The 115,343-nt window shown below is 66.6% G+C and carries 96 protein-coding genes, 2 tRNA genes and 1 pseudogene; 52 read left to right on the forward strand and 47 right to left on the reverse strand.

Translation table 11 applies throughout. The annotated features are described in order from the left end of the window. Window positions 1-158: 158 nt before the first annotated feature. Together ACLQ3I_RS04530 and gltB are read right to left on the reverse strand one after the other, a co-directional pair. A complete protein-coding gene (locus tag ACLQ3I_RS04530; protein WP_425800213.1) occupies window positions 159-1,613 on the reverse strand; it encodes a glutamate synthase subunit beta in 1,455 nt (484 codons plus the stop codon). Further along, window positions 1,606-6,228 (reverse strand): glutamate synthase large subunit, encoded by a 4,623-nt coding sequence (gene gltB / locus ACLQ3I_RS04535; protein WP_425800214.1) that lies wholly within the window; start codon window positions 6,226-6,228, stop codon window positions 1,606-1,608. Before gltB ends, ACLQ3I_RS04530 begins: the two co-directional genes overlap by 8 nt. 421 nt (window positions 6,229-6,649) lie before the next feature. Between gltB and ACLQ3I_RS04540 the strand changes: the two genes are divergently transcribed. After that, window positions 6,650-7,702 carry an alpha/beta hydrolase gene (locus ACLQ3I_RS04540; protein ID WP_425800215.1) on the forward strand — a complete coding sequence of 351 codons (1,053 nt, stop codon included), beginning with the start codon at window positions 6,650-6,652 and terminating at the stop codon, window positions 7,700-7,702. Between the two features lies 1 nt (window position 7,703). Here ACLQ3I_RS04540 and ACLQ3I_RS04545 read toward each other — a convergent pair whose 3' ends face one another. The 4 genes from ACLQ3I_RS04545 to ACLQ3I_RS04560 all read right to left on the reverse strand — a co-directional run bounded on the left by ACLQ3I_RS04545 (window position 7,704) and on the right by ACLQ3I_RS04560 (window position 13,141). Then, complete coding sequence (locus ACLQ3I_RS04545) at window positions 7,704-9,896, reverse strand: DUF2254 family protein (RefSeq protein WP_425800216.1); 2,193 nt, start codon at window positions 9,894-9,896, stop codon at window positions 7,704-7,706. Window positions 9,897-9,991: 95 nt separating this feature from the next. Next, complete coding sequence (locus ACLQ3I_RS04550; RefSeq protein WP_425793122.1) at window positions 9,992-11,338, reverse strand: carboxylesterase family protein; 1,347 nt, start codon at window positions 11,336-11,338, stop codon at window positions 9,992-9,994. Window positions 11,339-11,433: 95 nt separating this feature from the next. Then, window positions 11,434-12,174: a hypothetical protein gene (locus ACLQ3I_RS04555; protein WP_425800217.1), complete on the reverse strand. Its 741-nt coding sequence runs from the start codon at window positions 12,172-12,174 to the stop codon at window positions 11,434-11,436. An 88-nt stretch (window positions 12,175-12,262) separates the two neighbouring features. Further along, on the reverse strand, window positions 12,263-13,141 hold the full coding sequence (locus ACLQ3I_RS04560; protein ID WP_425800218.1) for a LysR family transcriptional regulator: 879 nt from the start codon (window positions 13,139-13,141) through the stop codon (window positions 12,263-12,265). Window positions 13,142-13,241: 100 nt separating this feature from the next. Here ACLQ3I_RS04560 and ACLQ3I_RS04565 point away from each other — a divergent pair, with 100 nt between their 5' ends. Beyond that, window positions 13,242-14,444, forward strand: a complete 1,203-nt coding sequence (locus tag ACLQ3I_RS04565) for an MFS transporter (RefSeq protein WP_425800219.1) — start codon at window positions 13,242-13,244, stop codon at window positions 14,442-14,444. Between the two features lie 13 nt (window positions 14,445-14,457). On the opposite strand, the gene ACLQ3I_RS04570 is transcribed toward ACLQ3I_RS04565, so the two are convergent. After that, complete coding sequence (locus ACLQ3I_RS04570) at window positions 14,458-15,078, reverse strand: helix-turn-helix transcriptional regulator (RefSeq protein ID WP_425793127.1); 621 nt, start codon at window positions 15,076-15,078, stop codon at window positions 14,458-14,460. A 128-nt stretch (window positions 15,079-15,206) separates the two neighbouring features. Here ACLQ3I_RS04570 and ACLQ3I_RS04575 point away from each other — a divergent pair, with 128 nt between their 5' ends. Continuing rightward, a complete protein-coding gene (locus ACLQ3I_RS04575; RefSeq protein ID WP_425793128.1) occupies window positions 15,207-16,331 on the forward strand; it encodes a Rieske 2Fe-2S domain-containing protein in 1,125 nt (374 codons plus the stop codon). Between the two features lies 1 nt (window position 16,332). After that, on the forward strand, window positions 16,333-17,301 hold the full coding sequence (locus ACLQ3I_RS04580) for a PDR/VanB family oxidoreductase (protein WP_425800220.1): 969 nt from the start codon (window positions 16,333-16,335) through the stop codon (window positions 17,299-17,301). A 17-nt stretch (window positions 17,302-17,318) separates the two neighbouring features. On the opposite strand, the gene ACLQ3I_RS04585 is transcribed toward ACLQ3I_RS04580, so the two are convergent. Further along, a complete protein-coding gene (locus tag ACLQ3I_RS04585; protein ID WP_425800221.1) occupies window positions 17,319-18,932 on the reverse strand; it encodes a DUF222 domain-containing protein in 1,614 nt (537 codons plus the stop codon). Between the two features lie 116 nt (window positions 18,933-19,048). Between ACLQ3I_RS04585 and ACLQ3I_RS04590 the strand changes: the two genes are divergently transcribed. Then, window positions 19,049-19,873: a PIG-L deacetylase family protein gene (locus tag ACLQ3I_RS04590; RefSeq protein ID WP_425800222.1), complete on the forward strand. Its 825-nt coding sequence runs from the start codon at window positions 19,049-19,051 to the stop codon at window positions 19,871-19,873. Here ACLQ3I_RS04590 and ACLQ3I_RS04595 read toward each other — a convergent pair. Together ACLQ3I_RS04595 and exaC are read right to left on the reverse strand one after the other, a co-directional pair. After that, window positions 19,860-20,282: a DUF779 domain-containing protein gene (locus ACLQ3I_RS04595; RefSeq protein ID WP_425800223.1), complete on the reverse strand. Its 423-nt coding sequence runs from the start codon at window positions 20,280-20,282 to the stop codon at window positions 19,860-19,862. The two genes, ACLQ3I_RS04590 and ACLQ3I_RS04595, sit on opposite strands and share 14 nt — an antisense overlap. A gap of 37 nt (window positions 20,283-20,319) precedes the next feature. Then, window positions 20,320-21,843: an acetaldehyde dehydrogenase ExaC gene (gene exaC / locus ACLQ3I_RS04600; RefSeq protein WP_425793133.1), complete on the reverse strand. Its 1,524-nt coding sequence runs from the start codon at window positions 21,841-21,843 to the stop codon at window positions 20,320-20,322. 551 nt (window positions 21,844-22,394) lie between these two features. Here exaC and ACLQ3I_RS04605 point away from each other — a divergent pair. The 3 genes from ACLQ3I_RS04605 to ACLQ3I_RS04615 all read left to right on the forward strand — a co-directional run bounded on the left by ACLQ3I_RS04605 (window position 22,395) and on the right by ACLQ3I_RS04615 (window position 27,549). Continuing rightward, window positions 22,395-23,201 (forward strand): LLM class F420-dependent oxidoreductase, encoded by an 807-nt coding sequence (locus tag ACLQ3I_RS04605; RefSeq protein ID WP_425800224.1) that lies wholly within the window; start codon window positions 22,395-22,397, stop codon window positions 23,199-23,201. Window positions 23,202-23,260: 59 nt separating this feature from the next. Further along, window positions 23,261-25,330, forward strand: a complete 2,070-nt coding sequence (locus ACLQ3I_RS04610) for a TPM domain-containing protein (protein WP_425793136.1) — start codon at window positions 23,261-23,263, stop codon at window positions 25,328-25,330. A gap of 128 nt (window positions 25,331-25,458) precedes the next feature. Further along, window positions 25,459-27,549, forward strand: a complete 2,091-nt coding sequence (locus tag ACLQ3I_RS04615; protein ID WP_425800225.1) for a PhoX family protein — start codon at window positions 25,459-25,461, stop codon at window positions 27,547-27,549. A 6-nt stretch (window positions 27,550-27,555) separates the two neighbouring features. Here the strand turns inward: ACLQ3I_RS04615 and ACLQ3I_RS04620 are convergent, their stop codons facing one another. Further along, window positions 27,556-27,786 carry a PLDc N-terminal domain-containing protein gene (locus ACLQ3I_RS04620; RefSeq protein ID WP_425800226.1) on the reverse strand — a complete coding sequence of 77 codons (231 nt, stop codon included), beginning with the start codon at window positions 27,784-27,786 and terminating at the stop codon, window positions 27,556-27,558. Between the two features lie 56 nt (window positions 27,787-27,842). Here ACLQ3I_RS04620 and ACLQ3I_RS04625 point away from each other — a divergent pair, with 56 nt between their 5' ends. Together ACLQ3I_RS04625 and ACLQ3I_RS04630 are read left to right on the forward strand one after the other, a co-directional pair. Beyond that, window positions 27,843-28,313: a MarR family winged helix-turn-helix transcriptional regulator gene (locus ACLQ3I_RS04625; RefSeq protein WP_425793142.1), complete on the forward strand. Its 471-nt coding sequence runs from the start codon at window positions 27,843-27,845 to the stop codon at window positions 28,311-28,313. Between the two features lie 16 nt (window positions 28,314-28,329). Next, the gene (locus ACLQ3I_RS04630; protein WP_425800227.1) at window positions 28,330-29,610 is read left to right on the forward strand and encodes an MFS transporter; all 1,281 of its coding nucleotides are present in this window, start codon (window positions 28,330-28,332) and stop codon (window positions 29,608-29,610) included. Between the two features lie 22 nt (window positions 29,611-29,632). Here the strand turns inward: ACLQ3I_RS04630 and ACLQ3I_RS04635 are convergent, their stop codons facing one another. The 7 genes from ACLQ3I_RS04635 to ACLQ3I_RS04665 form a co-directional block, all read right to left on the reverse strand. Continuing rightward, window positions 29,633-30,022 (reverse strand): carboxymuconolactone decarboxylase family protein, encoded by a 390-nt coding sequence (locus ACLQ3I_RS04635; RefSeq protein ID WP_425800228.1) that lies wholly within the window; start codon window positions 30,020-30,022, stop codon window positions 29,633-29,635. A 5-nt stretch (window positions 30,023-30,027) separates the two neighbouring features. Continuing rightward, complete coding sequence (locus ACLQ3I_RS04640; RefSeq protein ID WP_425793146.1) at window positions 30,028-30,183, reverse strand: hypothetical protein; 156 nt, start codon at window positions 30,181-30,183, stop codon at window positions 30,028-30,030. Continuing rightward, window positions 30,176-30,763 (reverse strand): RBBP9/YdeN family alpha/beta hydrolase, encoded by a 588-nt coding sequence (locus tag ACLQ3I_RS04645; RefSeq protein WP_425793147.1) that lies wholly within the window; start codon window positions 30,761-30,763, stop codon window positions 30,176-30,178. Before ACLQ3I_RS04645 ends, ACLQ3I_RS04640 begins: the two co-directional genes overlap by 8 nt. Before the next feature lie 38 nt (window positions 30,764-30,801). Continuing rightward, window positions 30,802-32,139, reverse strand: coding sequence for an MFS transporter (locus ACLQ3I_RS04650; protein WP_425800229.1), 1,338 nt, complete (start codon window positions 32,137-32,139; stop codon window positions 30,802-30,804). A 41-nt stretch (window positions 32,140-32,180) separates the two neighbouring features. After that, window positions 32,181-33,248, reverse strand: a complete 1,068-nt coding sequence (locus ACLQ3I_RS04655; protein ID WP_425800230.1) for a 3-keto-5-aminohexanoate cleavage protein — start codon at window positions 33,246-33,248, stop codon at window positions 32,181-32,183. A 62-nt stretch (window positions 33,249-33,310) separates the two neighbouring features. Next, window positions 33,311-34,195 carry a TauD/TfdA dioxygenase family protein gene (locus ACLQ3I_RS04660; RefSeq protein WP_425793151.1) on the reverse strand — a complete coding sequence of 295 codons (885 nt, stop codon included), beginning with the start codon at window positions 34,193-34,195 and terminating at the stop codon, window positions 33,311-33,313. A gap of 38 nt (window positions 34,196-34,233) precedes the next feature. Continuing rightward, window positions 34,234-35,208: a quinone oxidoreductase family protein gene (locus tag ACLQ3I_RS04665; protein WP_425800231.1), complete on the reverse strand. Its 975-nt coding sequence runs from the start codon at window positions 35,206-35,208 to the stop codon at window positions 34,234-34,236. A 180-nt stretch (window positions 35,209-35,388) separates the two neighbouring features. Here ACLQ3I_RS04665 and ACLQ3I_RS04670 point away from each other — a divergent pair, with 180 nt between their 5' ends. Beyond that, entirely contained in the window at window positions 35,389-36,399 is a 1,011-nt protein-coding gene (locus ACLQ3I_RS04670) for an AraC family transcriptional regulator (RefSeq protein ID WP_425793153.1), read from the forward strand. Between the two features lie 12 nt (window positions 36,400-36,411). Here the strand turns inward: ACLQ3I_RS04670 and ggh are convergent, their stop codons facing one another. Next, entirely contained in the window at window positions 36,412-37,752 is a 1,341-nt protein-coding gene (gene ggh / locus ACLQ3I_RS04675) for a glucosylglycerate hydrolase (protein WP_425800232.1), read from the reverse strand. Between the two features lie 85 nt (window positions 37,753-37,837). On the opposite strand from ggh, the gene ACLQ3I_RS04680 reads away from it, so the two are divergent. Further along, window positions 37,838-38,518 (forward strand): SDR family oxidoreductase, encoded by a 681-nt coding sequence (locus ACLQ3I_RS04680; RefSeq protein WP_425800233.1) that lies wholly within the window; start codon window positions 37,838-37,840, stop codon window positions 38,516-38,518. A gap of 115 nt (window positions 38,519-38,633) precedes the next feature. Here the strand turns inward: ACLQ3I_RS04680 and ACLQ3I_RS04685 are convergent, their stop codons facing one another. Next, window positions 38,634-39,023 (reverse strand): nuclear transport factor 2 family protein, encoded by a 390-nt coding sequence (locus tag ACLQ3I_RS04685; protein ID WP_164310052.1) that lies wholly within the window; start codon window positions 39,021-39,023, stop codon window positions 38,634-38,636. Window positions 39,024-39,226: 203 nt separating this feature from the next. Between ACLQ3I_RS04685 and ACLQ3I_RS04690 the strand changes: the two genes are divergently transcribed. The 6 genes and pseudogenes from ACLQ3I_RS04690 to ACLQ3I_RS04715 all read left to right on the forward strand — a co-directional run bounded on the left by ACLQ3I_RS04690 (window position 39,227) and on the right by ACLQ3I_RS04715 (window position 46,056). After that, window positions 39,227-40,141: an IclR family transcriptional regulator gene (locus ACLQ3I_RS04690; RefSeq protein WP_425800234.1), complete on the forward strand. Its 915-nt coding sequence runs from the start codon at window positions 39,227-39,229 to the stop codon at window positions 40,139-40,141. Window positions 40,142-40,344: 203 nt separating this feature from the next. Further along, window positions 40,345-41,181: a mycofactocin-coupled SDR family oxidoreductase gene (locus ACLQ3I_RS04695; protein ID WP_425800235.1), complete on the forward strand. Its 837-nt coding sequence runs from the start codon at window positions 40,345-40,347 to the stop codon at window positions 41,179-41,181. Between the two features lie 56 nt (window positions 41,182-41,237). Next, window positions 41,238-42,375: pseudogene (locus ACLQ3I_RS04700) on the forward strand (NADH:flavin oxidoreductase). A gap of 35 nt (window positions 42,376-42,410) precedes the next feature. After that, window positions 42,411-44,021, forward strand: coding sequence for a fatty-acid--CoA ligase FadD1 (fadD1, locus tag ACLQ3I_RS04705; protein WP_425793165.1), 1,611 nt, complete (start codon window positions 42,411-42,413; stop codon window positions 44,019-44,021). After that, window positions 44,018-45,217 carry an alpha/beta hydrolase family protein gene (locus ACLQ3I_RS04710; protein ID WP_425793166.1) on the forward strand — a complete coding sequence of 400 codons (1,200 nt, stop codon included), beginning with the start codon at window positions 44,018-44,020 and terminating at the stop codon, window positions 45,215-45,217. Before fadD1 ends, ACLQ3I_RS04710 begins: the two co-directional genes overlap by 4 nt. Window positions 45,218-45,267: 50 nt before the next feature. Next, window positions 45,268-46,056 (forward strand): SDR family oxidoreductase, encoded by a 789-nt coding sequence (locus ACLQ3I_RS04715; protein ID WP_425793167.1) that lies wholly within the window; start codon window positions 45,268-45,270, stop codon window positions 46,054-46,056. Window positions 46,057-46,181: 125 nt separating this feature from the next. On the opposite strand, the gene ACLQ3I_RS04720 is transcribed toward ACLQ3I_RS04715, so the two are convergent. Then, window positions 46,182-47,375 carry an acyl-CoA dehydrogenase family protein gene (locus ACLQ3I_RS04720; RefSeq protein ID WP_425793169.1) on the reverse strand — a complete coding sequence of 398 codons (1,194 nt, stop codon included), beginning with the start codon at window positions 47,373-47,375 and terminating at the stop codon, window positions 46,182-46,184. A gap of 63 nt (window positions 47,376-47,438) precedes the next feature. Between ACLQ3I_RS04720 and ACLQ3I_RS04725 the strand changes: the two genes are divergently transcribed. Continuing rightward, the gene (locus ACLQ3I_RS04725; protein WP_425793171.1) at window positions 47,439-47,771 is read left to right on the forward strand and encodes a TfoX/Sxy family protein; all 333 of its coding nucleotides are present in this window, start codon (window positions 47,439-47,441) and stop codon (window positions 47,769-47,771) included. A 176-nt stretch (window positions 47,772-47,947) separates the two neighbouring features. Next, window positions 47,948-48,874: a type IV toxin-antitoxin system AbiEi family antitoxin domain-containing protein gene (locus ACLQ3I_RS04730; protein ID WP_425800236.1), complete on the forward strand. Its 927-nt coding sequence runs from the start codon at window positions 47,948-47,950 to the stop codon at window positions 48,872-48,874. Window positions 48,875-48,979: 105 nt separating this feature from the next. On the opposite strand, the gene leuS is transcribed toward ACLQ3I_RS04730, so the two are convergent. Next, window positions 48,980-51,859, reverse strand: coding sequence for a leucine--tRNA ligase (gene leuS, locus ACLQ3I_RS04735; protein ID WP_425800237.1), 2,880 nt, complete (start codon window positions 51,857-51,859; stop codon window positions 48,980-48,982). Window positions 51,860-51,978: 119 nt separating this feature from the next. Between leuS and ACLQ3I_RS04740 the strand changes: the two genes are divergently transcribed. The 3 genes from ACLQ3I_RS04740 to ACLQ3I_RS04750 are packed head-to-tail and all read left to right on the forward strand — an operon-like array spanning window position 51,979 to window position 54,239. Next, entirely contained in the window at window positions 51,979-52,515 is a 537-nt protein-coding gene (locus ACLQ3I_RS04740) for an SdpI family protein (protein WP_425800238.1), read from the forward strand. An 18-nt stretch (window positions 52,516-52,533) separates the two neighbouring features. Then, window positions 52,534-53,529, forward strand: coding sequence for a bile acid:sodium symporter family protein (locus ACLQ3I_RS04745; RefSeq protein ID WP_425800732.1), 996 nt, complete (start codon window positions 52,534-52,536; stop codon window positions 53,527-53,529). Window positions 53,530-53,573: 44 nt separating this feature from the next. Next, window positions 53,574-54,239: a helix-turn-helix domain-containing protein gene (locus ACLQ3I_RS04750; protein ID WP_425800239.1), complete on the forward strand. Its 666-nt coding sequence runs from the start codon at window positions 53,574-53,576 to the stop codon at window positions 54,237-54,239. Between the two features lie 18 nt (window positions 54,240-54,257). Here ACLQ3I_RS04750 and ACLQ3I_RS04755 read toward each other — a convergent pair whose 3' ends face one another. Next, window positions 54,258-56,111, reverse strand: coding sequence for a CocE/NonD family hydrolase (locus tag ACLQ3I_RS04755; protein WP_425793178.1), 1,854 nt, complete (start codon window positions 56,109-56,111; stop codon window positions 54,258-54,260). 19 nt (window positions 56,112-56,130) lie between these two features. On the opposite strand from ACLQ3I_RS04755, the gene ACLQ3I_RS04760 reads away from it, so the two are divergent. Further along, complete coding sequence (locus tag ACLQ3I_RS04760) at window positions 56,131-56,313, forward strand: hypothetical protein (RefSeq protein ID WP_425793180.1); 183 nt, start codon at window positions 56,131-56,133, stop codon at window positions 56,311-56,313. A gap of 72 nt (window positions 56,314-56,385) precedes the next feature. Here the strand turns inward: ACLQ3I_RS04760 and ACLQ3I_RS04765 are convergent, their stop codons facing one another. Next, complete coding sequence (locus tag ACLQ3I_RS04765; RefSeq protein ID WP_425793182.1) at window positions 56,386-57,033, reverse strand: YqgE/AlgH family protein; 648 nt, start codon at window positions 57,031-57,033, stop codon at window positions 56,386-56,388. A gap of 51 nt (window positions 57,034-57,084) precedes the next feature. Here ACLQ3I_RS04765 and ACLQ3I_RS04770 point away from each other — a divergent pair, with 51 nt between their 5' ends. Next, entirely contained in the window at window positions 57,085-58,416 is a 1,332-nt protein-coding gene (locus tag ACLQ3I_RS04770) for an MFS transporter (RefSeq protein ID WP_425793184.1), read from the forward strand. Here ACLQ3I_RS04770 and ACLQ3I_RS04775 read toward each other — a convergent pair. The 3 genes from ACLQ3I_RS04775 to ACLQ3I_RS04785 form a co-directional block, all read right to left on the reverse strand. Then, window positions 58,376-58,981 (reverse strand): hypothetical protein, encoded by a 606-nt coding sequence (locus tag ACLQ3I_RS04775; protein ID WP_425800240.1) that lies wholly within the window; start codon window positions 58,979-58,981, stop codon window positions 58,376-58,378. The genes ACLQ3I_RS04770 and ACLQ3I_RS04775 overlap by 41 nt on opposite strands. A gap of 73 nt (window positions 58,982-59,054) precedes the next feature. Continuing rightward, window positions 59,055-59,426, reverse strand: a complete 372-nt coding sequence (locus ACLQ3I_RS04780; RefSeq protein WP_425800241.1) for a hypothetical protein — start codon at window positions 59,424-59,426, stop codon at window positions 59,055-59,057. Between the two features lie 21 nt (window positions 59,427-59,447). Continuing rightward, window positions 59,448-59,639 carry a hypothetical protein gene (locus ACLQ3I_RS04785; protein ID WP_425800242.1) on the reverse strand — a complete coding sequence of 64 codons (192 nt, stop codon included), beginning with the start codon at window positions 59,637-59,639 and terminating at the stop codon, window positions 59,448-59,450. A 133-nt stretch (window positions 59,640-59,772) separates the two neighbouring features. Between ACLQ3I_RS04785 and ACLQ3I_RS04790 the strand changes: the two genes are divergently transcribed. Further along, window positions 59,773-60,864 carry an aminotransferase class V-fold PLP-dependent enzyme gene (locus tag ACLQ3I_RS04790; RefSeq protein WP_425793191.1) on the forward strand — a complete coding sequence of 364 codons (1,092 nt, stop codon included), beginning with the start codon at window positions 59,773-59,775 and terminating at the stop codon, window positions 60,862-60,864. 49 nt (window positions 60,865-60,913) lie between these two features. Here the strand turns inward: ACLQ3I_RS04790 and ACLQ3I_RS04795 are convergent, their stop codons facing one another. After that, window positions 60,914-62,455 (reverse strand): glycerol-3-phosphate dehydrogenase/oxidase, encoded by a 1,542-nt coding sequence (locus tag ACLQ3I_RS04795; RefSeq protein ID WP_425800243.1) that lies wholly within the window; start codon window positions 62,453-62,455, stop codon window positions 60,914-60,916. Between the two features lie 13 nt (window positions 62,456-62,468). Further along, a complete protein-coding gene (locus ACLQ3I_RS04800) occupies window positions 62,469-63,071 on the reverse strand; it encodes a TetR/AcrR family transcriptional regulator (protein WP_425793193.1) in 603 nt (200 codons plus the stop codon). Window positions 63,072-63,091: 20 nt separating this feature from the next. On the opposite strand from ACLQ3I_RS04800, the gene ACLQ3I_RS04805 reads away from it, so the two are divergent. Beyond that, on the forward strand, window positions 63,092-64,027 hold the full coding sequence (locus tag ACLQ3I_RS04805) for a YegS/Rv2252/BmrU family lipid kinase (RefSeq protein WP_425793195.1): 936 nt from the start codon (window positions 63,092-63,094) through the stop codon (window positions 64,025-64,027). A 21-nt stretch (window positions 64,028-64,048) separates the two neighbouring features. Here ACLQ3I_RS04805 and ACLQ3I_RS04810 read toward each other — a convergent pair whose 3' ends face one another. Genes ACLQ3I_RS04810 through ACLQ3I_RS04820 form a run of 3 tightly spaced genes read right to left on the reverse strand, consistent with a single transcriptional unit; the run spans window position 64,049 to window position 67,716 of the window. Beyond that, complete coding sequence (locus ACLQ3I_RS04810; RefSeq protein ID WP_425800244.1) at window positions 64,049-65,692, reverse strand: chloride channel protein; 1,644 nt, start codon at window positions 65,690-65,692, stop codon at window positions 64,049-64,051. Between the two features lie 53 nt (window positions 65,693-65,745). Then, on the reverse strand, window positions 65,746-66,225 hold the full coding sequence (locus ACLQ3I_RS04815) for a MarR family winged helix-turn-helix transcriptional regulator (RefSeq protein ID WP_425793198.1): 480 nt from the start codon (window positions 66,223-66,225) through the stop codon (window positions 65,746-65,748). 54 nt (window positions 66,226-66,279) lie between these two features. Further along, window positions 66,280-67,716 (reverse strand): CCA tRNA nucleotidyltransferase, encoded by a 1,437-nt coding sequence (locus tag ACLQ3I_RS04820; protein WP_425800245.1) that lies wholly within the window; start codon window positions 67,714-67,716, stop codon window positions 66,280-66,282. A 148-nt stretch (window positions 67,717-67,864) separates the two neighbouring features. On the opposite strand from ACLQ3I_RS04820, the gene ACLQ3I_RS04825 reads away from it, so the two are divergent. Genes ACLQ3I_RS04825 through murJ form a run of 3 tightly spaced genes read left to right on the forward strand, consistent with a single transcriptional unit; the run spans window position 67,865 to window position 75,895 of the window. Continuing rightward, complete coding sequence (locus tag ACLQ3I_RS04825) at window positions 67,865-69,067, forward strand: NUDIX domain-containing protein (protein ID WP_425793202.1); 1,203 nt, start codon at window positions 67,865-67,867, stop codon at window positions 69,065-69,067. Next, on the forward strand, window positions 69,060-71,822 hold the full coding sequence (locus ACLQ3I_RS04830) for a DUF6049 family protein (protein WP_425793203.1): 2,763 nt from the start codon (window positions 69,060-69,062) through the stop codon (window positions 71,820-71,822). The genes ACLQ3I_RS04825 and ACLQ3I_RS04830 overlap by 8 nt, the downstream gene beginning before the upstream one ends. Next, the gene (gene murJ, locus ACLQ3I_RS04835; protein ID WP_425800246.1) at window positions 71,819-75,895 is read left to right on the forward strand and encodes a murein biosynthesis integral membrane protein MurJ; all 4,077 of its coding nucleotides are present in this window, start codon (window positions 71,819-71,821) and stop codon (window positions 75,893-75,895) included. Before ACLQ3I_RS04830 ends, murJ begins: the two co-directional genes overlap by 4 nt. 78 nt (window positions 75,896-75,973) lie before the next feature. Here the strand turns inward: murJ and ACLQ3I_RS04840 are convergent, their stop codons facing one another. Further along, window positions 75,974-76,930, reverse strand: a complete 957-nt coding sequence (locus ACLQ3I_RS04840) for a sterol desaturase family protein (RefSeq protein ID WP_425800247.1) — start codon at window positions 76,928-76,930, stop codon at window positions 75,974-75,976. Between the two features lie 133 nt (window positions 76,931-77,063). Here ACLQ3I_RS04840 and ACLQ3I_RS04845 point away from each other — a divergent pair, with 133 nt between their 5' ends. After that, window positions 77,064-77,759: a TetR/AcrR family transcriptional regulator gene (locus ACLQ3I_RS04845; RefSeq protein ID WP_425800248.1), complete on the forward strand. Its 696-nt coding sequence runs from the start codon at window positions 77,064-77,066 to the stop codon at window positions 77,757-77,759. Between the two features lie 236 nt (window positions 77,760-77,995). After that, the gene (gene sigM / locus ACLQ3I_RS04850; protein ID WP_425793208.1) at window positions 77,996-78,556 is read left to right on the forward strand and encodes an RNA polymerase sigma factor SigM; all 561 of its coding nucleotides are present in this window, start codon (window positions 77,996-77,998) and stop codon (window positions 78,554-78,556) included. Between the two features lie 18 nt (window positions 78,557-78,574). On the opposite strand, the gene sigM (ACLQ3I_RS04855) is transcribed toward sigM (ACLQ3I_RS04850), so the two are convergent. The 3 genes from sigM (ACLQ3I_RS04855) to ACLQ3I_RS04865 all read right to left on the reverse strand — a co-directional run bounded on the left by sigM (ACLQ3I_RS04855) (window position 78,575) and on the right by ACLQ3I_RS04865 (window position 81,769). Continuing rightward, on the reverse strand, window positions 78,575-79,162 hold the full coding sequence (sigM, locus tag ACLQ3I_RS04855; RefSeq protein WP_425800734.1) for an RNA polymerase sigma factor SigM: 588 nt from the start codon (window positions 79,160-79,162) through the stop codon (window positions 78,575-78,577). Window positions 79,163-79,360: 198 nt separating this feature from the next. After that, window positions 79,361-80,386 carry a GAF domain-containing protein gene (locus tag ACLQ3I_RS04860; RefSeq protein ID WP_425800249.1) on the reverse strand — a complete coding sequence of 342 codons (1,026 nt, stop codon included), beginning with the start codon at window positions 80,384-80,386 and terminating at the stop codon, window positions 79,361-79,363. A 3-nt stretch (window positions 80,387-80,389) separates the two neighbouring features. Then, window positions 80,390-81,769 (reverse strand): cytochrome P450, encoded by a 1,380-nt coding sequence (locus ACLQ3I_RS04865; protein WP_425800250.1) that lies wholly within the window; start codon window positions 81,767-81,769, stop codon window positions 80,390-80,392. Between the two features lie 256 nt (window positions 81,770-82,025). Here ACLQ3I_RS04865 and ACLQ3I_RS04870 point away from each other — a divergent pair, with 256 nt between their 5' ends. The 4 genes from ACLQ3I_RS04870 to ACLQ3I_RS04885 all read left to right on the forward strand — a co-directional run bounded on the left by ACLQ3I_RS04870 (window position 82,026) and on the right by ACLQ3I_RS04885 (window position 85,712). Then, window positions 82,026-82,781, forward strand: coding sequence for a hypothetical protein (locus ACLQ3I_RS04870; RefSeq protein ID WP_425800251.1), 756 nt, complete (start codon window positions 82,026-82,028; stop codon window positions 82,779-82,781). A gap of 154 nt (window positions 82,782-82,935) precedes the next feature. After that, window positions 82,936-83,940 (forward strand): thioredoxin-disulfide reductase, encoded by a 1,005-nt coding sequence (trxB, locus tag ACLQ3I_RS04875; protein WP_425800252.1) that lies wholly within the window; start codon window positions 82,936-82,938, stop codon window positions 83,938-83,940. Window positions 83,941-83,986: 46 nt separating this feature from the next. Then, the gene (trxA, locus tag ACLQ3I_RS04880; protein WP_425793214.1) at window positions 83,987-84,325 is read left to right on the forward strand and encodes a thioredoxin; all 339 of its coding nucleotides are present in this window, start codon (window positions 83,987-83,989) and stop codon (window positions 84,323-84,325) included. A 208-nt stretch (window positions 84,326-84,533) separates the two neighbouring features. Next, window positions 84,534-85,712: an N-acetylmuramoyl-L-alanine amidase gene (locus ACLQ3I_RS04885; protein ID WP_425793483.1), complete on the forward strand. Its 1,179-nt coding sequence runs from the start codon at window positions 84,534-84,536 to the stop codon at window positions 85,710-85,712. Between the two features lie 71 nt (window positions 85,713-85,783). Here ACLQ3I_RS04885 and ACLQ3I_RS04890 read toward each other — a convergent pair whose 3' ends face one another. From ACLQ3I_RS04890 to rpmH, 9 genes are all read right to left on the reverse strand, one after another. Beyond that, on the reverse strand, window positions 85,784-86,626 hold the full coding sequence (locus ACLQ3I_RS04890; RefSeq protein WP_425800253.1) for a hypothetical protein: 843 nt from the start codon (window positions 86,624-86,626) through the stop codon (window positions 85,784-85,786). Window positions 86,627-86,767: 141 nt separating this feature from the next. Next, entirely contained in the window at window positions 86,768-87,871 is a 1,104-nt protein-coding gene (locus tag ACLQ3I_RS04895; RefSeq protein ID WP_425800254.1) for a ParB/RepB/Spo0J family partition protein, read from the reverse strand. A gap of 142 nt (window positions 87,872-88,013) precedes the next feature. Then, window positions 88,014-88,997 carry a ParA family protein gene (locus ACLQ3I_RS04900; protein WP_425800255.1) on the reverse strand — a complete coding sequence of 328 codons (984 nt, stop codon included), beginning with the start codon at window positions 88,995-88,997 and terminating at the stop codon, window positions 88,014-88,016. 143 nt (window positions 88,998-89,140) lie between these two features. Then, window positions 89,141-89,851: a 16S rRNA (guanine(527)-N(7))-methyltransferase RsmG gene (gene rsmG, locus ACLQ3I_RS04905; RefSeq protein WP_425800256.1), complete on the reverse strand. Its 711-nt coding sequence runs from the start codon at window positions 89,849-89,851 to the stop codon at window positions 89,141-89,143. 189 nt (window positions 89,852-90,040) lie between these two features. Then, the gene (locus ACLQ3I_RS04910; protein WP_425800257.1) at window positions 90,041-90,775 is read right to left on the reverse strand and encodes a protein jag; all 735 of its coding nucleotides are present in this window, start codon (window positions 90,773-90,775) and stop codon (window positions 90,041-90,043) included. Window positions 90,776-90,854: 79 nt separating this feature from the next. After that, entirely contained in the window at window positions 90,855-92,180 is a 1,326-nt protein-coding gene (gene yidC / locus ACLQ3I_RS04915) for a membrane protein insertase YidC (RefSeq protein ID WP_425793221.1), read from the reverse strand. Between the two features lie 3 nt (window positions 92,181-92,183). Then, window positions 92,184-92,516 (reverse strand): membrane protein insertion efficiency factor YidD, encoded by a 333-nt coding sequence (gene yidD / locus ACLQ3I_RS04920; protein WP_425800258.1) that lies wholly within the window; start codon window positions 92,514-92,516, stop codon window positions 92,184-92,186. Continuing rightward, a complete protein-coding gene (gene rnpA, locus ACLQ3I_RS04925) occupies window positions 92,513-92,935 on the reverse strand; it encodes a ribonuclease P protein component (RefSeq protein ID WP_425793225.1) in 423 nt (140 codons plus the stop codon). The genes yidD and rnpA overlap by 4 nt, the downstream gene beginning before the upstream one ends. A gap of 53 nt (window positions 92,936-92,988) precedes the next feature. After that, window positions 92,989-93,132: a 50S ribosomal protein L34 gene (gene rpmH / locus ACLQ3I_RS04930; RefSeq protein WP_124709456.1), complete on the reverse strand. Its 144-nt coding sequence runs from the start codon at window positions 93,130-93,132 to the stop codon at window positions 92,989-92,991. 599 nt (window positions 93,133-93,731) lie between these two features. On the opposite strand from rpmH, the gene dnaA reads away from it, so the two are divergent. From dnaA to ACLQ3I_RS05005, 15 genes are all read left to right on the forward strand, one after another. Next, window positions 93,732-95,231, forward strand: a complete 1,500-nt coding sequence (gene dnaA, locus ACLQ3I_RS04935) for a chromosomal replication initiator protein DnaA (protein WP_425793227.1) — start codon at window positions 93,732-93,734, stop codon at window positions 95,229-95,231. Window positions 95,232-95,819: 588 nt separating this feature from the next. After that, entirely contained in the window at window positions 95,820-97,025 is a 1,206-nt protein-coding gene (gene dnaN / locus ACLQ3I_RS04940) for a DNA polymerase III subunit beta (RefSeq protein ID WP_425800259.1), read from the forward strand. A 48-nt stretch (window positions 97,026-97,073) separates the two neighbouring features. Next, the gene (gene gnd, locus ACLQ3I_RS04945; RefSeq protein ID WP_425800260.1) at window positions 97,074-98,000 is read left to right on the forward strand and encodes a phosphogluconate dehydrogenase (NAD(+)-dependent, decarboxylating); all 927 of its coding nucleotides are present in this window, start codon (window positions 97,074-97,076) and stop codon (window positions 97,998-98,000) included. A gap of 1 nt (window position 98,001) precedes the next feature. Further along, on the forward strand, window positions 98,002-99,195 hold the full coding sequence (recF, locus tag ACLQ3I_RS04950; RefSeq protein WP_425800261.1) for a DNA replication/repair protein RecF: 1,194 nt from the start codon (window positions 98,002-98,004) through the stop codon (window positions 99,193-99,195). Beyond that, entirely contained in the window at window positions 99,192-99,755 is a 564-nt protein-coding gene (locus ACLQ3I_RS04955; RefSeq protein WP_425793231.1) for a DUF721 family protein, read from the forward strand. Before recF ends, ACLQ3I_RS04955 begins: the two co-directional genes overlap by 4 nt. A 331-nt stretch (window positions 99,756-100,086) precedes the next feature. Further along, complete coding sequence (gene gyrB, locus ACLQ3I_RS04960) at window positions 100,087-102,162, forward strand: DNA topoisomerase (ATP-hydrolyzing) subunit B (protein WP_425793232.1); 2,076 nt, start codon at window positions 100,087-100,089, stop codon at window positions 102,160-102,162. A gap of 119 nt (window positions 102,163-102,281) precedes the next feature. Then, window positions 102,282-104,786 (forward strand): DNA gyrase subunit A, encoded by a 2,505-nt coding sequence (gene gyrA / locus ACLQ3I_RS04965; RefSeq protein WP_425800262.1) that lies wholly within the window; start codon window positions 102,282-102,284, stop codon window positions 104,784-104,786. A 66-nt stretch (window positions 104,787-104,852) separates the two neighbouring features. After that, on the forward strand, window positions 104,853-105,845 hold the full coding sequence (locus ACLQ3I_RS04970; protein ID WP_425800263.1) for a DUF3566 domain-containing protein: 993 nt from the start codon (window positions 104,853-104,855) through the stop codon (window positions 105,843-105,845). Window positions 105,846-105,910: 65 nt separating this feature from the next. Further along, window positions 105,911-105,984, forward strand: a tRNA-Ile gene (locus ACLQ3I_RS04975). A gap of 60 nt (window positions 105,985-106,044) precedes the next feature. Beyond that, window positions 106,045-106,120: transfer RNA gene (locus tag ACLQ3I_RS04980), tRNA-Ala, on the forward strand. 216 nt (window positions 106,121-106,336) lie between these two features. Further along, window positions 106,337-107,098 (forward strand): class II aldolase/adducin family protein, encoded by a 762-nt coding sequence (locus tag ACLQ3I_RS04985; protein ID WP_425800264.1) that lies wholly within the window; start codon window positions 106,337-106,339, stop codon window positions 107,096-107,098. A gap of 69 nt (window positions 107,099-107,167) precedes the next feature. Next, window positions 107,168-107,482: an arginase family protein gene (locus tag ACLQ3I_RS04990; RefSeq protein ID WP_425800736.1), complete on the forward strand. Its 315-nt coding sequence runs from the start codon at window positions 107,168-107,170 to the stop codon at window positions 107,480-107,482. A gap of 1,310 nt (window positions 107,483-108,792) precedes the next feature. Beyond that, window positions 108,793-109,377, forward strand: a complete 585-nt coding sequence (locus tag ACLQ3I_RS04995) for a hypothetical protein (protein ID WP_425800265.1) — start codon at window positions 108,793-108,795, stop codon at window positions 109,375-109,377. A 72-nt stretch (window positions 109,378-109,449) separates the two neighbouring features. Beyond that, window positions 109,450-110,715, forward strand: a complete 1,266-nt coding sequence (locus tag ACLQ3I_RS05000; protein WP_425800266.1) for a hypothetical protein — start codon at window positions 109,450-109,452, stop codon at window positions 110,713-110,715. 113 nt (window positions 110,716-110,828) lie between these two features. After that, window positions 110,829-111,542 carry a hypothetical protein gene (locus tag ACLQ3I_RS05005; RefSeq protein WP_425800738.1) on the forward strand — a complete coding sequence of 238 codons (714 nt, stop codon included), beginning with the start codon at window positions 110,829-110,831 and terminating at the stop codon, window positions 111,540-111,542. A 1,662-nt stretch (window positions 111,543-113,204) separates the two neighbouring features. Here ACLQ3I_RS05005 and ACLQ3I_RS05010 read toward each other — a convergent pair. Continuing rightward, window positions 113,205-113,567 carry a DUF4190 domain-containing protein gene (locus ACLQ3I_RS05010; RefSeq protein ID WP_425793241.1) on the reverse strand — a complete coding sequence of 121 codons (363 nt, stop codon included), beginning with the start codon at window positions 113,565-113,567 and terminating at the stop codon, window positions 113,205-113,207. Between the two features lie 101 nt (window positions 113,568-113,668). Here ACLQ3I_RS05010 and ACLQ3I_RS05015 point away from each other — a divergent pair, with 101 nt between their 5' ends. After that, complete coding sequence (locus ACLQ3I_RS05015) at window positions 113,669-114,073, forward strand: hypothetical protein (protein ID WP_425800267.1); 405 nt, start codon at window positions 113,669-113,671, stop codon at window positions 114,071-114,073. A gap of 872 nt (window positions 114,074-114,945) precedes the next feature. Here the strand turns inward: ACLQ3I_RS05015 and ACLQ3I_RS05020 are convergent. Then, on the reverse strand, window positions 114,946-115,227 hold the full coding sequence (locus ACLQ3I_RS05020) for a DUF4190 domain-containing protein (protein WP_425793244.1): 282 nt from the start codon (window positions 115,225-115,227) through the stop codon (window positions 114,946-114,948). Window positions 115,228-115,343 lie beyond the last annotated feature (116 nt).

Here is a 115,343-nt window from a genome sequence, read left to right on the forward strand (position 1 = left end):
ACCGGTACGGGAGCACCCCTCCACTCTGCTACATATCCGGCCCCGTGCACCACAAAATCATGGATGACCTGGTATTGCTTCGTACCCGAAACAAACGGATCGGTTCGGTGACCCAGTAGTCCGACGACTCGCATCGGTGACCCGGAAGTCCGGGTGACTCAGCGCTGGGCAACCTGCGTCGGGACGATCGGCGCGGGCAGATCGGTACGGCCGGCCAGGAACGCGTCGGCGGCCGCGGCGGCCGAGCGGCCCTCGGCGATCGCCCACACGATCAGCGACTGCCCACGGCCGGCGTCGCCCGCCACGAACACGCCCGGCACACCGACAGCGGCGAAGTCGTCGTCGCGCTTGATGTTGCCGCGCTGGTCGTACTCGACCCCGAGCTTGTCGAGGAAGTCCGCACGCTCGGGGCCGACGAAGCCCATGGCCAGCAGGACGAGGTCGCACTCGAGCTCGAACTCGCTGCCCTCGACCTTCTCGAACCGCCCGTCATGCATGGCGACCTCGTGCGCCTTCAGCGCGGTGACCTTGCCGTCCGCGCCGGTGAACTCCTCGGTGTTGACCGCGAAGACACGCTCGCCGCCCTCTTCATGCGCCGACGACACGCGGTACATGAGGGGGTAGGTCGGCCACGGAGTCGACTCGGCACGCTCGATCGGCGGCTTGGGCATGATCTCGAACTGGTGTACCACCTCGGCGCCCTGGCGCAACGCGGTGCCGAGGCAGTCCGCACCGGTGTCGCCGCCGCCGATGATGACGACCTTCTTGCCCTTGGCGGTGATCTGTCCTTCCACCGTGTCGCCGAGCTGGATCCGGTTGGACTGCGGCAGGAACTCCATCGCCTGGTGGACACCGTCGAGCTCACGGCCCGGGATCGGCAGGTCACGGCCGATGGTGGAACCATTCGCCAGCACCACCGCGTCGAAGTCCGCGCGCAGCTGCTCCACGGTGATGTCGACGCCGACGTTCACGCCGGTCCGGAAGACGGTTCCCTCGGCCTCCATCTGGGCCAGACGGCGGTCGATATGCCGCTTCTCCATCTTGAATTCCGGGATGCCGTAGCGCAGCAGTCCACCGATCCGGTCGGCACGCTCGAACAGCGTGACGTCGTGTCCGGCACGGGTGAGCTGCTGTGCGGCAGCGAGACCCGCGGGACCGGAACCGACCACGGCGGCCGAGCGCCCGGTCTTCTCGGTGGGCAGCACCGGAGTCACCCAGCCGCTCTCGAAGGCGTTGTCGATCAACTCGACCTCGACCTGTTTGATCGTCACGGCCGGCTGGTTGATGCCGAGCACGCACGACGCCTCACACGGTGCCGGGCACAGCCGACCGGTGAACTCCGGGAAGTTGTTGGTCGCGTGCAGCCGCTCGATACCCTCACGCCACTGGTCCTTGTAGACCAGGTCGTTCCACTCCGGGATCAGGTTGCCGAGCGGGCAACCGTTGTGGCAGAACGGGATACCACAATCCATGCAGCGACTGGCCTGAGTCTTCAACTCCGACTTGTCGAAGTCGGTGTAGACCTCTTTCCAGTCCAGCAGCCGCAGTTCGACCGGACGACGGTCGGGCAGCTCCCGTTCGGTGTGCTTGAGAAAACCCCTGGGGTCAGCCACGTGCGGCCTCCATGATCGCTTCGTTCACATCTCGTCCATCGCGCTCGGCGGCGTCGATCGCCTGCAACACGCGCTTGTAGTCGCGCGGCATCACCTTGGCGAACTTGCCTTGCGTCGTCTCCCAGTCGTCGAGGATCGCCGCGGCGACCGGGGAATCCGTCTCGGCGCGATGCTCGTCGACGAGGCCCGCCAGGAACTCGACGTCCTCGGCCTCGAGCTCCTCGATCTCGACGAGTTCGGTGTTCAGGTTGTCCCCGAGCTTGTCGAACGGGTCGTACACATAGGCGACACCGCCCGACATGCCGGCCGCGAAGTTGCGCCCGGTGTCGCCGAGCACCACCACCCGACCGCCGGTCATGTACTCGCAACCGTGGTCGCCCACGCCCTCGACGACGGCGGTCGCGCCCGAGTTGCGCACGCAGAACCGCTCGCCCACGACACCCCGGAGGAAGATCTTCCCCCTGGTGGCGCCGAACCCGATGACGTTGCCCGCGATGATGTTGTCCTCCGCGACGAATCCCTCCGGCGCGTTACGCGCCGGACGCACCACGAGGCGTCCGCCGGACAGCCCCTTGCCGACGAAGTCGTTCGCATCGCCCTCCAGCCGGAGCGTGATGCCCTTGGGCACGAACGCGCCGAAGCTGTTACCCGCCGAGCCGGTGAAGTCGATCATGATCGTGCCGTCCGGAAGCCCGTGTGCGCCATAGGCCTTGGTCACCTCGTGGCCGAGCATCGTGCCGACGGTGCGGTTGACGTTGGTGATCTTGGAGCCGAAGGAGACGCGGGTGCCGTGATCGATGGCCTCCCGGCTCTGTGCGATCAGCTGCTGGTCGAGCGCCTTCTCCAGCGAGTGGTCCTGCGTGCCGGAGCAATACAGGTCCTGGTTCATGAACGGCGACTCCGGCATGGCCAGCACCGACGACAGATCGAGCTTGCCTGCCTTCGCCGAACCCCAGTGCGCCAGCGCCTTTGCCGTGTCGAGGGTCTCGACGTGCCCGACGGCTTCCTGCAGGGTTCGGAAGCCGAGGCGGGCGAGCAACTCACGCACCTCTTCGGCGATGTACATGAAGAAGTTCTCGACGAACTCCGGCTTGCCGGTGAACCGTTCCCGCAGCAGCGGGTTCTGGGTGGCCACACCGACCGGGCAGGTGTCGAGGTGACACACGCGCATCATGATGCAGCCCGAGACCACCAGCGGGGCGGTCGCGAAGCCGAACTCCTCGGCGCCGAGCAGCGCCGCGACGACGACGTCGCGTCCGGTCTTCAGCTGCCCGTCGACCTGGACCACGATGCGGTCGCGAAGGCCGTTGAGCAGCAACGTCTGCTGGGTCTCGGCGAGACCGATCTCCCATGGTGCGCCCGCATGCTTCATCGACGTCAGCGGCGTCGCGCCGGTTCCGCCGTCGTGGCCCGAGATGAGCACCACGTCGGCGTGGGCCTTGGAGACGCCCGCGGCAACCGTGCCCACCCCGACCTCGGAGACCAGTTTCACGTGAATCCGAGCCTGCGGGTTCGCGTTCTTCAGGTCATGGATCAGCTGAGCGAGATCCTCGATCGAATAGATGTCGTGGTGCGGCGGCGGCGAGATCAGGCCGACGCCCGGCGTCGAACCGCGCACCTCGGCCACCCATGGGTAGACCTTGTGCGGCGGGAGCTGACCGCCCTCGCCGGGCTTCGCACCCTGCGCCATCTTGATCTGGATGTCGGTGCAGTTGGTCAGGTAGTGCGAGGTGACGCCGAAGCGGCCGGATGCGACCTGCTTGATCGCGCTGCGCCGCCAGTCGCCGTTCTCGTCGTGGTGGAACCGGCGGGTGTCCTCGCCGCCCTCACCCGAGTTCGACCGGCCGCCGAGCCGGTTCATCGCGATGGCAAGGGTCTCGTGGGCCTCGGCCGAGATCGAGCCGAAACTCATGGCGCCGGTGGAGAACCGCTTGACGATCTCGCTCGCCGGTTCGACCTTGTCGATCGGGATCGGGTCGCGGTCACCGAAGTTGAAGTCGAACAGGCCGCGCAGGGACGCCATCTTCGCCGATTGGTCGTCGACGAGCTTGGTGTACTCCTTGAAGACCTTGTACTGCCCGGTCCGGGTGGAGTGCTGCAGTTTGAACACCGTGTCCGGGTTGAACAGGTGGTATTCACCCTCGCGACGCCACTGGTACTCACCGCCGACCTCGAGCTCGCGATGCGCTCGCTCGGTCGGCCGTTCGGTGAACGCCACTGCATGCCGGGTGGCGACGTCGGTGGCGATCTCGTCGAGGCCGATGCCGCCGAGCTGGCTGTTGAGTCCGGTGAAGAACTCGTCGACGGTGTCCTGCGACAGACCGATGACCTGGAACAGCTGTGCACCGGTGTACGAGGCGAGGGTGGAGATACCCATCTTGCTCATCACCTTGAGCACACCCTTGCCGGCGGCCTTGATGTAGTTCTTACGCGCGGTCGGGAAGTCGATGTCGCCGAGAGCGCCACGCTCGACCATGTCCTCGATCGACTCGAAGGCCATGTACGGGTTGACCGCAGCGGCACCGAAGCCGATCAGCGCGGCCGCGTGGTGAACCTCGCGGCAGTCACCGGACTCGACGATGAGCCCGACGCGGGTGCGCTTGCGCTCACGCACCAGGTGGTGGTGCACGGCCGCGGTCAGCAGCAGCGACGGTATCGGCGCGAGTTTCTCGTCCGACTCCCGGTCGCTGAGCACGATGATCGAGACGCCGTCGGCGATGGCGGCGCTCACCTTGGTGCGCACCTCGTCGAGTGCGCGACGCAGTCCGTCGCCGCCCTCGGCCACGGGATACAGGCCGTGGATGTGAGCACTGCTGAAGTCCGGCAGATCGTCGTTGTCGTCGATGCGGACGAGCTTGGCGAGCGTGTCGTTGTCGAGCACCGGCTGCGGCAGCATGATCTGCCGGCACGACTCGGGGCCGGGATGGAGCAGGTCGGCCTCGCGACCGATGGTGCCGCCGATGCTGGTGACCACCTCTTCGCGGATCGCATCCAGCGGCGGGTTGGTCACCTGGGCGAACATCTGCTGGAAATAGTCGAACAGCATGCGGGGGCGGGCCGACAGCACCGCGATCGGGGTGTCGGTGCCCATCGAGCCGATCGCCTCGGCGCCGGTCTTGGCCATCGGCGCGACCAACAGGTTGAGCTCTTCGTTGGTGTAGCCGAACACCTGCTGGCGCAGCGCGACCCGGTCATGGGCCATGTGCACGTGCGGCAACGCGTCGACGTCGTCGATGTGGACCAGGCCCGCGTCGAGCCACTCCTGGTACGGGTGCTCGGCGGCGAGTTCGTCCTTGATCTCCTCGTCGTCGACGATGCGACCGGCGGCGGTGTCCACGAGGAACATCCGGCCCGGCTGCAGGCGCATCTTCTGCACCACGTCCGCGTGGTCGATGTCGAGCACGCCGACCTCCGAGGCCATCACCACGAGGCCGTCCTTGGTGACCCAGACGCGGCTCGGGCGCAGCCCGTTCCGGTCGAGCACGGCGCCCACGACGGTGCCGTCGGTGAAGCACACCGATGCCGGTCCGTCCCATGGCTCCATCAGTGCCGAGTGGTACTCGTAGAACGCCTTGTGCTCCGGCTTCATCGACTCGTGGCGCTCCCACGCCTCGGGGATCATCATCAGCACCGCGTGCGGCAGGCTGCGACCGCCGAGATGGAGCAGTTCGAGCACCTCGTCGAAACGTGCGGTGTCCGACGCCCCGGGCGTGCAGGTCGGGAAGATCTTGTCGGCCACCTCGCTGTCACCGAACGCACTGGCGTCGATCAGCGCCTCACGCGCCCGCATCCAGTTCTCGTTGCCGGTGACGGTGTTGATCTCGCCGTTGTGCGCGACGCGCCGGAACGGGTGGGCCAGCGGCCACGACGGGAACGTGTTGGTCGAGAAACGCGAATGCACCAGCCCGAGAGCACTCTCCATGCGGGAGTCCTGCAGATCGAGATAGAACTCACGCAGCTGCGGGGTGGTCAGCATGCCCTTGTAGACAAAGGTCTGACCGGACAGGCTCGGGAAGTACACGGTCTCGCGGCCCGGGCCGTCCGCGCCGGCACCCTTGGTGCCGAGCTCGGCCTGCACACGCTTGCGGACGACGAACGCCTTCCGCTCGAGTTCCATGGCCTCGGCACCGCTCGCCTTGCGCCCGCCCGCCTCGCTCCCGGCGAGCGCGATGAAGACCTGACGGAACGTCGGCATCGCGTCGCGTGCCAGCGCGCCGAGCGAGTTCTCGTTGGTCGGCACCTCGCGCCAGCCGAGCAGTGTCAGGCCCTCGGCCTCGATGATCTTCTCGACGCCCTCGCAGGCCACCCGCGCGTCCTCGGAGCCCTGCGGCAGGAACGCGATACCGGTGGCGTAGGACCCTTCGGCCGGCAACTCGAAGTCCACGCTCTCGCGCAGGAACCGGTCCGGCACCTGGATCATGATCCCGGCACCGTCGCCGGTGTTCGGCTCGGCGCCCGCGGCTCCGCGATGCTCCAGGTTCACGAGTGCGGTGATCGCCTTGTCGACAATGTCGCGGCTACGTCGTCCGTGCATGTCGACCACGAATGCGACACCACAGGAGTCGTGCTCGTTGGCCGGGTCATACAGCCCCACAGGGCCCGGAGCATGCTTCATAAGTTCGCCTCACTCTGTGCGCGACACTGCGCACGCAATCACCGTTATGTGTCCGTGGGACACCGTTGACGTGTCCGTGGACACCGACCACCGGCTTGTCGCGAATCCCCCCGAATCCTTGGGCTGACCTGGGAGTCTTCTCCAGCCATGTAGCGGTGTCCGTGTCAGCGTCGTTGCTGACGGCGCACCCGGGATCGAGCTGCTCTACCCGGCACCACCCTGCTCTGCGAAAGCATTGTGAGTCATTTTCTCACGCCGGGTACCTGGTATCGAAATCCGGATAGCACAACTGTGATGTTTCCGCAGCGTACCCGCCATCTGGGGCTCCTTCTGGCCCCCGTCACCCGCCCAAAATCGACCGCCCCTGCCGACTGCGCCGGATCCACTCCTGTGGCCGCGCGGATCCTCTAGCGTCGAGAGGGTGCGAACGCCCACCTCGGAGCAGCGGTGGCCGCCCTCCGGACGCGGCTCCTGGCGCTCCCGTGCGGTCAACGGATACCTCTCGCGCGTCTCCCACCCGCTGATGACGGCCGCGGGCCTCGGTGGTGCCGTCCCACCAGCTCGGCTGATCAGCGCGATGCGGCCCGGCGTGAACCGTTCACTCGTCGCCATGTCGCCTGCGCCCACCGGGACGAAGGTGGAGACCGTACGGGAGGTCTTCGACGACGGCGACGCAGCCCGTCACGGTCGGGTCCGCGGCGAATGGGTCGGTGCACATGCCGGTCCCGCCCGGCCCGCGACCGCCGACCAGACGATCATCTACTACCTCCACGGCAGCGGATACGTCGTCTGCTCCGCCCGGACACACCGGGGCCTGGTGGCCCGACTCTCCCGCCGCACCGGCTGGTCGGCTTTCAGCCTGGACTATCGTCTGGGGCCCGAGTACGTCTTCCCCGCCGCCGGCGACGATGCGATCCGCGGTTACCACTGGCTGCTGGCCGCGGGTTTCCGTGCCGACCGGATCATCGTGGCCGGCGATTCGGCCGGCGGCCACCTCGCGGCCGATCTGCTGGCGGACAACCACCACACCGGCACACCACAGCCGGCCGGGGTGGTGATGTTCTCGCCCCTGTACGACCCGACGTTCGATCTGGCGGTCGCCAGCCAGCTTCGCGGAGTACGTGATCCGATCATCGATGCCGTTGCGGCACAGCGAATCCTGCGTCTCTACACAGGCTCGGCGGGGCCGGATCACCCGAGGATGCGGATCGCACTGCACCACGGGATGGCGCTGCCGCCGACACTGATCCAGGTGGGCGCACTCGAGGTGATGGGCGACGACGCGCGGGCGATGTACCGCGAGTTCCGCGCGGCGGGTGGCGATGTCCGGCTACAGGAATGGCCCGACCAAGGCCATGTGTTCCAGATGTTCCCGCGGTTCTCCCGTGAATCGGGCCGCGCGCTGGGTCTGGCCGCCGACTTCATGACCGGACTGCCGGCACCGGGAGTGGCGCAGCCTCGGGACGCCGTGTGAGCTACGGCCCGTCCTCGCGCCGATCGTCCGGTGTCACGGGGCGCCGGGGATCCTGCGCTGGAACCCACAGGCGGCCCCACTCCGATCCGTAGCCCTGACGATCGGCCGCCGAGGCCAGATCACGGTCGAGATCGTCGACCCAGTCCCGGCGGGCCTGGGCATCGAGCATCGCCAGCCGCTCGTGGATCGAATCCTGCTGGCCGGGGGCGCACGCCGCCAGCAGAGTGGTGAACAAAGCCCGGAGGCGACGTTGCACCTGCGCCTGTCCGACGCTGTGCCTGCGGATCTCGTCGGTGCCGATCGCCAGGTAGTCCGCCCAGGTGCGCCGGACGCCGGTGACGACCGCGCCCGACTCGGCGACATCCGCGGCGCGCACCCGAGGCGCCAGCATCAGCAGGAGTTCCTCGGTGTGATCGAGCGCCTGCACGACGACGGTCGGATCATTGCCTCCCGACGACATCGCCTTGAGCGCGATGTCGGAGATCGCCTGCAGCGCAGCGGCCGGACTCACCGACGGTTGATGTGCATCGCCGAAGAGCAGACATCCGAGGACCCGCGGCGTATCCACCTTCGCAACGTCGCCTCGCACCTCGACCACCGGGACGCCCTGCGGGACATGGTCGCCCACGGCAACCAGGACCTCGATCCGTACACCCCAGTCGATCGCATAGCGATGCAGTCGTGCGACGTTGACCGCCAGCAGGATTCGGCCACGCGTCGCGATGTCCCGCATCGCGATGACCTCCACCGGGAGTTCGACCGCGTCGACAACGGGCTCCGGTGTCGCCGCACCGAGAGTCTCGGCGAACGTGTCGAGCGGGTACTGCCGGTACACCGCGGTCCGGCCGTCATGTGCGATCCACCGGAGCAGGTGCGCGGTGTTCAGGATGGCGCCGACCTTGACGACCAGAGCGATGAACAGATACGCGCTGACGGTGGTCAGCACGAATGCGATCGCCGTGGACAGCCCCGGGGTGGGCCCGTTCGGGTCGCCCACCGACAGGTCGATCGCGATGATCACGCTGTAGACAAAGGTGGCGAGGAAGAACCCGGTGGACCATCGCATGACCGGCTCCTGCTGGAGCATCGGGATCACCCGCACCGAGATCGACGAGGCACCGAACTGCATGGCCAGCGTCACCGCGGTGAACACCAGGCCGGTCAGCGTCGCCATCGACCCGGCGATCACGCTCAGCAGGGTGGCCAGGGTCCCGGCGTCCACCTGCAGCTCCAGGACCTCGTCGAGGCCGATGGTCACCCACGCGGCGATGATGGCAGAGGTCACCAGAACGACCGGCAGACGCCAGGTCGGCACGGTACGCAGCTGTCGCCGGGTACGCCGCCACCGGATCGCCGAGGCCAGCGCGCCCGGCACCCGCTCCCCGAGATCGGCGGCGACCGGTGACCGCGGTGACTGCAGCGCGGGTTTGTCGGGAACACCGAATCGGCCGGCGACCGCCTCCTGCGCGACGATCTTCCACCGCATCAACGGTTTCCGGAACCGCTCCTCACGGGAGATCGACTTCGCCAGCTTGCGGTGCCGGGTGCGGTAGCGCCAGCGCGCCCAAGGCGAGTGCGGTCGGGCGAGACGGATCGCGCCGAACCACAGCAGGAACGGAACGAACAAGCCGGCCAGCCCCGTCCACACCTTGCCCTTCAGGAGGGTGATGGTGGCCAGCGCGAGGTTCACCACCAGGACGACCAGGACCACGATGCGCGTCGTCGCGTCCTCGGCGTCGCGATACTCACCGACCACATCGGTCACCCCGAACGGTTGCAACCCCACGAGGAACAGCAGACCGACTGCGATCGCGACGAACACCGCGTCGATCGATGTTCGCCCCTCCTCGGACCAGTAGACGTCGCGCAGGTGCAGCAGAAGCGCGAATTCGTCGAGGACGAGGGCACTTCCGATACCGAAGAGGGCGGCGAGCGTGCAGTCCAGGACGGGTGTGCGGAACGGGTCGACGGCCACGAATCCGAACCCCGACAACAGCATCAGCATCATCCCGAAGAAGACGTGATGCACGTGGACCCCGCCGGGCGTCACGTTCCCGGGCCACCAGCTGACCTCGGCGCGGATCATGCGGACGCTGAGACGGATGAACAGGAAGGTCAACATGAAGGCGATGAGCAGGAAGAACAGCGGCAGTCGACCTGTGTCGACGATCGTCTGATCGAACCACCGCGCCATGATCAGACACTACTGCGCACGGCGCCGGCGACAGGCCGGACCGGTGAGGTCGGACCAGCGGACGGGATCAGCGAGGCGGGATCAGTGAGGCGGGATCAGCCTCGTGGGAACCGGATCAGTCCCGGGACGTCGGCCGGCGGCGTCCATCCCCCTCGTGCGAAATCCGCCCAGATCTGCCGGATACGACGCCCGTTGGCCTCCACCTCGGGCCACTGGTGTCCGACGAGGAGCGGCGCACCGTCCCACGTCGACCGGTCGCCGAAGAGCAGCGGGATGTCGACGGTGTGCGCGGCGCGGAGCGGGTGCCCCGGTATCCCCCACTCCAGGACGTACTGTCCGCCGAGGCCGCCCGCTCGCCGATGCCGTCGGACGAATTCCTCTGCGGCGGTGACATATACGGTCCGGGTGAGCCGCCTGATGACGAACTCGTAGAGCTTCGGGCCGACGACGGGCAGCTTCTGCAACGCGCCGAGGCCCGGGATTGCGTCGGCGAAGAACGCGACCTCACGCTCGTTCCACCCGACGAGCACCTCGACATCGGCGGCCCGCTGTTCCCACGCGACGTCCACGTCGTCCTCGGCCGGCAGCGGTGCATGGCCGTACTGCGTGCCGAACGGCATCAGCGCCCGCAGACCGTGCCGGAGCACAGCGCCGCCCGAGGCGAGAGCCTTCTGTGTCGCCAGCATCTCGTCGGCCGGCGTGATCGCATCGAGGTGGCTCGTCGCATCGGCCATCGCCGCATACATGCCGGCACGCCCGGACGCGAGTCCGAGTGGGGCACTCTGCAGGATCACCCGCCGAAACAAGCCATCGGTCCCCTCGGCGATCATCAGATGCGCCGCCGCGTCTGCACCCGCGGATTCGCCGAACAGCGTGACGGCCTCCGGATCGCCGCCGAATGCGGCCACATTCCGTTGGACCCAGCGCAACGCCGAGATCATGTCCAGCAGGCCGAGATTCGCCGGGCGGTGGACACCGTCGCCGATGAACCCGAACAGACCGAGCCGATAGGTTACCGCGACGACCACGACCCGTTGCTCGACGACGAGACTCGCCGGATCGTGACACGGCGCATCCGCCGCGCCCATGACGTATGAGCCACCGTGTATCCACACCATGACCGGCAGCGACTCGTCGGGCCTGCGGTCGGCGGGCACGGTGACCGACAGACGCTGACAGTGTTCGTCCTCGGGCAGGTTGCCGAGCGCGACCTCCCCGAACCGACTCCGGAGCAGATCCTCGGTCTCGTTCTGCGGGCAGGCCGGCGACCACGATGTGGCATCGATCGGTTCCGGCGACGACGGTTCCGGCACCGGCGCCTCGAATCGATCGGCGCGCGCGTACGGGATGCCGGTCGCCCGGATCATGTCCCCGTCCAGCCGGGCGACGACGTTCCCGGCCGGGCAGTCGACGGTGACGGTCTGGAAACCGGTGTCTGTCATGGTGCCTCCTGATCGGTGGTCAGCAGACGCCATCCGATCACAACGGGCCCGCGACCATCATTGTCGCGGGCCCGTTGTGCGGTTGTCGGGAGAGATCAGGGAATGAGCGAATCCAGCGATCCGAAGGCTCCGCTTGCGCCGGTGGCGGCGAAGTTCGTCGTGCAGCCGTTGAACGACACGTTGTCGACATTCACCTTGCCGGACTTCTCGTTCGGCTGGCTGGAGATGCCGTAATGATCGACAACGGTCTTGTGTCCGTCACTGTTGGCGGCCTCCGCGAACTGCGCGAGCGTGGCGTTCTGACCCTTCGGGATGTCACCGATCTTGCGCGTGGACCACCACTGATTCGACGAGGCGGCATTTTCCTTGCCGGCACCCGCCGGAGCAGACCAGACAAATGTCGCGAATCCGCCACTCACACCAGTGTTCGCGCCGGTCACACGTATTTGCCAATTCGCGTTGCCGGCTGTTTTCTCGAATGTCAGCGGCTTCTTCGCGACGTCGGCCAAAGGCAATTGACCTGCGCCGTGATAAGACGCCTCACGTGGCTTGTCGGCGGTGGTCATGAACTCCAGCGAACCGTCGTCGTCGACGACCTTGGTCGCCGTCACCTTCCCCGCCTGGCCCTGCTCGTCAGAGAAGGTGTTCCCCCACCCGTTTGCGCTGGTAGGGGTCGAAGTCTTGGCGCAGTTCGTATCTGAAACCGGCGCCGCCGTCGCCATTGTCGGAAATGCCAGACTTGCGGCCCCCAGGGCCGCACCCACGACAATTCCTCGGATGACATTACGTCGCATTCTGTTCATCGCCTCCAGTTCGTTTTCGGCAAATCGCCTCACCGAAACTAACAAACGAGTCCATCGATAAACACCCCCCGTCGCGATGGGAATAGAGAGCGACAATGGAAAAGCGACAATAGAAAGCCTGTTAGTCAGGTGAAATACGCCGGACGACGAAGTCGCGAAACCTCTCGGCGGCGTCGGGCAGGGGACGCGACCGCAACCAGGTCAGGCCGATCTCGCGCGATTCGCCGGTCAGCGGGATGAGGGCCACATCGGGGCTGCGATCGGCGTCGTCGACGGGCACGACCCCGATCCCGAGCCCGGCACCGACGAGACCGGTGATGGTCGCCAGCTCGGCGGAGGAGAATGCGATCGTCGGAGCGATGTCGGCCGCCGCGCACAGTTCGTCGAAGATCCGGCGCATGCCGAAACCTCGCTCCATCACGATGAACTCCTCATCGGCCGCCTCCGCGAGACCGATCGTGGTGCGATCAGCGAACCGGTGATCGGACGGCACCACCAGGGCGAGCTTCTGTTCGGCGATCGCGAACCAGGCCATGTCGGTGCGCATCGGACGCGGCGACACGATCGCGAGATCGGCGTCTGCGCCGATCACATGGTCGACGACGGTGGCAGCGGCGTCCTGGGTCAGGGTGAACCGCGCCTGCGGGTTCTCGTCACGGAACCGCCGGATCAGATCGGGTACCAGCGTGACGCCGAAGGAATGGAGGAAGGCCAGTCGCACCACCCCTCGCGCCGGCCGCCGCATCTCGTCGATCTCGCGGCGGGCGGCATCGAGCTGCACCCGCGCACGGCGCGCGCGTTCGAGGTACACCTGCCCGAACCGATTGAGCACCAGACGCCGACCATGCCGATCGAAGAGCGCGACCCCGACGTCTCGCTCCAACCGTGCGACGAAGCGGGACAGCGTCGGTTGCGAGACATGAGCCTGCTCGCCGGCGGCGGTCAGGTTCTCCGCCTCGGCGATGGCGATGAACCAATCGAGTTCGTGATGCACGTTCATCCTGACGATCCATCCTAGCTGCGGTTATTCAGAACTGAATGGGATAGGAGAGATCCATTCATTTTGAGGTCCAGACATGGCGGGGTGACGCTTGACCACGATGACCACGAGAACCGCCACCTCGGCCCCGGACACCCGGCACACGCTGGGCTCGCCGGGCTATCGACGCGCCACCACGGCACTGTTCGCCGCAGGCATGACGACGTTCATGGCCCTCTACTACGTGCAGGCCCTGCTCCCGCAGCTGTCCGACCACTTCGGTGTCTCGCCGGCCACCTCCGCGCTTGCCGTCTCACTGACGACCGGGTTCCTCGCGGTCGCGATCATCCCGGCGAGTGTGCTGTCCGAGCGGTACGGGCGAGTGCGGGTGATGGTGATCTCGGCACTCGCCGCTTCGATCATCGGCATCGTGCTTCCGTGGTCGCCCTCCATCGAGGTGCTCCTCGCCGGCCGGGCACTCCAGGGTGTGCTGTGCGCCGGCGTGCCCGCGGTGGCGATGGCCTATCTCGCCGAGGAGGTCGACGGCGCGTCACTCGGCACCGCGATGGGACGCTACGTCGCGGGAACCACGATCGGCGGACTGACCGGTCGCCTCGTCCCCGGCGTCGCCGCCGATCTGGTGTCCTGGCAGTGGGCGCTGGAGGCGGCCTGCCTCGTCTCGCTGGGCTTCGCGCTCGTGTTCTGGCGTACCGTCCCCGCCTCCCGCTTCTTCAGCCCCCAACGCGTGGCGCCACGGATCACGGCGCAGAATCTGCTCAACCACCTGCGTGACCCCGGGCTGCTCCCACTGTTCTTCCTCGCCTTCGTCCTGATGGGCGGGTTCGTGACGGTCTACAACTTCATCGGCTACCGGCTCCTCCGGCACCCCTTCGACCTGAGCGAGGCGACCGTTGCGGCGGTCTTCCTCATGTACCTCGCCGGTACGTTCTCGTCGACCTTTGCCGGCCGGTTGGCCGACCGGAGAGGTCGTCGGCGGGTGCTGATCGCCGCGGTGTCCACCATGCTCGTGGGCCTCGCATTGACCGTGCCCGACCGACTACCACTGGTGCTGATCGGCATGCTGCTCTTCACCGCCGGCTTCTTCGCGGCGCACTCGGTGGCCAGCGGATGGGTGTCCGCGCGCGCCACCGATCACCGGGCCGAGGCGTCGTCGCTCTATCTGTTCCACTACTACCTCGGTAGCTCGGTGGTGGGCGCCCTCGGCGGACTGGTGTTCTCGGCATTCGGTTGGGCGGGTGTCGCCGTCTATGTCGGGGTGCTCGTCGCGGTGGGGTTGGCACTCACGGTGCTGTCGCGGCGCTGACCCTGATGGACCGCTAGGTGGCAGCACCCTCCGGCGGGGCCGCGCCCTCCCCGTCGCGCTCGAGCCGATCGATCAGCTCGAGACCCTTGTGCGCCCAGTCGATTTCAGACTGCGCGCGACTGATCATGCCGTCGTAGGTATGTGCCTTGTAGGCGACGATTCGAGCGTGCTCGCTCGCGGGATACCGGTGAAGGCGGCGCACGATGGCGGGGTCCGTCCCGGCCGTGATCCCGTCACGCACGTCGGTGAGCAGGTCGACCTGCTCGGTGTGGTACCCGATGTGCCGCCGCAGGATCTCACGCGCGGCATCAGGATCGGCCCACTCGAAGTAGGCCGCCTGCATGTGGTGGGCATCGCGCACCGGAGCGTGCCCGAGGGGTGTGTTCATCCACGCCCGGAATGCCTCTATGCCGTCGTCAGTGACGCTGTACTGGGTCTTCGTGCTGCGCGGACCCCAGCGGACCTCCTCACCGGCGACCAGCCCGTCTCGCTGCATCCGTCTCAGCTCGGGATAGATCTGCGAGTCGGGCGCGTGCCACACGTGCCCCACCGAGCCGCCGAATTGCTTCGCGGCGTCATAGCCGGTCAGCGGCCCGGCGGTGAGCAGGGCGAGCAGGGCGTGACGAAGGCTCATGTCTCCTCGTTGGGTGGTTCGTGTTGCGGATCACTATATCCGTAGATAGAGTGTGCTCCACCTCACCGACTAACTATGGACATAGCTATTCGCTGACAGCAGCCGAACCCGACACGCAAGGACCTCTCATGACCGATCTTGGACCCGGCGGAGCGACCGCCACCAACATGGACTACCCGTTGGACGCCTGGTACGTCGCCGCGTGGGATCACGAACTCTCCGCCACCACGCCGATGGCGCGCACCGTTGCGGGCAAGCCGATGGCGCTGTACCTCACCGCCGAAGGGCGGCCGGTGGCGTTGGCCGACGCGTGTTGGCACCGGCTGGCCCCGCTGTCGATGGGCACGCGGGTCGGCTCCGACGAGGTGCAATGCCCGTATCACGGCCTCCGGTACAACTCGGCCGGGCGGTGCACCCACATGCCGGCGCAGGAGACGATCAACCCCTCCGCCATGGTGGCCTCCTATCCCGTCGAGAAGCGGTATCGGTTCTTCTGGGTCTGGCCGGGAGACCCCACGCTGGCAGACCCTGCCCTGATCCCGGACATGTTCCAGATGGATTCACCCGACTGGGCAGGCGATGGACGCACCATCGAGGTGGAGGCCAATTACCAACTGGTGCTCGACAATCTGATGGATCTGACGCACGAAGAGTTCGTCCACTCGTCCTCCATCGGCCAGGACGAACTCAGCGACTCGGGCTTCGCTGTCACCCACGATGAGCGGACCGTCACGGTGAGCCGGTGGATGCATGACATCGACGCGCCGCCGTTCTGGCTCAAGAACATGCGCGACAAGTTCCCCGGCTTCGAGGGCAAGGTCGACCGCTGGCAGATCATCGAATTCCAGGCACCCGGAACCATCCGGATCGATGTCGGTGTCGCCAAGGCCGGTACCGGCGCACCCGAGGGCGACCGCAGCCAGGGTGTCAACGGCTTCGTGATGAACACGATGACGCCGGTCGACAGGAAGACCTCGCTGTACTTCTGGGCGTTCATGCGCGACTACTGCCTCGACAGCCAACTGATCACCACTCAGCTCCGTGACGGCGTCCACCGGGTGTTCGGCGAGGACGAAGCGATGCTCACGGCGCAGCAGAAGGCGATCGAGGCACACCCCGACCACGAGTTCTACAACCTCAACATCGATGCCGGCGGGATGTGGGTGCGACGCATCATCCAGCGGATGATCGAGGCCGAGCGGTCCGACCTCGCTACCGACATCGATGCTCTCGCCACGCAGGTCGTGAACTGACATGACAGACAACAAGATCACGTGGCAGCGCGGCCGCATCACCTCCGTCGCCGCCGCTGCCGACGCGATCGCCGAGATCGTGATCGCGACCGAGCGAGCCGACCGGGTCGCCCCGGGCGCACACGTCGACGTCCGCATCGACGATGGTGACATCCGGTCGTACTCCGTCGTCTCCGCCGGAGCCGATGGCCGGAGTGTCACGCTCGGGGTGCGCCTGTCCCCGACGTCGCGCGGCGGGTCGCGCTTCATGCACTCACTGCGTCCCGGCGACGAGATCGAACTGACCGCGCCGATCCAGAACTTCCCGCTCCGGGTCGGCGCAGCACGCTACGTGTTGCTCGCCGGTGGCATCGGGATCACCGCGATGGCCGCGATGGCGGCGGTGCTCCGGCGGGTCGGCGCGGATTACCGGTTCGTCTATGTCGGACGCCGACGATCCGACATGGCCTTCCTCAGCGAACTCGTCGCCACCCACGGCGACCGTCTCGAGGTCCGTGCCGACGATGAAGGTCATGGGCTCGACGTCGCGTCTCTGGTCGGCGACGTCGACACGCACACCGAGATGTACATGTGCGGTCCGATCCGCCTGATGGATGCCGTACGCCGCGCCTGGCTCGACCGCGAATTGCCGCTGCCGAACCTCCGCTACGAGACCTTCGGCAACAGCGGCTGGTTCGAGGCCGAGGACTTCGTGGTGACCATCCCACGCCTGGATGTGACGACTTCGGTCGGCGCCGGCGACTCCCTCCTCGGCGCCCTCGAGCGGGCCGGTGTGGACATGATGTTCGATTGCCGCAAAGGGGAATGCGGCCTGTGCCAGGTCGACGTCCTCGAGACCGATGGCACCATCGACCATCGGGATGTGTTCTTCAGTGAGACGCAGAAAGCACAATCAGAGAAGCTGTGTAGTTGCGTTTCTCGGGTGGTACATCCTCGCGGCGGCGGCAGACTCGTCCTGGACGTGCCCTGAAGTTGCAGCGCCCGGATTCAGAAGGGCGGCGGATTCTCCGCGTTCCAACGATCCATCGCCCGCTTGTCGGCACGTTTGACCGCCGTCGCACGACGGGCGCGGAGGGTGTCGATGCGTTGTCGTGCGGCATCGTCCGGCGGTCGGCCGGTGCGGGTGAGGGATCCGAACAGATCGCGTCCGGTGAATGCGTTACCCAGGTAGGTGTGGCCGGCGGGTGACTGGAAGAACACCTCGCCGAGGGGATCGTGGTAATCGCGCCAGCCGACCGCGAAGGTCTTGATGCGGTGGTGAAAACGGCACAGCGGCTTGAGGTTTCGTGGGTCGGTTGGCCCGCCCTGGGCGAACGGGATGTCGTGGTCGACGTCGGCGTGGAAGGCGCGGTTGTTGCAACCGGGGAAGCTGCAGCACAACTCACCCGAACGGACCCGGTCGGCGAGCTTCTTGCTCGGCGCGTAGCGGTCGATGTGCCGCGGCTCGGCCAGGACATCCGGCCGGATGTACGTGCGCCGCGCCTCGGCAACGAGTCGGCGTGCGGTGTCGGCGTCGAGAACGCCGTGGCCGTCCAGGAAGGCCGGATCGTCGTCGAGACCGAGGAGGCTACTCAGGTTGACGACGATGTGGAAGGTCGGGCGCAGCACACAGGGTGACGCGGTTGCATCGGGCGCGCCATCTGACGGGGCGGTGTCTGACGAGCCGGCGTCGGATGGGTCGGCGTCGCAGGGGTCGGTGTCGCAGGGGTCGGCATCGGATGCGGAGTCGGCGTCGATGTCAGCGGCGTCAGGGTCGGGGGTGCAGGTTTCGCACCGGCAGTCGAGAGTGGTCGCCCCGTGGACCAGCGCGACCAGCGCATCAGCGCGCCGTTGGGCAGCGGTACGGGGATCGCCGGCGTGCACGGCGGCGGCCATCGCGGTCAGGCGGGCGTCGACGGCGGCAGCGTGCTCGGCCGGCAGCGACCCGCCGATGCGCGACTGGCCCGGGGTGTCGCGGTCGGGGCGCACGCTGATGTTGCGGTCGGAATCGACGAGTTCGCGGCGTCGGCGAGTGGCCGCGGGATCGTGAGTGGCGACGTGTTTGTCGATCATGGCCAGGAAGCGGGTCATCGACATCGGCTCGCGGGTCTCGATGTCGGCGGCGATGATCTTGTCGAGCAGGTCGAGTTTCTCGGGGGTGCACAGGGCGGTGCGCCGCACCACTGCGAGAAAGCGGGGCAGGTCGATGCGTCCGGCGCCCAGGGTGGCACCGATGAACGGCAACTGGTGGCGCAGCACGCTGCCGGCTTCGATGAACTCCCGCGCGCGGGCCGGGGGCACGGTCAGCGCAGCACCGACTTCCGCGATGGCGGCTTCGAGTCCGTTGGGGCCGAACCGGGCGCGCGGGTCTTGCCCGCTGGCGGCACGCGCGGCCAGGCGCTCGAGGTTGGCCAGCGACGTCGATTGCTCGCCGAGTTCTGCGGCCAGGCGTACGAGGTGGTCTTGTTCGCGTTCGTCGTGGATGAGACTGGCGGCCTGCAACATCCGATAGTCGGCGGCCGCGCGCACCGCGGTGGTGTGATGGAGCACCTCGACCAACTCGGTGGCCGAGTGCTGCTCATCGTCGGCCATCTGGGCCAACGCAGGTGCGCTCGATTGCATGACACCAAATCTATCGGTGGCCACCGACAAGTTTGTCGCCGCAGGTCAGACCGTTCCGAACGGTGGATGGCAACGGTCACCGAGAGCGTCGAGACCGCACCGAGCATGATCTACCCATGAGCACAATCGTCTTCGTTCATGCCCACCCCGACGACGAGGGCACGGCCACCGCGGGAACCATGATCCGAGCCGCGCGCGAGGGTCATCGGGTGGTGGTCGTCTACTGCACCGACGGGGACCCGGGTGACGTACCCGACGACCTGGCGCCGGGTGAGACCGTGGTGAGTCGTCGACGTGGTGAGGCAGAGGCATCCGCGGCCATCACCGGCACCGCACGAGTGGCGTGGCTCGGCTACGGAGACTCGGGGATGACCGGCTGGGCACAGAACCACACCGACGGCGTCTTCTCGCGTGCTGATGTCAACGACGCCGGACGGCGTCTCGCGGACCTCCTCGACGAAGAGAACGCGGACACGGTCGTCGGCTATGACTGGCACGGTGGCTACGGCCATCCCGATCACGTCATGCTGCACAAGACGACACTCGCCGCAGTGGAACTCGCGGCACGGCGGCCCCGCTACCTCGAGGTCACGATGAACCGGGACCTCATGCGGCAGATGTTCACGCTCGCTGCCGAGATGGGGATGGAGGGTTTCGACCCGGACACCCGCGGCGACGACGGGAACCCGATCGGCACGGCCGAGGCCGAGCTGCACTGGGCGGTCGACCTCGGCGACGACGTGATGACCAAACGCGAGGCGCTCGCGTGCCATGCCAGTCAGACCGACGTCAAGCAGCTCCTCGAGCTACCGGTCGAGATGTTCCCGTTCGCCTTCGGTACCGAGCACTACATCGAACCCGGGAGGCCACCGGGCATGGTCCGGGGCTGGTGGGTCGATGACCCATCGGTCGGCCGGCCCACCTCCGTCACACCCCGATAGCAGCACCCGTCAGCGGCGGATTCGCGGCGAGGACCTCGTTCTCGTCCGCACTGAAAGCCCTTGAGCGGGAGAGGAATCGGACGCCTTCGGGAGCCTCCAGACTGAAACCCGCGCCGCGCCCCTTGACGACGTCGAGGATGAGCTGGGTGTGTTTCCACAACTCGAACTGGTCGCCGTTGATCCACACCCGGACATCGGGAATCGGTTCCGGCAGAACGATTTCGCCGACGAGGACGTCGCGCTGTCCGACGCGGTACTCGCCGACCGGGTAACACATGGGGGCCGAGCCGTCACAGCATCCACCCGACTGGTGGATCATGAGGCCGCCGTGCAGCTCCGACAGTTTCGTCAAGAGCTGCACGGCGGCGTCCGTGGCGACCACCCGATCAGGAACCTGTTGGTCTGACACGGGTTTCACCTCTGCTTTCTGGTTGCGCCCACTCAAATCAGAAGAAACCCTTGGCGTTCTGAGCGTAACCAACCAGGAGGTTCTTCGTCTGCTGGTAGTGCTCGAGCATCATCAGGTGGTTCTCACGTCCGATGCCCGACTGCTTGTAACCACCGAAGGCCGCGTGTGCCGGGTAGTCGTGATAGGTGTTGGTCCACACCCGGCCTGCCTGGATCTCGCGACCCGCGCGGTAGGCGGTCGCGCCGTCGCGGCTCCACACACCGGCACCGAGGCCGTACAGGGTGTCGTTGGCGATGTGGATGGCGTCCGCGTAATCCTTGAACGTCGCCACGGCGAGCACCGGCCCGAAGATCTCCTCCTGGAAGATCCGCATCTTGTTCTGTCCCGCGAACACCGTCGGCTTGATGTAGAAGCCGCCGGACAGGTCGCCACCGAGGTCGGCCGGCTCACCGCCGATCAGCACCTTGGCGCCCTCCTCCTTGCCGATGGCGAGGTAAGAGCTGATCTTCTCGAACTGGTCGTTGGACGCCTGGGCACCCATCATCGTCTCGGTGTCGAGCGGGTTGCCCTGCTTGATCTGCTTGACCCGGTCGATCGCCTTGCCCATGAAGTCGTCGTAGATGCTCTCCTGGATGAGCGCGCGGCTCGGGCAGGTGCAGACCTCGCCCTGGTTGAGGGCGAACATGGTGAAGCCCTCCAATGCGCGGTCGAGGAAGCCGTCGTCGGAGCTCATCACGTCACCGAAGAAGATGTTCGGGCTCTTGCCACCGAGTTCCAGGCTGACCGGGATCAGGTTCTCCGAGGCGTACTGCATGATCAGGCGGCCGGTGGTGGTCTCCCCGGTGAACGCGATCTTGCGAATCCGGTTGCTCGAGGCGAGCGGCTTGCCCGCCTCGACGCCGAACCCGTTGACGATGTTGACCACGCCGGCCGGCAGCAGGTCTGCGATCAGGCCCATCACGTAGAGGATCGACGCAGGCGTCTGCTCGGCCGGCTTCAGCACGACGGCGTTGCCTGCGGCGAGGGCGGGGGCGAGCTTCCACACAGCCATGAGGATCGGGAAGTTCCACGGGATGATCTGGCCGACGACGCCGAGCGGCTCGTGGAAGTGATAGGCGACGGTGTCCTCGTCGACCTCCGAGATCGAGCCCTCCTGGGCCCGCAGCGCGCCGGCGAAGTAGCGGAAGTGGTCGACCGCGAGCGGGATGTCGGCGGCGAGACACTCACGGACGGCCTTGCCGTTGTCCCACGATTCCGCGATGGCGATCTTCTCGAGGTTCTCCTCGATGCGGTCGGCGATACGCAGCAGGACCAGCGATCGCTCGGCCACCGACGCCTTGCCCCACTGCGGTGCGGCCTTGTGGGCGGCGTCCAGCGCGAGGTCGATGTCCTCGGCGGTCGACCGGGCGACCTCACAGAACGTCTTGCCGTCCACCGGCGAGGGATTCTCGAAGTACTGTCCCTTCACCGGCGGGGTCCACTGACCGCCGATCCAGTTGTCGTAGCGGGACTCAAAGCTCATCACCGATCCATCGGTGCCCGGTTTCGCGTAGACGGTCATCTGGTGCTCCTCAGCGTTGTTCCGATTGAGGTGTCTGGTTTGTCACGTACGCCACGTGCTGCCGCGTATGTGATCTGTTACACAGAGTAGGAGCAGGTCAGTTGCACCTACGTTGCAGCCGGGTACACAACGTTGCAACGATCCGTTTGCGCTGTTCGGAGGCGCATTCTGGACCTGAACGCGGATCAACCCGGCTCACGCGGGTCGGCCGGTGGAACGCGGGTCGTCGACGACCCGCGGATGCCGACCTGACGCGCGGGAGCCGACTTCACCCGCGGGAGCTGATCTGGGAGAGCCCTGAGATTCGTGCCGAACCGTCGACGGCGAAGTCACGGCGGGCCTGGATCGGCCTCGAGGAGCATGGCCGTGTGCAAACGCACGACCTGTTCCCCCGCATCCTCTTTCACCACCACCCCGGACGCCGTATGCGGACCCACCGAGCGGGTGGCTGCCAAACACGCCCGCAGCCAGCAAGATCGCGAACACAACCGCAGACGTCGACCGGAATTCGGACAATGACTTACGCCGCGACCTTCGGCAGACTGGGGCACATGACCTTCACCGCACGCGATTTCCCTGTCCGTATCGGCGTCCAGCTCCAGCCGCAGCATGCTCCGCAGTACTCGATGATCCGCGACGCCGTCCGCCGCGCCGAGGACATGGGTGTCGACATCGCCTTCAATTGGGACCACTTCTACCCGCTGTACGGCGATCCGGATGGCGAGCACTTCGAATGCTGGACGATGCTGGGCGCCTGGGCCGAGCAGACGAGCCGCGTGGACATCGGCGCACTCGTCACCTGCAATTCGTATCGGAATCCGGAACTGCTCGCCGATATGGCGCGCACCGTCGACCACATGTCCGACGGCCGGCTCATCCTCGGCATCGGGTCGGGCTGGTTCGAGAAGGACTACGACGAATACGGCTATGACTTCGGCACGGCCGGCAGCCGCCTCGACGACCTCGGCGCGTCGCTGCCCCGCATCAAGGAGCGGTTCGGCAAACTCAACCCGGCGCCCACCCGCGACATCCCGGTGCTGATCGGTGGCGGCGGCGAGAAGAAGACGTTGCGCCACGTCGCCGAGTACGCGAACATCTGGCACTACTTCGTCGACGTGCCGACCTATGAGCGCAAGTCGGGGATCCTCGCCGACCACTGTTCGACGGTCGGTCGCGATCCGAACGCCATCGAGCACTCTGCCGGCGTGCAGTCGAAGGCGCCCGACGAGGCCATCCAAGAGGCCGAGCAGCTCGTCGCGGCCGGGATCTCGCTGATCACGGTCGGGTCGTCAGGCCCCGATTATGATCTCAGCGTGCTCGAGGCCGTGTGCAAGTGGCGGGATTCGCAGAACAACTGACCGACACCGGGTGACCGGGCAGCGCCGGTGCGTCGAGGCGGCCGGATAGATTGGAGCCCATGCTTTCCACCGCACGGTTGATCTCGTCGCCCCGATGGAAGTCTCGACTCACCGGCTCCCGCGCTGCCACGGCCATCATTCGGCTGGGCCTTGTCGTCCTCGTCGGCGTGGCCGCGCTGGTCCTCGGTGCCGGCGTGGGTGGATCGGCGCAGGCCGAACCACCGTCCCGCCTGCCGACCCAGGTTGTCGATTCGGCCAACGTGCTGACCACCACGCAACGCGATCGCCTGCAGAACTCGATCGATCAGCTCTACAACGACCACGAGGTACAGCTCTGGGTGGTGTACGTGCGGGACTTCGGCGGGCTCACCGCCCAGCAGTGGGCCCAGCAAACCGTGGCCGAGAGCGACCTCGGTGATCGGGACGTGCTCCTCGCGGTGGCCGCCGACGACCGCGCGTACTACTTCGACTCACCCGAGTCGATCGACGGCCTCGATCAGGACGCCCTCGACGACATCGCGCGCGGCGACATCGTGCCGGCACTGAAGAACAACGACTGGGCGGGAGCCGGTCAGGCCGCCGTCACCGGGATCTCCGATGCCATGACGCCGTCGCACACGGGCGCGATCACCGCGGCGGCCGTCGCCGGCGTCGTGGTGGTCGGCGGTGCCGGCGCACTGTTCTACACCCGACGTCGCAAGCGCAAGCAGATCGACGCCGGCCTCGAGGCCATGCGAGAGCAGGAGCTCACCGGGGACCAGCTCGTCGCCCAGCCGCTCGAAGTGCTCGATCCGTGGTCCCGTGAGGTCCTCACCGACACCGACAACGCCATCCGCACCAGTGAAGAGGAATTGCAGCTCGCCGTCGGAGAGTTCGGCGAGAGCGAGACCTCACCCTTCTCCGACGCACTGGCAGCCGCCAAGAAGGGGCTTGCCGAATCCTTCGTGCTGCGACAGCGGCTCGACGATTCGATTCCCGAGACACCCGACGAGCAGCGGTCCATGCTCGTCCAGATCATCACCACGTGCACCGGCGTCGACGCCGCACTCGACGCCCAGGTGGAGAGCTTCGACGCGATGCGCAACCTGCTGATCAATGCCGACACGAGGCTGGCCGAGCTGACCCAGAAGCTCGTCGCGGTGCGCGCACGGATCGAACAATCACAGGATCAGCTCGACACCTTGATCGCCCAACACGGCGAGACGGTACTGGCCTCGATCACCAACAACATCACCCTCGCCCACGAGGAACTGGACTTCGCCGAACACAGCTCGGATCAGGGCCGAGAGGCCGCCGATGCGCCTGCCGGAGAGCAGGGCCCGGCGGTCGCCGCCATCCGATCCGCGGAAGGGGCGCTCGAACAGGCGAACCGACTGCTCGACGCCATCGACAACGCCGACCGCAACATCGCGGCCGCTCATTCCCGGATGCCCGCACTGATCGACGAGGTCGAGGGCGAGTTGACCGAGGCCGAAGCACTCACCGCCGACGGCGGCCCCGCCCTGGCGACCGCGGCGTCGGCGGCGACCGAGGCGGTGACCGCGGCCCGCTCCGGCTTCTCCGACGACCCCCTGGGGACGTTCACCGCACTCATCGACGCGGATGCCGAGCTCGACCGGGCCCTCGACGCCGCCCGGTCCGCGTCGGCCGAACGACAGCGCCGCTCCGAACTGCTCACCGGCGCGATCACCTCGGCCCAGGCGAAGGTCTCCGCTGCGAGCGACTTCATCTCGACCCGCCGCGGCGCGATCCAGTCGATCGCCCGCACCCGACTGTCCGAGGCGCAGCGCCTCCTGCAGGAGGCGGAGGAGGCCTCGGCCACGGATCCGGTGGCCGCGTCCGACTCCGCACGACGGGCCGGCTCACTCGCCGACCAGGCACTGATGGCCGCGCAGGGCGACGTCGCACAGTGGCACCAGAACCAGCAGCCGCATCCGTCCGGCGGGTCGGTGACCGGAGCGGTTCTCGGCGGCATCCTCGTCGACAGCTTCCTGCGCGGTGGGATGGGTGGCGGCCGCGGCTGGGGCGGGGGATTCGGTGGCGGCGGCTACGGCAGCGGCGGACGCAGCCCCGGCTCGTTCGGCGGCTCGGGTACCTCCGGGCGGATCGGTGTGGGCGGCCGCTTCTGACACTCGCTGGTCGTCCCGCGTTCACGCTCTGATCCACGTCGGTTTCCTTTCCCTCCCTAACGTTCGGGCAGTTCTCGTTTCAGCCCACAGCTCTGTTCAGCCCACAGAGCGTCCCGGGGAGGGGCCACGTGCGTATTCCGTTGCAGCTGTTCACGCCGTCCGGAGAGGATGTCGGCCGGTCCGCCCGTGCACACGTGACCTGCCGATACAAATGCGGAGAGGCCTGCTGGCACCAACCCGGGAACACCAGTGACAACGCGTACTTCCGGGATGTGCTGCGCACCAGCGCGTCCCGTCGTGCCGTTCTCCGCTCGTCGGCCGGCGCCGCAGTGGCGCTCGGGGCGACCTCGCTGCTCGCCGCCTGCGGTTCGCAGGACGCCACCGACACGACCGGTTCGTCGGCCGTGGCCGACGGCACGCCTCCGCCCGGGATGAACTTCGACCCGGTCTCCCCCAATACCGAAGATGCCCTGGTGATTCCGGACGGCTACCGCCAGCAGACGGTGATCCGGTGGGGCGATCCGGTGATCCCCGGTGCGCCCGAGTTCGACTTCGCGAATCAGACTCCGGAGGCACAGGCGAAACAGTTCGGCTACAACAACGACTTCGCCGGACTCATCCCTGTCGACGGTGTACCCAACCACCACTACCTGGTGTGCAATCAGGAGTACACGACCGAAGAGTTCATGTTCACCGGATACCGGCCGAAGGGGCCGACCGAGCAACAGGCGCTGATCTCGATGGCCGCGCATGGAATCACCGTCGTCGAGGTCTCCGCAACCCCTGGCAGCGGGTCACTGACACCGGTTGTCGGACAACGAAACCGTCGCATCACCGCGACGACCCCGATTCGCCTGACGGGACCGGCGGCCGGCAGCGAGTTCGTCAAGACCTCGGCGGATCCCGCCGGCACCACCGTGTTGGGCACAATCGCCAACTGCTCCGGCGGTCTCACGCCGTGGGGCACCATGCTCTCCGGCGAGGAGAACCACAACAACTATTTCGCCAACGCGAGCGCAGTCACCGACACGGCCACCAAGGACCGGCTGGATCGGTACAGCTTCGAAGACGACGCCGATTACCACCAGTGGGGGAGGTTCGACGAACGGTTCGACCTGGCCCGGGAACCCAACGAGGCCAACCGGTTCGGATACGTCGTCGAGGTCGATCCGCACGACCCGTCGTCCACCCCGGTCAAGCACAGCGCACTCGGGCGACTCAAGCACGAGTCGGCGACCATCCACGTCGTGTCGTCGGGTCCCGACACAGGGACCGTGGTGGCCTACAGCGGCGACGACGAACGCTTCGAGTACATCTACAAGTTCGTGTCGAGCCGTCGGATGAAGACCGGCCTGTCGTCGACGGCGCGCACCCATAACCTCGGCATCCTCGACGAGGGCACGTTGTACGTGGCGTCCTTCACCGGCGACCAGCCGGACGCGATCGACGGCAGCGGAAAGCTACCGCCCAGTGGATCATTCGCGGGCCGCGGCGCATGGCACCCGCTCCTGACCGCCGACGCCGGCGGAACCGCCCGCTCCCACGTCGACGGCATGAACCCCGCCGAGGTTGCCGTGTTCACCCGGGTCGCCGCCGACAAGGCAGGCGCCACCAAGATGGATCGGCCCGAGGACATCGAACCTCATCCGCGCACCGGCAAGGTCTACTGCGCGCTGACCAACAACGACAAGCGCGGTACCGACGGCGAGGCCGGCGCCGACAGTGCCAATCCGCGCAACGAGAACAAGAACGGTCAGATCATCGAGATCACCGACAACCACACCGGAACCGACTTCACCTGGGACCTGCTGCTGGTCTGCGGCGATCCCGCGGAGGCCGACACCTACTTCGGCGGGTTCGACAAGGCAAAGGTCAGCCCCATCTCCTGCCCCGACAACGTCGCCTTCGATCCGCACGGCAACCTGTGGATCTCCACCGACGGCAACGCGCTCGACAGCAACGACGGCCTCTTCGCCGTCGCGCTGGACGGCGAGCACCGGGGTGAGACGAAGCAGTTCCTGACAGTGCCGATGGGCGCCGAGACGTGCGGTCCGATCATCGACCGCGACCGCGTGATGGTGTGTGTGCAGCACCCGGGCGAGATCGATGACCATTCCGCCGACAACCCGGCGTCGCACTGGCCGGACGGCGGCACGAGCCGGCCGCGTCCGGCAGTGGTCGCCGTCTGGCGCGACGGCGGTTCGCCGATCGGGGTCTGAGAGCCGCTACTTTTCGGTACCCTTCCGTCCGACCGCGAAGTAGGCGATCGGACCGAGGTAGTTGACGAAACTCAGGCCGACCCACAGCGGCTTGGGTCCCTTGACCTGCGCCGACGGACGACGCTTGAGATCGCGTAGAGCGGCACCCTGCAGTACGAACTGCGCCACCGCGCCGACGATGATCATGGCGCGTGATCGGGGTGGGAGATCCGAGAACTTCTTCGACGGGCCTGTCATGAAGTTCACACTAGTCATCCTTTTATTTCGTAACCCTAAGTATTAGGCTTGCGAATGTGTCTGATTTCGAGGTCTCCGACCTGGCCGTCGCCCTGCGCCCTATCCTGACCAGGCTCTACCTGGCGCTACGCAGGCGGACGCCGATCGCCGAATACTCCGCCGCCCAGGCGTCGGCCCTGGCGGTCCTCCTCGACAACGGCCCGATGCGGATGGGCGAGCTCGCCGAACGCGAGTCCATCCGCATGCCGACGGCGACCGCACTGATCGACGGACTCACCAAGAACGGACTCGCCGAACGCCGCCCCGATCCGGACGATCGCCGAGCGGTCCTCGTCGGACTCACCGACCACGGCCGGTCCGTGCTCGAAGGGGTCCGGGGCCGACGGGACAGCATCCTGACCGCGGCGCTCTCCGAGCTCAGCGCTGCCGACCGCGCGGCCCTCGCCGCTGCGGCCCCCGCGCTGCAGGCACTACGCGAGCAACTCGATGCCGTCCCCGCGCACAGCGAGACCGCATCGAACGAATGAAGAATCCGAGGTAACCATGACAGTCATCGACGACAGGTCTGCGCCGACACCGCAGGCCCACGAACACCACAAACCATCCTTGCTGGACACCTTCCGGCAGCAACCGCGCGCGGTCTGGGTGACCGCCTTCGCCGCCGTCATCGCCTTCATGGGCATCGGCCTGGTGGATCCGATCCTCAACACGATCCGCGAGGAGCTGAATGCCCCGCCGTCGAAGCTGACCCTGCTGTTCGCCGTCTACCTCGGCGTGCAGGTGGTGGCGATGCTGATCACCGGTTGGGCGGCGTATCGGTTCGGACCCAAGCGCACGCTGACCGTCGGTCTGACCCTGATCGTGGTCGCCGCGGGTGTCTCGACCTTCGCGGGCAACATCGACCAGCTCATCGCCCTGCGCGTGTTGTGGGGGCTGGGCAACGCACTGTTCATGGCGACCGCCCTCGCCTTCATCGTCGGCGCAGCGCGCGGCGGCCAGCATGGTGCGATCCTGCTGTACGAGGCCGCGCTGGGCGTCGGCCTGGCCGTCGGACCGCTCGTCGGCGCGCTGCTGGGTGCGTGGACGTGGCGCGGACCGTTCGGTGGCACCGCCCTGCTGATGCTCATCGGTGCGGTGCTCTGTGCACTCATGCTGCCCAAGGACGGATCTCGCGGCGATCGCGCCGCAGTCAGCATCGCCGACCCGATCAAGGCCCTGCGGAACCGCACCCTGTTGCTCACGTCGATCGGCTCGGCCTTCTACACCGGCGCCTTGTTCACCGTCATCGCCTACGCACCGCTGGCGATGGGACTCTCCCCGATCCCGGCCGGCATGATCTTCTTCGGCTGGGGCCTGCTGACCGCGGTCTCGGGTGTCTTCGTGGCGCCACGGATCGCGGATGCTCTGGGGCAGAAGGGCGGCGTGATCGTCGCGATCGGCGGCTACGGGATCACCATGGCCCTCGCCGCTCTGGGGGTCGTCACCGGTCAGGTGTGGCTCACCGGGTTCGCGATCGTGTTGTCGGGGCTGCCGTCGGGCATTCTCAACACCCTGTTCACCGGTGTCGCGATGTCGGCGGCCGATCCGGACAAGCCGCGGTCGGTCGCGAGTGCCGGCTACAGCTTCCTGCGCTGGATGGGTGGAGCCGCGTCGGCGGTGATGGTCGCCTACCTCGCCGAGTGGTTCGCGCCGTCGGCCCCGTTCTGGTTCGCCGTCGGCTACTGCGCCATCGCGGTGTGCGCGGTCTCCCTCGTCCGCTCGGCCAGGGCCGAGTCGCATGACGTCGCCGAGGACGCCGCACTGGTGGGAGCCGAAGAGTACTGAGACGCTTCGGTTCTCGTTCTCGTCAGCCGGCCGACGTCGACTGTGCGGGCGACTTCGCACTCTCGTCCAACAGGATCGGCAGGCCGAGGTTGATCGAATGAATCCCCACGGTCGTGGAGAGTTTCAGCACCTCGAGGATCTCCGACCTCGTCACGCCGAGGTCGAGCGCGGCTCGGATGTGCCGCCGGAGCCCCGGTGCGTACAGGTGGGTGCACGACGCGTCGACGGCAATGCAGAGCAGTTGGACGACCTCGGGTGACAGCACACCACTCTCGTAAGGCGCCATGACCGAGGACAGATACTCCTCGGTCCACGCCGGGTCGAGGTCGTCCAACCCGTTCCACAGCTCGTTCCATGTGCCATCGGCCTTCATTCGCTCTGCGATTCCCGCCCGGTCGTCGTCACGGGCCATGGCGGTCACCTTCCCGTCGCATCGTCGAGGGGAGCATCTGTCGCAGCGTCCCCCACGGCCAGCGATGCGCCCGCGGTGATGTCGGCGACCGCCTCGGCTGCCGCTGCGCAGATCTCGGTCATCCCTGGGCCGCCCGCCGACGGCTTCCGCGTGTCAGACATGGGCGTCGGCGACGCTGTGCGCGATCAACTCGTCCAGCAGTTCGGCCGCCCGCAGCCACCGACCATGACCGGAGGCCGGGTTGGCGTGACCCACGTCGCCGAGGTCGACCAGTCGGCTGCCCCATGATTCGGCCATGCCGCTGACACGGCGGTAACCGCCGAGTGCGTCGTTGCGGCTCGCCGCGAGGATGCTCGGGAAGGGCAGCCGCCGGCGCGGAACCGGGAGCCAGCCACCCTTCTCGATATCGGCTGCCTTCGGATAGCCATCCGGCAGTGGGAGTTCCAGATCGGCCGGAGTGACGAGCAATGCACCCTGGACGGGGCGCGTGGTGTGTTGTGCCCAGTGCACAGTGGTCATCACGCCGGCACTGTGCGCCACCAGCACGATCGGTCCGTCGATCTGCCGGATGACGTCGTCGAGGGCGGCGACACGATCTCGGCGACTGAGCTTGTTGCGTTCGAGCGCGGCCACGGTCCGCGCATCGCCGAGGCCGGCGGCGAGATGTGTCTGCCAATGGTCGGCCACGAAGTCTCGCAGGCCGGGGACGATGACCACGGTGGGTGAGGTCTCGCAGTCCATGAATTGCTCCTGGCGGGTGGGGTTTTCACGGTGGGACATCATGCGGCCTGGGGCGATGAGGTGGTGCCGAGGGCCGCGAGCTTGCGCAGGCCCAGCGGATGCAGCCGCCGTCCGACGACCAGCGCGACGATCGCGAGGATGTACACGAAGGGTGCGAGCTGCAGCGCCTCGCGCAAACCCAGGTGATCGGCGAGAATGCCGATCACGAACGGTCCCAGTGCCAGGCCGAGCAGATTGTTGGCGACGGTCAGTGTGCCCATTGCCGAGGCCCGCACCGATGAGTGCGTCAGGTTCGCGACCATGGCGGCCGTGGGTCCGGACGAGCCGGCCGAGAAGAATGCACCGATGCCGAGGAACACCAGCTGCGCGGTGCCGTTCCCCATGCTGAATCCGATCGTCAGGCAGACCAGCGAGATGCCGCAGAAGCCGATGGCGGCCTGCCATTTGCGGGTGATGTCGTTGCGGCCGAGCCGATCGGTGACGATCCCGCAGACCACCATGCCGCTGCCGACGAGGACGATGATGACGGCGGCCGCGACGCCTGCCTTGTCCGGGGCGAGTTCGTAGTAGCGGTTGAAGAAGCTGGGCATCCAGGCCAGCAGGATGGCAGCGGTGAACATCTGCAGTCCCCCACCGATGTAGGCGCACAGCACTGCGGGGTTGGTGAACAGGCTCGACACCGGGGCACGGAATCGGCGGGACGGTGGCGTGGTCGTCGTTGCTGGTTCGTCGACCGCATGCTGCGCCAGTTTGTTCTCGGTGACCAGTGCACGGAACAGCGCCACCAGAAGCAAACCGAGGACCGCCATCGCCGCGAATGACCAGCGCCAGCCCAGGTGAACGGCGATCGCACCCCCCAGGGCGACGCCGAGCACCGAGCCGAAGGACCCGCCTGCCATGAACGAACCGCTCAGGGTGGCATGCAGACGCGGTGCGAACACGCTGAGCACCAAGGCGATACCGACGCTCCCGTACGCGGCTTCACCGACGCCGACGAGGAATCGGGCACCGAGCATCTGCTCGTAGTTCGTCGCGACCGCACAGAGCAGGGTGGCCACCGACCACAGCACCGCCATCACGATGAGGCTCCGCACCCGCCCCCACCGATCGGCCAGCAGCGACAGCGGGAGGGTCAGCAGACCGACCATCAGCGCCACGATGCTGGTCAGCGAGGCGAGTTGCGAATCCGCCAGTGACCATTCCGCTTTGAGGAGGGGGAAGATCGCGCTGAGTACCTGCCGGGACATGTAGTCCGCGAGGAGCAGACCGAACGCGAGCGCGAAGACGATCCACGGGTACTTCCGTGATCGGTTGGATGGGCGGGCGGGGCTGTCGTCGTCGCTGACGCGTTCCGCGACGGAGGTCGATGTCACCATGGGGGGGTACTCCTGGGGGACTGGTTGTCTGAGACGGCTGATCAGCCGTGTTGGGGGAATCCGTGATGGGTGAAGCCGACCTGTCCGGGACGGCGATTGGGGGCGTAGCCGAGCCGGGCGAGGGTTTCATCGGCATCCCGGTAGGTGTCGCCGATCCGATAGATCTCTCGGGCTTCCTTGCCGGTGGCCACTTCCCGGCCCAGCTCGCCTGCGATGCGGACCAGCTGCTGGATCTGTTCCACCGACGTGTACTTCTCGCCGATGCCGCCCCAGATGGTGTCCTCGTTGCCGCAGCGGCTGTGCAGGCCCATCGCGATCGCCATCGCGTTGACCGGAAGTACCGACCGCATCAGGGTTTCCAGCGTCAAGCACGCTCCGTCGGGGACCCGCTGGATGAAGTTCATGATGTTGTACGGATTGGGCCCGTCGAAGCCGCCACCGATGCCGACCCAGGTGAGGTTCAGTGGACCCGTGTACACGCCGCGACGGATGAGGCGCTCGACGGTCTCCAGCTGGGGGATGCTCGAGAGCTGGAAGTGCGGCTGGATGCCGGCGGCCTGCAGGCGACGGAGGTGCTCTTCGACCCATTCCGGTCCGGCGGGCACTGTCATCTCCCGGTAGGTCGCGGAGAGTTCCGGGCGTTCCAGTGATGTACCGGCGATGTCATCGGCGGTCATCAGCTCCATGATGTTCATCTGACTGGTGTTGATGGCAATGGTCACCTGGTCGGGGGCCGGGTCGAGCTCGGCGAGCATGTGGCGGGTGTCGTCGGAGAGCCATTTGGCATCGGCGCCGTCGCCTTCCGGTGCGAACGAGATCGATCCGCCGACCTGCAAGATCATGTCCGGCACCGCTTCCCGTAGGCCGGCGAGCAGTTCGTTGAACTTCGACATCCGCTTGCTGCCCTTGCCGTCGAGCTCACGCACATGGATGTGCAGTACGGTGGCGCCGGCCTCGTAGCAGTCCACACCCTTCTGAATGTGCTCCTCCATCGTCAGCGGGAGGTCTTCGCGGAAGTCGTCGAGCTCCCATTCGGGGCCATAGGGGGCGGCGGTGATGACCAGCTTCTCCTGGGTCTCGGGGAAGAGGGCGTCGTCGTGGAAATGCATGGTGGTCTCCTGGTTGATTCGTCGTGGTTCAGGGATTTTGGGTGATGCTGGGTGTCGGTGGATCAGAAGGGGCGGTCGCCGATGATCCCGGCGCGTTCCATCTTCCGAACGCCAGGCCAGTAGTCCTGGACCGCGTAGTGCTGGGTGCACCGGTTGTCCCAGATGGCGATGCTGTTCTCGGTCCAGCGCCAGCGGACCTGGTACTCCGGTATCGCTGCCTGGCTCGTCAGGTACTGCAGGAGATTTCCTGCGCCAGGGGCATAGTCGCTACCGAAGCGGACGTTGTCGGCCGTGTGGTAATTGACCAGGTGCGTCGTGAACGAGTTGACGAACAGGATCTTCTCGCCGGTCTCCGGATGAGTGCGTACAACAGGGTGTTCGGCGTCCGGGAACCGGGAGTGCAGCGCGTGCCGCTGCTCCATCGGCATCCGGGCGCCGAAGGACGCCTCGATGCTGTGCCGGGCACGAAGCCCGGCGACCTGGACCTTCACGGTCTCCGGCAGGCGCCGGTACGCCTCGGCCATGTTGACCCAGATCGTGTCGCCGCCGACCGCGGGTCCCTCGACACAGCGCAGGACCGAGCCGAACGGCGGGTCGTCGCGCCAGGTGGCGTCACAGTGGAAGGCATTCTCGAAATGCTCTGGCGGACTGTCGATGTCCTTGTAGATCTGGACCAGTCCGGGATGGTCGGGGTCACTGCCGACGACGGGATGGTCCTCGAGGGGACCGAACCTCTCGGCGAGTGCGACGTGCTCGGCGCGGGTGATGTCCTGATCGCGGAAGAAGAGCACCTTGTGGTCGATCAGCAGCGACCGAAGGCGATCGAACTGCGCGTCGTCGCGGGTGACCTCGCCGAGGTCGATGTCGGACACCTCTGCTCCGATGGAGCAGGTGAGCGGTTCGACCCGAAATGCCGTCGCGCTCGACGGTCGGGTGGCGGTGGTCATGATTCGTCCTTTCTGACAGGCGAAGTGGTTCGGGTGGTTCAGAGGGAGAAGACCGAGGACCCGACACTGCGGCCGGACTCGAGGTCCCGGTGCGCAGCCGCTGCGTCGGCGAGCTCGTAGCGCTGGTTGATGTCGATCGTGATGTGGCCGGCAGCGACCATCGAGAACAGCTCGGAGGCGAGATCGGCGCGCTCTGCGGGATCGGCGATGTAGTCCGCGAGTGCGGGCCGGGTGACGAACACCGAACCGTTGACGGCCAGTTGCATCGCATCGATCGGCGGGATCGGTCCCGACGCGGTGCCGAAGCAGACGAGCAGTCCGCGGCGGGCAACCGACTTGAGTGAGGACTCGAACGTGGTGGCACCGATACTGTCGAAAACGACGGGAACGCCTGCGCCATCGGTCAGCTCACGGACGCGGGTTGCGATGTCTTCTCGCTTGTAGACGATGACCTCATCGCATCCGTGGTTACGCGCCACCTGAGCCTTCTCGTCGGTCGATACGCTGCCGATCACCCTCAGGCCCAACAGCTTTGCCCACTGACTGAAGATGAGACCGACCCCGCCGGCGGCCGCGTGCAACAACACGGTGTCGCCGGAGGCCAGCGGCCAGATCCGGCGCAGCAGGTACGCCGTGGTGAGTCCGCGCATGGTCATGGCGGCGGCGGTGTCGAATCCCACTTCGTCGGGCAACGGGATCAGGTGCTCGACGGGCATCACGCGCTCGGTGCTGTAGGCGCCGAGCGGGCTGCCGGTGTAGGTCACCCGATCGCCTTCGGAAACCGACGTGACGCCCGGCCCCACCTCCTGCACGATGCCGGCGGCCTCAACGCCCATCCCGGCCGGGAGCCGCGCCGGGTACAGCCCGGTACGGAAGTAGGTGTCGGCGAAGTTCAGGCCCACGGCCTCGTGATTGATCCGGACCTCACCCGGACCCGGTGCCCCGACCTCGACGGTCTCCCAGCGCAGAACCTCCGGGCCGCCGATCTCGTCGAATCGCACAGCTTGCGCCATGTTGTCCTCCTTTTTTCGGCCCGGGATCGCTCATGAGAGTCACCACGGCAGGCCTGTGAGTGTGATCGCCGTTTCCGTCGACCATCCGATGTGATGGAAACAACATTACGAGGATCACGACCCTGAATCTTTTCCCTACGGGACGTGTGATTGTGCAATCGGGGACATAGTCTGGACGTTGTGAAGCCGCTCGCCCGCTACGCCGCACTCAACAACTTCGTCGAGCTCGGCCACTCCCTGCGGCTCGATCCCGCCCAACTCGTCCGTGACGTCGGGCTCGACCCCGCGAGCCTCAGCCTCCAAGACCGCTGGGTACCCGCCGAGGCGATCGCCGACCTACTCGAGCGATCCGCTACCGCGTCGGGTCGGGAGGATTTCGGGCTCGCCCTTGCGCGCTATCGCCGCCTGGCCAACCTCGGTCCACTGAGCCTCGTCATCCGCGAAGAGCCCGACGTGCGGAGCGCTCTCGGGGTGTTGATCCGTCATCAACACATGTACAACGAAGCCCTGCGCACGCGATTGTCCGAGGTCGGCGGTATCGCGACGCTCCGCATCACCCTCGACGTCGGTGTATCCGGGGAGTTCCGGCAATCCACCGAGCTCGCCGTCGCGGTTCTGCACCAACTTCTTCAGGGATTCATCTCGCCGGACTGGCACCCGGTCGGGGTGACGTTCACCCATCCACCTCCGGACGATGCCCGGACACACAACCAGTTCTTCGGAACCGTCGTCCGGTTCGGGCAGGACTCGAACGGGATCTCGCTGTACACCAAGGATCTCGACACCCCCAACGTCATGTCGGATCCAGAGCTCCGCCGCTACACCCAGGATTTTCTCGACGACACCGGCGGCTCGGCCGATCCGCGAACCGAGTACCGGGTCCGCGAGCTGATCGAGCTCCTCCTACCGACCGGTCGCTGTTCGGTCGACCAGGTCGCGCGCAGCCTCGGGGTCGACCGCCGGACCGTCCACCGACGACTCGCCGCCGAGGGAGAGACGTTTTCCTCTGTCCTCGATTCCATCCGAGTCGAGCTCGCGAAGCACATGGTCGGCAATCGGCGCCACGCGCTGATCGAGATCGCCGAACTGCTCGGGTTCTCGTCCCCCGGCAACTTCTCGCGCTGGTTTCGTCAGCGGTTCGGCCGGACGCCGACCCAATGGCGGCGGCAGTACGAGGTCGATCAGGCCTGATCGAGTGCGGCCTCAGTCCAGCCAGTCCAACACCGACGCCGCCGTCCAGCTCTGCTGCATGCTGCCCAGCGGTTCACCGGTGAACGGTTCGTAGTACTCCGCGAAAGCGCCATCGGTGGCCTGCCGGAGACCTTCCTCCCGCAGGCGCGCCGACCGCTCGGTCCACCCCCGACGCGCGAACGCCCAGCTGAACAGCCAGGTCATCACCGGCCACACCGGGCCGCGCCAGTACTCGCGCGGTTTGAAATCCATCGAGATCGGCGACGTCGACGGCGGCACCGCGTAGCGCAGATCCGGATGTCCGCAGAACCGCGGACCGTCGAACAGTCGCAGCAGCGCCCGCTCCCGCTCCCGCGACAACCCCCCGCAGAGGAGCGGCGCGAACACCGCGATCGTCTCGGTATTGATCCAGGCGTCGGCGCGCAGGTCGAAATCCCTTGCTGCACCGTTTCGTTCGTTGGCGGCCGCCACCACGCCGGCGCGGAACCGATCGGCCCAGGCACGCAGATCACGGACGTCGGCACGCGGTTTGGAATAGTCCTCTCCGATGGTCGCGAGCACATCGCAGGCCACTGAGAAGATCGCGCTGACAAAGACGTCCTCGACGGCGAAGCTCATCACCTTGGGCAACAGGTCGTCGTCGTAGTTGGCCCGCTTCATCTGCTCGACCAGCCAGATGTAGCGGTCGTACTCGACGTCACTGGGCCGCATCGACAGATCCGTCACGTGATCCAGATCGGCCCGGGCATATGGCGGGAGATCCTCACCGGGAACCACATTCGCATAGGGACGGTCCCAGCGTGGCGAGTTGTCCATCCCCGACTCCCAGCCGTGGAACAGTGCGATCCGGCCGCGGCCGTTGGGATCACGAGCGTGGGCGAGCCACCGGTGCCAGCGGACCAGTGAGCTCCACCGGCGGTCGATGAACTCGTTGGCGACCGACCGGGTGGTGCGGCCGTGTCGACGCGAGTGGTCGAGGATGCGTTGCACGGCAATCGCATGCACCGGTGGCTGGGTGATTCCGGAGGTGTCCGGATAGTCCGGAGCGCACGCGGCGAGCCGTGCGCACTCCCAGCGCGCGGGCCCGGGGAAATAGCCGTCGCGGCCGTTGGCGAACACGATGTGCGGGATCATCCCGTTCTCCCACTGCGCCGACAGCAGGGTGTCCATCTCGATCACGGCACGCTCGACCGACAGCGGTGCCAGACCGACCGTCACGAATGCGGCATCCCAGCTCCACATGTGCGGGTACAGCTTGGGGGCGGCGCTCGTCATGGTGCCCAGGTCGTTGCCGCGGAGCAGGTAGGCGGCACGCGCAGACAACTGAGTCGGGGTGAATCCATACCGGGCCACCTGTCGATTCTGCACTGCGCGCCGCGTCGCCGCGCATCGAGGGGAAGCGCCGTCGCCGCCCGACGGACCCCGTAACCTCGAACCCGTGCCCACCGCTCTGATCACCGGGGCGAGCCGCGGCCTCGGTGCCGAGATCGCCCGCCGGCTCTCCCCCACCCATGACCTCCTGCTCGGGGGACGCCCCTCGGCCGAACTCGACACGCTCGCGACCGAGTTGGAGGGCGCGAGCACGTTTCCTGTTGAGCTCACCGACTACGACGAGGTCGAGGCGGCCACCGAGGCGATCAGCGCCCTCGATGTCCTGGTCCACAACGCAGGCGTCGGCAGTTCCCTGGAAGCCGTCGCCGGCACGCCGGTCGAGGAGTGGCAGCACGTTCTGGAGGTGAACCTGGTGGCCGCCGCCGAGCTGACGCGCCTGCTCCTGCCCGCCCTGCGGGAGGCGAGGGGCCACGTGGTGTTCATCAACTCCGGTGCCGGTCGTCGCGCCAATCCGGGGTGGGCGCCGTACGCGGCCAGCAAATTCGGATTACGGGCACTCGCCGACTCGCTCCGCGCCGAAGAGCCCACGCTGCGGGTGACCTCGGTCTTCCCCGGGCGGATCGACACCGACATGCAGCGGGACCTCACCGCCATCGAGGGCAATGAGTACGACCCGTCGAAGTTCCTGAAGACCTCGACGGTGGCGAGTGCCGTCGTCCACGCGATCGCCACGCCGGCCGACGCACATCCCGAGGAGATCGTGCTCCGGCCGACGGGTCGCGGCTGAGTTCCCCCGAACCCTGAGGAGCCCGCGAGGAACGAGCGCGCGTCACGAAGGGTCGCTCACCTGGCCGTTCGTGACGGCCCCCGCAAGCTCCGGCCTCCTCAGGGATCGAGAGACTCTAGAGCTGCTTGAGGTCCGACTGCTCCCAGACCGCGCGCATCGACGACACCTTGCCCTGCGCGTCGAACACCATGATGTCGATCGGGGTGATCTCGAACTTCATCCCCGACGTACCGGTGACCAGAGTGAACTCGAAGACCGCGGTGTCGCCGGCGATCTTCTTCCACTTCAGCGTCGCCGTCCGCTCATCCATACCGGTGATCACCGAGTAGAACTCGACGAGCTGATCGCGAGTCGTGCGCAGGTCGGCGCCGATCGGGTCCTCGACCGACGCGTCAGCCGCATAGAGATCGGCGATCTGCTCGGCCGTTCCCGAGTTGAGCAGCTCGACGTAGGCGTCCACCGCCGCGTTGATCTTCTCGCTCAGTGTGCCCTGGTCAACCGTCATCACAAGCCTTCCTCGAAGTAGAACGTGTTCTACTTCGAGACGGTAGCACTGTCCGACGTCGAGGCGCTCGTAGATCGTGGCGTCCGCGCGATCGGGCGAAGAGTTGGATGCCGACCACATCGACGTCGGCCTCGTCCGGCGGTCAAGTTCTCGACCGCGTCGGTAAGGTGGTGGCGTCCGCGCGGCGCTATGGAGAGGTTTCGGTGGCAGAGCACAGCAGAAGTGCCTCACCACCGACGGCCCGCGTCCTCGACATCCTGGACTTCCTGGTGGAGCACCAGGGTCATCGGTGGGGCCTGTCCGAACTGGCACGCAGCTGCGACATCAGCAAGCCGACGTGTCTGGCGATCCTGACCGAACTCACCGCCCGCGGGTACCTGCGCAGCGATCCGGTGACCAAGACCTACGGCCTGGGCCCTGCTCTGGTCACGGCAGGCCGGGCGGCCCAACGGGACTTCGCGCTCGACCCGGTGGTCCGCGACGAACTCGAGTCGCTCACCCGACAACTCGGCGCCATGTGTGTCGCGTCGGGCCGCGTCGGCGACCAGTTCATGGTGCTGGAGGTGGTCACCCCGGCCGGCGTCCGACCGCCGGTCAGCGTCGGACAGACCTTTCCCTTCGCCCTGCCGACCGCACTGATGTACATCCTCTGGCAATCCGATGAGGTTCTCGAGCAATGGGTGCGCGGTGAGCACACGTGGTCGGCAGGTCTCGATCTGGACGAGTTGCGCCGCATGGCCGCCGAGTGCCGCAGCACCGGGTACCTGGTCGAGAAGCTCTCGCCGACGCTCGAACGCGTGTATCGGATCCTGGGCAGTGCTGCCGCGCATGATCTTCCACCCGAGTTGCGCTCACTGATCACCGATCTGTTGGCCGGGATGGGTGGCCAACGCGTACTGACGCGCGACGACCTGCTGCGTGCCGATCCCGACATGTCTCACCGCGTCGGCGTCATCGCGGCACCGACCTTCGACGCCGACGGCGACCAGTCGCTTCTCCTGACCGTCAACGTCCAGGGCTCACTCACCGCAGCCGAGATCGCCCACCACGGAACGGTTCTCAAGGGGTCCGCCGATACGCTCACCGACGTGCTCGGTGGGCGGAACACGCAGGCGTAGACCGCCTCTCCATCACTCGGAGTTCCGGCGCGGTTTCCTCGCCGCCCCTAAGCCGGCTTTCAGTCCTCGCACCAGGGGTTGACCCTTTCGGTTGCCGCTTGTAGCGTGACGTTCATCATATTCGACCGGACTGGTCGAGTATTCGACCAATCGACCGACAGTGCTCGGATCTGCCGGTGCCCTCCAAGAGAAGTGGTGTCACGTTGGACGCTTTCGCAGGACGAATCGCATTGATCACCGGCGGCGCACGGGGACAGGGACGTGCTCATGCCCTGGCTCTCGCGGAGCAGGGCGCCGACATCGTCGTGGTCGATCGATGCGCCGACAGCGAGTCGGTGCCTTACCCACTCGCCACGAAGGCCGGTCTCGAGGAGACGGTCCACCTGGTCGAGCAACGCGGTCGCCGGTGTATCGCCGTCGAGGCGGACGCGGCCGACCGCCGCGCAATGGACGGGGTGGTCGCGACCACGGTCGCCGAGCTGGGCCGGATCGACATCGCGATCGCGAATGCCGGTGTGTCCGTGGCGTCCCCGGTTCAGGAGATGACCGATGAGGTGTGGCACGAGGTGCTGTCGAGCAACCTGACCGGGGTGTTCACCACCATCGCCGCGGTCGCGCCCGAGATGGTGTCCCGGGGCTTCGGACGGATCGTCACGATCAGTTCGATGATGGGCCGATCCGCGGCCCCCGGGCTGGCCGCGTACAGCGCGTCCAAATGGGGTGTCATCGGACTGACCAAGAGTGCGGCACTCGATCTCGCACCCCATGGCATCACGGTCAACGCCGTGGCACCCGGCAATGTGTCGACGCCGATGGTGCACAACGAATCGCTCTACGCCCGGATGCGCCCGGATCTCGAACATCCGGAGCGCGACGACGTCGAGCCGATCTTCCGGACTCTCCATGGCCAACCGGTCGCGTTCCTCGAACCCGAAGAGGTCACCCGGGCGGTGCTGTTCTTCGCCGCCGAGCAGAACGCCCACATCACCGGCACGGTCCTCGCGGTCGATGCCGGAGCGGCGGCGCGGGTCACCGCCTGAGCGCGGCCCGAATCACCGCCCACCCCTGACGCCGTCTCGCCCCCGAGGAGTCCCCCGTGCCCACCAGCCCACCCGATGTGTTCGAGCCCGCCCGACTCGGTCCGATCACCCTGCGCAACAGGATCATCCGGTCCGCCACCTTCGAGGGGCGAACCCCTCGCGCACTGGTCACCGACGAGTTGATCGAATTCCACCGCCGTCCGGCGGCCGGTGGTGTCGGCATGACCACCGTCGCCTACTGTGCCGTCGCACCCGAAGGGCGCACCCAGCGCGGCCAGATCTGGATGCGCCCCGAAGCCGTTCCCGGATTGCGCTCGCTCACCGACACGATCCACGCCGAGGGTGCTGCGGCGTCGGCGCAGCTCGGACACGCAGGTCCCGTCGCGAATCCCCGCTCCACGCGGCTCCCCGCCCTCGCACCATCGGCGATGCTCAGCCCGATGAGCATGCGCCGCATCCACGGTGCCACCGAAGGCGACATCACGCGAGAGCGGATTCGACGCCGTCGAACTCCATTTCGGCCACAACTACCTCGCCAGTTCGTTCTTGAGCCCGCGGCTCAACAAGCGCACGGATTCCTATGGCGGGAGCCTCGTGAACCGGGCCAGGCTGGCGCGCGAGGCAGCGCGCGCGGTGCGTGACGCCGTCGGCGACCGCATCGCCATCACCGCGAAGCTGAACATGGACGACGGTGTCGCAGGCGGCTTCTGGGTCGACGAGGCGATCCAGGTCGCCCGCTGGCTGGAGTCCGACGGAAGTCTCGATGCACTGACCCTGACCATGGGCAGTTCCCTGCTCAACCCCATGTACCTCTTCAAGGGCGACGCCCCCATCCGCGACTTCGCGGCCGCGATGCCCCAACCCATCAGGGCCGGAGTTCGAACGGTGGGAAAGGTGTTCATCAAGGAGTACCCGTACCACCCGCTGTTCATGCTCGAACAGGCCAGGCAGATCCGGGCCGCCGTCGACATGCCGTTGGTGCTCCTCGGCGGAGTCACCGACAGATCCGGGATGGACCGGGCGCTGGACGAGGGATTCGAATTCGTCGCCATGGCCCGGGCTTTGCTGCGCGAACCCGATCTGGTCAATCGGATTCGGGCGGAATCCGGAGCACAGTCGCTGTGCATCCACTGCAACAAGTGCATGCCGACCATCTTCACCGGCGCACGGTGCGTCCTCGCCGACCCTGTCTGAGACCAGTCACCCGCCCACCAGCACCCGGAGACCCCATGGCCGAGACCATGCAAGAACTCATCACCCGACGCGCGGACCAGCAGACGCCGGCGATCATCCATGCCACCGATGACGGGCGGATCGTGTCCGTGACATGGGCCGAATATGTCAGTCGCGCAGAGCAACACGCAGCCGTCGTTCTCGAGCGTGTCGACATCGCCAAGCCCGTGCACGTCGGCGCCCTGCTCGGCAACTCCCCGGAGATGCTCGTCGCCCTCGCCGCCGCCGCACTCGGCGGCTACGTCCTGTGCGGCATCAACAACACTCGCCGCGGCGCCGGCCTGATCACCGACCTCCGGACCGCGGACGTGCAGATCCTGCTCGTGGACGACGCCCACGAGCAACTCCTCGACAACCTCGATCTGGGCGACGTCGAAGTGATCAACGTCGACGATCCGCAATGGCAGGAAGAATGCGCGGCGGCGCCGGCATCGACGCTGCACCGGCGGGTCGAGGGTGGTGATCCGTTCATGATCATCTTCACCTCGGGCACGAGCGGCGACCCCAAGGCGGTTCTCCTCACCCATCACATGGCGGTGTTCGCCGGCGACAATCTCGTCGGCAGGTTCTCGCTCGGCGAATCCGACGTGTTGTACCTCGCGATGCCGCTGTTCCATTCCAACGGGATCATGGCGGGCTTCGCACCCGCCGTCGCGGCCGGCGGCACCATGGCGCCGGCCCGGTTCTCGGCATCCCGTTTCCTCGACGACATCCGGTCGTACCGCGCGACGTACCTGAACTACGTGGGAAAGCCCCTCGCCTACGTGCTGGCCACCCCGACTCGACCCGACGACGCCGACAACCCATTACGCGTGGCCTTCGGCAACGAGGCGTCGGATCGCGACATCGCCGAGTTCTCACAGCGTTTCGACGTTCAGGTGGTCGACGGTTTCGGCAGCACCGAGAACGCCGTCATCATCACCAGGGAAGACGGCACCCCGCCCGGATCGATCGGCCGCGGACTACCGGGCGTCGCGATCTACCGGGGTGACCCGGTCACCGAGTGCGCCCCGGCGATGTTCGACGCCGCCGGCCGGCTCACCAACCCGGACGATGCCATCGGCGAACTTGTGAACACGGCTGGTGCAGGCTTCTTCTCGGGCTACTACAACAACGAGAAGGCGAACGCGGAGCGCATGCGCGGCGGCATCTACTGGTCCGGCGATCTGGCCTACCGCGACGTCGACGGATGGATCTATCTCGCCGGCCGTACCGCGGACTGGATGCGGGTGGACGGTGAGAACCTCACCACCGCACCGATCGAACGGATCCTCTCGCGTTGCCCGCAGGTCAATCGGGTCGCGGTGTACGCCGTCGCCGACCCGGCCGTCGGCGATCAGATCATGGCGGCGGTGGTGCTGCAGGACGGGAGCGACCTGACACCCGACGAGTTCACCCGGTTCCTGTCCGAACAAGACGACCTCTCGCCGAAAGCGTGGCCCCGGTACGTGCGCGTCGGAGCCGAACTCCCCACGACCGCGACGAACAAGATCCTCAAACGAGCGCTGATCGCCGACGGGACCACCGTCGGGTCCGATGTGCTGTGGACGCGGGAGAGCCGCGGCCGTTCCTACCGAGCCGCCATCTCGTCTGTGAGGACCTCATGACCACTCGCGCTTCAGTTCGTTCTCGACGTACCTTCGCCGCGCTGGTCGCCGTCGTTGCCTCGGTGGCCACGTGCGCGGCGGTCGGCGGCGCCGCGGCTCGGCCGCCGGCCGGCTCCCCGGGTGCCGGCACTCTGCTAGATGCGCAGCCGTTGACCTCCGCCGCCGCTCTCCCCGGCGCGGCACGCACCTCCCGCATCGCGTACACCTCCGACGACGCACACGGCAAGCCGATCGTGGTGTCCGGCACCGTCGCGGTCCCCCGAGCCGCTCCCCCACGCGGCGGATGGCCGGTGATCAGCTGGGCACACGGGACGACCGGTTACGCCGACCCATGCGCGCCGTCGAGAGACACGAACACCGGACCCGAGCACGATTACCTCGGTCCGATCACCGACGTCCTCGACACCTGGGTCCGACGCGGATACGCCGTCGTGCAAACCGATTACGAGGGTCTCGGGACTCCCGGCGGGCACCCGTACATCAACGGGACGAGCGAGGCGAACGCCGTGACCGACATCGTGCGTGCCGCACGCGCGCTCAACCCGCGCATCGGCCGGAACTGGATCGCAGCCGGCCACAGCCAAGGAGGCCAGGCCGCCTTGTTCGCCGCACAGATGTCGGGAGCGCGAGCACCACAACTCTCCTTGAAGGGGGTTGTCGCCATCGCACCCGGCGGCGTCGGACTGAGTAAAACGGTCGACTTCGTCAGGAGCGGCATGCCCGGAGCCGAGGCCGCCGAATCGTTCCTGCCGCTCATCGTGCTGGGCGCCAACGCCGCCGAGCCGTCGATCAGGCCGGACGCCATCTTCACCGCGCAGACCGAACCGCTCGTGCAGGCGGCGCGGACCGGCTGCCTGGACCAGATCCGCGCCGTTACGCCGATCCCGCCCGCACAGGTTCTTCGGGCCGACGCCGACACCACGCCGCTGACCCGATATCTCGACAGTCAGGATCCCTCGCGCGCCATCCCGCGGGTGCCGGTCATGATCGCCCAGGGGACGGCCGACACCTTGGTTGCCAAGACCGGAACCGATCAGCTCGTCACCACGCTGTGCGGCAGCGGAAAGCCGATCGACTACCGCATCTACTCCGGCCGCGATCACCGCGCGACAGTTCCCGCATCACTCTCTGACGCCCAGGAATTCGTGAGCTCCGTGCTGGCGGGCAGGCAGCCGGCGAACACCTGCGGGACCTGATCTCCGACGCCCCGCCGTCACCCACTCATCCCCGCCAGTAAGGAGTTCTCGTGATCCTGGATCGATTCCGCCTCGACGGAAAGGTCGCCGTCGTCACCGGCGCCGGCCGCGGTCTCGGCGCCGCCACCGCGGTCGGATTCGCGGAAGCCGGTGCCGACGTGGTGATCTCCGCTCGCACGGAAGCCGACCTGGCCGACGTCGCCGATGCCGTCGCGGCGGCCGGTCGGCGCGCCCTGGTGGTGCCCGCCGATCTGTCGACCACCGATCCCGGCGTCCTCGCCTCCGCGGCCGTCGACGAGTTCGGCCGCCTCGACATCGTCGTGAACAACGTCGGCGGCAGCTACCCGAAGCCCCTGATCGACACCAGCGTCGACGATCTCGCTCGCGCCTTCGATTTCAACGTCGCCACCGCTCACTCGCTGGTGCTGGCGGCGGTGCCGCACCTACGCCGCAGCCCCGGCGGGGGGTCGATCATCAACATCGCCTCGGCCGTCGGCCGGCTACCGGGACGCGCGTTCGTCGCGTACGGCACCGTGAAGGCCGCGCTGATCCACTACACCAAGCTGACCGCGCTCGATCTCAACCCACACATCCGGGTGAACGCGATCGCGCCGGGCTCCATCCTGACGTCGTCGCTGGAGACGGTTGCCGCCGATGACGCCCTGCGAGCCGAGATCGAGAGCCGCACGCCGCTGCGGCGATTGGGGGAACCGGCCGATATCGCCGCTGCCGCAGTCTTTCTGGCATCCGAGGCCGGAAGCTTCTTGACGGGTAAGGTGATCGAGTCGGACGGCGGCCTCATCGCGCCCAATTTCGAACTCGCCGTCGCCGACGTCTGAGGAGCCGGAACCGATGGCACACCCCCACGCCGACGACCGCGCCGCGATCGAGCAGGTCGAGTTCGCGGTGTGAGCGGTTCGATGGCTGGTTCGATGGCTGGTTCGATGGTTGAGGCGCCGAAGCGTCACTTGAGGTCGGCGCTCGACTTCCCGAGTACACGGCGCGCGATGATCAGCTGCTGAATCTGCTGGGTGCCCTCGAAGATGTCCAGGATCTTCGCGTCGCGGGCCCACTTCTCCAGCAGCATCGTCTCCGAGAAGCCCGCCGTCGCCCCGACCTCGACGGCCTTGTTGGTGATGTCGGTGACCGTGCGGCCGGCCTTGGCCTTCGACATCGACGCCTCGCTGGAGTTCGGCTCCTTGTTGTCGGCCATCCAGGCGGCACGCACCGTGTGCAACCACGATGCCTCCCAGTCGGATTCGAGGCGGATGAACTCGCACACGGAGGCATGCTGGGCGGCAGCAGGCTTGTCGTAGTCGACCGTGTGTCCGGCCTCTTCGAGCATGCGCCGCAGTTCTTCGAGCGCGGCCCGGCCGAGCCCGATGGCCATCGCGGCCACCACGGGACGCGTGTTGTCGAAGGTCTGCATGACACCGGCGAACGCCTTCCTGGTGTCCACTTCGGGTGAGCCGAGCAGGTTGCCGGCGGGGACACGGGCGTTCTCGAAGCGCAGCACCGCGGTGTCCGAAGACCGGATGCCGAGCTTGTGCTCGAGGCGGGCCACGGTGACACCCTCGGTGGTCATCGGCACGACGAAGCTCTTGATCGCGGCCCGGCCGGCGTTGCGGTCGACGGTCGCCCAGACCACGACGTGATCGGCACGAGAGCCCGCGGTGACGAAGATCTTCTCGCCGTTGATGACGTACTCGTCGCCGTCGCGGGTCGCCGTCGTCGACACGGCTGCCGAGTCGGAGCCGAAGCTCGGCTCGGTGATGGCCATTGCCGCCCACACCCCGGAGAACTTCTCGAGTTGCTCCTCGGTGGCCACGGCGGCGATTGCCGCATTGCCCAGCCCCTGGCCGGGGATCGAGAGCAGCAACCCGACATCTCCCCAGCTCATCTCTCGAGCCGAGATGAGGGCACGCATGTTCGGGCCGTTGTGAGACGGCGCGTCGGCGTCGGCGGTGTCACCGTCGGACTCCTTCTCCTTCGACCGCGCCTGCTTGGCGAGTTTGCCCAGCTCATCGAGCTCGGTGGGGTACTCGTGCTCACCCTTGTCGTACTTGCGCGAGATGGGCCGGAAAATGTGCTCCGCCGCGAGGTGGGTGCGCTCGACCGTCGGGTCAAATGTCGACGGGAGCTCCAGGTTGATCGCCATGCCGACATCTTACTCATCGGTAAGTTCTTTTCCAACCCTCCCGACGGGCTTACTCTCGACTCTGTGGCCTACGACGACGACCTCGCCTACCGGATTCGCGGGATGCTGGCCGCAGAATGCGGACTGGACGAGAAGTCGATGTTCGGCGGCCTCGCATTCCTCATCAACGGCAACATGGCCATCGCCGCGAGCGGCCAGGGCGGGCTGATGGTGCGGGTTCCACCCGAGGAGACCGAGGTGCTGCTGGAGTTCGATCACACCGCGCCCATGGTCATGTCCGGTCGCGAGACCCGCGGCTGGCTGCGCATCTCCGGCGACGGCATCCGCACCCAACGCCAACTGCAGCGCTGGGTGGCCATCGGCGCCGATTACGCCCGCAAACTCCCGCCCAAATAACCGCCCCGCCGCTCCATCCCCGCCGGTCCCGTCCGTCCGGTCCCGCCCGTCCGGTCCCGCGCTCGCAAACGCGCAGTTCGTGCGTCCCCGCGCACGTCGCGACGTGCGCGACATCTCAGCGGGTGCGCGGATGCTTCGGGGTGAAACCTGCCGAGGCCAGCGTGCGTCCTATCCCCGTGACCGTATTTCCGACCGACCGCCACGGACTCGTCCATCGCCTTACCGCGCTTGCCTCCGGGTTCACCGACACCGACCTCGTCCGGGCACAACGCTGCGGAGAACTGATCCGGGTGATCTCGGGTGTCTATGCCGTCGCCGCCGAACGCACCCCGGAACAGCTCCATCGTCTACGGGCGATCGCCGTGCTCGCCTCGACCGAACCGGACCACACACTGAGCCATCAATCAGCAGCGACGCTGCACGACCTCCCGATGCTCACACCGAATCTGCGTCGGGTCCACGTGACCACGGGCTCCCGGTCGGGCGGTCATCGCAGTACGGCGCGGCACGCCCATGTCGGCACGCTCACGCCTGCGGAGGTGGAGACCGTCGACGGAGTGCGCGTGACCTCCGTGGAGCGAACTGCCGTCGACATCGCATGCACCAGCACGATGGGTTTCGCAGGTGCGCTCGCCGTGTTCGATGCCGCGCTCCGTCGCGGGGCGGACCGGGAACTGATGTCGACCATGCTCGGCAGGCGACGACGCGGGATCACGCAAGCACGCCGAGCTCTGCTGCACGCCGACCCCGGCGCCGAGAATCCCGGCGAATCGTGGGGCCGAGCCCAGATGATCGAGGCCGGGCTGCCGGTGCCACGTCTGCAGCACGAGTTTCACGATGCAGACGGAAACCTCGTCGCCCGAACGGATTACGACTGGTCGGCACTCCTGGTCGGCGAGTTCGACGGCGACGTCAAGTATCGCAAGCACCTACGGCCCGACGAGACTCCGTTCGACGCGATGAAACGGGAGAAGGAACGCGAAGATGCGTTGCGCCGACTGGGGATCATGGTTGTCCGCTGGACCTGGAAGGATCTCGAGAAGGGGCGCGTCGTCGGCCTCATCCGCGAGTGGCTGGCCCGGTTGCAGTTGATCGCGGCCTGAGCCCCCAGAGCCAACCGCGCACCGCGCAGGTCCCCGCGCACGTCGCGACGTGCGCGGATGCGCAGCAAGTGCGCATTCACGGCCAGTGCGGTGAGATGCGGCGGCCTAGGGGACGACGTTGACCATGCGGCCGGGCACGACGATGACCTTGCGGGGCTCGCCGTCGAGCAGCGGCGCGATCTTCTCGTCGGCCAGCGCGGCGGCTCGCACGGTCGCCTCGTCGGCGTCCGCGGCAACGGTGATCCGGCTGCGCACCTTGCCCTTGACCTGGATGGGGATCTCGATCGTGTCCTCGACCAGCCACTTCTCCTCGGCCTCGGGGAACGGGCCCCGCGCCAGCAACGTCTGATGCCCGAGCCGATGCCAGAGCTCCTCGGCGACGTGCGGGGCCAGCGGAGCCAGCATGACGACCAACGGCTCCACGGCCGCGCGTGGAGCACCCGACTTCTCGAAGTTCTTGGTCAGGTGATTGGTCAGCACGGTCAGTTTCGCGACCGCGGTGTTGTTGCGCAGCTCGGCGTAGTCCTCGCGCACACCGGCGATCGTCTTGTGCAGCAGTCGCTTGGTGTCGTCGTCGAGTTCCTCGTCGGTGTAACGCACCGAGCCCGATTCCTCGTCCACCACCAGCCGCCAGATCCGCTGCAGGAACCGCTGCGACCCGACCACATCCTTGGTGGCCCACGGCCGGGACTGGTCCAGCGGCCCCATGAACATCTCGTAGACCCGCAGCGTGTCCGCGCCGTAGTCACGGCAGATGTCATCGGGCGCAACGGAGTTCTTGAGGGACTTGCCCATCTTGCCGTATTCCTGGGTGACCGGCTCGCCGTTGTAGAAGTACCCACCGTCGCGTTCGGTGACCTCGTCGGCAGGCACGTAGATGCCCCGCGCGTCGGTGTACGCATACGCCTGGATCATGCCCTGGTTGAACAGCTTTCGATACGGCTCGCGGCTCGTCACGTAGCCGAGATCGAAGAGCACCTTGTGCCAGAACCGCGAATACAGCAGATGCAGCACCGCATGCTCCACACCGCCGATGTACAGGTCGAGCCCGCCCGGATCGTCGGAGCCGTGCTCAGCCGGCCGCGGCCCCATCCAATAGGCCTCGTTCTCCTTGGCGCAGAACGTGTCCTCGTTGGTGGGGTCGATGTAGCGCAACTGATACCAGGAACTGCCCGCCCACTGCGGCATCACGTTCGCGTCGCGGGTGTAGGTCTTGACACCGTCACCCAGATCGAGGTCGACGGTCATCCAGTCGGTGGCCTTGGCCAGCGGCGGCGACGGCTCACTGTGCTCGTCGTCGGGGTCGAACGACACCGGCGCGTAATCGTCGACCTCCGGGAGCTCCACGGGCAGCATCGATTCGGGCAGTGCATGCGCGTTGCCGTCCTCGTCGTAGACGATCGGGAAGGGCTCGCCCCAGTAGCGCTGTCGGGCGAACAGCCAGTCGCGGAGCTTGTACTGGATGGTGCCCCGGCCGGTCCCCTGCTCCTCCAACCATTCGACGATCCTGGCCTTCGCTTCGTCGATCTGCAGGCCGTCGAGGAAGCCGGAGTTCACCGCGGGACCGTCCCCGGTGAAGGCGTCGGTCCCGATACCCTGGTCGGAGCCGATGACCTCACTGATCGGCAGGCCGAACACCGTCGCGAACTCGTAGTCGCGGGTGTCGTGCGCGGGCACCGCCATGATGGCTCCGGTGCCGTAGCCCATCAGCACATAGTCGGCGATGAACACCGGGATCTGTTCGCCGTTCACCGGATTCGTCGCGAAGGCGCCGGTGAACACACCGGTCTTCTCCTTGTTCTCCTGGCGCTCGAGATCCGACTTGGCCCCGATCGCCGTCCGGTAGGCCTTGATCGCCTCCGTCGGATCGACCGCGCCACCGGTCCAGCGCTCGTCGGTGCCGGTCGGCCAGGCTTCGGCGGTCAGCGTGTCGACCAGGTCGTGCTCGGGTGCGAGCACCATATAGGTGGCGCCGAACAGCGTGTCGGGCCGGGTGGTGAAGACCTCGACGGCGTGGTCGCCGGCCGCAAACGTCACCTGCGCGCCCCGGGACCGGCCGATCCAGTTGCGCTGCATGGTCTTGACCTTGTCCGGCCAGTCGAGCAGGTCCAGGTCGTCGAGCAGACGATCCGAGTACGCGGTGATGCGCATCATCCACTGCCGCAGGTGCTTGCGGAACACCGGGAAGTTGCCGCGATCGCTGCGGCCGTCGGCGGTGACCTCTTCGTTGGCGAGCACCGTACCCAGTCCGGGGCACCAGTTGACCAGCGAATCACTCTCGTAGACAAGGCGGTACGAGTCGATCAGGGTGTTTCGCTCCGTCGGGGTCAGCGCCGACCACTGCCGGCCGCCCCCGACTTCGCGCATGCCCGAATCGAATTCGTCGACCAGCTCGGCGATTCGACGCGCCCTGCGCTGGTCGGTGTCGTACCAGGCGTTGTAGATCTGGAGGAAGATCCACTGCGTCCAGCGATAGAACTCGACGTCGGTCGTGGCGACGCGGCGGCGCTCGTCATGTCCCAGACCCAACCGGCGGATCTGGCCCAGATAGCGCTCGATGTTGGCTTCGGTGGTGGTCCGCGGGTGCGTGCCGGTCTGGACCGCGTACTGCTCGGCCGGCAGCCCAAAGGCGTCGAAGCCCATCGTGTGCAGCACGTTCTTGCCGGTCATCCGCTGGTACCGCGCGAACACGTCGCTGGCGATGAAGCCCAAGGGGTGGCCGACGTGCAGCCCCGAACCTGATGGGTACGGGAACATGTCCTGGATGAAGACCTTCGCCTCGGCGTCCGCTCCGGTTCCGCCGAACGCCGCCAGATCCCCGGCGAGCGGTCCCACCGGATTGGGGGCCTCGTACGCGTGCTGGTCCGCCCAGTTTCGCTGCCACCGCGCCTCGATCTCTCCGGCGAGCTCCGCCGTGTACCGATGGCCGGGCAGGCCGGCGTCCGGGGCGGTCGACGCGGTGCGGGCAGAATCAGCTGAAGTCACCCGACCAGCGTAAATCCTCGGTTCGGCGATGTTGTCGACGGGGAGTGGTCTCGACTGTCGCCGACACGACGCCCGGTGCGTGACAACGGTCGATTCGGTCTGCTACGACGGTCGGTCGTATGGTGGTCGATGTGATCGTCCTGTCTGTCGTCGCTGCTGTGGTCGTCTTCGCGCTGGCCGCGATGTGGCTCGTGGTCGGCGGGCTGGGTATCGCCGGTCGTCTCCCCCGCAATCGCTGGCTGGGTGTCCGTAGCGACGAGTCCATGCGGTCCGACGAGGCATTTCAGGTGGCCAACCGAGTGGCCGCGCCCGGTTTGTTCGCCGCCACCGGCATCCTCGTGCTGAGCGGGATCGTCACTCTCGGCATCGGCGGGTACTGGTCGCTCGCCTTCGCGGTCGTCGGAGTGGTCGCCGCGCTGTTCGTGGTCGGCCTGGTCAGTGCCTACGGGGTCCGCGCCGCTGCCGCGGTACCTGCCGACGACGACGGTTGCTCGTGCTGTTCCGGACACGATCATGACGGTCCGGCTGCCGATATTGTTCACACCTCAGCCGACAGCACTGCCGACGAGACTGCTGCCGCAGCCGCTTGCGGTACCTCGAGCTGCGGGGCGTGCAGCCTCCGCGCCGTCTGCTCCAACGAGTCCGCCCAGGCCTGAGAGCCGGTGTCGTCTCCCCTGGCGGTCGTCCGTGGGCTGCTGAACCGCTCCCCGGTCGACGGCTTCGTCCTGGCCATCCTCGGCACGGTGCTGCTGGCGGCGTTCCTACCCGCGCGAGGCGCCGCCGCCGACGTCCTCGACTGGGTCGTCGTCGCTGCGATCGCACTGCTGTTCTTCCTCTACGGCACACGTCTGCATCCGCGCGAAGCCATCGAGGGCCTCAAACACTGGCGGCTGCACCTGACCATCCTGGCGTTCACCTTTGTGGTGTTCCCGCTCGTGGGCCTGGTCCTCCGCCCGCTGGTCGAGCCGATCGTCGGTGCGGATCTCGCCACCGGCCTGCTGTTCCTGTGTCTCGTGCCCTCCACCGTGCAGTCGTCGATAGCGTTCACGTCGATCGCCCGCGGGAACGTACCTGGCGCGATCGTGAGCGCGTCGGCGTCCAACATTCTCGGTGTCGCGTTGACGCCGCTGCTGGTCGTCGCGCTGATGACCACCCAGAACGGCGTACAGATCGACGCGACGTCGGTGTTCAAGATCCTCGGCCAGATCCTTGTCCCGTTCATCCTCGGGCAGCTCGCCCGCCCGTGGGTCGGCGCCTTCTTCTCCCGGCACGCTCGGGCCACCAAGCTCGTCGACCGAGGTTCGATCGTGCTGGTCGTCTACTCCGCATTCAGCGAGGGCGTCCGCGAGGGCATCTGGTCGATGGTCGACGCGGCGCAGGTGGTCGCGGTGGCCGCGATCGCGGTGGTGCTGGTCACGGTGATGCTGGTGGTGACCCGATGGGTTCCGCGGCGCCTCGGATTCGACCGGGCCGACGTCATCGCCATCCAGTTCTGCGGTACCAAGAAGAGTCTCGCCACCGGACTTCCGATGGCGACGGTGCTGTTCGCCGGCCCGACCGTCGGCCTGATAGTGCTTCCGTTGATGATCTTCCATCAGATCCAGCTCATCCTGTGTTCCTGGCTGGCGACGCGGTACAGCCGAGAGTCAAAAGCGGTCGCCGCGCCCTGAGCGCTTGTCCACTGTCAGGAAACAATGTTCGCTAGACTGCCGACATGACAGCCGACGTTTCGAAGACCGTCCGCGACACCGACGATCCCGCGCCCGTCCAGCGTGAGGTCGTCGGGGACCCGCCCACCGGCGGCGACCTCGAAGCGGCTATCGCCCACCAGGTCCGTCTCCTCCGGCGCAACGCAGGCATGTCGGTGGCCGACATGGCAGCCAAGGTCGGCATCTCCAAAGCGATGCTCTCGAAGATCGAGAACGCCCAGACCTCGTGCAGCCTGACCACTCTCGCGCGCCTCGCCGCAGGCCTCGACGTCCCGGTCACCTCGCTGTTCCGCGGCGCCGACGTGGAGCGGGAGGCCGTCTACACCGAGTCGGGAAAGGGCGCGGTGATCGTCGGTCGGGGTACCCGCGTCGGCCACCACTACGCGCTCCTCGGCGCGCTGCGCGGTCAGCACAAGCGCCTCGAGCCCGTCCTGGTCACGCTTGCCGACGACAGCGAGGTGTTTCCCCCCTTTCAACACCCGGGCACCGAACTCCTCTACATGCTCGAGGGAGTGATGGTCTACGGGCACGGAAACGCCGAGTACACCCTGCGACCGGGCGACTGTCTGTTGCTCGACGGCGAGGGCATCCACGGCCCGCACGATCTGGTGCGACTGCCCATCCGGTTCCTCGCGGTGACCGCATATCCGGACAACCACGAGGCGGAGTGACCAGGCGCGGCGGCCGCGCTACGAGATCGGCGTCGACAGCGGGAGGTTCACGAAGCTCGGCCGCTGCGGGTCGAGTTGGATGTGCTGCGGCTTCAGTTGTGACTCGTTCAGCAAGGGGCGCAAGGGAAGTCCGCGCGGCACGTTCATTGCGAATACGTCGACGCGCAAGCGATGGCCCGGCTTGATCAGCGCCTCGGTCGGCAGCAGCCCGATGTCGACGCCCACCGGCGTTCCCGGGGTCACCCGCTGCCGCGAGGCCAGGGTCAGATTGTAGAACGGATCGATCACGTCGCCATTCGGCGCGAACTGCGACCGTGACCGATCGTAACCTCGCAACGACGCCATCACCTGCCCGGAACTGATCACCTTTGACGTCCCGTCCGGCGCAACATCGTTGAGCGTCGCCGTCCAGTAACCGTCGGTCGCATCCATGACCGTGTTGAGGTGCAGGTTGGTGTAGCCGGACACGCTGCGTGTGGTCCGCATCGGCGAGGTGGTGAAGGTGAGCGCGTTGCGTTCCGGGATCCGGGCATCCTTGGCGCAGAACGGGAACAGGGCGAGCGCACCGGCCGTCTGCTGTGCGGAGTCCCGCGAGCAGAGTGTGAGGAGTCCGGGTGAGACGGTCATCCGGCCACGCGTCGCCGGGGTGGCGGTGGTGAGGCTCCCGTCCCGCACCGCGTAGGGCGCGGTTCCGCTGCGCCGGTCACCGAGGTAGAGGCGTTGTCGCGACATCCCGGCCCGCGGGAACTGCTGGGCCGAGATCCACGGATCCCCGACCTGCTTGAGGTTCACCGGCCCATAGGAGTCGACCTTGTTGTCGATTCCCTTGAGCCACTTGTCGAACCACGCCTTCTGCAGCACGTCCAGGCGCGGGGGCGTCCCGCCACGGCCCTGCTGTCCACCGCCGATCGTCAGGTGATAACCGTCGCCCATTATGAGCTGCTTCTGCCCGGGCGGCAACGGGATCTTGTTGTACATCCGCACTTCACTGTTGGTGAAGAGGTCGAACCAGCCACCGTAGATGAGGGTGGGGGTGGTGATCCGTTCGGCGTTGTCCTGCCACGTCTTTCGGGGTTCGGAATTGTCGGTGAGCAGCTCGTCGAGCTCCGGCGGGACCGACTTGACGTCGGGGGTCACCAGCGCCGCCAACAGCTGCGGATAGAACGTGAGCGGGTCGGCGATCCGGTCGGCCAACCATTTCCAGTCGAAGGTGCCATTGAGCATCGACGCCACGTTCGGCACGAGCTTGGTGGTGTTGACCAGCGTGAGCCACATCGGCAGAAAACCGACCCCGAGCGCCCCGCCGGGCGCGACGATGTCGCGGATCAGGTCACCGCCCGGCTCCACCGGGAAGATCGCCTTGAGCGCCTCCGGGTTCTTGTTGGCGGCCTGGATCTGGTTGATCGCCGAATACGAGACCCCGGACATGCCGACCCTGCCGTTCGACCAGCGTTGCCGGGCCGCCCAGTCGATCACCTCCGTCGTGTCGGCCTGTTCCCGGCCCTGGAAGACATCCCACTTCCCCTGCGAGAAGCCGGTGCCGCGGACGTCCACGACCACCTGGGTGTACCCACTGCGCACCAGGTCGAGGTCGACCATGAAGGTCTTCGCGCCGCCGTCTCGGAGGGTGTTGGTGAGCTGCGAGATGTCGGCGATGTCGCGGATCGGCGTGGCCACCTGGTTGACGGCCGTCACGAGCTGCCTCAGGAGCGGTTCGAGAACCGGATGCTGGGTCACCGCGGCGCCCACCGCGGTGATCAGCTTGGTGTACGGCGTCATGTTGACGATCACCGGATTGCGTTTCGTGGTCGCGCGGCCGGCGCCGTTGGCGGGTCGATAGACGTTGGCGCGCAGTATGGTTCCGTCGCTCATCCGAATCGGGACGTCCCAGGTGACCGCGACCCCCGCATACGGCTGCCTGCCGTCGTGGGACGCGGCCCAACCGGCCGCCGCCGCGCCACCGGTCGGCGTCGACGGCGCCGCGCCCGCCGTCGCCGGAACCGCCAACATCGCCACGAGGATCCCGAAGATCCCGCTGATCATCCCCACCCGCACGCCATCGACCCCCGTCTGACTGGACCAAGCGTCCAAAACCTAGCAGAGACGGTGTGCCACGTCACCCACTATCGCGGATGTGCGGATCGACTCAGTTACGTGTCACGTCGATCGGATGCGAGGCGAGCAGCGGCATCGGCCACGGTTGCCGGCGGAGAACGTCGGCCCACAGATCAGCGGTCGGCGGCACGAGCAGATCCGTGGCCAGCGCCGACGCCAGCATCCAACTGTTCTGTTCGAGCTCGCCGTCGAGCTGGCCGATGCCCCAGCCCGAGTAGCCCGCGAACACCCGGACACCGACGAGGACCTCGGACAACACCTCCGGGTCACCGTCGAGATCGACGAGGGCGACCCGACCGTTCAATGGCCGGATGGCCTCGTACCCGCTGATGTCCGCGCCGAGTTTCACCACCCCGAGGCACAGGGCTGCGTCCTGCTTGACGGGGCCGCCGATGAACAACGCCCGGGGCGACGCCGAGAGATCCGACCACTGCGGCAGCAAGTTGTGCACGGCGGTCTGGCTCGTCCGGTTCAGGACCACACCGAGACTGCCGGCGTCGTTGTGCTCCATGACGTAGATGACCGTTCGGGCGAACGTCGGTTCCAGGAGATCCGTCGATGCGAGGAGCAGGGTCCCTGGCCGGACCCGTCCGGCCGACGATATGTCGCGCGCGGCGTCCGGTGCGCCCTCCGAGTAGAACTCGGGGGTCGGTTCCTCTGAATCGTCGCCGCCGGCCACCCACACATCATCGCATGGCAGCGCCGTTCAGGTCGGTAGTCTGGATCAGTGATGTCAGGCTTGCAGCATGCCACCCCCGGTGTACGAGGGTTCGTTCGCTCGCTCGCGCATTCACCCGGACTCGGGCGCCTCCTCGCGGTCCGCCTGACCAGCCAGATCACCGACGGCGTCTTCCAGGCCGCGCTCTTCGGTGCCATCCTGTTCAACCCCGAGCGGCACGCCGATCCCCTCGCCATCGCAGGCGGCCTGGCCGTGTTGCTGCTCCCGTACTCCGTGATCGGTCCGTTTGCCGGGGCCCTCCTCGACCATTGGGACCGACGCCACGTCCTGATGTATGCCAACGTGATTCGGGCCGCCATGATCGGGCTCGTCGCAGTTGCGATCGCCGTCGGCGCGACAGACACCGTCGTGCTGATCGGCGCCCTGGCGGTGACCGGGGCGAGCAGGTTCGTGGCCTCCGGTCTGTCCGCCGGGCTGCCGCACGTGGCACACCGCGACGTCATCGTCGCGACCAATGCTCTGTTCACGACCCTGGGAGCAGGCATGCTCGCCGTCGGTGCGGGCATCGCCGCGGTGTTGCGTGCATTGTTCGGCCCGGACAATTCCGGCAGCGCCCTGACCACCCTCGGCGGTGTGGTGATCGCCCTGATCGCCGGGGCACTGGCCCACGGCTTCACGCGACTCCAACTGGGTCCCGACGAACCCGACGATCCGGGGCGGTCGGCACTGCACGCGGTGACCGTCGGGTTGCTGCACGGCGCCCGGGCGGTCGCCGGGTCACGCACGGTGTCGGCCGCGCTGTCTGCGATAGGCGCCCATCGCCTCGTCTTCGGCATGAACACCCTGATGCTTCTGGTGATCAGCAAGCACGCCGGTGCCGGCGACGGGCTCGCCGGCGTGAGCCTGGTCGCCGGGTTCACCGCGGGCGGCGCCCTGCTCGCCGCCTTGGTCACGCCTTACTCGGTGGACCGGATCGGCCGGAAGACGACGTTGATCGTCGCGTTGCTCGTCGGTGCCGCGGCCGAGGCCTCCCTGGTGACCTTCAACCCCGTGGTCCTCTGTATCTCCGCGTTCGTGCTGGGCCTGATCGGACAGGTCGCCAAACTCTGCGGTGACGTCGCCATGCAGGTGGACATCGGCGACGCGGTGCGCGGACAGGTGTTCTCCGTTCAGGACGCCGTCTTCAACATCGCCTACGTCGGTGCGGTCACCCTGGCGGCCGTCGCGATCCCCGACGACGGCAAGTCGGTGGCACTCGTGGTCTTCGGAACCGTGCTCTACGTGATCGGCTCGCTCGTGGTCCGCGTCGTCCACACCCCGTACCACCCACGCCACGAGGCGCTCAGCGGCGGTCGAATCGAGGCGAACGGGAGTCACAACTGACGTCGGCCACGCCGTCACCGTCGTCGTCGATCAGCACGTGATCGAATCGCCCATCGGCGTCGTCGTCGACATAGAGCCGATGCGCCACCGGTATCCCGGCCCGGCGATCGCCGGTCATCTCGATGTCGGCGGTGCCGTCGCCGTCGAGATCCTCTGACCGCACCACCACGGCACCGGAATCCGTGCCGGCGGGAGCGGGACGCGGCACCGGGGCATCGACCCGGCCCGGGGCCGGTGGCAGCTGCGGCAGATCGGATCCGTCCGCCGGTTCACCGACCGACGGATCCGGGGTTCGCTCAGCCCACCGTTCAGCCCACACCCCGGCACCGTTGTCCCGGTAGTGCTCGTCGGGGCGACCGTCGTCGTCGGCGTCGATCGCGGCGACATCGGCGGTACCGTCCCCGTCGATGTCCCACATCGCATCGTCACGGCGACCGTCGCCGTCGAAATCCAGGCGGACCGCATCGGGGGTGCCGTCGCCGTCGAGGTCGACGTCGGCGACCGACACCCACGACGTGGTGTGACCGTCGCCGGTTCCGAAGAGGTAGTCGATGACGGGGTCCATATCGTTTGGACGCAGTGCGGACCGGTCGGGTTCCGGACGAGGGGCCGTCCGCAGCGACCACGGTCTGCTCGGGTCAGGAAACGTCGAGAGCGGCGGCCAGCTCCGAACGCACCTGGGCGACCTTGTTGACGACGAACAGCGCACAGCCGGTATCCGTGTCGACGCGGAGGCGGTCGCGCAGGCCGCCACCGAAGGTGTCTCCACCCTTCGGTTCGACGGAGACACGCACCACCTGCTCCACCATCGCGGCCCATTGTCGTCCACCGGTGAGGGCATCAAGGCGGTGCGGCAGGAACACAATACGGTCCGAGGTCACGAACAATCGACCGCCGACGGCCCGTCGCCGACTCTGTGTGTGGTTGCTCGCGTATTTCAGCAGGATTCGTTCGTCCGGGAGGGCCTCGACGGACGCCAGCCATCCGCCCCCGATCTTTGCATTCACCACCGCGCCATCGTGCTCAATCGATCAGGCGTTGTCCACCGATCGCGGAACCGGATCCACGGTTCTCCTCGGTCCGATGATCACCCCGATGAGGGCCACCCGTCCCTGCTCTATGGCCGGCGGGTTTGCGGTCGGGCATTGATTCTCCTTGCGCGCCTTGATGAGCCCCGGCAGGATCCGGTGCCCGCAGGCACCCCCATGGCCAAGTGAGGTCACGCCGTGCCACCTGCCGAATCGCGGATGTGCGCCCGGCTGACGTGCACCGCGTCCGATCGCACGATCAGCCCGTTTCCGGACTCATCCGACCCGACCATCGTTTCGTCGGCGCAAACCGGTAGGTTCAGGGTCTATGTACGTGAGCGAACTGGGTGAACAATGGCGGCGTGCTCGCCTCCGCCCGGAGATCGTCCACCTCGACTCGGCGGCCGCCGGTCGGTCGTCGAACGCGGTGATCGGCGCCATCTCCGCCCATCTCTGGCGTGAGACCGAACGCGGCTCCTACATCGCCGCCGCCGATCGTGACGACGAGATCACCCGTGACAAGCGCGATCTCGCATCCCTGATCGGGCACACCGCCGACGAACTGGCCTTTCGCGAGAGCGCACGGGCAGCCCTGCGCGCGCTGCTGACCTATTGGAACCTGCCGATCTCCACCACCGTGTGGGTGGCGAAGAACGAGTTCGGTCCCAACCTCGTCGAGTTCGAACGCCGCGGCTACGCGGTGCGACCGCTGCCGGACGCCGATGTCGCGGGGCACGTCGACACCGATGCGCTGGAGAACATGCTGCAGTTCGAGCAGCCCGACTTCATCCACATCTGTCAGATCGGCTCGGCGTCGGGTGTCGTACAGCCGGTCACCCGTATCGTCGAGATCGCCCACGCGGCCGGCGTACCGGTGGTGGTGGACATGGCCCAGTCGGCCGGACACGTTCCGACCGTGACCGGGGCCGATGTGGTGTACGGGACGAGCCGCAAGTGGCTGACCGGACCACGCGGCGTGGGTTTCGTCGCGGTCCGGAAGGACTCCCTGCGGTCCGTCGAGGTGGAGAGTTCGGAAGCGTTCGTCGCCGGCCGCCTCGGCCTCGGCGTCGCGGTGTCGGAGATGCTGACCATCGGGCAGCAGCGCGTGTTCCGGGAACTGGCGGCGATCGGTCGCACCACCCGCGAGCGCCTCGACGGCATCGCCAGCTGGGAGGTCCTCGAACCGATCGACGAACCCTCCGCCATCACCACCCTCGCACCGCCCCCCGGCTGGGGACCGTCCGACGTCGCGGCCGCGCGCGACAAACTGCTCGGGCTGGGCATCCTGGTCACCTGCGCGGACTCGTGGCGCGCGCCACTGGCGACCGAGCAATCTGTGCTGCGGGTGAGCCCGCACCTCGACGTCGAGCGGGAGGATCTCGATCGCCTCGCCGACGCGTTGCGGACGATGGGTTACTGACCGCGCTCGCCGCGGCGCACCCCGGTTGACGAGATCAGGACGGTGCTCCTCAGCAGGGTGAACTCAGCGCGGCATCGACGATCTCGGTGACCGCACCCCGGGCCAGCTCGGCATCGGCCGCGACCAGGCCGATCCGGGTGCGCCGATCCAGGACGTCGTCGACCGTGATCGCACCTTCGTGGGTGACCGCGAACTCCACCTCTGCCCGGGTCACGTCGAGCTCGCCGGCAATCGGGTCGAGGGGGCGGGCCAGTCGCGCCGCAGACACCACCTTCGTTGCCTCCGAACCGAATCGGCGGATCATCGATGGCGGCAGATCGCTGTGATCGGGAACCCCGGCCGCACCGACCAACGGGGTGGTCGCCGTCACGCAGGCGCCCGCGGTGAGCCCCCCGGCATCGATCGCCGCGTCGACGGCGTCCTGTGCCATCCGGCGGTACGTGGTCAGCTTTCCGCCGATCACACCGACCAGGGTGCCGTCGGTCACCTGGACCCGGTGGCGGCGCGAGACATCGGCGAGATCGGCTGTGCTGCGGCCGGTTCCGTGTCCGGTGTCGATGAGCGGACGCAGTCCGGCGAAGGTACCGAGGACATCGGAGCGGGAGACCGGTTGCTCCAGAGCGACATTCACGGAGTCGATCAAGAAGTCGATCTCGTCGTCGGACGGCTCGGGGACGTCGGGGATCGGACCGGGCGCATCGACGTCGGTGAGCCCCACGTAGACGCGACCGAGCTGCTCCGGCAGGGCGAACACGAACCGCGAGACCGACCCCGCGACGGGGACCGTCAGCGCGCCGGTCGGGTGTCCGAACGTCGCCGCATCGAAGACCAGGTGGGTGCCCCGGCTCGGCCGCACCCGGACCGACGGATCCACCGTCCCCGCCCAGACGCCGGTGGCGTTGACCACCGTGCGCGCGGCCACGTCGAAGCTCTCGCCGGTGCGGGTATCCGTCAGTCGCGCACCGGTTCCGGTGACATCGTCCGCCCGGGTGTAGGTGCACACGGTGACGCCGAAGGTGGCCGCGGTCCGTGCGATCGCGATCACCAGTCGCGCGTCGTCGACGAGCTGCCCGTCGGCGCTGGAGGCGGCGCCGCGCAGATTCTGCCTCGTGACCGCCGGGCACAGCGCGATGGTCTCCGCGGCGGTCAGTCTGGCGGGGGCCGGCAGGATGTCGGTCGGTGTACCGGCAACCCTCCGCAGCAGATCGCCTGCGCGGAACCCGGACCGGATCAGGGCGGCCGAGCCCTTTGACCCGATGTCCGGAACCACCTGTCGTAGTGGGCGGATCAGGTGCGGGGCGATCGCGGTCATGAGGTGGTGGCGCTCGACCGCGGACTCCCGCGCGATCGGGAGGTGGCCACCGGCCAGGTAGCGCAGGCCACCGTGCACGAGTTTGCTGCTCCACCGCGACGTACCGAAGGCCAGGTCGTTGGCCTCCACCAGCGCCACCCGCAGGCCACGGGTGGCGGCGTCGAGGGCCACCCCGACGCCGGTGATCCCGCCCCCGATCACGAGCAGATCGAGCGGCTCGGTCGACTCGGCAAGCGCCGTCAGCCCGTCGCGGCGACGATCGGCGTTCAGCACGGCCATCAGATCGTCCGCATCAGGTTGCCGCCGGCAGGTCGTCGGGCGGGCGGAGGTACGACGAGAGCGCGTGGTGGAGTTCACGGCTCCACTCGTCGCCGAGGATTGATTCGACCAGGGCCCTCGACTGGATGGACGACTGGGTGATCAGCAGGACCATCGCCGCCATCTTGTCGGGGTCGCCGTCGCGGACCTGCCCGTGCGACTGCCCGTTGGCGATCGCATCGGACAGGATCGCGAGCACGCCCTGCTGACTCGTCCCGAGCCGGTCGAAGACATAGGGCATCATGAACTCGCGTTGTTCGCGCCACAGCGCCGCGACCAGTTCGTCGTCGCGGAGCGCCGCGACCACCCGTACGACCACGTCGACCGTGGCGTCGAAGTCGGCCGTGCGCAGCGGCGTGACGTCGTTGACGGCGGCGACGACTCCGAGCACCTCACGGGTCAGCAGGGAACGGATGATCTCGGACATGTCGGGCCAGCGCCGGTAGACCGTGGGCCTGCTGACCCCGGCCTCGCGCGCGACCTCGGCAACGGTCACCTTGCGGCCGTTGTTGCGCACCAGGCATCGGCGGGCGGCGTCGAGGACCTGGTCCCCGATGTCCTCTTTACAGATTGACATGATATGTAACACTGTAACCCATGGGTTCCACATCCCACGGCCGTCGGGTTCGTCACACGACGGTCCTGGCCAATCCGCACTCGCGACACGGCGCAGGCCGTGCGATAGCCGACCGTGCGGTCCGCGAGTTCGAGGCCCGGGGAATCGACGTGGAACTGATCATCGGGCGCGACGCGCAGGACGCCGTCGAGCGGGCGGCCAAGGCCGCCCGCGGCGACACCGACGCGATCGCCGTGGTGGGCGGTGACGGCAGCGTCCGGCTCGCGCTCGAGGCCACCGTCGACACCGGCACGCCGGTCGGCGTGATCCCCGCCGGCACCGGCAACGACGTGGCTCGCAACCTCGACGTCCCGCTCGACGACGTCGCCGCCGCGGTCGAGGTGATCGCGCTCGGACACACCCGCACGGTGGATCTCGGGCGGGTGACCTTTCCCGACGGTCGGTCGTCACTGTTCGCCACCGTCGCCGCGACGGGGTTCGACGCGTCGGTGACCGCGCGCGCCATCGGGATGACCTGGCCGAGGGGCCAGGCCCGCTACACCATCGCCGCGTTGCTCGAACTCATCGGTCTGCGCTCACGGCACTATCACGTCCGCGTCGACGAGACGGAGCTCGACGACGACATGGTCTTCGCGTCCGTCGGCAACACCACCTCGTACGGCGGGGGAATGCAGATCACGCCCGCTGCGTCGATGGTCGACGGATCCCTCGACGTCACGCTGGCCGTCCGTCCCTCGCGGTTTGCACGACTGACGGTCGCCAAGGTCTTCCCCACGGTCTTCTCCGGGCAGCACGTGAATCACCAGATGGTCCGCACCCTCCGTGGCCGCGAGATCGAATTCTATTGCGACCCACCGGCTCTGGTGTCGATCGATGGTGACCTCGTCGGCGAGTTGCCGGCGACGTTCGAGGTGGTCCCGAACGCCGCGGTCATCTTCGCGCCGCCGCCACGATGAGCTGATCCCGCTCAGGGTGCATCACCCTTCGACCGTCGAAAGCTCCTTGTCCCCCGGCCTCTCCGCCCGACGACGCGACACCGTCAGATGCCGCTCGCGATGTCGCGACTCGGTCAGGTCGTGCAGCCGCGCGGTGAGGAGGTCGGCAGTGGTGAGCAGGCCAGTCGGCCGATTCGTGTCATCGAGGACCACGGCGTTGGTTGCACCCGCATCTGCCAGCTCGTATGCCACCTCCCGCAGGGTCTGCCGCAGATACACATGCGGCAGGTCATCGACGTGCTCGGCGAGTTGGGCAAGCGCATCGGTATCGGCCTGCACCACATCCGCGACGGTGAACGACTCGAGCGGGTCGGTGGAGTATTCGCGGGTCAGGTGCTGCCCTCTGCGGGCCAGTTTCTCGGTCAGCACAGAGCGTTTGAGCACGAGAACCGACAATGCGTAGGCGGCCGTCGCGGATACCAGGAGGGGCAGCATCGCCGACCAGGCGTGGGTCAGTTCGACGGTGAAGATGACGCCGGTCAGTGGTGAGCGCATGACACCGCCGAGCACGGCTGCCAGCCCCAGCATCGCCCACAGCCCCGGTGTGGTGTGGGGCAGGATGTTCCCCTCCAACGCGCCGAGCGCCGCACCGATCATGAAGATCGGCGCAAGCACTCCGCCCGATGTACCCGAGCCCAACGAGACGGCCCAGATGACGGTCTTCACGGTCAGGATCCCGACGATCAGGCTGATCGTCGCGTGGCCGGTGAGGAGATCGTCGATCACGTCGTAACCGACGCCGAGTGCACGGGGCTCGATCAGCCCACCGATGCCGATGACCAGACCGCCCACGGCCGGCCACCACATCCAGTGGATGGGCAGACGCGCGAAGGCGTCCTCGGACCTGTACACCAGCCACGTCGCGGCAACGGCCAGCAGCCCACCGCTGAGGCCGATGAACACGGCACCGAGGTCGACCGTCCACGGGAACACGCTCTGCGATGTCGGGACGGCGAAGACAGCACCCGAGCCGAGGATGAACCCCCGCACCACGGTTGCGGTGGCGACCGCGGCGACGACCGGGATGAAACTTCGTGGGCGCCACTCGAACAGGAGCAGTTCGACCGCCAGCAGCACTGCGGCGACCGGCGAGTTGAACGTGGCGGCCATACCCGCTGCTGCTCCCGACACCAGCAGCGTCTTGCGCTCGTCGGCCGTGATGTGCAGATGCTGCGCCAGGATGGAACCGATCGCGCCACCGGTCATGATGATCGGGCCTTCCGCCCCGAACGGCCCGCCGCTGCCGATGCTCACCGCGGCGGACACCGGTTTGAGCGCGGCCACTCGCGGGGCGATGGTGCTCCCGCGCGTCAGGATCGCCTCGATCGCCTCGGGCATACCATGACCGCGGATCTGGGCGGAGCCGAAGCGCGCCATCAACCCCACCACCAGGCCGCCCAGGATCGGGGCCGCGACGATCAGCCACCACGGGTGTCCCTGCGCACCGGGCGCGATCTGGTCGAATCGGATCCTTTGGTAGAAAACGAGATTGGTGACCAGTCCGATCAGATGCAGAAGCACCCACGCCGCTCCGGCGCCGAGCGCACCGACCGGGACCGCCCATGCGGTGATCAGGAGCATCCGCCGGTCGACCGCGAAGTCGCCGGGGGACGACGGGCTGGACACACCGGCGGTATCACCAAAGAGGCTGCGGCCCAACGGCCGTCGAAACAGTGACCTCACAGCGGCAACGGCCCGGATTCGGATGCGTACTCCTCGCCGACGACCCGGTGCATGGCACGTAGGCCCTCGACCATGCCGGCTCGCACGTCGGGTTCGAGCTGGGACAGCACCCTCGTCAATTCGTCCTCGCGCCACTGCAAGACGCGTGTGACGAGCTCGTGGCCTGCCTCGGTCAGATCCAGTGTCACCACACGTCGATTGGTCGGTTCCGAGCCGCGCGCAAGGTATCCGGAGCTCTGCAGGCGATCGGCCAGCCGCGTCACCGACGACGCTCCGACACCGAGTGCGGTTGCCACGTCGGCAGATGAACTCTGGCCGATCGCAGCGATGGTCCACAGCATCCGGAACTGGACGAGTGACACGTCGCCGGTGGCCGCTGCGACGCTGTGCAACGCGATGCCGACGAGGTCACGGGTCGCCAATTGCAACGTGGCGACGTCGGGCGCTGTCGCGCCGGGACTCTCGCTCGATTGCATTCCGGAAGTATTGCACAATGCAATTATTGCCTTGTGCAAGGGCCTGGCGTCCGGCTAACCCTGCTCGCTCCACCACTCCCGCAGTGCCTCCACGGCCTCGTTATACGAGAGGGGTCCGCGGTCGAGCCGCAGCTCCTTCAGGTATCGCCATGCCTCTCCTACCTTCGGGCCCGGAGGCAGGCCGAGGAGTTCCATGATGGCGTTGCCGTCGAGGTCCGGTCGTACCCGGTCGAGATCCTCGGCGGCCTTGAGATCGGCGATCCGCCGTTCCAGATGGTCGTAGTTCTCCTGCAGCCGTCGCGCGCGGCGCTTGTTCCGAGTGGTGCAGTCGGCCCGGACGAGTTTGTGCAGACGATCCAGGAGCGGCCCGGCATCGCTGACATAGCGACGGACCGCCGAGTCCGTCCAGCTGCCGTCGCCGTAGCCGTGGAACCGCAGGTGCAGGAACACCAGGTTCGACACGTCCTCGACGACCGCCTTGGGATACTTCAGCGCCCGCATCCGCCGACGGACGAGTTTGGCGCCGACCACCTCGTGGTGATGGAAACTCACCCCGCCGCCGGGCTCATGGCGCCGGGTGGCCGGCTTCCCGATGTCGTGGAGCAGGGCTGCCCAACGCAGCACCAGATCGGGATCGCCCTCCTCGAGGTCGATCGCCTGCCGCAGCACGGTCAACGAGTGCTGGTAGACGTCCTTGTGCTGGTGGTGTTCGTCGATGGTGAGCTTCATCCCCGGCACCTCCGGGAGCACGCGCTCGCCCAGGCCGGTGTCCACCATCAGGTCGATGGCCTCCAGCGGATGTGCACCGAGAATCATCTTGTCCAATTCGGTACGGACACGTTCCGCGGTGATCCGGTTGATCTGCGCCGACATCTCGGTGATCGCTTCGGACACCCGGGGCGCAACCCGGAAACCGAGCTGCGAGACGAATCGGATCGCCCGCAGCATTCGCAGCGGGTCGTCGTCGAAGGACTCCTGCGGGGTCGCCGGGGTGTCGATGATCCCGGCGAGCAGAGCGGTCATCCCGTCGAGAGGGTCGCAGAACTCGGCCGGACCGTCCGCCCCGACCCGGACCGCCATCGCGTTGATGGTGAAGTCACGGCGCACCAGGTCGTCGGCGAGCGATTTCCCGAAGACCACCTCGGGTTTTCGCCCGACCCGGTCATACGCATCGGACCGGAATGTCGTGATCTCGACCATGTGGGCGCCCTTGCGCGCACTGATCGTGCCGAACTCGATACCGGTGTCCCACTGGGCGTCGGCCCAATCGGCCATCAACGCCGAGACCTGCTCGGGCCTCGCATCGGTGGTGAAGTCGAGGTCACCCGAGAGCCTGCCGAGCACCGCATCCCGGACGGACCCGCCGACCAGGTACAACTCGTGGCCCGCCGCTGCGAACGCCGCGCCGAGCGGCACCAGGACGTCGGAGAGGCTCTGCAACGTGACGGCCGCTGATGCCAGCAGACGGGTACGGCGTTCGGGCTCTGTCACGGCATGCCAGCCTACCGCTGCGACGTCGGGCGGCCACAAACCCGTCGGCGGGCCTCCCGGTCATGACCGGTCGCCACGCCGCCGCCCACACACCGCCCACGGGGCCATCCGGGCAAACAGCAGGTGACCAACGGCTAGCATCGAGAGCGTGTCCGCCGATCCGTCCACCGACCCCTCTGACGTCTCCTCCGACGTCACCGCGGGTGGTCACGGTCCCGGCGATGTGACGCACAACACCACGTCGGGCCGGCCGGACACCGGTTCCGCCCGGCGTGTGACCCCCGCAGATCTGGCCCGCGCCTCGCACGGCAACGCATCGAGCCCGGCCGCCGCGGCCACGCCGGAGGAGACGAGCCCCGGACAGGCGCGTCGGGGGCGGCGCGGACGCCGACGACGCGGACGCCGACCATCGGTGACACCGTCGGGCACCGCCACGCCACACTGCGCCCCCGACGACCCGCCGCCGCGTCCCGTCGAGCGCCGTGACGCGCCCAAGCCCGGCCCGATGCCGAAGCGTCCGACCGATCCCGAGCGGCTCGTCGGCGACGACGACGAGCTGCACCCGACCCACACCAGGGTCTCCCCACCGAAACCATCGGATCTGGTCGCGGTCACCGCCAAGATCACCAAGACCGGCCTCACGCATGCGGTCGCCTCCGACGGCACCACGACCGCCGGCAAGACCAAGAACCGCCGGCGGACCGGTACCCGCCCCGAACGCGGACAGGGACAGGAGCGCCTGCGCACCGTTCGCGAGACGTCGGCCGGCGGGCTGGTCATCTCCGACCTCGATCTCCCGGTCGACGAGCTCTGCGCGGCACTCATCGGCCGGATGGACCGGCGCGGCCGAATGATGTGGTCGTTGCCGAAGGGCCACATCGAGACCGGGGAGACCGCCGAGCAGACCGCGATCCGCGAGGTCGCGGAGGAAACGGGCATCAACGGCACCGTCGTCGCGCCGCTCGGCAAGATCGACTACTGGTTCGTCAGCGAGGGCAGGCGCATCCACAAGACCGTTCACCACTATCTTCTCCGCAGCATCGGCGGTGAGCTGTCGGACGCCGATTACGAGGTGAGTGAGGTGGCATGGGTGCCGCTCGCCGAACTACCCCGGAAGCTGACGTACTCTGACGAGCGGCGACTGGCCCGGATGGCCCGAGGCGTCATCGCCGATCTCGCTGCCGACCCGAACCGGTTGGCCCAGTCCGAGGCCGAGAGCATTCGCACCGAACCCAACGCCTATGAGAGAGCCGCAGCCGCACGCAACCAGCGCCGTAACGAACCGCCACCCCCGTCGCGGTCCCGTCGGCGCCGGCGGCGTCCACGGCGCCCACCGGCCGGCGATGCCTGACCGCCGGGTGATCAGGTTCCTCGCGCCTCTCCGTCGATTCGCCCGGATCTCCGCCGCGATCTTCGCGGTCCTGACGATCGCGCTCCTGTCCGCGACTCCGGCAGCCGCCGCACCGGATGCCTCGGCCACCTCGAACGGCGAGATCCCGGACGACTTCCTGCGGCTGTCGATCGACACCATCACGCCGTCGCTCGTCACCAGCAGTGGCGGTTCGGTGGTGACCGTGTCGGGGCACCTCCAGAACATCGGTGACCGTCAGCTGCACAACCTGTCGGTGCGACTCGAACGCGGCGATCCCGTCGCGGACGCTGCGGGACTCCGCAGCAGCCTTGCCGTCACCCCGGTCCCGGTGAGCGCCGCGACCCCGTTCCGGTCCATCTCCCATGACGACCTCTCGCCGGGTCGGTCGATCCCGTTCACCATCACGGCCCCGCTGTCGGGCAACGGCGGCCTCGACATCGGCCGCACCGGGGTGTTCCCGCTGCAGGTGAACGTGAACGGGCTCCCCGACTACGGGAATCCGGCCAAGCTCGCGCAGTCGCGCACCCTCCTGCCCGTGCTGTCCCTGCCACCCGATCGGGGTCGGGCGGCCGGGTACGTCGATTCGACTTCCGCCGCGGAGCAGCCCGAACCGCGTGACACCGACCTCGGCGCGGACGGATCGATCTCGGCCAACCTGTCGAGCCCGGCGCGGTTCACGATGCTCTGGCCGCTGGCGGCGCCGCCTCAGCTCACCCCGGGCGTGCTCGGCGGACAGACCGAGCAGGTCCGTCTGGTGGGCGACGACCTGGCCCGATCCCTCGAGCCCGGCGGCCGGCTCAACGTGCTCCTCGCCGCGGCCCGGTCGGTGGCTGGCGAGACCGAGTCCGCCGAGAACGATTCGGCCGCCTCCGGATCCGAGGCCGTCACGAGCGGAAACGGGGCGTCGAAATCCGCCGCGTCGGCCGCGCCGCCGTCCGGCGACGACAATTCCTCTGATACCAACTCCGGCGACACCGGCGACTCGGCAGATCGGAAACCGTCCAAACTCGAACAGAGCATGTGCCTGGCCGTCGATCCGGACCTCCTGGTGACGGTCCGGTCGATGTCGCTCGGATACGAGGTGTCGAGCGATCCGATGGACCCGACATCGTCGACCACCACGGGCTCCGGGCAGGCGGCCGCCGTGCAGTGGCTGACCGAGCTGCGTCAGCTCGCGGGGCAGATGTGTGTGGTGGCGTTGCCGTTCGCGCAGTCCGATCTGACGTCCCTGGCTCGCATCGGCAACACCGGGCTCACCACGGACGCCCTCTCGACGCCACCCGACGTCGTCGATGCCATCCTCGGTGTGCGCAGCGTGCGGGGCATCACCATTCCGGCGCTCGGGGCGCTCGACTCGACCGGCGCACGCGTGTTGAAGTCGGCATCCGTGGGCAAGGCCGTCACGTCGACGAGCAGCGTGGCGACCGCCCGCCCCGGTGCCACCGGCCAGTATCGGGTCGGCGACCTGCGGGTCCAGTCCACCGATGCGCCGATCTCGGCATCCCTGGCCGGCCTCGGCTCCGCCCCGTCGACGACCCCGCTGACACCGCCCGACCAAGAAGTGTCGTTTACCGGGGAGTCGGCCGCGGGCAGGCGACAGGCCGCGGTCGCAGCGCTGGCGTATCAGTCGATCGCCGCGCCCGAACCCGCCGCGCGCGGGCGGGCGCAGCCCCGACTACCCGCCGCCGGGCGCAGCGCCTTCGTGATGCCGCCCACCTACTGGGCGCCGTCCACCGACGACACCAACGCGTTGTTCACCACCGCGACCCTCCTGCTGGAATCCGGCGCGGCCTCACCCACCTCGCTCAGCGACGTCGTCGGCGGACTCGACCGTGCCGAATCGACCGCGCGGCTCGTCAGACCACCCGGCGTCGCGTCGCTCGCATCACTGGGTGTGGCGGTGTCCGACCAGACCGCGACGACGATGCGCGACAACGCCGAGTTGTCGTACCAGTTGCAGGCCTCCCTGATGCAGTCCGCCGACGTCGCCGCCACACCCGAGCGATACATGGCGCCGCTCCGGGAAGACCTGTTGCGCGCCATCCGGACCCCCGACCGGGCCGCCGCCGCCGAGCGGGCCGACATCCGTGCCCAGCGTGCGGCCCGCGTCACCGCATCCGGCGGCACCCTGCAGCGGATGCGCAACGCCGTGACCATCCTCGACCCCGGTGGGAGGTACACGCTCGCGTCCGAACGCAGTCCCCTGCTGCTGGTGGTCCGCAACGAGCTGTCGTTGCCGATCCGGGTGCGCATGAACGTCACGGCGCCGAAGGAACTCGACGTCGGCGACATCGGCGTCATCGAGATCCCCGCCCGCGGCACCCGCCAGATCCAGCTGCCCACCCGCGCGGAGAGCTCCGAGGCCATCACCGTCACCATCGGCATGTCCACCTCGAGCGGTGTCTCCCTCGGCTCGCCCATCCGGCTGTCGGTGCACGCCAACGCCTATGGAAAGCCACTGTTCTGGATCACCATCGCGGCCGGTGCCGCGCTCGTGCTGCTGACCGCGCGCCGTCTCTGGCACCGATTCCGCGGCGAACCCGACCCTGCCGACGATGACCGTCCGGACCCCGATGAGCACGAACGATTGCTTGCCGGCACCACCTATCAGGAGCGTCGCCGTACCCTGCATCAAGAGATGCTGCACTCAGAGACAGACCCGGAGACCGACCCCGAGACAGAGGATGAGGCACCGCCCGCGACGACGGGCATGACCGACCGAGACACACCATGACCGACCAAGGACCACGCGAACCGCGCCGCGCGTCGCCCCGCCGGATACCTCCCCGTGGGGCCGCGCAGCGACCTCCCGCCGCGGGCCCGCCGCCGATGACGGGCCCGGTGGCCGATCAGCCACCCATCGCGGGCCGGCCCCCTGCCTCGCCCCCGTCGGGTCCGCCCCCGTCGGGTCCGCCCCCGTCCGGTCCACCGGCATCCGGTCCGCCCCCATCCGGTCCCCGCCCGCCGGCACCGCGGACCGCCCCGGCCCGGCCGGCGCCGGCCGGGCAGTCGGCGCCGCCGCCGCCGCGGTTCATCCCGTCTCGGCCCCCGGCCGACACGCTCACCGACACCGGCGAGCGTCCCGCACGTGACACCGGCCCCGGCACGGCCGCCACCACCGGGCTCTCACGCGATTCCGACTCGAGCATCCTCAAGACCAGCGGATCCATCGCTCTGGCCACCCTCACCAGTCGCATCACCGGCTTCATCCGTACGGTCCTCGTGCTGGCGATGCTCGGACCGGCCATCGCGTCGGCATTCCAGGCCGCCTATGTGCTGCCGAACATGATCGCCGAAGTCGTCCTCGGTGCCGTGCTCACCGCGATCGTGATCCCGGTGCTGGTCCGTGCCGAGGCCGAGGATGCCGACGGCGGCCGCGGGTTCATCAACCGCATCTTCACCCTGACGCTGGTCACCCTCGGGACGGCCACGGTCATCGCCCTGATCGCCGCACCACTCCTGACCTTCCTCAACGTCGGCGACGGTGACGTCAACCGGCCGCTGACCACCGCCCTGGCCTACCTGCTCCTTCCGGAGATCCTGTTCTACGGCCTGTCCGCGCTGTTCATCGCGATCCTGAACATGAAGGGGTTCTTCAAACCCGGTGCCTGGGCCCCGGTGATGAACAACGTCGTCCAGATCGCCACGCTGGTGCTGTACGCCCTGATGCCCGGCGAGATCACGCTCAACCCCGTCCGGATGTCGGATCCGCAGCTCCTGGTGCTCGGCATCGGCACCACGCTCGGTGTGGTGGTCCAGGCGTCGGTCCTGGTGCCGTGGCTCAAGCGGGCAGGGGTGCGTCTACAGCTCCAGTGGGGACTCGACGCGCGCCTGCGCACCTTCGGCACCATGGCCCTGGCGATCGTGCTCTACGTGGCGATCCTGCAGGTCGGGCTGGTCATCACCTACCGCATCGCCGCACACGCCGACGCATCGGGTATCAGCGTCTACGCTACCCACTGGCAGCTGCTGCAACTCCCCTACGGCGTGCTGGGCGTGACGATCCTGACCGCGATCATGCCCAGGTTGTCGCGCAACGCCGCCGCCGACGACGATCGTGCCGTCGTGGACGACCTGTCCCTGGCCACCCGGCTGACCATGGTCGCACTGGTGCCCGTGGTCGCCTACATGACCTTCTTCGGCCCGGCCATCGGCATCGCCGTGTTCAACTTCGGCAAGTTCGACGCCGACACCGCCTCCCAGCTCGGCTCGGTTCTGGCGTGGGGCGCTTTCACCCTGATCCCCTACTCGATGACGCTGGTCCAGCTGCGCGTGTTCTATGCGCGCCAGGATGCCTGGACGCCGACCGTGATGGTGCTCGGCATCACGGTCGTCAAGGTGGCCGCCTCCTATCTCGGGCCGGTGCTGTTCTCCGATCCCGAGTTGGTGGTGCGCTGGCTCGCACTCTCGAACGGACTGGGATACCTGGTCGGTGCCATCGTCGGTCACTATCTGCTGCGCAACCGCCTCAACAACGCCCGGCTGACCGACGTGTACCGCACGACGGTCATCACACTCGGTGTCTCGATCGGCATCGCGGCCGTCGTCTGGGTGATCGCCAACCTGTCGGGGCTGCACCATCTCGCCGCCGAGGTCGGCAAGTTCGGTTCGCTCGTCTACCTGCTCGTGACCGCGGTCGTTGTCCTCGGCGTGACCTACGCCGGACTTGCCGCGGCCAAGGTTCCCGACGTCGTTTCGATCGGAATGTCGGTGCGGCGCATGCTGGGTCGTTTCATTCCGGCCCTGGCACCACCGCCGAGTTCGGTAACAGAATCGGCACCGACGATCACGGTTCAGTTTCCGCGGATCACTCCGGACGAGTCGCTCCCGTACTCTGGTCAAGTACAGGTGCTCCGACGATTCGACCGGGGCACCGCCACCTGGCAGTCGTACTCGGTTCACAGCGGTGGAGCCGCACGCCTTCGTGATGGCGGCGAGATGCGGGTCCATTCGCCCCGCGATATGCGCTACCGCAGGAGAGGAGCTCGGCGCTTGAGTGACAACGAGATCGGTACCACACAGGACACCGAGATCATCCCCGACGCCCCCGCCTCCGACGGCAGCTCGGTGACCGTCGACGAGAAGCCGGAGCGACCACGCGAGGTCGAGAAGTCGGCTGAATCGGACCGGCCGGGCCCGGATTCCCCGGACTCCGGTGACGCAGCGCCGGCAGGGTCCACGCCGAAGGACGAGAAGTCCTCCGACACAGACAAATCCGACAATGCCACGGTTCCCGTCAAACGGCCCAGACCGCGCGGCCCCCGCTTGGTGCCCGGTGCCGCCGTCGCCGGCGGCCGCTATCGTCTCCTCGATCACCACGGCGGTTCCCGTGGTCTGCAGTTCTGGCGGGCGCTCGACATCAACCTCGACCGAGAGGTCGCGCTGACCTTCGTCGACGCCGAGCAACTCACACCTCCGCCGGAGCGCGGTGAGTCGGCCAAGGTGACCGACGAGGGTCCGCAGGCCGTGTTGTCGCGGACATTGCGGCTCGGGCAGATCTCGTCGTCCGGTGTCGCACGGGTGCTCGACGTGGTGCGTGGCTCGTCCGGCGGCATCGTCGTCAGCGAATGGGTTCCGGGGTCGTCGCTGACCGAGGTCGCACAGTCCGGCCCGTCCCCGATCGGCGCTGCGCGCGCCGTCCGGGCGCTCGCCGCCGCCGCGGAGGCCACCCACCGATCCGGCGGAACGCTGTCCATCGATCATCCGGACCGCATCCGCATCAGCACCGACGGAAATGCGGTGCTGGCGTTCCCGGGCACACTCACGCCGGACGACAAGTCCTCCGACGTGCGCGGATTGGGCGCGGTGCTCTACGCACTGCTCCTCGCCCGGTGGCCGCTCGACAGTGAGACCGGGTCGACCCTGGTGACCACCGACGACACCACCGAACCGGTCGGCGGGCTGCCGATCGCCGCGCCCGGCAAGGACGGATCGCCGATCGAACCGCGCGAGGCGCGGCCGGAGACCCCGTTCGAGATCTCCGCCGTCGCGGCCCGTGCCCTCGACGGCAGTCGCGGCATCCGGACTGCGGGCACCGTCCAGCACGTCCTCGACCAGGCCACCGTTCTCGACCTCAACACCGACATGCTGCCGGCCATCGACGTCGACGCGGCGCCGGTCGCGATGGGATCGAAGTCTGATCGCACCTCCGGCGCCGGCGAGGGCGAGAAACCCGGCCGCCGTAACGTCGCACTGCTCGTGGGCGCCGGATTGCTGACCCTGTTCATCGTGCTCGCGCTGGTGGTGTGGGCGACCAATCTCTTCGGATCCGACGACGGATCGACCGACATCGACTCGATCCTGACCACCACGTCGGCGCCACCCTCGCCGAGTGCTGCCGCTCCCGCTGCGCCCGCCCCGGCCGCGGCGGGGCCCATCGCACTCCGGAATGTGTCGTTGGTGGACTTCTCGGGTCAGCCGCCGGACAACGCATCGAACCTACCGAACGTGATCAGCGGTGCTGCCCCGCCGTGGCAGACCGACAGTTACCGCGGGTCTGCCGACTTCGGCGGACTCAAGCAGGGGCTGGGGTTGATGTTCGATCTCGGCGGCCCCCACGCGGTGAAGTCGGTGACGATCACGACTCCGACGCCGGGGTTCAACGTCTCGATGCGTACCTCCCCCACTGCCCAGCCGACCCTCGCACAGACCACCGAGGTGGCGACCGGGCCGGTCTCCCAACCGACCACCACCATCACGATCCCCAACCCGCAACAGAGCCCGTACCTGATGGTGTGGCTCACCTCGTTGCCTCCGGGGGCCGGCGGCTTCCAGGCCAAGATCGGCAAGGTCGAGATGGCCGGCTGACGGAGTCGTCACCTACCTCGGCTCCGACGGCTTCGCAGCGCCGACCACACGGTCACCACGCTCCGCGCCTGACATTGCTCACCGAACTGCTTGCCCGGCTGAACGAGCGGCGCCCTCTCGACGATCGATGATCTCCGGCTGCCGATCCGGCCGCCAGCCGGGCGGACCGAAGACGTAGGCCAGTCGCGCACGCAGGCCGGTGGCCCCACGCACGTCCCGCGCGATCGCGCCGTATTCGTGGGTCTGCAACCGCCAGATGTTGTAGGTGTCAATCGGTTTGGTCAATCCATAGGTGGGTCGGTAGGTCTCGGGCCGGAAGGTTCGGAACATCCGGTCCCAGATGATGAAGGTCCCGCCGTAGTTGCGGTCCAGGTAGTCGGCGTTGCTGCCGTGGTGTACCCGATGGTGGGACGGCGTGTTGAACACGAACTCCGCAGGCGCCCAAAGCCTTCCGATGTGTTCGGTGTGAATCCAGAACTGGTAGACCAGATTCAGTGAGTAGACCGCGAACACCAGGGCGGGTGGCACGCCCAGGAAGGGGAGCGGCAGCCACATGATGATGCCTGCACTGTTGTTCCATTTCTGGCGCAGCGCGGTGGTGAAATTGAAGTACTCGCTGGAGTGATGGGCCTGATGGGTGGCCCAGACCAGTCGGACGCGATGGGCGATCCGGTGCTCCCAGTAGAAGAGGAAGTCCAACCCGACGAAGGCGATCAGCCAGGTGTACCAGGCGGTCGCCGGGAGCCGCCACGGTGCGAGGTAGGCGAAGACCGCCGAATACGCGAGCAGCGCCAGTACCTTCCATCCCGCACTTGTGGCGATCGAGACGAGACCCATCAGGAGGCTGGCCCGCGAATCCCGCGCGTTGTACGAACCGCGCGGCGCCGCAACGCCCGTGCCGTGTTGAGACGGACGGTCGGTCTCGGTGTGCTCGAGCTTCCAGGCCGCCACCCATTCGAGGACCACCATGAGGACGAAGAACGGGATCGCGAGCACGGTCGGCTCGCGCATCGCCTCCGGTAGGAAGTCGAACATCGATTCTCCTGCTGGTCCGTCAGGTGATCTGACACGTCAACATGTCAGATAGTAGTTCTGACACGATAGCGTGTCAGATAGAGTCGTGTAAAGAGATTCGCAGCTGTGACCACCGACGATGACGAGGAGTCCGATGAGCGCCCCCGAGGGACGTCGCTACGGCGGTGCCGACGCCGACGAACGGCGCGCCCGGCGACGGGTCGAGCTGATCGCCGCCGGATTGGATCTGTTCGGCTCCGACGGTTATGCGAACACCTCGGTGAAGCGGGTGTGTGAACACGCCGGTCTCACGCAGCGCTACTTCTACGAGTCGTTCAGCGACCGGCCCGCACTGCTGGCCGCGGTCTACGGAGATTGTGTGGAGTTCGCCCGGGCCGCGACCGTCGCCGCCGCAGCCGGTTTCGTCGCCGATGGTGGGGGAGTGGGCGCGGTCGGTGTCGCAGCTCCCGACGCACCCGACGTCGCACGGGCGGCGTTGACCGCATTCGTCCGGTGCCTGGCCGACGACGCCCGTCGGGCGCGGGTGATGCTCGTCGAGGTCGTCGGGGTCAATCCCGATCTGGAACGCTTGCGGCTCAACGCGATCCACGGGTGGGCCGATCTGATCCTGACGTTGGCGCTGGGGGAGCAGACGGCCGATCGCACGCAGCGCCTGGCCGCCATCGGACTGGTCGGCGCGGTCACGCAGCTCCTGGTCGATTGGTACACCAGTGCCAACGGGGAGTTCGCCGCGCCGGCCGACGCCGGTCCGGACCTGTTCGACCTCGACGCGATCCTCGATGTGAGCGTAGAACTGTTCGTCGCCGCGTACGAGAGCCTGCTGGGCTGACCGCCTGCCCCGCCGACGGCAACCAGTTTTCCACCGACGGCAACCAGCTCTTCGTCGACAGCAACCGGTTTTCCGCCGACGGCAACCGGCATTCCACCGAGAGCAACCAGCTATTCGCTGACTGTGCACCACCGCGAATCATCCACTCGTCCACAACCTCTCCGGTGTCCCCAGAACTGTGGACAACGTGCAGGTCAGTGCGCCGACGACGGTTGGTGTCCACTAACCTTCTCGGCATGACTCGGGGGAGCGTCGACGCGCGCAGCGACGAAACTCTGCTCCGCGCCCATGTCGCCGGTGAGCCCGACGCCTTCGCGACTCTGATCGAACGGCACCACACGTATCTGTGGTCGCTGGCCTGCCGCACGAGCAACAACCCCGAGGATGCTGCCGACGCCTTACAGGACGCCCTGCTCAACGCGCACCGGATGGCATCGCGATTCCGTTCCGACGCCAAGGTGACGAGCTGGCTGCATCGGATCGTGGTGAACGCCTGCCTCGACCGCATCCGCCGTAATCGTGTGCGCCGGACGGTACCGATCCCGGAGTACGACCTCCTGCTCCTCGCCGACGACCACGACCAGATGGCTGCTGTCGACCTCTCGATCTCCATCGGCAGGGCTCTCGACACCCTGCCGCCGGACCAGCGTGCGGCGGTCATCGCGGTGGACGTGGAGGGCTACTCGGTCAGTGAGGCCGCCGAGCGGCTCGGTGTGCCGGTCGGAACCATCAAGAGCCGTTGCTCACGCGGCCGGCTCCGACTCGCACAGGCTCTCGGTCATCTCCGAGAGTGCTGACGACGTCGGATCGGCTCGTCACCGTGTTCGGAGATGACCGAGCATGATCGCGAGTTCGGCGCGCCCACGTGCACACCGGCTCTTCACCGTGCCGGGCGCGACCCCGAGATGGTCGGCGGTGTCGGCGACGCTGTAGCCCTCCACGTCCACGGCGATGATCGCGACCCGTTGATGCGCCGGCAGGGCGGCCAGAGCGTCCGCGACATCGAGCCGGAAGGCGAGCCGGTCGGCCGGATCGGTGCCATCGGAGAGGTCTCGGGCGTCGTCTTCCGGAAGTTCGACGGCCAGGCGGATCTGGTTCCGCCGCAACCTGTCGAAACACGCATTGACGACGACGCGGTGGAGCCACGACCGGACCTGGGCATCACCCCGGAAGCGGCAGGCGTGACGGTGAGCGTTGAAGAGGGCGTCCTGCAGGGCGTCGGCGGCGTCGTCGGGATCGCGCGCCGTGCGCATCGCGACCGCCCACAGGTAGCTTTCGTGGCGGCGGACCAGCGCAGGGAAGGCCGAGGGATCGCCTGCGGTGTGTGCGGCGAGCAGTTCGACGTCCGAACGGTCGTCCGGAGCCGGGGATCGATGGAACCCACCGGACTCACCACCGCCGATCGCGCCTCCCGCCACGGCGCATGTCAACACGCTCTTACCCCTCGCATACCGCTGAAGGGGCCGACCCGGGTTGGGTGGTCCGCTTCAGGCTTTGTGTGCGACCGGGCTCGGACATCCAGAGCTCCGGGAACTTCCACCTCGAGAGGCGCGCGTTTGTGTCGCTGATGCTAGCAGTCGAGGAGGTACCGATCCCACCGCTCAGTCGGTGGTGGCCGGTGCGAAACGACCGACGAGCAACTGATTGCCCACCGCGCCCGGGTAACGCCTGAGCCGGAACCGCACCTGCGCCCACGCGCCGCCCGGCGCGAGCAATCGCACCGGCGTGGGTACCTCGTAGTCGTCGAGTTCGTTCTGCAAGGCCTCCCGAGCGCGCAGGAATTCCGCGCAGTCGTCGGGATGGATGAGATTGCCGGGCAGATCCGGATGGTGGTCCACCGCGGATTCCGCGACATAACTCGGCCGGGCCGAGAGCCAGTAGATGAGGAATGGCACCACATCCTCGGGATCTGCCGGATTGGTCCGGAATGCGACCAGGACCGCCGGCCGTACATCACCATCCCGGTCGAGATCGACGAGACGGAGGGCGGTGAGCGGATCGACGCGGATCGGTTCGGTGTCGGTGACGTCGTGGAACAGTCCCCGCACCTCGTCCGCGTCGGGACCGACACCGCTGCGCGCGAGACCACGCCAGGTCATCAGGTGACTGTCGTCGTGCAATACGGTGAGCGGGCCCTGGAACGTGGTGCGCGTGCCGTTGTTCGTGCACAGTTCGGCCAGTTCGTTCAGTGCGTCGAACTGCACCACCTTGCGCAGGAACTGGCCCGGGTCGCGAGTATCACCGAACCCGTCCGGACTCTGCGACGACATCATGTACGACTCCAACGTGTGTCGTGCGATCAGCGTCTGGGGATCCCAGTTGACCGATGCGATCGCGCGCTCTGGCGACACCGGCTCGCTCGGGGTGTCCACCCAGGTCTTGACGCCATACACCTCACCCTCGTATCCGAGGACCGGCCGCAGGACCACCCGACGGTCACCCAGTCGCCCCCCGATCACCCGATCGAGCGACCGCCGGGACCTGATGACCTCCGAGATCGGCGCGGCAATGTCGATGCCGTCCGATCTGGTCAACGCACGGACCGACCCCCAATCGCGAAACTCGCCCTCGCGAAAGACAATCGACCTCGTCTCGACGTCGAGGCACTCGATCAGGTACCAGGTCATCGCTCAGATCTTTCGCGGGGTTGCAACGACCGTGAAGGGTTCGGGCCTCAGCGTGGCCCGCTCCCGCATGACGAGTTCGTCGGAATTCTCCAGCCGGAACCGGAATCTCGACAGAAGCGATGCCAGCAACAGAGTCGCCTCGTGCATCGCGAACTGGCGTCCGATACACGATCGAGGGCCGGTACCCCAGGGGGAGAAGAACTTTCGTGAACTGGCGGTGATCCGTTCCTCAACAAACCGATCCGCGCGGAACTGGTGGGCGTCCGGGCCCCACACCCCGGTGTCGCGCTGCGCGGCCAGCGCGAGCACGAACACCCCTCGCCCGGACGGCACACGGTAGCCACCCAACTCCTGGTCGGTGCGCGCGACCCGGAAGAAGCCCGGGGCCGGCGGCCACAGTCGCAGACATTCGTTGAGGTAGGCGCGGATCTGTCGGGACTTGACGACCCCCTCGTAGGTCAGCGGGGCCGGGTCGAGCTCCGTCGAGGCGATCCGGTCGCCCGAAACCGGTTCGGCCGCCAGGTGATACAGCGCCACTTCCATCAGCGCAGCGGTCGTCTCGTGCCCTGCGGCCAGGAATGTCAGCACCTGGTCGGTGACGTTCTGTAGTGGCAGTCGATCACCCGTATCGGGATCCTCGGCCTCGAGCATGAGGCCCAAGAGGTCGGCATGTCCGTAATCACCCGACTGCAAACGGGTTTCGATGATCCCTTCGACGAAAGTCCGACAGACCGCGATGTCTGCATTACGGCCCCGCGCACCGAGCAACTCACGAACCGTTCCCACCAGCGGCACGTCGTTGGTCGATTCACTGGCCCAGACCAGCACGCGCCCAAGGGAAGCCAAGAACTGCTCGGTTCCCTCCGCGGCACCGTCACGATGGCCGAGCAGGCCCATGCGGCACGAGAACCCCGCCCGCCCGATGACTTCCAGGGTCGCCGAGGTCATGTCCTGGTGCACATCGACCACCGGCGACATCGCCCATTTCGCGGCCAGGTCGTCGGCGACGCTCGCCATCGCGTCGTGATAGATCCGCATCGCCGACTGCGAGAACCCCGGAGTGAGGATTCGACGCGCCTGCCCCCACAGCGGGTCCTTCGACCGCGCCGTGAACAGGCCCGCTCCGGCGAGTTCGCGCAACTGAGCGAGCGGTCCGACGAGTGCGCGACCCCAGGAACGCTCGTCCAGTGTCTGATTCGCCAGATCTGCTCCACCCACCACCACCAGACGGTTCCCGAGCAACTCACGCTGGAACACGGGGCCGAGCCGGAGGGCCAACTCCGCCTCGTGCTGGGTGGGCCGGCGCCGATCTGCTGATCGGACGTCTCCGAGGATGGGGATGCGACCCGGCGGATGTGGCAAAGCACTCAGTGGCTTGCTCACGATGTACTGCCTCTCGACGATCGGATGGTTGGCCAACGAGCGCGGGGACCGCGCTGTCACAGCATGTTGCCAGTACCGAGGTGGCGACCCCGCGCCGCTGCCACCTGCTTCCGGATCCGATGGAACCGGACCGCGGACCGGTGCGTCTTAAACCTGACGATCACGATCACAGGCACGACCAGATACCAGTCGGACGCCGCGCTCGGTCCACCCACGGTGGATCAGGTCCGGGGGAGAGAAGTGGGAGAGTGGAGCGATGATCCCGCCGGGAGCAGCAGACGACTCTGACAGCACGGCGTCGCGCTACCCGCAACCGCCTTACTCGACCGATCTCCTCGCAGACCTACACGCCGATGTCCTCCCGCCTGACGTCGCCGAGTACATGAGATCGCGCATCACTGACGACCCTGATGCCCGAGCGGTTCTCGACGCCCTCGACCGCACGACCGCGCAACTACGCGGCGCGGCCGTGCCATCGGTTCCCGTGCCTGCCGAGGTGGCGTCCAGGACGCGACAGACACTCGACGAGATAGGCGCGGAGGCCTCCGCCACCGGCGGCACCGTCGTCGGTATCGCGGAACGCCGGCGGCGAAAGGTGCCCGCCCGTTGGTTGGCGGCCGGTGGGGTCGCCGCCGCGATCGTCGCGGTCCTTGCAATCACCGTCGGAGTGCTGCGGTCACCGGCATCCGACCCACCGATGCAGGCAGAGCCGTCCGGGCACACGACCACCGACCTCCAACCCGGTGATCATGCCGCGCTGCTGTCCGTATTGGGGAAGAAGGACTTCGCGCCGTTCGGATCGCAGGAGGCGCTGCGCCGCTGTACCGGCGCCAACGGGGTCGCGGCCGATACCGTGGTCCTCGGAACCGGAGCGGTCACCGTACGCGGACACCAGAGTGTGGTGATCCTGCTGTCCACCGGCACCGCCGGCCGCTTCGACGCCCTGGTCGTGGCACCCTACTGCACCACCGGGAATCCCGCTCGCATCAGCCGGACCGTGATCGGCGGCTGACGCCGCGCCGGACAGTCACGCCGGCCCGACCTCATGTGATCGACCACGCATGCCTCCCGCCGCCGGGAACATCTGCCCTTACCCTGATGTTGAGACAGCCGAGACAACAGGTGCGGCTTCGAAACGCAACGCGCCAGTCGAGCACGGAGGACGGATGACCCAGCCAGACAGCCAGCAGATCCACGACCTGATCATCATCGGATCAGGCCCCGCCGGCTACACCGCCGCGATCTACGCGGCTCGCGCCGAGCTCGCGCCGATCGTTTTCGAGGGCACGCAGTTCGGTGGCGCCCTGATGACCACCACCGAGGTGGAGAACTTCCCCGGTTTCCAGGGCGGCATCCAGGGCCCGCAGCTCATGGACGAGATGCGGGAACAGGCGATCCGTTTCGGCGCCGACCTGCGCATGGAAGATGTGGACACCGTGCGCCTCCAGGGACTGGTCAAGGAGGTCGAGGTCGGGGGCGAGGTGTTCCGCGCTCGTGCGGTCATCCTGGCCATGGGTGCCGCGGCGCGCTACCTCGGGGTCGAGAACGAGCAGACCCTGCTGGGACGCGGTGTATCCGCATGTGCGACCTGCGACGGTTTCTTCTTCAAGGATCAGGACATCGCCGTGATCGGCGGCGGTGACTCCGCGATGGAAGAGGCGACGTTCCTGACCAAGTTCGCGCGCAGCGTCACCCTCGTTCATCGACGTGACGAGTTCCGTGCGTCCAAGATCATGCTCGAACGCGCCCGGGCCAACGAGAAGATCCGGTTCGTCACCAACTCGGCCGTGACCTCCGTCCTCGGCGACAACTCCGTCACCGGGCTCGGGCTCACCGACACCACGAGCGGCGAGACCAGCACAGTTGACGTCACCGGCATGTTCGTCGCGATCGGGCACGATCCGCGCAGTGAACTGGTCCGCGGCCAGATCGACCTGGACCCGGAAGGGTACGTGCAGGTCGCCGGCCGGACCACCTACACATCGCTACCGGGCGTGTTCGCCTGCGGCGACCTCGTCGACCACACCTATCGCCAGGCCGTCACGGCGGCCGGCAGCGGCTGTTCGGCGGCGATCGACGCGGAGCGCTGGCTCGCCGAACAGGGCGACGTCGACATCGACGCCGGACTCGAGGGCGAGTTCGTGGTCGTCGACGCGCCCGCGACCGCCTGACACACCACCCGTCACACCTACTTCTGACGTCCATAAGGAGGACACCATGGGAGCAAACACCGTCGCCGTCACCGACGCGACCTTCAAGGACGAGGTACTCGGCGCCGACAAGCCGGTACTCGTCGACTTCTGGGCGACCTGGTGCGGCCCGTGCAAGATGGTGGCACCCGTACTCGAGGAGATCGCCCGCGACCACGGCGACAAGCTGACCGTCGCGAAGCTCGACGTCGACGCCAACCCTGGGGTCGCCCGCGATTTCCAGATCATGTCGATTCCGACCATGATCCTGTTCGAAGATGGCAAGGCCACCAAGACGATCGTCGGCGCCAAGGGCAAGGCTGCCCTCCTGCGTGAGCTCGACGGAGTCGTCGGCTCGCCTGCATGATCAACTGACCTGCGGTTACCCCGGCACCGGACGAAGGTGCGGGGCCGCAGGAGCCCGATGATGGCGCCCCTGGTGGCGCCATCATTTGGTCGTGCCGTCGCGACCTGAAAGAATGCTCGGTGTTTGGCGGCGGTGTGCGGTGAGCACCGATCTGGGGGACGCTGACACCCATACCCATCCACCGCGCTGCCTGGACGAGGAGTTGCTGATGCCGTTGTTCCGACTCGGGGATCATGGCTCGGCTGTCGCCGAGATCCGGAATATCCTCGTCGGACTCAGACTGCTGACGTCGAGTCCCGCGCCTGAGAGCATGTCCGGCACAATCAGTGGCTGGACACCTCCAGAGGCGATCTTCGACGACGCGTGTGATCGTGCCGTCCGTGCGTTCCAACAGGAGCGCGGACTGATCGTCGACGGCATCGTCGGACCGGCCACCTACCGCGCACTGCGCGAGGCCTCGTATCAGCTCGGTACCCGCGTACTGCTCTACCGTCTGTCCGCACCGATGGTCGGCGACGACGTCGCGACTCTGCAGGGGCGCCTCCAGAATCTCGGCTATTACACCGGCCTGGTGGATGGCACCTTCGGTGAGACCACCCACAACTCGGTGTGCCTGTATCAAAGCGAGTACGGCCTCTCGTCCGACGGAATCTGCGGGCCGGCGACGCTACGTTCGCTCGAGCGGCTCGGCACCCGCGTGACCGGCGGGTCGCCGCACGCCATTCGCGAGGAGGAGCAGGTCCGCCGATCCGGCCCGCAACTCTCCGGCAAGCGAATCCTCATCGACCCGGGTTCCGGTGGGCTGCATGATCTCTCGTCCGGCGTCACCGCCGAACTCGAGTCTGCGGTGCTGTGGGATCTCGGTTCCCGGCTGGAGGGGCGCATGGCCGCGGCCGGAATGGAGACCTTCCTCTCCCACGACGGGCGAGGCCGTCCCGGCGACGATGAGCGCGCCCGGGTCGCCAACCTCGTCGACGCCGATCTGATGATCTCGCTGCGCTGCGGTCATTACCCCAACGACCGCGCACATGGTGTGGCGTCGTTCCACTTCGGCAACTCACACGGGTCGTTCTCGACCATCGGCCGCAACCTCGCGGGCTTCATCCAGCGCGAAATCGCCGCGCGCACCAGCCTCACCGACTGCCGGACGCACGAGCGGACCTGGGATGTGCTGCGGCTCACCAGGATGCCGGTGGCGCTGATCGACATCGGCTACATCACGAACCAGAACGACGCGGAGCTCCTCAACGACCCCAAGGCCCGCGACGTCATTGCCGAAGCCATCCTCGTGGCCGTGAAGCGGCTGTATCTCCTCGGCGAGAACGATCGCCCGACAGGTACCTACACTTTCGCGGAACTTCTTGCGGCGGAGCGCCTTTCCAGCTGACCCTCGCCAGCTGGCCCTCACCACCTGTCGACGTCCGGCTGACCCCGACGGCCGCGTCAGCGCTGTCGACGTCAGCGCTGTCGATGGCCGACCGGCACCGATGCCGGCCGCTCCTCGCGCCCGGCAAGATCCATCGCGGCCATCACCACCAGCTTCTCGAGGGCGTGCTCCACCTCGTGTTTCCAGCCCAACCCTTCGTCGAGTTCGAGGCGGAAGCGCGGAAACCGCGGATGCGATGCCACCAGATCGAATCCGGAGTCCTTCAGGAAGTCCGCATCGATGATGCATTCCGTGCAGAGGTTCGCCTGCGGACTGTCGTGCATCGCGCGGGTGATCTCCACGATCGTCTCATCCGCCCAGACCTGCATCTCACTCGATATGGATTCCAGAGCACCGAGCTCCGCCACCTCGTCGTGTTCGGATGGAGGCTGGCTCAGCCCGGACGGGTCAGCGGATTCCGCCGGCGTGCGAACGATGCCGAATGCCTCCACAGCCCGCACACCACGACGGACCAGATTGGTCACGACGCTGTCGAGAAGGATGGGAGCCGCTTCTTCGAATCCGGGTTCGGTACGAATGGAAGTCAGGAGCACCGCGTCGGCGCTCACCGGAGAAGTGGGGAAGTGGCCCGACCGCGGGACACGTCCGGGTGGCGCGTAGAACGCGGTGCCCACGTAATGACCCGTCTGTCCGTCAATCGCCACCTGACCGCAGGTGCCCCACTCCAGGAGCACGCCGGAGATCCACGCTTCCTTGTCGAACTCACTCTCGAATGATGTCCCGAACTTGCCGAAGATCTCGTTCTCGGTGGCCCGCGACGACGATGGATTCACCTCCCAGAACACGCAGCGGCGGGTGTGCATCGGCAACGACTCAAAAGATTCGAGATCGAGACGGGTGACCGCGAGATTCATTCCGACATCTCCGCCTCGCCCACGTGTGAAAGTTCGAAAGTGTAGTGCGGCAAGAGATTTCGTACTTTCACCGTCGTCCTCGCTGATCAATTGTCACTGTGACGTATCACCCGGGTACCCGCGTAAGGCATTTTCACACGGTCACGAGACCCCACGAGGGTCGACGACTCCGACGATGCGTTCGAGGTCTTCGACCGAGCCGAACTCCACCACGATTTTGCCTTTTCGCTTCCCGAGACTGACTGTAACCCTCGTGTCCAGTCGGTCCGACAGTCGCTCGGCCACGTCCTGCAGACCCGGCATCTGCATCGGTTTGCGCTTGGCAGGGGAGGACGGCGCCGACGGATCCCCGTCGCCACGATTCGAGAGGGTCACCGCCTCCTCGGTGGCGCGGACCGACATGCCCTCTGCGACGATCCGGGCAGCCAGCGCCTCCTGGGCGTCGCTCCCGGTCTCGAGGGACAGCAGCGCCCGCGCGTGACCGGCGGACAGCACCCCCGCCGCAACCCGTCGTTGGACCGGTACGGGCAGCTTGAGCAAGCGGATCATGTTCGTGATCAACGGTCGCGATCGTCCGAGGCGATTCGCCAGTTCCTCGTGGGTGACGCCGAACTCGTCGAGCAACTGCTGGTAGGCGGCAGCCTCTTCCAGGGGATTCAGCTGGGCGCGGTGGATGTTCTCCAGCAGCGCATCGCGCAACATATCCGCATCAGCGGTCTCACGCACGATCGCCGGCAACGCTTCGAGACCGGCTTCTTGACCGGCACGCCAGCGACGCTCACCCATCACCAGCTGGTAGAGAACCCCATCGTCGGTTGGCGCCGACAGGCGCCGCACCACGATGGGCTGCATCAGCCCGAACTCCTTGATGGAGTGCACGAGCTCCGCCAGCGCTTCCTCGTCGAACACCGTGCGTGGCTGCTGCGGGTTCGGCTGGATCTGCGCCGGCGGAATCTCACGGTAGACCGCGCCCATGTCGTTGGTCTCCGATGCGGCGCCATCTGAGGTCTCGCCATCCGGTGCATCGCTCGTCGACGCGACGCTCTTCGACACGACGCCGGGGGATTCCTGGCCCGGCCGATCAGATCCAACGCCTGGAGTGGTCCTTCCGATCACCACATCCGCCGCGGCCGAACCGAGGCGAGGCCCGCTCGGCTCATCGCCGTCGGGCGGGCCAGTGGGGATCAGCGCGGCCAGACCACGCCCGAGTCCGCCTCGACGCTGTGCAGTATCTCGCTGACTCACTGCTGTCCTCTCGCTGGGTGAACCGGGAGCATCGGCGAATGCCGTCGCACTACGCCTTCGAATCCTATCCGTACCGACCGACTGTGATCCGAATGCCGGGAACTGGCCAAACAGAGTGCGTTCACCGAGGTGACAGCGCTCATCATTGCGCTGCACCCCGCAGCGCCAGCTCTCTGCACGCGTCGAGATAACTCATCGATCCACGTGAACCCGGGTCATATTCGATGATGGTCATGCCGAAGCCCGGGGCCTCAGAGACCTTCACGCTCCGCGGGATGATCGCCTTCAGCACCTTGTCACCGAAGTGATTGCGCACCTCGTCCGCGACCTGATCGGCGAGCTTGGTCCTGCCGTCGTACATGGTGAGCACCACGGTCGAGACATGCAGCGCCGGATTGAGATGTGCCTGGACCAACTCGATGTTGCGGAGCAGCTGGCCGACCCCCTCAAGCGCGTAGTACTCACACTGGATCGGGATCAGAACCTCTTTGGCCGCCACCATCGCATTGACCGTCAGCAGGCCGAGGGACGGCGGGCAGTCGATGAGCACATAGTCGACGTCGAGGTCTCGTAGCGTGTCCTCGTTCAATGCGTTGCGAAGTCGGTTCTCCCGAGCGACCAACGAGACCAGTTCGATCTCGGCGCCGGCCAAGTCGAGCGTGGCAGGCACGCACAGGAGCCGATCGTTGTTGGGGCTCTTCTGCGTCGCTTCGGCGAGCGTGACCTCACCCAGCAACAGTTCGTAGACCGATGCGATGTCCGGAGCGCGATGATCGATGCCGAGTGCCGTACTCGCGTTGCCCTGGGGATCGAGATCGACGACGAGAACACCGAGTCCATGCAGGGCCAGGCCCGCAGCCAGATTCACCGCGGTGGTGGTCTTGCCGACGCCACCCTTCTGGTTGGCGATCGTGAGGATCCGAGTCTTCGGCGGGCGGGGGAGTTGGCCGGAACCACCGGGCGTGAGGACCTGACTCGCGCGCGCGGCCGCAGCGGCTATCGGGGTGTCGTGGAACTCGGGTCGTGATGTCGGGGGGGCTGGGGTTGGGGGAGCTGGGGTCGGGGGGGTAGGGGAGCCGCCACCGATAGTGGTTTCACGTGAAACACTCGGGTCCTGATCGACCACGCTTGGACTCCTTCGCCCGACTTCGTAACCTTCGGCAACCTGCCCCGCGTGGGCATCTCGATGATCAGCGGCTTCCGATGCCGCCGACCGATCACCGGTCTGCCGTCTATTCTGCGCCCTCCGTGGACTCCACACCAATCCGGTCACCTCTTCTTGTTGCGTGTTCGCGAACGCTTGCCAGAACCCCCGCCGATACGCCGTTTCGTCCCGATCACCACGGTGGTCGGGACGTCCAGGACGCCCTTTCCGCACTCGTCCACCCGGAGGTTGGTGATCCCGGACCGACCGACAAGATCGCGGTCGCGGTCGATCTCCTCGCGGGCAGACGCACCCTTGATGGCCACCATTCTGCCGTCCTCCCGAACCAGAGGACCGGACCACTTCGCCAAGCGCTCGAGTGGCGCCACCGCACGCGAGGTGACCACATCAGCGTCACCCACCTCCACACGGATCGCCTTCTCCTCGGCACGCCCGCGAACCACCCTCACGTCGAGCTCCAACTCCGCAACGATGCGGCGCAGGAAGTCGCTTCGTCGCAGGAGAGGCTCCACGAGCGTCACAGACAGATCCGGGCGCGCGATGGCCAGGGGGATTCCCGGTAGCCCTGCGCCGCTCCCGATGTCGACGATCGACTCGCCGTCGTCGATCACGTCGCCGATGACTGCACAGTTGAGGATGTGCCGATCCCAGAGGCGCGGCACCTCCCGCGGTCCGATAAGCCCGAGAACCACACCATCACCCGCAAGTGCTTCGTGGTACCGCTCGGCGATCTCCAGACGGTCACCGAACACGGTGACGGCCTCTGGGGGAGCGGGCCGCCTATCGTCCGTCTCGGTTGGTTCCACGTGAAACATCCTTTCATCGGCAATGCATGGGCCCGCTCTGTTTCACGTGAAACCAACGACGATGCTTTGCTTACTCCACGCGTTTCACGTGAAACAGCAGAGTGGCTGCCACCCGTGAACTACATCAGTGTGATTACTGATCCCGGATACAACAAAGTCCCGGCCGTAACCGGGACTTCGTCGCGTGCGTTCACAACACTAGCTGGATCGCAGTACCACCACACGGCGCCTGGGTTCGGCGCCCTCGCTCTCGCTCATCACGCCGTCGACAGCCGCCACAGCATCGTGCACGATCTTGCGCTCGAACGGCGTCATCGGGTCCAACTCCTCGCGGACACCCGACTCGCGAACACGTTCCGCCACCTCGCTACCGATGCGGGCCAGCCGGTCGCGACGATCCGCACGCCACCGCGCGATGTCGAGCATCAGCCGACTCCGATCGCCTGTCGCCTGCTGCACAGCCAGACGCGTCAGCTCCTGAAGCGCGTCGAGCACCTCACCCTTACGGCCCACGAGCTTCGTCAGATCATCGCCACCGTCGATGCTCACGATCGCGCGGTCACCGTCGACGTCGAGATCGATATCTCCGTCGAAGTCGAGGACGTCGAGGAGTTGCTCGAGGTAATCGCCGGCGATCTCGCCCTCTTCGACGAGACGCTCTTCATCGTCACGCTCATCATCATCCGAGTCGTCATCATCAGACTCGACATCATCAGACTCGACATCATCAGACTCGTCATCCGAGTCGTCCACATCATCGGACGCGGCCTTCTCGGCGTCGGTGGCCGGAGCTTCTCCCGCAGCAGCGGTCTCGGCCCCAGCGGACTCGGCATCTGATGTCTCGACCACAGCGCTGTCGGTGACCTCACCAGCCGACTGCGCGGCGTCGTCGCGGGTCTCCTGCTCGTCCTGTGCAGCGGTCTCTGCTGTCATCTCAATTCCACCTAACTCTGCTTCTGATCAACGTCTCTGGTGCCACCCACGAAGGGGGGAGGGGAGTGGCCGCCCTCGATCAGCGGCGTCCGCCCGGACGGCCGCCCTTCTTACGTTTCGCATTGCCCTTACGGTTCTTGCCCGCGACGTGAGCGGTACCCGACTTCTGACCGGCCGGGGCCTTCTGTCCACCGGCCTCGCCACTCGGGCCCGTCTTCGCGTTCTTCGTCGTCGCGCCGCTACCGTTGCCACTCGATGCCGATTCATCTGACGGCGCGCTCGCGTCCGGGTCGGACGTCTCGGCATCGTCGGCCTCGACCGCATCAACGGTCGTCGACGACGCCGGAGCAGCCTTCGCACGGCGATCCGGACGGAGCCACCGCTGCAGACCGCTCAGCGGTCCGGCCGATGTCGCAACCGCAGCAGCAGCCGATTCCGGCTCGTCGCCGTCTCCGTCCGCCTCACCCTTGGTGAGTTTTCGACCGGGATCGGGGCGCGCACCCGGCTTGGGCGCGTTCGCTTTCTGCTTCTCCTGCTTCTCGAGTTTCGCGGCCTCTTCTTCCTTCGCGATGCGACCGAAGACGATGTGCTGCTGGCCGTAGGTCCAGATGTTGTTACTCATCCAGTACAGGAGGATGGCCACCGGGAAGAACGGACCGGTCACGAGGATGCCCAGCGGGAAGACGTACAGCGCGAGCATGTTCATCATGCGGGTCTGCGGATTCTCGAGCGCAGCCTCGGGCTGACGAGCCACCGAGGCTCGTGAGTTCATGTGCGTCGCAATCGAGGCGACGATCATCATCGGGATCACCACGACCACGATCTGTCCGCGGGTGAAGTCGATGGGGGCACCGGGCTGAACGAATGCCTGGAACTGCTCGACCGGTTCGGTGATGAATGCCGACAACGGGACACCGAACAGCCGGGCGTCCAGGAAGTTCTGGACCAGTTCCGGGCTGAAGGCGTAGTTACCCACCAGACGGGTCTGCTCCGGCGACATGCCGAGCTGGCCCATCCCGGTTGCCGTGCGGTTGAACGAACGCAGCACGTGGAACAGGCCGATGAACACCGGGACCTGCAGCAGCATCGGGAGGCAGCCGAGCAGGGGATTGAACCCGTGCTCCTTCTGCAGCTTCTGCATCTCCTCGGTCATCTTCACGCGATCCTTGGCGTACTTCTTGCGGATCGCCTGGAGCTGAGGATTGATCTCCTGCATCTTCTTCGTGGTGCGGATCTGCTTCACGAAGGGCTTGTACAGAATGGCGCGCAGGGTGAACACGAGGAACACCACCGACAGCGCCCAGGCCACACCGTTGCCTCCCGGCGTATCCGGCGTGATCTCGGCGAACAGCCAATGCCAGACCCACATGATCCAGGAGACCGGATAGTAGATGAAGTTGAGCACGGGTCAGTTACCCCTAACCTCTGACGGTGTGTTTTCGGTGGCTCTGAACAGTTCCCGGAACCCACGTTCGGGTACCGGGTCGTAGCCGGGTTTGTGCCACGGGCCGCACTTGAGCAGCCGCACGATCGACAACCACCCGCCATAGACGAATCCATGGCGGGTGAGGGCCTCGACGGCATAGGCCGAGCACGTCGGCTCGAAGCGGCACGTGGGAAGCCGCAGTGGGGAGACCCAGGTGCGGTACAGCTCGATCAGGAAGACGATGATCCGCCGCGGCAGAAGGTAGAACCACCGCGTGGGTGTTCTCCGTTCGGCCCCGTTCTCGGAATCGGTCATCGCAATGCCTGACGGTCGGAAGGGTCGAAGGTTTCCCGGACTCGACGTCGCGACAGCGCGTCGCCGATTTGTTCCGAGAGTTCGATGCTGCTGAGTTCCGCGGTCGACCTGCGGGCCCGGATGACCATCATGGTCTCGGGAATCCGGAAATCAGCACGGCACAGATGAAAGGCTGCACGGAGCCGTCGTGCCACGCGATGCCGGATGACCGCATTGCCGACGGTCTTGCTCACGATCAGCCCCAGCCACGGTCCACCGACCGTGGCGATATCGGGACCGCGCGGACCGTCGGGGCCGGTTGCCGACCCCGTAAGCGGAAGAACATGGATGACGAGGTCACGCGTAGTCACCCGCACACCGGTCTTCAGCGTGCGATCGAAGTCGGATCCCCGAGAGATCCGATGCGCAGCAGCCACCATCGATACCAGCGACCGGCGATGTCGAGGACACCGCCGGTGTTGTCGCTGTCGAATCAGGCGGTGAGCTTTGCGCGGCCCTTGCTGCGGCGACCGTTGACGATGGCGCGGCCGGCGCGGGTGCGCATCCGCAACCGGAAACCGTGCACGCGCGAGCGACGACGATTGTTGGGCTGGAAAGTCCGCTTTCCCTTGGCCATGGGTGACTCCTTGTGCTCCTGCGTGGCGCCGCGCCGACTGCACGCGCGAACCACATCCTTCTTGGTGGTCTTCTGATCCCGGTGCGGTGCCGAACTGTTGTCGGTTGGGCGTCCGTGGCTGCGCCGACCGCACCCGAACTCTCTCGGGAACGATCACCACATGACCACAGGCCACCGCGCAAATACGCAACCTGGATGACCAGTCGAGACTACTGAGTACGACCGAGCAAATCAAACGAGCACAAGGCAAACACCGCCCCACGTGACGTCGCACACAGGTCACCCCGGGTGGACCACCATCCGGATGCACAATCGCGGTGACCTAATCCACCGATTCACTTTGTCGGCGGGACTGCACTCTGTTAACTTCGGGCGCAGAGTCAACGAAGAGAACGATTCAGTGGACCCTTCCGGCCGCCAGAGCGCTCAACGTACCCCCAGATCTGTACACAGCTGTGGACAACCATGTGGACAACTCGTGGCAGGGTGCGGCATGGTGACATCCTCATGACCGACGCTGGTCGTTGTTCCGGCAGGAGGGCCTGGCTACTTATGAGTGATGCACCGTTGATTGACGCCCCGTTGAGTGATGCACCGTGATGAGTGATCGCGATACGTTCGGCGAGGTCTGGCAGAGCGTGGTGGCCGAGCTCAACAACGATGCCGCCGCCCACGACCACGAACCGTTGACCCGCCAGCAGAAGGCCTGGCTCTCGCTCGTCCAGCCGCTCACCCTCGCCGAGGGGTTCGCACTGCTCACCGTGCCGACCCCGTTGGTCCAGGAACAGATCGAGCGCAACCTCCGCGACACCATCCGATCGGCGCTGAGCCGGCACCTCGGCCAGCCGGTCGATCTCGGCGTCCGCATATCCACTCCGGTCGTCGAGGAGCCGCTCCCCGAACCCGTGGCACCGATGACCGAGCGATCCGATCCCGCGGTCGCCACCGTCGCACCGCCCGCGCCCGCCCAGAGCGGCTTCGACGGACGACCCGAACGTGCTTCCACCTCGGAGCCCGCCGACTGGTCGACCTACTTCGCCGAGCGGCCGACTGCCGGGCAGTCGCCGTCGAGTGCCAACCTCAGTCCGAAGTACACCTTCGACACCTTCGTCATCGGAGCATCGAACCGATTCGCCCACGCGTCAGCCGTCGCCGTCGCCGAGGCACCCGCCCGCGCCTACAACCCCCTCTTCATCTGGGGCGAGTCCGGCCTCGGCAAGACCCACCTCCTGCACGCGGCCGGCCACTACGCGCAACGGCTGTTTCCCGGGATGCGGGTGAAGTACGTCTCCACCGAGGAGTTCACCAACGACTTCATCAACTCCCTGCGTGACGACCGGCGGGTCGCGTTCAAACGCCGGTACCGCGACGTCGACGTCCTGCTCGTCGACGACATCCAGTTCCTGATCGGCAAAGAAGGTATCCAGGAAGAGTTCTTCCACACCTTCAACACGCTGCACAACGCCAGCAAGCAGATCGTCGTCTCGTCCGATCGTCCACCGAAACAGCTTGCGACACTGGAGGACCGACTCCGAACTCGTTTCGAGTGGGGTCTGATCACCGATGTTCAGCCGCCCGACCTGGAGACGCGGATCGCGATCCTGCGCAAGAAGGCGCAGATGGACAACATCGCCGTGCCCGACGACGTGCTCGAACTCATCGCGTCGAAGATCGAACGCAACATCCGCGAGCTCGAGGGCGCCCTCATCCGGGTCACCGCCTTCGCCTCCCTCAACAACGCCGACCTCGACAAGTCGCTCGCCGAGGTGGTCCTGCAGGCGCTGCTGCCCAACTCCGGGACCCTCGAGGTCAGTGCAGCCAGCATTCTGGCGATCACCGCCGAGTACTTCGACATCTCCGTCGAGGAGCTCCGCGGACCCGGCAAGACCAGATCGATCGCACAGGCGCGGCAGATCTCCATGTACCTCTGCCGCGAACTGACCGACCTCTCACTCCCGAAGATCGGCGAGACGTTCGATCGCGACCACACCACGGTCATGTACGCCGAGCGCAAGATCCGCAAGGAGATGGCCGAACGACGCAAGGTCTACGACCACGTCCAGGAGCTCACCGCGCGCATCAAGCAACGCGCCGTCTGAGCCACTCCGCCGACAACTCTCGACTCGAACCACAGGGTTTGTCATGCCCGGATCCCTTAGATCCGAGCGGATCCAGTGACCGATTCTTGTCATCAGCCGTTGTGGACAACCCTCGGGATAACCGGCGCCCACTTGTGCACCGAGCGTGGAGAGAGGTTGAACAATCGTGGGATTCCACATGACCGAGCGATCGGCTCGACAGATATCCACCGCACGTCCACAACCACCCGTCCGCGCTGACCAGCCACAACCAGCGTCCGTACACAGATCCACAGGCCCTATTACTGTCATGGATCCTTCTCTAGAGAATCTCTTATAAAAGAAGGGACTGTGCACAGTGAGCGTCGGAACACGATCACCGCCACGACATCAACGCGTTCAGTTCCCCCCAACACCCCCCCGTCTGGCACCCTCGTTCTACAGTGGAATCCCAACCCGGAATCCCATTCGCATGAGCGAGCGGTACTCCGGCGGGAATCCCCATGCGAACCGCTCAAAGCACTCGCCCCGGGTCGATCCGGATCGGTGCTCGGCGGATTCGGGTGGACGTGACGAGAGTCAGCAGACGAAGAAGGGCAACCACCCAGCATGAAGTTCCGTGTCGCGCGTGACGAGTTCGCAGATTCCGTTGCCTGGGTGGCCCGCAGCCTGCCGGCGCGTCCACCGGTTCCGGTGCTCGGATGCGTCGTCCTGACCGTCGGGGACCCGGGCGCCGAGAACGCAGCGAGCGGGCCCCATGGCGACGGCTTGGAAGTCTCGGGCTTCGACTACGAGGTGTCCGCCCAGGAGACCGTCGCGGCCGAGGTCGCCGAGCCCGGCAAGGTTCTCGTCTCCGGGCGGTTGCTCGCCGACATCACCAAGGCGCTGCCCAACAAGCCCGTCGACGTGAGCCTCGACGGCACGCGCGTCGCCATCGCCTGCGGCAGCGCCAAGTTCTCCCTGCCGACGATGCCCGTGGAGGATTACCCGGAGCTGCCGACCCCGCCGTCGGTCACCGGGACCATCCCCGCGCAGATCTTCGCCGAGGCGATCGGCCAGGTCGCCGTCGCCGCCGGCCGCGACGACACGCTGCCGATGCTGACCGGTGTCCGCGTCGAGATCGAGGGCAACCGCGTCGTCCTCGCCGCCACCGACCGGTTCCGCCTCGCGGTCCGCGAATTGGAGTGGGATCCGACTGCTCCGGACACCTCCGGCGCCGTGCTGGTACCGGCCAAGACACTTTCCGAGAGCGCCCGTACCGCGGGATCCGAGTCCACGGGACAGATCTCGTTGGCATTCGGCACCGGATCCGGCATCGGCGGTGAGGGGATCCTCGGCATCCTGGGTGAGACCAAGCGCACCACCACCCGCTTGCTCGACGCCGAGTTCCCGAAGTTCCGTCAGTTGCTCCCGGCCAGCCACACCGCCATCGCGACCATCGAGAGCGCCCCCCTGATCGAGGCGATCAAGCGTGTCGCGCTCGTTGCCGAGCGCGGGGCACAGGTGCGGATGGAGTTCAGTGAGGGCACCTTGCTGCTCACCGCAGGTGGCGACGAGGCTGGCAAGGCGGAGGAGGAACTCGCCGTGCAGTTCCACGGCGAGCCCCTCACGATCGCCTTCAACCCCGGGTACCTGCAGGACGGGCTGTCCGCCATCGGCGTCGCGTCGGTGGATTTCGGATTCACCACGCCGAGCCGACCCGCGGTGCTGCGTCCGTCGACCGGCGAGGAGCCGGTGGCCGACGAGTCGGGCGCGTACGTCGCGCCGGACAGCGTCTTCACCTACCTGCTGATGCCGGTCCGTCTCCCCGGCTGACCCGCGGATCCGTCCATTTTCCAAGCGTCACCGAGCGGAGGGTCGTCGATGCAACTCGGACTGGTCGGTCTCGGGAAGATGGGTGCCAACATGCGCACCCGGATCCAGGAGGCGGGACATCACGTCGTGGGGTACGACCCACGACCGGAGGTCTCCGACGTCGCCTCCCTCGCCGACATGGTCGGTGCTCTGGAGGCGCCGCGGGTGATCTGGGTGATGGTGCCGTCCGGAGATCCGACGCGGACCACGGTGGCTGGACTCGCGGATCTGCTCGAGGCCGGTGACCTGGTCATCGACGGTGGAAACTCCAAGTACACCGATGACCTGCCGAATGCACAGGCCTTGGGAGCCAAGGGAATCGGGTACATCGACTGCGGTGTGTCCGGCGGTGTCTGGGGCCTGGAGAACGGCTACGGACTGATGGTCGGCGGATCCGACGACGACGTCGCGCGGGCCATGCCGATCTTCGACGCATTGCGGCCACCGGGGGACCGTGCCGACGGTTTCGCCCATGCCGGCCCGGTCGGCGCCGGGCATTACGCCAAGATGGTCCACAACGGTGTCGAGTACGGGCTGATGCACGCCTACGGCGAGGGTTACGAACTGCTCTGCGCCGAGCCGCTGATCACCGACGTCGAGGGCACCCTCCGGGCCTGGACCAAGGGGACGGTGGTCCGATCCTGGCTGCTGGAACTGCTGGTGCGGGCGCTGCAGGAGGATCCTGGATTCTCCGAGATCTCCGACTACACCACGGATTCCGGCGAGGGACGGTGGACCGTCGAGGAGGCCATCCGGCATTCGGTGCCGGCCAACGTCATCTCGGCGGCGTTGTTCGCGCGATTCGCGTCCCGCCAGGATCAGGGATCGCCGGCGCTCAAGGCGGTGTCCGCGCTGCGTAACCAGTTCGGCGGACATTCGGTGACCGACAAGCAGGGGCGTTCGGTCGGCGAAACCGGTACGCCTGCCGCGGATTGACGTGTTCGTTCGCGACCTGCGTCTGCGTGACTTCCGATCCTGGCGCGAGATCGACCTGACCCTACGCCCTGAACCCACCATCTTCGTGGGACGCAACGGATTCGGGAAGACCAACCTGCTCGAGGCCGCCTTCTATCTGGCACATCTGAGGTCGCACCGGGTGAGTTCCGACGCGCCGCTGGTCCACCGTGGCGCCGATGCCGCACTGGTCACGGCGACGGTGGAGAACGCCGGCCGCGAACTCACCGTTCAGTTGCAGATCAAGGCCGACGGGGCCAACAAGGCTACCGTCAACGGCAGCCCATCCCGTCGGTCCCGCGACATCCTCGGGATCCTGCGTGCGGTGATGTTCGCACCGGAAGACCTGATGTTGATCCGCGGGGACCCGTCGGACCGACGACGCTTCATCGACGAATTGGTGGCACAGCGCGGCCCACGTTGGGCAGCAACACGTTCCGACTACGATCGGGTTCTCCGTCAGCGTTCGGCGCTGCTCAAGACCGCCGGCGCGGCACTCCGGCGCGGTGGTTCCGACGCGGATTCGGTGATCAGCACTCTCGACGTCTGGGACGGTCAGCTCGCCGACCTGGGCGGGCGGGTCACCGCGGCGCGGATCGAGGTTCTCCGCGATCTGACCCCCCATGTCACCGAGTCCTATGCGGCGATCGCACCGCATTCACGTCCGGCGACCCTGGCTTACCGCGCCGCCGCCGGCCCGGACGTGGTCCCGCACGACGACGGGCCGGTCTCCGCCGACGAGATCGGTGCGATCCTGCTCGCCAGGCTCAGCGAGCTGCGCACCAAGGAGATCGACCGCGGGGTCAGTCTGGTCGGTCCGCACCGTGACGACATCGACATCGTGCTCGGCGACGATGTGGCGAAGGGGTTCGCGAGCCACGGCGAATCGTGGTCGCTGGCGCTGGCGCTGCGACTCGGATCAGTCGAGCTCGTGCGGGCCGACGGGGTGGAACCGGTGATCATGCTCGACGACGTGTTCGCCGAGCTCGACGCTCAGCGTCGAGCGCAACTGGTGACGTTCACCGAATCGGCCGAACAGCTGCTGGTCACCGCTGCCGTCCCCGACGACATCCCGTCGGCGATCGCGGGTCGGCGCGTCAATGTCGGCGTGACGGAGGACAATGGTTCCCGAAGCTCGGTCGTGAGCGGCGACGACATCGGGGAGGGCGACACATGAGCGACGACTCGGCGGTGCCCGATCGGCCGGATGGCGCGGGCACGCCGTCATCGGGTTACGAACTGGCCCGACAGGCGCTCGAGGAGGCCCGCGCAGCCGCGCGGGCTGCGGGTAAGTCGGTCGGTCAGGGACGTTCCTCGCCCATCACGGGTGTGCGCCGGAACGCGGGCAGGCGACGGAGATGGTCCGGATCCGGTCCCGACGGACGCGATCCGCAGCCGCTTGGACGGCTCGCCGGCAATATCGCCAAGGACCGCGGCTGGCAGCCGCATATCGGTCAGGGCACCCTGTTCGGGATGTGGGAGCAGATCGTCGGCACCGACATCGCCGCTCATGCACAACCGACAACGTTGAGCGACAACGTCTTACACATCCAGGCGGAGTCGACGGCGTGGGCAACCCAGCTGCGGTACATGCAGTCGACCATTCTCGCAAAGATCGCCGCCGCCGTCGGCGACGGCATGGTGACCAGCCTCCGGATCACCGGACCGAAGGCGCCGTCGTGGCGCAAGGGTCCCCGGCACATCTCCGGTCGTGGTCCGCGGGACACCTACGGCTGAGAGCCACCTCGCCACTTGCTGGGCCGCGCCTAGCAGATTCCGGACCGCAAAGCGAGGTCAGCTTTCCCCCAGACCGTAGATTTGCCTCCGATCCACAATCGGACCGGCATCGGCCGAAAAAAATCGATCTACGCGGACGGTAGCGGCCCCGGATACCCGTTTCTGTTCGGGTCAGGCAGTACTATGTAGTAGTTGTCCCGACAGGGGTGGACGTCAGCCGGTCTCCGGGCCCGGGCTGTATACCGATCTCGTCCGCGTCACCGGCGCGGATCAGGTCGACGTGTGTCCACTGCTGCGGGTATCACCGAGACAGAAGGAGCGGACGCAACTCGTGGCCGACACCAACGACACCAGCCAGTCTGACAGCGCTGCGGCGAAGAAGGACCGTAAGCCGAAGAAGTCGGGCGAGTACGGCGCCGACTCGATCAGCATCCTCGAAGGTCTCGAAGCCGTCCGGAAACGGCCCGGTATGTACATCGGGTCGACCGGCGAGCGAGGGCTACATCACCTGATCTGGGAGGTCGTCGACAACTCGGTCGACGAAGCGATGGCCGGCCACGCGAGCCGGGTGGACGTCACCCTCCTCGAAGACGGCGGTGTCCAGGTCGTCGACGACGGTCGTGGCATTCCGGTGGACATGCACAAGACGGGCGTGCCCACCGTCGAGGTGGTCATGACCCAACTCCACGCCGGCGGCAAGTTCGATTCCGAGGCGTACGCCGTCTCCGGTGGTCTCCACGGCGTGGGCATCTCGGTGGTCAACGCGTTGTCGACCAAGGTCGAACTCGAGATCAACTACGGCGGATTCCACTGGGACCAGACCTATGACTACGCAAAGCCGGGCCCGCTCAACCAGGGCGATGCCACCCGCAAGACCGGCACCACCGTCCGGTTCTGGCCGGACGACAAGATCTTCGAGTCCACGGCCTTCAGCGCTGAGACGATCGCCCGCCGTCTGCAGGAGATGGCCTTCCTCAACAAGGGCCTGACCATCACCCTCACCGACAATCGTCTCAGTGACGAAGCGGTGGTCGCCGAGGCCGAGATGGACGAGGGCGACGACTCGGCCGAAAGCATCAAGTCGGAGGCCGAGAAGGTCCAGAAGGCGGCCAAGGTCCGCACCCGCACCTACCACTATGCCGACGGCCTGATCGACTACATCAAGCACCTCAATCGCACCAAGAACGCCATCCACACCTCGGTGATCGGGTTCACCGCCAAGGGCACCGGGCATGAGCTCGAGATCGCGATGCAGTGGAACGCCGGCTATTCGGAGTCGGTGCACACCTTTGCGAACACGATCAACACCCATGAGGGTGGTACCCACGAAGAGGGCTTCCGTGCGGCACTGACCAGCACCGTCAACAAGTACGCCTACGACAAGAAGCTCCTCAAGGAGAAGGACGGCAAGCTCACCGGCGACGACATCCGCGAAGGCCTCGCAGCGGTCATCTCGGTGAAGGTCGGCGATCCGCAGTTCGAGGGCCAGACCAAGACCAAACTCGGCAACACCGAGGTCAAGAGCTTTGTGCAGAAGACCTGCAACGAGCATCTCGGACATTGGTTCGAGGCCAATCCCGCCGAGGCGAAGACCATCGTCAAGAAGGCGGTCGACTCGGCGCAGGCACGTATGGCGGCACGCAAGGCACGAGAGTTGGTGCGGCGTAAGACCGCAACCGACATCGGTGGTCTGCCCGGCAAGCTGGCCGACTGCCGCAGCAACGATCCCAGCAAGTGCGAGGTCTACATCGTCGAGGGCGACTCGGCCGGTGGCAGTGCGAAATCCGGTCGGGACTCGATGTACCAGGCGATCCTGCCGTTGCGCGGCAAGATCATCAACGTGGAGAAGGCGCGCATCGATCGCGTGCTGAAGAACACCGAGGTCCAGTCGATCATCACGGCCTTCGGTACCGGCATCCACGACGAGTTCGATCTCGCCAAACTGCGGTATCACAAGATCGTGCTGATGGCCGACGCCGATGTCGACGGTCAGCACATCTCGACCCTGCTGCTCACCCTGCTGTTCCGGTTCATGCGGCCCCTCGTCGAACACGGACACGTGTTCCTCGCGCAGCCACCGCTGTACAAACTCAAGTGGCAGAAGAGCGCTCCCGAGTTCGCCTACTCCGACCGCGAGCGTGACGGACTCCTCGAGGCCGGCCGGACCGCGGGCCGGAAGATCAACGCCGACGACGGTATCCAGCGTTACAAGGGTCTCGGCGAGATGAATGCCAAGGAACTGTGGGAGACCACGATGGATCCCTCGGTCCGGGTGCTTCGTCAGGTGACGCTCGATGATGCGGCCGCCGCCGACGAACTGTTCTCGATCCTGATGGGGGAGGATGTAGCCGCCCGCCGCAGCTTCATCGCCCGTAACGCCAAAGATGTTCGCTTCCTGGATGTCTGACCACACTTCGCAGGCCGCCCCGCCGGTTGAGGTGCGAGGCACCGTCCTGAGATGCGAGGAACGAGCCACGAAGGAAGCGCTGGCGACGAGCTCGAAACCCTGTGTGAGAAGGAATCTTCATGACTGACACCACGCTGCCACCCGCCGACGGGCCCGGGGACCGGATCGAACCGGTCGACCTCGGCCAGGAGATGCAGAACAGCTACATCGATTACGCGATGAGCGTGATCGTTGGCCGCGCGCTCCCGGAGGTTCGCGACGGCCTCAAGCCGGTGCACCGCCGACTGCTCTACGCATCCTTCGACGCCGGTTTCCGGCCCGATCGCAGTTACGTGAAATCGGCGAAACCCGTTGCGGAGACGATGGGTAACTATCACCCCCACGGTGACACCGCGATCTATGACGCGCTGGTGCGTCTCGCCCAGCCGTGGTCGATGCGCTATCCCCTCATCGACGGGCAGGGCAATTTCGGCTCGCGTGGTAACGACGGCGCGGCCGCGATGCGTTACACCGAGGCCCGCCTCACCCCGTTGGCGATGGAGATGCTGCGCGACATCGACAAGGAGACAGTCGATTTCACGCCCAACTATGACGGCAAGACCAACGAGCCGACCGTCCTCCCGTCGCGTATCCCGAACCTGCTGATCAACGGTTCCGGCGGTATCGCGGTGGGTATGGCCACCAACATCCCGCCGCACAACCTGAACGAGGTTGCGGCCGCGGTGTTCTGGGCGCTCGACAATCCGGATTCGGATGACGAGGCCCTGCTGGCCGCGTGTATGGCTTGCGTCAAGGGACCGGATTTCCCCACGGCGGCACTCATCGTCGGCGGACAGGGCATCAAGGATGCCTACACCACCGGCCGTGGCAGTGTCCGGATGCGCAGCGTCGTCGACATCGAGGAGAACAAGGGCACCACGACCCTCGTAGTCACGGAACTGCCGTATCAGGTCAACCCCGACAACTTGATCCAGTCGATCGCCGAACAGGTCAACGAAGGAAAACTCAAGGGCATCAGCCGGATCGAGGACCAGTCCTCGGACCGCGTGGGGATGCGCATCGTGGTCACCCTGCGCCGCGATGCCGTCGCCAAGGTCGTCCTGAACAACCTGTACAAGCACAGTCAGCTGCAGACCAGCTTCGGCGTCAACATGCTGTCGATCGTCGACGGTGTGCCGCGCACCCTGCGTCTCGATCAGATGATCCGTTACTACGTGGCGCACCAGATCGACGTGATCGTGCGGCGGACGCGGTACCTGTTGCGCAAGGCCGAGGAACGAGCCCACATCTTGCGCGGTCTGGTCAAGGCGCTCGACGCCCTCGACGAGGTGATCGCGCTGATCCGTGCGTCGGCCAACACCGAGTCCGCGCGCACCGGGCTGATGGATCTGCTGGAGATCGACGAGGTCCAGGCCGATGCCATCCTCGCGATGCAGCTGCGCCGGCTGTCGGCGTTGGAGCGACAGAAGATCGTCGACGAGCTCGCCGACATCGAGCGGGAGATCGCCGACTACAAGGACATCCTGGACAAGCCGGAGCGGCAGCGGGCCATCGTCCGCGACGAGCTGACCGAGGTCGTCGAGAAGTACGGGGACGAGCGCCGGACCAAGATCATCGCGGCCGACGGTGACGTCTCCGACGAGGATCTGATCGCTCGCGAGGACGTGGTCGTCACGATCACCGAGACCGGCTACGCGAAACGTACGCGAACCGACCTCTACCGCAGCCAGCGCCGCGGCGGTAAGGGTGTGCAGGGTGCCGGGCTCAAGCAGGACGACATCGTCAAGCACTTCTTCGTCAGCTCGACGCACGACTGGATCCTGTTCTTCACCACCAAGGGCCGCGTGTACCGCGCCAAGGCGTACGAGTTGCCCGAGGCCAACCGCACCGCTCGCGGTCAGCACGTCGCCAATCTCCTCGCGTTCCAGCCGGAGGAGCGGATCGCGCAGGTCATCCAGCTGAAGACCTATCAGGACGCGCCGTATCTGGTGCTCGCGACCCGCAACGGGCTGGTGAAGAAGTCGAAGCTCGAGGACTTCGACTCGAACCGTTCCGGTGGCATCGCGGCGATCAACCTACGCGGTGAGGACGAACTGGTCGGCGCACAGTTGTGCAGCGCCGATGACGATCTGCTGCTCGTGTCGCAGAAGGGGCAGTCGATCCGGTTCCACGCCGATGACGAGGCACTGCGGCCGATGGGCCGACAGACCTCGGGTGTGCAGGGCATGCGATTCAACGGCGACGACGAACTCTTGTCGCTCAATGTGGTCCGAGAGGGTACGTACCTCCTCGTCGCGACCTCGGGCGGCTACGCCAAGCGGACCGCGATGGACGACTATCCCCTCCAGGGACGTGGCGGCAAGGGCGTGCTGACCATCCAGCACGACCGCAGGCGCGGAGAGATCGTCGGTGCGCTGATCGTCGACGACGACTCGGAGCTGTACGCCATCACCTCGGGTGGCGGCGTGATCCGGACGGGTGCCAAGCAGGTCCGACGTGCGGGTCGGCAGACCAAGGGGGTGCGTCTGATGAACCTCGACGAAGGCACCACCTTGCTCGCCATCGCCCGTAATGCCGACGAACCGGACGAGGAACCAGAAGCATCGGCGGGTCCCGACAAGTAGCGTCCGGGCTCGGAGACCGGTAGCAGTTAGTGTGGGGCATACGACCACCGAATGAGGGAATTGCCAGTGAGCTCACCGAACACACCGGACGACAAGAAGCCGACAAACGGGGATGTCGGTCCTCATACGGTCTCTGGTCCGGGTGCACAGGCGCCCGGATCCGGGAGCGGGCCGGGGTCTCATGGCGCCGGGAGCGGCGCGAGCGGGCCGAATGCACACGGCGCCGGTAACGGGCCGCACGCGAGTGGTCCGGGAAGCCTCGTGCCGCCGTGGCAGCGCGGTCCGAACGGGACGACACCAGGCCAGGCGCCGACGGGTCCGAACGGGTCACCGCAACACGGCGAGGGTCCCAACGGAACCGCGCATCAGCCCGGACCGCCGCCGCGCGGGATCGTCAGTGCCACCGCTGCCGCCAGCATGGCCGGTCAGCAGGCGCCGATCACCAAACTCGACGATCCTCGAGGCGATTCGGCCACGTCGAACTTCCGAGGTGAATCGAGCGGACCGCGGGGAAGCACCGCGACGGCCACCGAGGAGTCGACGGAGAAGTTCGTCGAGTCGCCGACCAGGCACATCGAGCGGGACGAGCTGCCCGGTGAGAAGATGCCGAATCTGGACGCCATTCACCATGTGAACGCGCAACCAGCAGCGCAACAGACTGCGGCGCGGTCGGCACCCACGTCGATCGGTGGCAGGCCGCTGCGGGCGCCCGTTCAGATCCGACGTATCGATCCCTGGGCGACCTTCAAGATCGCGGCAGTGCTGTCGGTGGCCGGCTTTCTGATCTGGATGATCTCGGTGGCGGTGCTGTATCTGATCCTCGACGGCATGGGCGTGTGGGACCAGGTCAACAGTTCGTTCGGCACCCTGGTGACCGCGGACGGATCCAGCAGCGAAGGCGACATCATCGGGGCGGGCTCGGTGTTCGGCTGGGCCGTGCTGCTCGGGGCCATCAATGCGATCCTGTTGACCGCTCTGGCGACCATCGGTGCCTACATCTACAACCTCTGCGCCGACATGATCGGCGGCGCCGAGGTGACGCTCGCCGACCTGGACTGACAGACCCCCGACCACCCGTTTTGTATGTTCGGGCTCGGTTCGGGTAATCTCACACCTCGGTTCAAGGGCCTATAGCTCAGGCGGTTAGAGCGCTTCGCTGATAACGAAGAGGTCGGAGGTTCAAGTCCTCCTAGGCCCACTGCGAGAGGTGTTCCGCACACCCGATTCGCACCCAGTTCGGTCGTGACGCGACCGGTCCGGGGCCTTAGCTCAGTTGGTAGAGCGCTGCCTTTGCAAGGCAGATGTCAGGAGTTCGAATCTCCTAGGCTCCACCATTTTGACCGTCCTCTCCCTGGGGCCTCAGCGTCTCCCCGCGTGCGGGCGCATTTCGATCCTCCAGAAACCTCACCTGTCGCCAACGACCTTTGTCGCGCCAAAGGTGTCTGACGAGGGTTGGGGTGGCTGCCGTCCCTCGTGGATCGCCCGCGACGCTCACGGGCCTATGATCCGATGACACACTGGATGCCTCGTAGCGGAGAGGTGGGCTGTCCATGGTGCCGGAGCCGGTGCAGGTCGACGAGGCGGAACTCCGTCGACAATTGGCGGCCGTCTACCGGCTGGTGGCGCACTTCACGATGACCGACCTCATCTTCACGCACATCTCCGTGCGGCTACCCGGACCCGACGACCAGTTCCTGATCAATCCGTACGGACTGTTGTTCGAGGAGATCATGGCGTCCAACCTGGTTCGGATCGATCTCGACGGCCAGGTGGTCGGGGAGACCTCGGCGCCGGTCAATCCGGCCGGGTTCGTCATTCACAGCGCCATTCATCGCGAACGTCCCGATGCGCGTTGTGTATTGCACACCCACACACTGGCCGGGTGCGCGGTCGCCGCGTCAGAATCGGGGTTGCTCCCGCTCAACCAGATCTCGATGGAGTTCGCGGGACGGGTCGGCTACCACGACTACGAGGGTGTGGCGCTCAACCTCGACGAACAGAAGCGACTTGTGACCGACATCGGCTCCCACCCGGCGTTGATCCTCCGCAACCACGGTCTGCTGACGGTCGGAACCACTCCGGCGCAGGCATTTCTGCGGATGTACTACCTGAACAAGGCGTGTGAGATCCAAGTGGCGGCAACACGAGCCGGCGGGGTGGTCATCCCGGACAGCGCCATCGTCGAGCACACCGCACAGCAACTCAATGGCGAGACGTCGGGAGATGACTTCATCGACGACGTGGGCTACGCCCTGGCGTGGGAGGCGATGCTGCGGCTCGTCGAGCGGATTGCGCCGGACTACAAGGAGTGAGGGAACGATGACGACGCCATCGATTCGGGGTCCGCTCGACGCCAGCCAGGTGCCACGCTTAACGGATCGATCCATCGTCGGGTGGCCGGCGGACCGGTGTACATCTCGGTCGGCATCGATGTCCTCGATCCCGCGCATGCGCAAGGGACCGGAACCCCCTCGAGGCCGGAGGGATGTGACGTCGCGAGAGTTGCTGATCACGCTGCGTGGCCTGGTCGATCTGGACATCGTGGGTGCCGACATCGTCGAGGTCGCGCCAATGACCATGCCGAGATCACCGGTATTGCAGCAGCCCATGTTGGTTACGAACTGTTGTCGGTGATGGCAAAGCGGGGCAGCTTGGTTGTTGCTCCCTCCGTTCACGGACAGAACCGGGCGACCTAGGATCGGTGGCAGGTCTGGCGATTTGGTGAGGGGCCCGCGTCCCCAATTGCTATGGGACTCGGTTGGCCCCGTGTAGTAGGTGGTCTGCGCTATTGAGGGACAGTGTTTGTGTCCCGCCCAGCATTCGCTAGGTTTGAGGGGTTGTCGACGTGATTCTTGGGGGCGAGCCGCATGCGTAAGTTGGTTGTCTTGTTGATTGCTGCCTCAGCGGTGGCAATGACCTTGTTCGGAGTGGGGGTGGGATCGGCACAGCCCCAACTCCCACGCATTGGCTACGGCGACAATTTCGGAATGTTCGGTGATCATGACTTCTGTCGCGGAACCGTAAATATCGGCCTGACTGCCCCGAATGGGAAGCGAGGCGTCACTCGGCTTACAGCGACGTCGTTCGGCTTCACCGGAAACGGCAAAGGTTGGGCCAGGAACCCGAAGTGTCGAGTCTTGCTGATGACGACGCATCTGAGTGGCAATGCTTTCTACAAGCAGACGTTAGTTCCCGCTACGTTTGGTCCCCACCGCGGCGAGCGGGTGACAAAGGATATTTTCACCGGCTCTGGACCCGTCCAGTTCACGATTGCCTCATACGCCCGTGGCACGACTGTCCGATCGCCGCAGTCTTACGGCACAGGGTGGCTAGTCCTCGTCCCCTAGGGCCAGATCTCCCCCTCGTCTCGGAAGTCCGGCGCGAGATGGTTCAGTCTCGGGTGTCGTCCGAGCGAATGATTTTGAACGTGTCTGGCTCACTCGGGCGGGTTCGGGTCGGAAACACGGCCACGGCAGTGTCACAATCCGGACGGCGATCCACGGCGAGAACGGACATGGCTGGTCGGGTATTCTGCCAGCGAGCATTGTCGGGGCGCGGTTGTGATGCTGTTTCGGGGGATTCACTTGACGCAGGGGGAGTTGTCCACCACTGGTGGTGACGCTGCGGCGGCGTGCCATAACCACGCTGGACGCAGCGCTGTGATGTACCACGCCGGCGTCGTCCCGACAGGCCACGTACGGCATGGCTTCACGACAGCCTGGGGGAGGAGGCAACAGTGGTGACCGAAGGTAGCCACGAGTGGTTTGCCGACGTGCCCGCGTGGCCCGCAACCAGCGACACCCCGGCTCGCGAACTGGCACGGGCGCTTGCCGACGCGAGGCTTGTCACCGTCGGCGCCCGACCGGTTTCTCCGATTGTCGCGCGCCCGGAGCAGTCACCACCGCCGCCTGATTCACCCCATCCGGAGCCAGCGATACCGGAGACCCCAGCGGATGACGGTTCACCAGCGCGGGCCCCTGTCTCTGATGACGATCTGTTCGAGCAGATGCGCGTCCGGACAGTCACCCCGAAGGGTGATAAGGGTCCACAACGCTTCTGGAAGGATCACCGCGGCCCGATTGTCGGGGCGGCCGCAGCCGTTCTGGTGGTCGGCGCTGCGGCTGCGCTGGCGATCGGCAAGGCCGTGAGCGGTGACGACCCCAGCGCGGAACAAGTGGCTGTGCCACAGAGCTCGGCAACCTCGTCTGCCGTAGTGGCCGCGCCTTGCCCGTCATCTACCGAAGGTGCGGTCACGACCGGCAATGATGCCGGCGACCAGAAGTCCGGGCCGGGCGTGATCAAGGCCTTCAACCATGCCTACTACGTAGAACGATCAGCGACGCAGGCTCGCGCGGTGGCCGCACCGAATGCGGTGGCATCACGGAACGTGATGCAGAAGTACATCGATCAGCGGCCACCGGGCACCGAGTACTGCCTGTCGATCACGGCACGCGGGAAGACGACGTATGACGTCGTGCTCACCGAGACTACGCCGGACTCCGATGCGGCACCGATCGTCTATCGGCAGAGGATCCAGACTGTCGAGGCGGGCGGCAAGACCTGGATCTCATCGATCAAGTCCATCGGATGACGCTCCTCCGGTGAATCGCAAACAGACCACAGGCTTCCCATCGGAGCCGCCTTTGAAAGGAACCCCATCACCATGGCTTACGCATCTGAGCGCCGGTCGCGGCATCGTCATGATCCGGAGGGTCGTCGTTCGCCGTTGTTGTTGTCGGTGACCTCGGCGGCGTTGGCGGCGTCGATTGCGGCGGGTGTGGGTGCGGGTTTGGCTCAGGCGGCTCCCGAGCAGGGCGGCACGAGCCCGAGCGACACGGCACCGCAGCAGGGTGGCACGACACCTGATGCGCCGGCACCGGAGCAGGGTGGGACGACGCCGACTCCTCAGGTGGCGCCTGCCTATAACCCGGGTCCGGGGTCGATTCCGGGTCCGCCGCAGGAGGCGCCGTATCAGTCGTATGCGGCGCCGGATTCGGGCACAAGCTATGAGAACGCCTACACGCCGTTGCCGTCGCGACCGCTGACGGCGCCGCACCTTGCCAAGCCGGTGCGGCCGATTGCGCCGCCGCCGAAGAAGATTCGTGTCGGCAACTTTGTGACTGATATTCCGAAGGGGATGTCGCAGCGGAATGTGAATTCGGTGAATGAGTGGTCGGCTTATGGTGAGGCCAAGATCGCCCAGGGTTTGATTTCGGTGGGGGTGCCCGAGGATGAGGCGTCGCGTCAGGCGGCGTCGACGATCATCGGTGTGATGACTGGCGGTACCGCGGGTGCGGTCACGTTGGGAATCCCTGCTGCTGCCTTGGGTGCTGTAGGCGGAGCGGTGATCGGGACCGGAGTCGGCGCAGTAGTTGGTACCGCGATGAGCTCATGGAGTGGGGGTACGACTATTCCAGCCCTTCTGCCTGCAGGTGCGGCCATCGGTGCGGGTGTAGGCGCAGCAATCGGGGCGGCCGGTGTCGGTGCTGCGGGCGCAGCTCTGGGTGCAGTGGTTGGCGGCAGCGCCGGCGGTGCCCTCGCCTACGCCCTCGGAGCGGGTGATCCCGGTGCACACCCCAAGGAGCCTTGGAAGCAGGGTAAGCCCGAGTCACCCAAGGCCAAGCCTCTTCCGAACCCCGGTGCGAATCAGTTCGAGTACAAGCTCGCGGCCGCGGATGCGAAGAAGTCAGGGCTGCCGGCCGTCAACTACGTCGTGAATCATCGAGGTGACGTCGACGTCGAGGTCGGGAACTGGAAGGCGAACTGGAGTGTCGAACAAGCGCTCGCACCGTACGGGCTGATGGGTGGCGGCGCCAAGCAGGGCGAGAAGTCTGCTCGCGACATGACCAAACAGCGCAGCGGCCAGCTCGAATCCACAGTTCCGGGCGGGCATGTGGACTGGCCGCAGGAAATCGCCCCAGCACACTGATCCGGGTCGATAGGCTCTGAATAGACTGGCCGCGGCCCACGAACGGGTGGGCCGCACCGAACGGGGGACCACCCGATGAGGTGCGCCCGACACAACCTAGTTCGAGAGTGACTATGAGCGAGGATGCACAGGGACAGTCCGGCACCATCCGCCCGCCGGACACCGCAGAAAACAGTGTGGTCGTCTGCGGCACTGCAGGTGGCGTTGGTACCTCGGTGGTCTCGGCTCTGCTAGCTGAGCATCGTGCGGCGACCTCACTGGGCGGCGCGTCCTGGTGGGTCGATGCTGCAGGCAACGATGGGGATCTGCACCAGCGGCTCCGTGCAACAGGTGACCAGGCGTTGCTCCGGACGGCGGCGGGTACGGGATTGCTCCCTGCTCCTGACGCGGCGGTCACCGATGTCGTTGTGCACACGTGGCGTTTCGGCGCCGTGCCGGTCGTCGATGCCGGATCGCGTCCTCTGACGGTCCTGAGTGAGCTCGAGACTCCCGAATTGCGCGACGTCACACCGGTTCTGGTCGTCGGTCCGAGGCCTGATCTCCTGAACCGCGCTCGCGAGATCTTCACCGAATGGGATGACGCCGGCGTCCTGGCACGCACCATCGTGGTGATCTGTTGTCAGGTGCCGACTTTGAATCACCAGGCGTTGACGGACATGCTTATCGAAGTTGTGGCGGGGAGAGTAGCCGAAGTTGTCGGGCTCGACTATGAGCCAATTCTTGGCGATGGAACTGCCCTCGACAAAGCTGCGCAGCAACGCTTTTCCCAGAATACCTGGACCGCGATCAATCAGTTGACCGTGGCGACCGGTGCTGTGCGCCGATGAGCCATAAGTGCCCGGAATAGCTCACGAGGTAGTCGAATAATGATGCGAAAATTGAGTACTGCATTGATGGTGCTGATCGTCTGTGTGCTTACCTGTCTGGGTGCTGGTGAGAGCCGGGCCGACACACCACTGCAGATCTTTACGGTCCAAGGGCAGAATTTTGGGACACTCGGCGACCATGACTTCTGTCGCGGTGCGATGCACGTCGGGATTAGCGCTCCAAAGGGAAGCGTGGCGTCACCCGGATGACACTAACGTCGTTTGGATTCACCGGGCGTGGCGTCGGCTGGGTGCGCAATCCGGTCTGTCGCGCGGTATTGGAAGCAAACTACTGAGGGTCTAAGTCTTCGCGGATAGTCGATGTGCCAGTAGCTTTCGGCTCGAAACCAGGCCAAAGGGTCGTCCGAGACTTCCCTACGGGGTCAGGCCTGGTGCAATTGGCCCTCATTCCATACTCGGCGAAGGGCCCAGTTCGTGTTTGGCAGGGTACGGAGGAAATTACTATTTCGTAGTGCCATAGGTTTGGCGCTTCTGCGTAGCGCGACGGGCAGTCAGCTGCAGGTGCGAATCATTCGAGGATGAGATGGCACGGAAACTGTCGGTGTTGGTTCTGGCGGGGATCGTAAGTGCGCCGAGGGAAATTGGATCCGGTAGCGCCTCGGCCGACTGCCCCGTACCGAGGTTGACTGTGTACAGCGAGAACCTGGACCTGCGCAACATCGGAATCAACTCCGATGCCTCAGACACACCGGTGCGTTCACCGCAGGCTCAGGGTGTCGGTGCGATTTTCCTGGTTCCCTGAGGACGTCGTGCGTCGGCACTGATGCATCGGCTCGAGTGAGCTATCGAGTCAAGACCCGACAAGCGACCTCTCCCGGTTCTTGAGTCCCGATCTCTCATCAGCCCCGTCGCATGTTGCCCGATGCGGAGATTGGATCACGGTCAGTGGCGTGGTTCCTCGTTGATCTGGAAGCACGGGCTCATAGCCGGTAGTGATCCCATCAACCAGGCCATGGTCGTCAGGGGTTGGGGCGCAATCCAATCCGCGTCACGGAATCACCACGAAGTTCCGTGTTCCCCACTGCACTCCCTCGGTGAAGAACTCCAACATGTGGACTCCACCACCAGGTTGCAGCACCAACTTGACGGGTTTTCCTCCGCGAGGGCCAGCAGTGACAGTGCGGTACCAACCCTCACCACGAACAATGTCCATCCTCGCCCCGACTCTCAGTTTGCAGACCGGGTTTCGCTGCCAGGTCGGTCCATCTCCAACGAACGGACCAGGTGCGTAGGTGACAAATGCTCTGCCAGGCTGCCTCGGGTCCACACTGATACCGACGTGGATGGCTCCGCGACAGCCGCTGTTTCCGCCGACCGCCCAGATGTCCTCACTGTATTGACTGATACGGGGCGCCGGATGGGGTGCTGCACCAGCGGTTCCGGCTCCTATCAATGCCGCGACAATGAGTGCGACTCCGCTGCACAAGAGGACAAAGGAACGACGGAACACGTCAGGCCTTTCAGTTCGGGTCTGGCGACAAGCCACCATGTCTCGGCGTCATGCTAGCGGACTGCGATTGGCGACCGACTATCAGACCGTGCTGAATCCGCTCGGTGTCCTCCACACGAACGACAGTGGCTACAAGCTTATGCGGCGCCCGCCTACGACCCCTGCCCCGCAATCCAGAAGTACACGAGCAAGGCCAGCACGAACACCGCGACGTAGAGCCAACCGATCCAGATGGCCACGCGCGCAAAGGGTTCGCCGAGCTCGCGACTACGCGCGATGCTCGCCCGCGAGCGGTATCCGAGATACAGGCCGACGGGCGCGGTGATCCCGAGGATCGAGAGCACCAAGGCCCAGATGGCCGTCCGGTTGGTCGGACGGTTCGATGCCGGCGAACGGGACGGCTGAGGTGGCGCGTTATGGGTCCGTGGCGGCACGGGCTCCTCCGGAACGTCGTCGACGGGTTTGTTGATGGAAGCGGAGACCTGCATGAGCGACTTCGTGCCACGGGTGATCACGCGCTGTTACGAACCTCGTCGGGCACAGGGCTTCTTCCAGCCCTGACGCAGCAGTCCCTGACGTCGTCTACCACAGTTGGCGATTCGGTGCGGTACCGGTCGTGGACGCGGGCGCTCGACCACTTTCAGTTCTGACCGAACTCGAGAACCCCGAAATGCACGATGTGACAGCGGTTCTAGTGGTCAGTCCGCGACCCGACCTCCTGAACCGAGCTCGCGAGATATTCACAGAATGGGATAACTCGGGTGTGTTGGCGCGCACCATCGTCGTGATCTGCTACCAGGTGCCGACCCTGAATCATCAAGCGCTCACCCAAATGCTCATCGACGTGGTGTCGAGCAGTGTCGCCGGAGTCATCGGGTTTGATTATGAGCCGGTGCTGGGTGGTGGCACTGCGCTCGATAGAGAAGCTCAGCAGAGGTTCGCACCCGGTTCAGGGAATGCGTTGCGCGATCTAGCCACCTTGACCAGCGGGGGCCTCGCTGAGACGTCAGATCGCCCCTAGTGGCACGTCCGGGACGATCAGTGATGTGAACGCTCTGTAAGGGCTGCGGTCCTGTCAATATCGGAGTCAACTCGTAAGCCCGGGACTTACCCGTACTTTCATCGCAGGCGTCGGAGCGTTGATGTTCGTTCCCTGAGTGTCGTCACTGTCGCTGAAGTCGTATCGGTCCGGCCAGTTCAGATGGCGCATCAATACTCCGCTCGCGTCGAGAACACCGGCAACCGCAGACAGCCAACGAAGGACTTGACGAGCCCAATTGCATCAGGGAATGAGAACGAAATTTCTTGTGCCCCAGGACAGGCCATGAGTTTGGAAACCTAGTACGTGCAGCCCCGAACCGGTGGGGAGCGTCAGGTGAACCGACTTTCCGCCGCGTGGTCCTGCGGTGACGGTCCGATTCCATCCCCCGCGAACGAAGTCCATGCCAACCTCGATGTTGACCCTGCAGACTGGATTGGCTCGCCAACGCGCACCGTCTCCCGCGAAGCTCCGCGGCGTGTACGTGACGAATGCTTGACCGGGGCGCGCCTGGTCGACATCGATGGCGACGTGGATGGCTCCGCGACAGCCGCTGTTTCCGCCGACCGCCCAGATGTCCTCACTGTATTGACTGATACGGGGCGCCGGATGGGGTGCTGCACCAGCGGTTCCGGCTCCTATCAATGCCGCGACAATGAGTGCGACTCCGCTGCACAAGAGGACAAAGGAACGACGGAACACGTCAGGCCTTTCAGTTCGGGTCTGGCGACAAGCCACCATGTCTCGGCGTCATGCTAGCGGACTGCGATTGGCGACCGACTATCAGACCGTGCTGAATCCGCTCGGTGTCCTCCACACGAACGACAGTGGCTACAAGCTTATGCGGCGCCCGCCTACGACCCCTGCCCCGCAATCCAGAAGTACACGAGCAAGGCCAGCACGAACACCGCGACGTAGAGCCAACCGATCCAGATGGCCACGCGCGCAAAGGGTTCGCCGAGCTCGCGACTACGCGCGATGCTCGCCCGCGAGCGGTATCCGAGATACAGGCCGACGGGCGCGGTGATCCCGAGGATCGAGAGCACCAAGGCCCAGATGGCCGTCCGGTTGGTCGGACGGTTCGATGCCGGCGAACGGGACGGCTGAGGTGGCGCGTTATGGGTCCGTGGCGGCACGGGCTCCTCCGGAACGTCGTCGACGGGTTTGTTGATGGAAGCGGAGTAGGCGAGCGGGCGGGGTTGCTCACTCTGCTCGGTCTTCGCGTCCGGCGTCGAATCGACAGGACTGAAGT

The sequence above is a fragment of the Gordonia sp. DT101 genome, assembly GCF_049844895.1.
Taxonomy (GTDB): domain Bacteria; phylum Actinomycetota; class Actinomycetes; order Mycobacteriales; family Mycobacteriaceae; genus Gordonia.

What these genes read in the sequence shown, in the direction of transcription:
- gltB (WP_425800214.1), bottom strand. Translation starts at nt 6,228, where the DNA reads ATGAAGCATGCTCCGGGCCCTGTGGGGCTGTATGACCCGGCCAACGAG.
- ACLQ3I_RS04545 (WP_425800216.1), bottom strand. Translation starts at nt 9,896, where the DNA reads ATGGCGCGGTGGTTCGATCAGACGATCGTCGACACAGGTCGACTGCCG.
- ACLQ3I_RS04550 (WP_425793122.1), bottom strand. Translation starts at nt 11,338, where the DNA reads ATGACAGACACCGGTTTCCAGACCGTCACCGTCGACTGCCCGGCCGGG.
- ACLQ3I_RS04560 (WP_425800218.1), bottom strand. Translation starts at nt 13,141, where the DNA reads ATGAACGTGCATCACGAACTCGATTGGTTCATCGCCATCGCCGAGGCG.
- ACLQ3I_RS04565 (WP_425800219.1), top strand. Translation starts at nt 13,242, where the DNA reads ATGACCACGAGAACCGCCACCTCGGCCCCGGACACCCGGCACACGCTG.
- ACLQ3I_RS04570 (WP_425793127.1), bottom strand. Translation starts at nt 15,078, where the DNA reads ATGAGCCTTCGTCACGCCCTGCTCGCCCTGCTCACCGCCGGGCCGCTG.
- ACLQ3I_RS04575 (WP_425793128.1), top strand. Translation starts at nt 15,207, where the DNA reads ATGACCGATCTTGGACCCGGCGGAGCGACCGCCACCAACATGGACTAC.
- ACLQ3I_RS04580 (WP_425800220.1), top strand. Translation starts at nt 16,333, where the DNA reads ATGACAGACAACAAGATCACGTGGCAGCGCGGCCGCATCACCTCCGTC.
- ACLQ3I_RS04585 (WP_425800221.1), bottom strand. Translation starts at nt 18,932, where the DNA reads ATGCAATCGAGCGCACCTGCGTTGGCCCAGATGGCCGACGATGAGCAG.
- ACLQ3I_RS04590 (WP_425800222.1), top strand. Translation starts at nt 19,049, where the DNA reads ATGAGCACAATCGTCTTCGTTCATGCCCACCCCGACGACGAGGGCACG.
- exaC (WP_425793133.1), bottom strand. Translation starts at nt 21,843, where the DNA reads ATGACCGTCTACGCGAAACCGGGCACCGATGGATCGGTGATGAGCTTT.
- ACLQ3I_RS04605 (WP_425800224.1), top strand. Translation starts at nt 22,395, where the DNA reads ATGACCTTCACCGCACGCGATTTCCCTGTCCGTATCGGCGTCCAGCTC.
- ACLQ3I_RS04610 (WP_425793136.1), top strand. Translation starts at nt 23,261, where the DNA reads ATGCTTTCCACCGCACGGTTGATCTCGTCGCCCCGATGGAAGTCTCGA.
- ACLQ3I_RS04620 (WP_425800226.1), bottom strand. Translation starts at nt 27,786, where the DNA reads ATGACAGGCCCGTCGAAGAAGTTCTCGGATCTCCCACCCCGATCACGC.
- ACLQ3I_RS04630 (WP_425800227.1), top strand. Translation starts at nt 28,330, where the DNA reads ATGACAGTCATCGACGACAGGTCTGCGCCGACACCGCAGGCCCACGAA.
- ACLQ3I_RS04635 (WP_425800228.1), bottom strand. Translation starts at nt 30,022, where the DNA reads ATGGCCCGTGACGACGACCGGGCGGGAATCGCAGAGCGAATGAAGGCC.
- ACLQ3I_RS04640 (WP_425793146.1), bottom strand. Translation starts at nt 30,183, where the DNA reads ATGTCTGACACGCGGAAGCCGTCGGCGGGCGGCCCAGGGATGACCGAG.
- ACLQ3I_RS04645 (WP_425793147.1), bottom strand. Translation starts at nt 30,763, where the DNA reads ATGGACTGCGAGACCTCACCCACCGTGGTCATCGTCCCCGGCCTGCGA.
- ACLQ3I_RS04650 (WP_425800229.1), bottom strand. Translation starts at nt 32,139, where the DNA reads ATGGTGACATCGACCTCCGTCGCGGAACGCGTCAGCGACGACGACAGC.
- ACLQ3I_RS04655 (WP_425800230.1), bottom strand. Translation starts at nt 33,248, where the DNA reads ATGCATTTCCACGACGACGCCCTCTTCCCCGAGACCCAGGAGAAGCTG.
- ACLQ3I_RS04660 (WP_425793151.1), bottom strand. Translation starts at nt 34,195, where the DNA reads ATGACCACCGCCACCCGACCGTCGAGCGCGACGGCATTTCGGGTCGAA.
- ACLQ3I_RS04665 (WP_425800231.1), bottom strand. Translation starts at nt 35,208, where the DNA reads ATGGCGCAAGCTGTGCGATTCGACGAGATCGGCGGCCCGGAGGTTCTG.
- ACLQ3I_RS04685 (WP_164310052.1), bottom strand. Translation starts at nt 39,023, where the DNA reads ATGACGGTTGACCAGGGCACACTGAGCGAGAAGATCAACGCGGCGGTG.
- fadD1 (WP_425793165.1), top strand. Translation starts at nt 42,411, where the DNA reads ATGGCCGAGACCATGCAAGAACTCATCACCCGACGCGCGGACCAGCAG.
- ACLQ3I_RS04710 (WP_425793166.1), top strand. Translation starts at nt 44,018, where the DNA reads ATGACCACTCGCGCTTCAGTTCGTTCTCGACGTACCTTCGCCGCGCTG.
- ACLQ3I_RS04720 (WP_425793169.1), bottom strand. Translation starts at nt 47,375, where the DNA reads ATGGCGATCAACCTGGAGCTCCCGTCGACATTTGACCCGACGGTCGAG.
- ACLQ3I_RS04740 (WP_425800238.1), top strand. Translation starts at nt 51,979, where the DNA reads ATGGTGGTCGATGTGATCGTCCTGTCTGTCGTCGCTGCTGTGGTCGTC.
- ACLQ3I_RS04750 (WP_425800239.1), top strand. Translation starts at nt 53,574, where the DNA reads ATGACAGCCGACGTTTCGAAGACCGTCCGCGACACCGACGATCCCGCG.
- ACLQ3I_RS04755 (WP_425793178.1), bottom strand. Translation starts at nt 56,111, where the DNA reads ATGAGCGACGGAACCATACTGCGCGCCAACGTCTATCGACCCGCCAAC.
- ACLQ3I_RS04770 (WP_425793184.1), top strand. Translation starts at nt 57,085, where the DNA reads ATGTCAGGCTTGCAGCATGCCACCCCCGGTGTACGAGGGTTCGTTCGC.
- ACLQ3I_RS04775 (WP_425800240.1), bottom strand. Translation starts at nt 58,981, where the DNA reads ATGGACCCCGTCATCGACTACCTCTTCGGAACCGGCGACGGTCACACC.
- ACLQ3I_RS04790 (WP_425793191.1), top strand. Translation starts at nt 59,773, where the DNA reads ATGTACGTGAGCGAACTGGGTGAACAATGGCGGCGTGCTCGCCTCCGC.
- ACLQ3I_RS04795 (WP_425800243.1), bottom strand. Translation starts at nt 62,455, where the DNA reads ATGGCCGTGCTGAACGCCGATCGTCGCCGCGACGGGCTGACGGCGCTT.
- ACLQ3I_RS04800 (WP_425793193.1), bottom strand. Translation starts at nt 63,071, where the DNA reads ATGTCAATCTGTAAAGAGGACATCGGGGACCAGGTCCTCGACGCCGCC.
- ACLQ3I_RS04805 (WP_425793195.1), top strand. Translation starts at nt 63,092, where the DNA reads ATGGGTTCCACATCCCACGGCCGTCGGGTTCGTCACACGACGGTCCTG.
- ACLQ3I_RS04815 (WP_425793198.1), bottom strand. Translation starts at nt 66,225, where the DNA reads ATGCAATCGAGCGAGAGTCCCGGCGCGACAGCGCCCGACGTCGCCACG.
- ACLQ3I_RS04830 (WP_425793203.1), top strand. Translation starts at nt 69,060, where the DNA reads ATGCCTGACCGCCGGGTGATCAGGTTCCTCGCGCCTCTCCGTCGATTC.
- murJ (WP_425800246.1), top strand. Translation starts at nt 71,819, where the DNA reads ATGACCGACCAAGGACCACGCGAACCGCGCCGCGCGTCGCCCCGCCGG.
- ACLQ3I_RS04840 (WP_425800247.1), bottom strand. Translation starts at nt 76,930, where the DNA reads ATGTTCGACTTCCTACCGGAGGCGATGCGCGAGCCGACCGTGCTCGCG.
- ACLQ3I_RS04845 (WP_425800248.1), top strand. Translation starts at nt 77,064, where the DNA reads ATGAGCGCCCCCGAGGGACGTCGCTACGGCGGTGCCGACGCCGACGAA.
- sigM (WP_425793208.1), top strand. Translation starts at nt 77,996, where the DNA reads ATGACTCGGGGGAGCGTCGACGCGCGCAGCGACGAAACTCTGCTCCGC.
- ACLQ3I_RS04860 (WP_425800249.1), bottom strand. Translation starts at nt 80,386, where the DNA reads ATGACCTGGTACCTGATCGAGTGCCTCGACGTCGAGACGAGGTCGATT.
- ACLQ3I_RS04870 (WP_425800251.1), top strand. Translation starts at nt 82,026, where the DNA reads ATGATCCCGCCGGGAGCAGCAGACGACTCTGACAGCACGGCGTCGCGC.
- trxB (WP_425800252.1), top strand. Translation starts at nt 82,936, where the DNA reads ATGACCCAGCCAGACAGCCAGCAGATCCACGACCTGATCATCATCGGA.
- trxA (WP_425793214.1), top strand. Translation starts at nt 83,987, where the DNA reads ATGGGAGCAAACACCGTCGCCGTCACCGACGCGACCTTCAAGGACGAG.
- ACLQ3I_RS04885 (WP_425793483.1), top strand. Translation starts at nt 84,534, where the DNA reads ATGCCGTTGTTCCGACTCGGGGATCATGGCTCGGCTGTCGCCGAGATC.
- ACLQ3I_RS04890 (WP_425800253.1), bottom strand. Translation starts at nt 86,626, where the DNA reads ATGAATCTCGCGGTCACCCGTCTCGATCTCGAATCTTTTGAGTCGTTG.
- rsmG (WP_425800256.1), bottom strand. Translation starts at nt 89,851, where the DNA reads ATGTTTCACGTGGAACCAACCGAGACGGACGATAGGCGGCCCGCTCCC.
- ACLQ3I_RS04910 (WP_425800257.1), bottom strand. Translation starts at nt 90,775, where the DNA reads ATGACAGCAGAGACCGCTGCACAGGACGAGCAGGAGACCCGCGACGAC.
- yidD (WP_425800258.1), bottom strand. Translation starts at nt 92,516, where the DNA reads ATGACCGATTCCGAGAACGGGGCCGAACGGAGAACACCCACGCGGTGG.
- rnpA (WP_425793225.1), bottom strand. Translation starts at nt 92,935, where the DNA reads ATGGTGGCTGCTGCGCATCGGATCTCTCGGGGATCCGACTTCGATCGC.
- rpmH (WP_124709456.1), bottom strand. Translation starts at nt 93,132, where the DNA reads ATGGCCAAGGGAAAGCGGACTTTCCAGCCCAACAATCGTCGTCGCTCG.
- dnaA (WP_425793227.1), top strand. Translation starts at nt 93,732, where the DNA reads ATGAGTGATCGCGATACGTTCGGCGAGGTCTGGCAGAGCGTGGTGGCC.
- dnaN (WP_425800259.1), top strand. Translation starts at nt 95,820, where the DNA reads ATGAAGTTCCGTGTCGCGCGTGACGAGTTCGCAGATTCCGTTGCCTGG.
- gnd (WP_425800260.1), top strand. Translation starts at nt 97,074, where the DNA reads ATGCAACTCGGACTGGTCGGTCTCGGGAAGATGGGTGCCAACATGCGC.
- ACLQ3I_RS04955 (WP_425793231.1), top strand. Translation starts at nt 99,192, where the DNA reads ATGAGCGACGACTCGGCGGTGCCCGATCGGCCGGATGGCGCGGGCACG.
- gyrA (WP_425800262.1), top strand. Translation starts at nt 102,282, where the DNA reads ATGACTGACACCACGCTGCCACCCGCCGACGGGCCCGGGGACCGGATC.
- ACLQ3I_RS04985 (WP_425800264.1), top strand. Translation starts at nt 106,337, where the DNA reads ATGGTGCCGGAGCCGGTGCAGGTCGACGAGGCGGAACTCCGTCGACAA.
- ACLQ3I_RS04995 (WP_425800265.1), top strand. Translation starts at nt 108,793, where the DNA reads ATGCGCGTCCGGACAGTCACCCCGAAGGGTGATAAGGGTCCACAACGC.
- ACLQ3I_RS05000 (WP_425800266.1), top strand. Translation starts at nt 109,450, where the DNA reads ATGGCTTACGCATCTGAGCGCCGGTCGCGGCATCGTCATGATCCGGAG.
- ACLQ3I_RS05005 (WP_425800738.1), top strand. Translation starts at nt 110,829, where the DNA reads ATGAGCGAGGATGCACAGGGACAGTCCGGCACCATCCGCCCGCCGGAC.